This window comes from Kitasatospora sp. NPDC094019 (genome assembly GCF_044764505.1).
Lineage (GTDB): Bacteria > Actinomycetota > Actinomycetes > Streptomycetales > Streptomycetaceae > Kitasatospora.
Window position 1 is genome coordinate 55,625 of record NZ_JBIWIF010000012.1, and the last position, 97,725, is coordinate 153,349.

Annotated in this window: 73 protein-coding genes and 1 pseudogene (1 of these 74 running past the window's edge); 46 read left to right on the forward strand and 28 right to left on the reverse strand. The window is 73.8% G+C overall.

Annotated features, from left to right (window positions below):
• Positions 1–67, forward strand: partial view of a hypothetical protein gene (locus ACIQ9P_RS25665; RefSeq protein ID WP_402360516.1) — the final stretch only. 3,443 nt of this gene lie to the left of the window's left edge; the window shows 67 of its 3,510 coding nt (coding positions 3,444–3,510); the start codon falls outside the window, past its left edge; its stop codon occupies positions 65–67.
• Positions 68–244: 177 nt separating this feature from the next.
• On the opposite strand, the gene ACIQ9P_RS25670 is transcribed toward ACIQ9P_RS25665, so the two are convergent.
• The 3 genes from ACIQ9P_RS25670 to ACIQ9P_RS25680 form a co-directional block, all read right to left on the reverse strand.
• On the reverse strand, positions 245–787 hold the full coding sequence (locus ACIQ9P_RS25670) for a hypothetical protein (RefSeq protein WP_402360518.1): 543 nt from the start codon (positions 785–787) through the stop codon (positions 245–247).
• Positions 788–982: 195 nt separating this feature from the next.
• Positions 983–5,845 carry a GEVED domain-containing protein gene (locus ACIQ9P_RS25675; RefSeq protein ID WP_402360520.1) on the reverse strand — a complete coding sequence of 1,621 codons (4,863 nt, stop codon included), beginning with the start codon at positions 5,843–5,845 and terminating at the stop codon, positions 983–985.
• A gap of 361 nt (positions 5,846–6,206) precedes the next feature.
• Positions 6,207–6,779 (reverse strand): TetR/AcrR family transcriptional regulator, encoded by a 573-nt coding sequence (locus ACIQ9P_RS25680; RefSeq protein ID WP_402360523.1) that lies wholly within the window; start codon positions 6,777–6,779, stop codon positions 6,207–6,209.
• 146 nt (positions 6,780–6,925) lie between these two features.
• Here ACIQ9P_RS25680 and ACIQ9P_RS25685 point away from each other — a divergent pair, with 146 nt between their 5' ends.
• Positions 6,926–7,366 (forward strand): nuclear transport factor 2 family protein, encoded by a 441-nt coding sequence (locus ACIQ9P_RS25685; RefSeq protein WP_402360526.1) that lies wholly within the window; start codon positions 6,926–6,928, stop codon positions 7,364–7,366.
• A gap of 90 nt (positions 7,367–7,456) precedes the next feature.
• On the opposite strand, the gene ACIQ9P_RS25690 is transcribed toward ACIQ9P_RS25685, so the two are convergent.
• On the reverse strand, positions 7,457–8,449 hold the full coding sequence (locus ACIQ9P_RS25690; protein ID WP_402360529.1) for an alpha/beta hydrolase: 993 nt from the start codon (positions 8,447–8,449) through the stop codon (positions 7,457–7,459).
• A gap of 81 nt (positions 8,450–8,530) precedes the next feature.
• On the reverse strand, positions 8,531–9,733 hold the full coding sequence (locus tag ACIQ9P_RS25695) for a serine hydrolase domain-containing protein (RefSeq protein WP_402360532.1): 1,203 nt from the start codon (positions 9,731–9,733) through the stop codon (positions 8,531–8,533).
• A gap of 269 nt (positions 9,734–10,002) precedes the next feature.
• Between ACIQ9P_RS25695 and ACIQ9P_RS25700 the strand changes: the two genes are divergently transcribed.
• The 8 genes from ACIQ9P_RS25700 to ACIQ9P_RS25735 all read left to right on the forward strand — a co-directional run bounded on the left by ACIQ9P_RS25700 (position 10,003) and on the right by ACIQ9P_RS25735 (position 15,222).
• Complete coding sequence (locus tag ACIQ9P_RS25700) at positions 10,003–10,245, forward strand: hypothetical protein (RefSeq protein ID WP_402360535.1); 243 nt, start codon at positions 10,003–10,005, stop codon at positions 10,243–10,245.
• Positions 10,217–10,747, forward strand: a complete 531-nt coding sequence (locus ACIQ9P_RS25705; protein ID WP_402360537.1) for a DUF6879 family protein — start codon at positions 10,217–10,219, stop codon at positions 10,745–10,747. The genes ACIQ9P_RS25700 and ACIQ9P_RS25705 overlap by 29 nt, the downstream gene beginning before the upstream one ends.
• 20 nt (positions 10,748–10,767) lie before the next feature.
• Positions 10,768–11,616, forward strand: coding sequence for a helix-turn-helix domain-containing protein (locus tag ACIQ9P_RS25710; protein ID WP_402360540.1), 849 nt, complete (start codon positions 10,768–10,770; stop codon positions 11,614–11,616).
• A gap of 125 nt (positions 11,617–11,741) precedes the next feature.
• Positions 11,742–11,903, forward strand: a complete 162-nt coding sequence (locus ACIQ9P_RS25715; protein WP_402360543.1) for a hypothetical protein — start codon at positions 11,742–11,744, stop codon at positions 11,901–11,903.
• Positions 11,900–13,078: a methyltransferase domain-containing protein gene (locus tag ACIQ9P_RS25720; RefSeq protein WP_402360546.1), complete on the forward strand. Its 1,179-nt coding sequence runs from the start codon at positions 11,900–11,902 to the stop codon at positions 13,076–13,078. Before ACIQ9P_RS25715 ends, ACIQ9P_RS25720 begins: the two co-directional genes overlap by 4 nt.
• A gap of 128 nt (positions 13,079–13,206) precedes the next feature.
• Positions 13,207–13,749 (forward strand): tetratricopeptide repeat protein, encoded by a 543-nt coding sequence (locus ACIQ9P_RS25725; protein ID WP_402360932.1) that lies wholly within the window; start codon positions 13,207–13,209, stop codon positions 13,747–13,749.
• A 169-nt stretch (positions 13,750–13,918) separates the two neighbouring features.
• Positions 13,919–14,761, forward strand: a complete 843-nt coding sequence (locus ACIQ9P_RS25730; protein ID WP_402360549.1) for a hypothetical protein — start codon at positions 13,919–13,921, stop codon at positions 14,759–14,761.
• Positions 14,758–15,222: a GNAT family N-acetyltransferase gene (locus ACIQ9P_RS25735; protein WP_402360552.1), complete on the forward strand. Its 465-nt coding sequence runs from the start codon at positions 14,758–14,760 to the stop codon at positions 15,220–15,222. The genes ACIQ9P_RS25730 and ACIQ9P_RS25735 overlap by 4 nt, the downstream gene beginning before the upstream one ends.
• On the opposite strand, the gene ACIQ9P_RS25740 is transcribed toward ACIQ9P_RS25735, so the two are convergent.
• Positions 15,179–15,724 (reverse strand): hypothetical protein, encoded by a 546-nt coding sequence (locus tag ACIQ9P_RS25740; protein WP_402360935.1) that lies wholly within the window; start codon positions 15,722–15,724, stop codon positions 15,179–15,181. The genes ACIQ9P_RS25735 and ACIQ9P_RS25740 overlap by 44 nt on opposite strands.
• Positions 15,725–15,813: 89 nt before the next feature.
• On the opposite strand from ACIQ9P_RS25740, the gene ACIQ9P_RS25745 reads away from it, so the two are divergent.
• Positions 15,814–20,043 carry a CHAT domain-containing protein gene (locus ACIQ9P_RS25745; RefSeq protein WP_402360555.1) on the forward strand — a complete coding sequence of 1,410 codons (4,230 nt, stop codon included), beginning with the start codon at positions 15,814–15,816 and terminating at the stop codon, positions 20,041–20,043.
• Positions 20,044–20,076: 33 nt separating this feature from the next.
• Here ACIQ9P_RS25745 and ACIQ9P_RS25750 read toward each other — a convergent pair whose 3' ends face one another.
• Both ACIQ9P_RS25750 and ACIQ9P_RS25755 read right to left on the reverse strand, forming a co-directional pair.
• Positions 20,077–20,727, reverse strand: a complete 651-nt coding sequence (locus tag ACIQ9P_RS25750; protein ID WP_402360558.1) for a tetratricopeptide repeat protein — start codon at positions 20,725–20,727, stop codon at positions 20,077–20,079.
• Between the two features lie 294 nt (positions 20,728–21,021).
• Entirely contained in the window at positions 21,022–21,597 is a 576-nt protein-coding gene (locus ACIQ9P_RS25755; RefSeq protein ID WP_402360561.1) for a winged helix-turn-helix transcriptional regulator, read from the reverse strand.
• A 60-nt stretch (positions 21,598–21,657) separates the two neighbouring features.
• On the opposite strand from ACIQ9P_RS25755, the gene ACIQ9P_RS25760 reads away from it, so the two are divergent.
• Both ACIQ9P_RS25760 and ACIQ9P_RS25765 read left to right on the forward strand, forming a co-directional pair.
• Positions 21,658–23,085, forward strand: coding sequence for an MFS transporter (locus tag ACIQ9P_RS25760; RefSeq protein ID WP_402360564.1), 1,428 nt, complete (start codon positions 21,658–21,660; stop codon positions 23,083–23,085).
• A gap of 267 nt (positions 23,086–23,352) precedes the next feature.
• A complete protein-coding gene (locus ACIQ9P_RS25765; protein ID WP_402360567.1) occupies positions 23,353–23,736 on the forward strand; it encodes a hypothetical protein in 384 nt (127 codons plus the stop codon).
• A gap of 74 nt (positions 23,737–23,810) precedes the next feature.
• Here the strand turns inward: ACIQ9P_RS25765 and ACIQ9P_RS25770 are convergent, their stop codons facing one another.
• The gene (locus tag ACIQ9P_RS25770; protein ID WP_402360569.1) at positions 23,811–25,355 is read right to left on the reverse strand and encodes a TolB family protein; all 1,545 of its coding nucleotides are present in this window, start codon (positions 25,353–25,355) and stop codon (positions 23,811–23,813) included.
• A gap of 504 nt (positions 25,356–25,859) precedes the next feature.
• Positions 25,860–26,504 (reverse strand): GntR family transcriptional regulator, encoded by a 645-nt coding sequence (locus ACIQ9P_RS25775; protein WP_402360572.1) that lies wholly within the window; start codon positions 26,502–26,504, stop codon positions 25,860–25,862.
• Positions 26,505–26,623: 119 nt separating this feature from the next.
• On the opposite strand from ACIQ9P_RS25775, the gene ACIQ9P_RS25780 reads away from it, so the two are divergent.
• From ACIQ9P_RS25780 to ACIQ9P_RS25820, 9 genes are all read left to right on the forward strand, one after another.
• Positions 26,624–28,681 carry a beta-galactosidase gene (locus ACIQ9P_RS25780; RefSeq protein ID WP_402360575.1) on the forward strand — a complete coding sequence of 686 codons (2,058 nt, stop codon included), beginning with the start codon at positions 26,624–26,626 and terminating at the stop codon, positions 28,679–28,681.
• Positions 28,682–28,714: 33 nt separating this feature from the next.
• Positions 28,715–30,064 (forward strand): aminomethyl-transferring glycine dehydrogenase subunit GcvPA, encoded by a 1,350-nt coding sequence (gcvPA, locus tag ACIQ9P_RS25785; protein ID WP_402360578.1) that lies wholly within the window; start codon positions 28,715–28,717, stop codon positions 30,062–30,064.
• Positions 30,061–31,653: an aminomethyl-transferring glycine dehydrogenase subunit GcvPB gene (gene gcvPB, locus ACIQ9P_RS25790; RefSeq protein ID WP_402360581.1), complete on the forward strand. Its 1,593-nt coding sequence runs from the start codon at positions 30,061–30,063 to the stop codon at positions 31,651–31,653. Before gcvPA ends, gcvPB begins: the two co-directional genes overlap by 4 nt.
• A complete protein-coding gene (locus tag ACIQ9P_RS25795) occupies positions 31,650–32,759 on the forward strand; it encodes an ATP-NAD kinase family protein (RefSeq protein WP_402360584.1) in 1,110 nt (369 codons plus the stop codon). Before gcvPB ends, ACIQ9P_RS25795 begins: the two co-directional genes overlap by 4 nt.
• Positions 32,756–33,505 (forward strand): SDR family NAD(P)-dependent oxidoreductase, encoded by a 750-nt coding sequence (locus ACIQ9P_RS25800; protein ID WP_402360587.1) that lies wholly within the window; start codon positions 32,756–32,758, stop codon positions 33,503–33,505. Before ACIQ9P_RS25795 ends, ACIQ9P_RS25800 begins: the two co-directional genes overlap by 4 nt.
• A gap of 62 nt (positions 33,506–33,567) precedes the next feature.
• Positions 33,568–34,884, forward strand: a complete 1,317-nt coding sequence (locus tag ACIQ9P_RS25805; RefSeq protein ID WP_402360590.1) for an ABC transporter substrate-binding protein — start codon at positions 33,568–33,570, stop codon at positions 34,882–34,884.
• Complete coding sequence (locus ACIQ9P_RS25810) at positions 34,881–35,855, forward strand: carbohydrate ABC transporter permease (protein ID WP_400743484.1); 975 nt, start codon at positions 34,881–34,883, stop codon at positions 35,853–35,855. Before ACIQ9P_RS25805 ends, ACIQ9P_RS25810 begins: the two co-directional genes overlap by 4 nt.
• Before the next feature lie 9 nt (positions 35,856–35,864).
• Positions 35,865–36,704, forward strand: a complete 840-nt coding sequence (locus tag ACIQ9P_RS25815) for a carbohydrate ABC transporter permease (protein ID WP_402360593.1) — start codon at positions 35,865–35,867, stop codon at positions 36,702–36,704.
• Positions 36,704–38,296: an amylo-alpha-1,6-glucosidase gene (locus tag ACIQ9P_RS25820; RefSeq protein ID WP_402360596.1), complete on the forward strand. Its 1,593-nt coding sequence runs from the start codon at positions 36,704–36,706 to the stop codon at positions 38,294–38,296. The genes ACIQ9P_RS25815 and ACIQ9P_RS25820 overlap by 1 nt, the downstream gene beginning before the upstream one ends.
• Positions 38,297–38,348: 52 nt before the next feature.
• On the opposite strand, the gene ACIQ9P_RS25825 is transcribed toward ACIQ9P_RS25820, so the two are convergent.
• Both ACIQ9P_RS25825 and ACIQ9P_RS25830 read right to left on the reverse strand, forming a co-directional pair.
• Positions 38,349–39,233: a DUF3592 domain-containing protein gene (locus ACIQ9P_RS25825; protein ID WP_402360599.1), complete on the reverse strand. Its 885-nt coding sequence runs from the start codon at positions 39,231–39,233 to the stop codon at positions 38,349–38,351.
• A 62-nt stretch (positions 39,234–39,295) separates the two neighbouring features.
• Positions 39,296–40,027, reverse strand: a complete 732-nt coding sequence (locus ACIQ9P_RS25830) for a hypothetical protein (protein ID WP_402360601.1) — start codon at positions 40,025–40,027, stop codon at positions 39,296–39,298.
• 161 nt (positions 40,028–40,188) lie between these two features.
• Between ACIQ9P_RS25830 and ACIQ9P_RS25835 the strand changes: the two genes are divergently transcribed.
• From ACIQ9P_RS25835 to ACIQ9P_RS25855, 5 genes are all read left to right on the forward strand, one after another.
• On the forward strand, positions 40,189–41,502 hold the full coding sequence (locus tag ACIQ9P_RS25835; protein WP_402360604.1) for a diaminopimelate decarboxylase: 1,314 nt from the start codon (positions 40,189–40,191) through the stop codon (positions 41,500–41,502).
• A 146-nt stretch (positions 41,503–41,648) separates the two neighbouring features.
• A complete protein-coding gene (locus ACIQ9P_RS25840; protein WP_402360607.1) occupies positions 41,649–42,359 on the forward strand; it encodes a DUF998 domain-containing protein in 711 nt (236 codons plus the stop codon).
• A gap of 242 nt (positions 42,360–42,601) precedes the next feature.
• Entirely contained in the window at positions 42,602–43,561 is a 960-nt protein-coding gene (locus ACIQ9P_RS25845) for a GlxA family transcriptional regulator (protein WP_402360609.1), read from the forward strand.
• A 222-nt stretch (positions 43,562–43,783) separates the two neighbouring features.
• On the forward strand, positions 43,784–44,782 hold the full coding sequence (gene gap, locus ACIQ9P_RS25850) for a type I glyceraldehyde-3-phosphate dehydrogenase (protein WP_402360612.1): 999 nt from the start codon (positions 43,784–43,786) through the stop codon (positions 44,780–44,782).
• Positions 44,783–44,960: 178 nt separating this feature from the next.
• The gene (locus ACIQ9P_RS25855; protein ID WP_402360615.1) at positions 44,961–45,980 is read left to right on the forward strand and encodes an LLM class flavin-dependent oxidoreductase; all 1,020 of its coding nucleotides are present in this window, start codon (positions 44,961–44,963) and stop codon (positions 45,978–45,980) included.
• Between the two features lie 141 nt (positions 45,981–46,121).
• Here the strand turns inward: ACIQ9P_RS25855 and ACIQ9P_RS25860 are convergent, their stop codons facing one another.
• Positions 46,122–47,519, reverse strand: a complete 1,398-nt coding sequence (locus ACIQ9P_RS25860; protein WP_402360618.1) for an MFS transporter — start codon at positions 47,517–47,519, stop codon at positions 46,122–46,124.
• Entirely contained in the window at positions 47,516–48,322 is an 807-nt protein-coding gene (locus ACIQ9P_RS25865) for a glycerophosphodiester phosphodiesterase (protein ID WP_402360621.1), read from the reverse strand. Before ACIQ9P_RS25865 ends, ACIQ9P_RS25860 begins: the two co-directional genes overlap by 4 nt.
• A gap of 310 nt (positions 48,323–48,632) precedes the next feature.
• On the opposite strand from ACIQ9P_RS25865, the gene ACIQ9P_RS25870 reads away from it, so the two are divergent.
• On the forward strand, positions 48,633–49,433 hold the full coding sequence (locus ACIQ9P_RS25870) for a class I SAM-dependent methyltransferase (RefSeq protein WP_402360624.1): 801 nt from the start codon (positions 48,633–48,635) through the stop codon (positions 49,431–49,433).
• A 16-nt stretch (positions 49,434–49,449) separates the two neighbouring features.
• Here ACIQ9P_RS25870 and ACIQ9P_RS25875 read toward each other — a convergent pair whose 3' ends face one another.
• The 6 genes from ACIQ9P_RS25875 to ACIQ9P_RS25900 all read right to left on the reverse strand — a co-directional run bounded on the left by ACIQ9P_RS25875 (position 49,450) and on the right by ACIQ9P_RS25900 (position 58,498).
• Entirely contained in the window at positions 49,450–49,695 is a 246-nt protein-coding gene (locus ACIQ9P_RS25875; RefSeq protein WP_402360627.1) for a phosphopantetheine-binding protein, read from the reverse strand.
• A gap of 97 nt (positions 49,696–49,792) precedes the next feature.
• Positions 49,793–51,193 carry a peptide ligase PGM1-related protein gene (locus tag ACIQ9P_RS25880; protein WP_402360630.1) on the reverse strand — a complete coding sequence of 467 codons (1,401 nt, stop codon included), beginning with the start codon at positions 51,191–51,193 and terminating at the stop codon, positions 49,793–49,795.
• Positions 51,187–53,733: an amino acid adenylation domain-containing protein gene (locus tag ACIQ9P_RS25885; RefSeq protein ID WP_402360633.1), complete on the reverse strand. Its 2,547-nt coding sequence runs from the start codon at positions 53,731–53,733 to the stop codon at positions 51,187–51,189. Before ACIQ9P_RS25885 ends, ACIQ9P_RS25880 begins: the two co-directional genes overlap by 7 nt.
• Before the next feature lie 120 nt (positions 53,734–53,853).
• Positions 53,854–55,653 (reverse strand): ABC transporter ATP-binding protein, encoded by a 1,800-nt coding sequence (locus ACIQ9P_RS25890; protein WP_402360636.1) that lies wholly within the window; start codon positions 55,651–55,653, stop codon positions 53,854–53,856.
• Complete coding sequence (locus tag ACIQ9P_RS25895; RefSeq protein WP_402360639.1) at positions 55,650–57,446, reverse strand: ABC transporter ATP-binding protein; 1,797 nt, start codon at positions 57,444–57,446, stop codon at positions 55,650–55,652. The genes ACIQ9P_RS25890 and ACIQ9P_RS25895 overlap by 4 nt, the downstream gene beginning before the upstream one ends.
• 8 nt (positions 57,447–57,454) lie before the next feature.
• Complete coding sequence (locus ACIQ9P_RS25900; protein ID WP_402360642.1) at positions 57,455–58,498, reverse strand: methyltransferase; 1,044 nt, start codon at positions 58,496–58,498, stop codon at positions 57,455–57,457.
• A gap of 577 nt (positions 58,499–59,075) precedes the next feature.
• On the opposite strand from ACIQ9P_RS25900, the gene ACIQ9P_RS25905 reads away from it, so the two are divergent.
• Entirely contained in the window at positions 59,076–60,236 is a 1,161-nt protein-coding gene (locus tag ACIQ9P_RS25905) for a glycine amidinotransferase (RefSeq protein ID WP_402360645.1), read from the forward strand.
• 65 nt (positions 60,237–60,301) lie between these two features.
• Here ACIQ9P_RS25905 and dpgD read toward each other — a convergent pair whose 3' ends face one another.
• Positions 60,302–61,183 carry an enoyl-CoA-hydratase DpgD gene (gene dpgD, locus ACIQ9P_RS25910; protein ID WP_402360648.1) on the reverse strand — a complete coding sequence of 294 codons (882 nt, stop codon included), beginning with the start codon at positions 61,181–61,183 and terminating at the stop codon, positions 60,302–60,304.
• A gap of 63 nt (positions 61,184–61,246) precedes the next feature.
• Between dpgD and dpgA the strand changes: the two genes are divergently transcribed.
• The 9 genes from dpgA (at position 61,247) to ACIQ9P_RS25955 (ending at position 72,018) form a co-directional block, all read left to right on the forward strand.
• Positions 61,247–62,410: a 3,5-dihydroxyphenylacetyl-CoA synthase DpgA gene (gene dpgA / locus ACIQ9P_RS25915; protein ID WP_402360651.1), complete on the forward strand. Its 1,164-nt coding sequence runs from the start codon at positions 61,247–61,249 to the stop codon at positions 62,408–62,410.
• A 20-nt stretch (positions 62,411–62,430) separates the two neighbouring features.
• Positions 62,431–63,162 (forward strand): enoyl-CoA-hydratase DpgB, encoded by a 732-nt coding sequence (dpgB, locus tag ACIQ9P_RS25920; RefSeq protein WP_402360654.1) that lies wholly within the window; start codon positions 62,431–62,433, stop codon positions 63,160–63,162.
• Positions 63,159–64,526, forward strand: a complete 1,368-nt coding sequence (gene dpgC, locus ACIQ9P_RS25925; protein WP_402360657.1) for a (3,5-dihydroxyphenyl)acetyl-CoA 1,2-dioxygenase DpgC — start codon at positions 63,159–63,161, stop codon at positions 64,524–64,526. Before dpgB ends, dpgC begins: the two co-directional genes overlap by 4 nt.
• Positions 64,523–65,827, forward strand: coding sequence for a PLP-dependent aminotransferase family protein (locus ACIQ9P_RS25930; RefSeq protein WP_402360660.1), 1,305 nt, complete (start codon positions 64,523–64,525; stop codon positions 65,825–65,827). Before dpgC ends, ACIQ9P_RS25930 begins: the two co-directional genes overlap by 4 nt.
• The gene (locus tag ACIQ9P_RS25935) at positions 65,824–67,107 is read left to right on the forward strand and encodes a cytochrome P450 (RefSeq protein WP_402360663.1); all 1,284 of its coding nucleotides are present in this window, start codon (positions 65,824–65,826) and stop codon (positions 67,105–67,107) included. The genes ACIQ9P_RS25930 and ACIQ9P_RS25935 overlap by 4 nt, the downstream gene beginning before the upstream one ends.
• 96 nt (positions 67,108–67,203) lie before the next feature.
• Positions 67,204–68,118, forward strand: a complete 915-nt coding sequence (locus ACIQ9P_RS25940) for a 3-oxoacyl-[acyl-carrier-protein] synthase III C-terminal domain-containing protein (RefSeq protein WP_402360666.1) — start codon at positions 67,204–67,206, stop codon at positions 68,116–68,118.
• 82 nt (positions 68,119–68,200) lie between these two features.
• On the forward strand, positions 68,201–68,947 hold the full coding sequence (locus ACIQ9P_RS25945; protein ID WP_402360669.1) for a hypothetical protein: 747 nt from the start codon (positions 68,201–68,203) through the stop codon (positions 68,945–68,947).
• Positions 68,948–68,974: 27 nt separating this feature from the next.
• A complete protein-coding gene (locus tag ACIQ9P_RS25950) occupies positions 68,975–69,997 on the forward strand; it encodes an LLM class flavin-dependent oxidoreductase (RefSeq protein WP_402360672.1) in 1,023 nt (340 codons plus the stop codon).
• 125 nt (positions 69,998–70,122) lie between these two features.
• Positions 70,123–72,018, forward strand: coding sequence for a hypothetical protein (locus ACIQ9P_RS25955; protein WP_402360675.1), 1,896 nt, complete (start codon positions 70,123–70,125; stop codon positions 72,016–72,018).
• A gap of 76 nt (positions 72,019–72,094) precedes the next feature.
• On the opposite strand, the gene ACIQ9P_RS25960 is transcribed toward ACIQ9P_RS25955, so the two are convergent.
• The 5 genes from ACIQ9P_RS25960 to ACIQ9P_RS25980 form a co-directional block, all read right to left on the reverse strand.
• Entirely contained in the window at positions 72,095–72,814 is a 720-nt protein-coding gene (locus ACIQ9P_RS25960) for a formyltransferase family protein (protein WP_402360678.1), read from the reverse strand.
• Positions 72,815–72,834: 20 nt separating this feature from the next.
• Entirely contained in the window at positions 72,835–74,088 is a 1,254-nt protein-coding gene (locus ACIQ9P_RS25965) for a cytochrome P450 (protein ID WP_402360681.1), read from the reverse strand.
• A 2-nt stretch (positions 74,089–74,090) separates the two neighbouring features.
• Positions 74,091–75,872: a beta-ketoacyl synthase N-terminal-like domain-containing protein gene (locus tag ACIQ9P_RS25970; protein WP_402360684.1), complete on the reverse strand. Its 1,782-nt coding sequence runs from the start codon at positions 75,870–75,872 to the stop codon at positions 74,091–74,093.
• Between the two features lie 124 nt (positions 75,873–75,996).
• Positions 75,997–77,877 (reverse strand): amino acid adenylation domain-containing protein, encoded by a 1,881-nt coding sequence (locus ACIQ9P_RS25975; RefSeq protein WP_402360687.1) that lies wholly within the window; start codon positions 77,875–77,877, stop codon positions 75,997–75,999.
• A complete protein-coding gene (locus ACIQ9P_RS25980) occupies positions 77,874–83,990 on the reverse strand; it encodes an acyltransferase domain-containing protein (RefSeq protein WP_402360690.1) in 6,117 nt (2,038 codons plus the stop codon). Before ACIQ9P_RS25980 ends, ACIQ9P_RS25975 begins: the two co-directional genes overlap by 4 nt.
• A 615-nt stretch (positions 83,991–84,605) precedes the next feature.
• Here ACIQ9P_RS25980 and ACIQ9P_RS25985 point away from each other — a divergent pair.
• Positions 84,606–85,952, forward strand: a complete 1,347-nt coding sequence (locus tag ACIQ9P_RS25985; protein WP_402360693.1) for an MFS transporter — start codon at positions 84,606–84,608, stop codon at positions 85,950–85,952.
• A 62-nt stretch (positions 85,953–86,014) separates the two neighbouring features.
• Here ACIQ9P_RS25985 and ACIQ9P_RS25990 read toward each other — a convergent pair whose 3' ends face one another.
• On the reverse strand, positions 86,015–89,722 hold the full coding sequence (locus tag ACIQ9P_RS25990) for a hypothetical protein (RefSeq protein WP_402360696.1): 3,708 nt from the start codon (positions 89,720–89,722) through the stop codon (positions 86,015–86,017).
• Positions 89,723–90,039: 317 nt separating this feature from the next.
• Here ACIQ9P_RS25990 and ACIQ9P_RS25995 point away from each other — a divergent pair, with 317 nt between their 5' ends.
• The 6 genes from ACIQ9P_RS25995 to ACIQ9P_RS26020 all read left to right on the forward strand — a co-directional run bounded on the left by ACIQ9P_RS25995 (position 90,040) and on the right by ACIQ9P_RS26020 (position 96,326).
• The gene (locus ACIQ9P_RS25995; RefSeq protein ID WP_402360699.1) at positions 90,040–90,228 is read left to right on the forward strand and encodes a hypothetical protein; all 189 of its coding nucleotides are present in this window, start codon (positions 90,040–90,042) and stop codon (positions 90,226–90,228) included.
• Positions 90,229–91,036: 808 nt separating this feature from the next.
• Complete coding sequence (locus ACIQ9P_RS26000; RefSeq protein WP_402360702.1) at positions 91,037–92,671, forward strand: type I-E CRISPR-associated protein Cse1/CasA; 1,635 nt, start codon at positions 91,037–91,039, stop codon at positions 92,669–92,671.
• Complete coding sequence (gene casB, locus ACIQ9P_RS26005) at positions 92,664–93,227, forward strand: type I-E CRISPR-associated protein Cse2/CasB (protein WP_402360705.1); 564 nt, start codon at positions 92,664–92,666, stop codon at positions 93,225–93,227. The genes ACIQ9P_RS26000 and casB overlap by 8 nt, the downstream gene beginning before the upstream one ends.
• Positions 93,228–93,352: 125 nt before the next feature.
• The gene (locus ACIQ9P_RS26010) at positions 93,353–94,702 is read left to right on the forward strand and encodes a type I-E CRISPR-associated protein Cas7/Cse4/CasC (RefSeq protein ID WP_402360708.1); all 1,350 of its coding nucleotides are present in this window, start codon (positions 93,353–93,355) and stop codon (positions 94,700–94,702) included.
• Positions 94,699–95,577 carry a type I-E CRISPR-associated protein Cas5/CasD gene (gene cas5e, locus ACIQ9P_RS26015; protein ID WP_402360711.1) on the forward strand — a complete coding sequence of 293 codons (879 nt, stop codon included), beginning with the start codon at positions 94,699–94,701 and terminating at the stop codon, positions 95,575–95,577. The genes ACIQ9P_RS26010 and cas5e overlap by 4 nt, the downstream gene beginning before the upstream one ends.
• Positions 95,574–96,326, forward strand: coding sequence for a type I-E CRISPR-associated protein Cas6/Cse3/CasE (locus tag ACIQ9P_RS26020; protein WP_402360714.1), 753 nt, complete (start codon positions 95,574–95,576; stop codon positions 96,324–96,326). Before cas5e ends, ACIQ9P_RS26020 begins: the two co-directional genes overlap by 4 nt.
• A gap of 92 nt (positions 96,327–96,418) precedes the next feature.
• On the opposite strand, the pseudogene ACIQ9P_RS26025 reads toward ACIQ9P_RS26020, so the two are convergent.
• Positions 96,419–96,938: pseudogene (locus tag ACIQ9P_RS26025) on the reverse strand (hypothetical protein).
• A gap of 265 nt (positions 96,939–97,203) precedes the next feature.
• Between ACIQ9P_RS26025 and ACIQ9P_RS26030 the strand changes: the two are divergent.
• Positions 97,204–97,587, forward strand: a complete 384-nt coding sequence (locus tag ACIQ9P_RS26030; RefSeq protein WP_402360716.1) for a hypothetical protein — start codon at positions 97,204–97,206, stop codon at positions 97,585–97,587.
• Positions 97,588–97,725 lie beyond the last annotated feature (138 nt).

The window sequence follows — 97,725 nt, forward strand, 5'->3', positions numbered from 1 at the left end:
CCTGCTGGTGATGCTCCCGCTCGCCTGCTACCTGGCGGTCTGGACGTCCCGCCGGATCGGGGAGTAGGAAGTCGGCCGGTCCGATCTCCCGTGCCGACGCGCACGCCCCGCCCGGACCTGCGGGGGTCCCGGCGGGGCGTGCGCGCGAGCGGTGAACGGCCACCCGGTCACCCGGGCCCGAGTGCCACCGGGTAACCCGGGCCACCCGGGCTACCCGGTCACCCGGGTCACCCCGGCCACCGGCCTACGGGCAGAGGCGCCCCGGGCGGCACTCGGGCTCGGGGTTGAGGGGCGGGTAGTTGGACCACCACAGGGGCCTGCTGCCCGAATAGACGACCAGGTTGCCGCCGTTCTGGATGGCGAGGTAGGCGCCGGGGTGGTTGGCCGTGCGGCTTTCCCACAGCGGGCGCCAGGCGGCGTCGTAGGCGGTGAGGTTGCCGTCGGCCTGGACGTAGAAGTAGGAGCCGAGGCCGTAGGTGCCGACGGCCGTCCAGATGGCTACGCCGTCCTTGTACAGCACCACATGGCCGTCGTACTGCTGGTACAGGACGGTGCTGCCGTCCGGTGAGGACCAGCTCTGGCCTCGGCTCAGACCGGCGGTGGCGAGGATGACGGTCTGGTCGGCGCTCGACGCGGCGGCTGCGGAGACGGGTGCGGAGACGGCGGCGCCGCTCGCTGCCGGGGCGCCGCCGGCGGCCTGGGCGGTTCCGCCCAGCAGGCCGGCCGCCATCAGCACGGCGCCGGCCGCGACACCGGCGCGGGGGACGAGGGATTTCGCGATTCTCATGACGGACACACTCCCGAAGTCGTATCTGCCTGGGTGCGGCCAGTCTCACGGCGCCCGCCCCGCCCGGGCAAAGCCCTTCGACGTCCCTCGAATCCGGGCGCACGGCGGCGGGGCACCCGCTCGTCGAGTGAGTGCCCCGCCGTTACTGCCGTTACAGCCGATACTGCCGTACTGCCGCCGCCTGTCGGCCGCGGTCTACTGCCGCTCTCCCCTCCTCCGTCGCCGGGCGACGAGCAGGCTCAGCCCGCCGCCGGCCACGAGGACCGCGGCACCGGCGGCCGCCGTGCCGACCGCGCCCGCTCCGGTGTGGGGGAGGGTGCCGGGGTGCCAGGGGGCGGCGGGGCGGGGAGTGGGTGCGGCGGCGGGGTGGGTGGTGACGGTGGCCCGGCCGGGAGTCGAGGTGATCGGTCGGTCACTGCCGGGCGGGGTGCCGGTCGCGCTCGCCGTGTTGGTGAGGGTGCCGCGGGCGGCGTCCTCGGCGGTGACCCGGTAGTCGGCGGTGCAGGTGAGGTGCTGTCCGGGGGCGAGGACCGTCTCCGGACAGGTGATGGCGGACATCCTGCTGGTTCCGCTGAACTCGCCCTCGACCACCGTGATATGACGGAGAGTCACATTTCCGGTGTTGGTGATCGTGAAGGTGTAGGTGACGGTCCGGCCGGTGGTGGCATCGGTGCGGTCCGCGGCCTTGGTGAGGCTCAGGCCGGGAGCCGGCGGACTGGTGACCACGGCGGTGTCGGGAGGACTGCTGACGGGGGTGCCGCCGCCGGGCGGGGTGCCGGTCGCGGTCGCGGTGTTGGCGATCGTGCCCGCGTCGATGTCGGCCTGGGTGACGGTGTAGGAGGTGGTGCACACCAGCTGCTGGCCGGGCCGGAGTTCACCGGAGCCGGGCGGGCAGGCGAACGGCGGGCGCTTGCCGGTCCCGGTGAAGGAGGACTCGACCGGGCGGACCCCGGTGAGGGTGATGTTGCCGGTGTTGGTGATCGTGAAGGTGTAGGTGACCTGCTCACCGGCCTTCGCGACGGCGGCGGGCTCGGCTTTCTTGTCCAGCACCAGCGCCGGGCGGGACTCGTGCGGCACGGTCACGCCGGACGGCGGCGAGGTGACGGGCGGGTTGCCGCCGGGCGGGTTGCCGGTCGCGGTGGCGGTGTTGCGGATGGTGCCGCGGTCGGCGTCGTCCTGGGTGACGGTGTGGGTCGCGGTGCACAGCACCTGCGCGCCGGGGGCCAGGGACTTCGCCGCGTCGGGGCAGGTGACCTGCGGGGCGGGGCCGGAACCGGTCCACTCGCCCTCGCCCACGCTCACGCCGGTCAGGGTGACGTTGCCGGTGTTGGTGACGGTGAAGGTGTAGGTGACGCTTCCGCCGACGGTCAGCTTCTGCGTGTCGGAGGACTTGACGAGGGTGAGGGCGGGGCGGGGGTCGGTGGGGACGGTGGTGGTGCCGGGGGGCGAGGTGACGGGGGGCTGCCCGCCGGGCGGGGTGCCGGTGGCGGTGGCGGCGTTGTCGATCTTCCCGGCGTCGACGTCGGCCTGGGTGACGGTGTAGGTGGCGGTGCAGGTGAGGGTGCGGCCGGGGTCGAGGGAGCGGGCGTCGTCGGGGCAGCTGATCGCCGACAGGGTTCCGCTGCCGCTGAACGCGCCCTCGTCCACCCGGACATCGGTGAGGGTGACGTTGCCGGTGTTGGTGACGAGGTAGGTGTAGGTGAGGGTCTCACCGGCGACGAGGTGCTGCCGGTCCGCGCTCTTCTCCACCGCCAGCGACGGGCGCGGCGTGAACGGCACGTCGGTGCTGGACGGGGGCGAGGTGATGGGCGGGTTGCCGCCGGGCGGGGTGCCGGTCGCGGTCGCGGTGTTCTCGATCGTGCCCGCGTCCACGTCGGCCTGGGTGACGGTGTACTCGGCGGTGCAGGTGACGACCGCGCCGGGGGCGAGGGACTTCGCCGCGTCGGGGCAGGTCGCCTGCGGCGGGGTGCCGCGGCCGGTGAACGTCGTCTCACCGACACCGACGTCCGTCATCGTCACATTGCCGGTGTTGGTGATCTCGAACGAGTAGTGGAGTACCTCGCCGACCTGGAGGGCGCCGGTCTCGGCGGCGCTCTTGCGCAGGGTCAGGTGGGGGTGCGGGGGCGCGGTGACGGTGGTGCCGGCCTCGGGGGAGACGGGCGGGGTGAGTCCTGCGGGCGGAGTGCCGGTCGCCGTCGCGGTGTTGTCGATCCTCCCGGCGTCGAGGTCGGCCTGGGTGGTGGTGTAGCGGGCGGTGCAGGACAGGACGGCGCCGGGAGTCAGCGGGCCGCCGGGGCAGTCCACCTCCGGCTTCCCGCCACTGCCGGTGAACGAGGTCTCGCCGACCTTCAGGTCGGTGAGGGTGACGTTGCCGGTGTTGGTGATCGTGAAGGTGTAGACGACCTGCTCGCCGGCCTTGCTCACCGTCGCGGGCTCGGCCTTCTTCTCCAGCGTCAGCGCGGGGCGCGAGTCGTGCGGCACGAGCACCGAGTCCGGCGGGCTGGTGACGGGCGGCAGGCCGCCGGGCGGTGTGCCGGTCGCGGTGGCGGAGTTGCGCAGGGTGCCGCGGTCGGCGTCCTGCTGGGTGATGGTGTAGGTCGCGGTGCAGGTGGTCGCCGCACCGGGGGCCAGGGGACCGGCCGGGCAGGTGGCCTTCGGCGCGGGGCCGGAGCCGGTCCACTCCGTCTCCGTGACGCCGACGTCGGTGAGGGTGGTGTTGCCGGTGTTGGTGACGGTGAAGGTGTAGGTGATGTCCTCGCCCGCGACGAGCTGCTGCTTGTCGGAGGACTTGGCGATCGTGAGCGCCGGAGTGCGCTCGGAGGGCACGGTGGTGCCCGCGGGCGGTGACGTGACGGGGGTGCCCCCGCCGGGCGGGGTGCCGGTCGCGGTGGCCGTGTTGTCGACCTTTCCGGCGTCCACGTCCGCCTGGGTGACGGTGTACGCCGCGGTGCAGGTCCGGGAGGCCCCGGGGGCCAGCTCGCCGGCGGGGCAGGTGACCTTCGGCGTTCCCCCGCTGCCGGTGAACGAGGTCTCCGTGACGGTGAGGTCGGTGAGGGTGACGTTGCCGGTGTTGGTGACCGTGTAGGTGTAGGTGACGGTCTCACCGGCGACGAGGCGCTGCTTGTCCGCGACCTTGTCGATGTCCAGGGACGGGCGGGGGGTGAACGGCACGACCGTGGTGGACGGGTCGGAGGGGACGGGGGGCTGTCCGCCGGGTGGGGTGCCGGTGGCGGTGGCGGTGTTCTCCACGCTGCCCGCGTCGACGTCCGCCTGCACGACCGTGTACTCGGCGGTGCAGGTGACGACCGCGCCGGGGGCGAGGGAGTCCGCCGCGGCGGGGCAGGTGATCTGCGGGGCGGTGCCCCGGCCGGTGAACGCCGTCTCCGCGACCGTGACCGGGGCGAGGGTGACGTTGCCGGTGTTGGTGACCTCGAACGAGTAGTGCAGCACCTCGCCGACCTGGAGCGCTCCGGTCTCGGCCGCGCTCTTGCGCAGCGTCAGAGCCGGCGCGGGGCGCGCGGTGACGGTGGCGGTCGACTCGTTGGACACCGGCGGGTTCATCCCCGCGGGCGGGGTGCCGGTCGCGGTCGCCGCGTTCTCGATCCGCCCCGTGTCCACGTCGGCCTGGGTGACGGTGTAACCGCCGGTGCAGGTGACGGACGCGCCGGGCTCGACGGTGCCGGGCGGGCAGGTGACCTGCGGCCGGGTGCCGGTGCCGGAGAAGGAGGTCTCGGTGACCACCGGGTCGGTGATCGGGAAGGTGCCGCTGTTGGTGACGGTGAAGCTGTAGCGCACCTGGTCACCCGCCTTGCCGACGGTGGCCGGGTCGGCCTTCTTCTCCAGCGTCAGCGCGGGTGCCGCGGCGATCGTCAGCGGCCAGTCCTCGACCTCGCCGGAGTCCGCCATCCCCGTCGGCGCCTCCACCTGCGCCTGGTCGTAGCCGAGGCGGAAGCGGCTCCACGTCGCCCCGGGAACCACGCCCGCGGGCACCGTCCAGGTGAACGTGACCGAGGTCTGCCCGGGCGCCACCGTCGCGGTCGCCCGCTCGGCCGTCCCGAAACCCCCGTTCCCGTCGAAGTCGATCCACGCCGCCGCGTACGCCGGGGTGCCCGAACCGGCCGCCGGACCGGTCACCGGCACCGTCAGCGAGTACGTGCGCCCCGCCATCCCCGCCGTCAGCGTCCCGAAGTCCGGGTTCAGGTCCCGGTCGTCGTCCTCCTGCCGGCACGCCTGCGTGATCATCGAGGTCTGGACGTTCTCCGAGACCTCCTGTCCCAGCGTCAGATCACCGATCACGTGCGAGGCGTTCCCGTACGACACCGGCGCGTTGGAGCAGTCGTCACGCACCAGTGCCGACAGCGCCCAGTCGTCCTGACCGTCGCTCGCGGACGGTTCCATCGAGGTCCGCTGGGAGACGAAGTCGACCGAGAACGTCAGGGACGACACCGTGCCCTGGATCTGGACGCTGCCGCAGCCCGCCCGCAGGGTGCTGTCGGCGTCCTGGCAGTTGGCCCGCGCGGTGCCGCTGCGGGGCCGGATCGTGCGGCCGGCCACGAACAGGGTGGCGCCGTTGTTGGCCTGGCTCAGCTCGGCCGGCTGGTCGGAACTGGTGAGTGTCAGCTGGGAGTAGGTGCCCGTGACGAAACCCGGGCCGTTGGCGCCGGCCCCGAGGCCGGCCATGTTGAGGATCGGATTGCGCACCGGGTGCTTGAAGGTGACGGTCAGGGAGCCCGCAGGGCAGGTGGAGTTTGCGGGGCAGCTCTGCAGCGGTCGGGTGCGGACGCGGATCGCGTACGCCTGGGCCGGGTCGACCTGCGGCTGGTAGTGCGAGGCGGCCGGGCTGCCGATCGAGCTCAGCGTCAGACCCTCCTGGACCTCGATGTTGCCGCTGACGCTCGCCCGCATCGACATCCCCGACGGGAAGGGGATGTCCCGGTAGCCGTTGAAGCCTGTGACACCGGTGCCCGCGCTGCTCGGAGCCTCGTAGGCGAGGGCCGGCGCGGCGCCGAGCACGACCGCCAGTGCCGCCAGCACGGCGACCAGACCTCGCCCCGACAACCGGGCAGGAAGGGCGGGAAGGAAGCGGGAACGGGATCGGGTCGGGGGAACCGGGTGTGGAGGGGGCCAGCCGGGCCGGAACATGGAGATCAACCACCTGTCGGACGGACGCGCCATGAGGGGATGGTGACGGCCGCCGTCAGAACACGGCAGACGGGAAGCCCCGGTCCGGTCACCAGCAGTGACATTGGCATTGCGCTTATCCGACAGGTCGTAGCAACACCGGAGAAATCCCCTGAACGGACGCAGGCGCCGGTCGTCCGGCTCCGTGTCCGTTCGCGCGGTCCCCGTCCCCCTCCTCGCCCTCTCTCCCTCTCCCCCTCCCTCCCGTTCGGGTGGTCGGTGCGGGTTCGGTGGGGGTTCAGTGCGGACGCAGCCCCGTGAACACCACGTCGAAGACCCGCGCGTGGGCGGCCGGGTCGGGACCGAGCTGTTCCAGGCCGGCCCCGGTGCCGATGACCAGGGCGACCAGCTCGGGCAGGGTCAGGTCCGCGCGGACGGCCCCGGCCCGTTGGGCGCGTTCCAGCAGCTCCGCCAGCTGGGTGCGGATGCCGGCGGAGGACGCGCGCAGCGATGAGTGCACGTCGATGCCGGCCGCGGCGAGGGCCCGGGTGAACTCGTTCTTGCCCGCGGACTGTTCGACGATCAGCCGGAAGCAGCCGAAGAAGGCTTCGGCGGGCCCGGCTCCGGCGGCCAGTTCGGCAGTCCCGGTGGCGATCGTCTCCAGGCGGCGCACCATCACCGCCTCCAGCAGGGCTTCCTTGGTCGGGAAGTGCCGGAACAGCGTGCCGACGCCGACCCCGGCGGCCCGGGCGATCTCCTCCGTCGGCACGCCGACGCCGCGGGTGGTGAACACCTCGGTGGCGGCCTCCAGCAACTTGGCCCGGTTGCGGGCCGCGTCCGCCCGGAGCGGGCGCTCCTGTGTGCCGCTCATCGTCTCAACTCCCTTTTGTCGGAAGGCGGAAACGCCGGCCGGGCAACCCTGGACAACCGGACTGTGCAGTCCGTATCGTCTCTAACGGAGTCGCTGGTCCGGTTCCGGCGGCCACATCCTCGTCCTTGTCGCCCTGGGGGTTGATCATGTCCGAAACGCGGTCACCGCGCGAGACCTTCCACGCACTGCTCGACGGCATCACGGCCGGACGCTTCGCCGAACTCGCCGTGCTCTACGCCGAGGACGCCGTGGTGGAGACGGTCTTCGAGCCCGGCGGGCCGGGCCGGTACGAGGGGCGGAAGGTGCTCGCCGAGCGGTTCGCCCAGCTCGGCGAGGCCCTCCCGCTGGAGCTGAGCCCCCGGAACGTACTCGTCCGCGGGACGGACGACCCCGAGGTGATCGTCGCGGAGTGGGACTACCAGGTGCGCCACCGCGCCACCGGGCGGACCCGCAGCGCCGCGAACATCATGGTCCTGCGGGTGCGGGACGGGCTGGTCGTGCACAGCCGGGACTTCCACGACCATCTGGGACTCGCCGTGCTCACGGGCGGCCTGCCGGAGCTGGTCGCCGCACTGGAGGCGAAGTAGCCGCCGACCGGGCTCGACGCCCTCCTGATCCTCCTGGCCCTCCTGGTCCTTCTCGTCCTTCGGCTCCTTCTGGTCCTCTCCTTCTGGTTCTCAGGACCGGAGCAGGCGGCGCAGCCAGCGCAGACGGGCCTCCCGGGCGTCGACGCTGACGGCGGCGCCCGGGGCGTAGGTGTCGAAACCGTGGCACGCGCCCGGCCAGACATGCAGTTCGGCGTCGCCGCCCGCGCGCCAGATCGCGTCCGCGTACGCCACCGTCTCGTCCCGGAAGGTCTCGGCCGAGCCGACCTCCAGATAGGCCGGCGGCAGCCCCGTCAGGTCCGTGGCCCGGGCGGGCGCCGCGTAGGGCGGCAGGTCGGCGGCGCCGTACCGCTCACCCAGCACGGCCCGCCAGGCGGTCGCGTTCGAGGTCCGGTCCCAGGTGTCGTGACCGGCCAGCTGACGGGTGGAGAAGGTCCGGTCCCGGTCGTCCAGCATCGGGCTCAGCAGCAGCTGGCCGACCGGGACCGGACCGCCCCGGTCCCGGGCCAGCAGTGCGAGCGCCGCCGCCAGGCCGCCGCCCGCGCTCTTGCCGCCGACGACGATCCGCCCGGCGTCCGCGCCCAGCTCCGCCGCGCGCCCGGCCACCGCGAGCAGCCCGGCGTAGCAGTCCTCCAGCGCCGCCGGGTACGGCGCCGCCGGAGCCAGTCGGTACTCCGCCGAGACGACGGCCAGCCCCAGCGGCTCGGCCAGTTCGCGCAGCAGGCGCGGCAGCACCGACCACGCGTTCCCCATCACCATGCCGCCGCCGTGCAGGTAGTAGAGGAGCGGCAGCGGCCCGCCCGCCCCGGCGGGCCGCGCGCTCACCAGCCGCACCTCCGGTCCGCCGTCGAGCCCCGGCACCGTCAGCCCGGCCACCTCGAACCGGCCGCCGTCCCGCAGCTCCGCCACCCCGGGCCTCGGCCGCGCCTCGGCGTCCCGCGCCTGCCGGGCGGCGAGGTTCTCCGGCGTCAGCGGCTCCCCCGCCCGCACCCCCGCCGCGCGCAGCTCCGCGTCCACCGCCGGCGGGACCGCCCGCCCGCCGTCGCCCTCGCCGTCACCGCGCACGCCCCACCCCTCCGCCCCGCCCCTCCGCCCGGTCGGGGTGGGGGACCGGTCGGCCACCCACCCCTCGTCACCTTCCCGAGGCTACTTGCCGGGCGGGATGTCGTAGACATGATCGGGCGTCACGATGGAGGTGATCGCCTTGCCGACCAGCGTGCTGGGCTCCGAATTCTGGGCGATGATGTCGGAGTTGAGCATCAGCACCAGGGTCGCGCACTCCTCCGGGAGGTAGATGGTCAGGCTCTCGTAGCCGGGCAGTGAGCCGTTGTGGCCGATCCAGCCGCCGATGTCGAAGATCCCGAGCCCGTAGTTCGCGCCGGGGATCCCGGTCGGCAGCATCTTCAGCCGCTGCGCCTGGGTGGCGGGGGACAGCAGGGTGCCGGTGGCGACGTCCTTGGCCCAGTGCTTCAGATCGCGCAGGTCGGACACCATCGCGCCCGCCGACCAGGCCCAGGACGGGTCCCAGTGGGTCGAGTCGGCGGTCTGCCCGGACAGCGTCTGGTCGGTGTAGCCGTGCGCGTACGGCGAGGGCAGCGCGGTGCCCTCCGGGTACAGGGTGTGCCCCAGGCCGCTCGGCCCGGTGATCCGGTCGTGGACGAAACTCTCGATGCTCTGCCCGCTCAGCTTCTCGACCAGCAGGCCGAGCAGCACGTAGTTGCTGTTCGAGTACTGGTACTCGGTGCCCGGCGGGAACACGTTGTCGTGCTTGTACCCGTACGCGAGCAACTCCTGCGGGGTGAAGACGCGCTGCGGGTCGCCCAGGAAGTCGTTCGCGAAGTCCTGGTCCGCGCTGTACGGGAACAGTCCGCTGCGCATCTCCAGCAGCTCGCGGACGGTGATGATCTCCCCGCACGGTACGCCGTCCAGGTAGGCGGCGATCGGCTCGTCCAGGCCGACCAAGCCCTGGTCCACCAACTGCAGCACGGCGGTGGCGGTGAAGGTCTTGGTCTCGCTGCCGATCCGCTGGTTCAGCCGGTCCGTCATCGGCTCGCCGGTCTCCTTGTCGGCCACGCCGAACGCGCGCACGTAGTGCCCCCGCCCCGGCAACCACAGCCCGACCTGCACCCCGGGGATGCCCGCCTCCCGCATCACCCGCTGCACGGCCTCGTCCAGCCTGGCCCGCAGCTCCGGACTCAGCTCCCGCGCCTCGTCGTCCTCCGCGGCGCTGTACACGGTGGGCACGGCGGCGGCCGCGAGCGTCGGCGCCCCGGCCGCCGTCAACGGCAGCAGTCCGGCGACGGCGAGCGCCGCCGCGGCGAGCGTACGGACCGGCGAACGTCTTCTCATGATCCAGGGCCTCTCTTCGAACGGGGACTCCGCCGCCGACCACGGCGACGAACCCCCGCGAACTACCCCGTTCACCTGTGCGAGCAATCGAAAATTCTGCCGATCCACTCGATCGGCAGACAGTGGCGCCCTGGAAGGTCCACCGGTCAAGGTGTCTGATGGTTCGTCAATCGCGGAAAGCTCTGACAAGGAGGGCCCGAAGGGCGGAATACTGGGCGTCAGATCGTCTGAAGCCGAACGTAACTGGGTGGTTGGCGCAGGAGGTTCAGATGGCACTACGGTTCGTTGCGAAGGACGAGAAGTCGGGGGATCATGGCTCTCCCACTGTGTGGGTCGACCCGGAGACCAGGGACCTCGTCATCCAGGGCTGGAAGATCGACGAGGCAACGACGGCGGATTGCTTGGCCGACGGCCCGATCCCGGACCATGAGAGCGTGGTCCGCCTCCCCGCCCGCATGGCAATGGCACTCAGGGAGGCGTTGGATGTCGCAGAGCATGAACAGCTTCGCTGACCTGTTGCGGTCGGCGCGGAAGTCGGCAGTCCACCTCGAACTGCGCGATGTCTACGCGATCGACAACGAGGAGGAAGGGTTCCGGGCATGGAGGTCCGGTCTCCGACTCGACCCGGCTGACCGCGTGTCGTGGTGGCGGCCGTGGCTCGACCTTGTCCAGGAGGTGACTGCCAGTGGTGTCCGTGTGAAGAGAGCCAGGATCGTCTCGGAGCCGGTCAGCGAGTACATCCGTTACGAGCACTCGTTCACGTTCACCAACGTGGCCGGCGGCGAAGAGGTGAGGTGGCTTCCCCGTCGCGCGGCCTCCGATCTTCTGCTGCCCGTCAATGACTTCTGGCTGTTCGACAGCAGCGTCGTCCAGTTCAACATCTTCGACGGTGACGGCCGATGGGTGCACACGGATCAGAGCGACGATCCCGCGCTGGCCCGGAGCTGTGCCGCGGCTTTCGACACCGTGTGGGAGCGTGCTGTCCCTCACGGGGCTTTCAGTGTCGCCGAGTAGTTGCGGCAGCCGACCGGTTCATGTCCTTCTCTCCTCTCTCCAGTGCCCAGGCAGCACGGAAGGTGCTCGCCGATCAGCTCGACCGGATCCGGCGGGACGCCGGGCTCTCCGGGCTTCAACTGGCCGTGCGGTGTGGCTGGCACAAGTCCAAGTCGTCCCGCATCGCCCGCGGTCTGACAGCCCCGTCCGACAGTGACATCCGTGCCTGGTGCACGGCCTGCGGTGCTCCGGAGAAGGCAGCGGACCTGATCGCGGCATCCCGCACCGCCGAGTCGATGTACACGCAGTGGCGGGACATCCACCGTGACGGCATGAGGCGGGTGCATCAGAAGACGCTTCCGCTCTATCGGCGGACACGAAAGTTCAAGGTGTACGCCTCCAACGTCATGCCGGGGATGACGCAGACCGCCCCCTACGCCTCTGGGCTTCTCCGCTCGATCACGACCTTCCAGGGGACTCCGGACGACGTGGAGGACGCTGTCAGTGCCCGGCTGGAGCGATCCCGTGTACTGCACGACGCCGGTCGTCAGTTCGCCCTGCTGCTGGAGGAGGCCGTCCTCTACTACGGCGTCTGCGGCGACGAAGCACTCGCTGGTCAACTTGACCATTTGCTCGGGATCTCCTCCCTGCCGAACGTCTCCGTCGGGGTCATTCCGTGCCGGGCTCGCCGGACCGTCTGGCCGCTCGAAGCGTTCTACGCATTCGACGAGAGCCTGGTGGCGGTCGAGACGCTGACGGCGGAGATCAACATCACGGCTCCCGGCGAGATCCGTACCTACCTCCGAGCCTTCGCCGAACTGGCCAGGACCGCCGTTCACGGGGCCGAGGCCCGGAGTCGAATCGCCAAGGCCCGAAGCACTCTCGGGTGAACCCGTGCAACCGAGTGCAACTCACTGGCACCATCTGTAGCCGTGTCCCTATGGTCTGTCACGAACCCCCCGGTGCTACGGCGAAGGAGTGGAGACCGATGGCGGGACAATATGACGGAGGAACAGTGGACAGGGCGACGTTCGGCGGCAAGCACGGCGGCGGCACCGGTCCCGGTGACGGTGGCAAGCAGCAGGACGACAGCAACAAGGGCTCCGGCCACGGCGGTGGCGGCTCGGACGAGGGCGGCAACACCTCCGACGGCTCGGGCCCGGCGGGCGGCAAGTGACCGGCGGGACGCACCAGGAGGCGGGCCCTCAGGGGCTCGCCTCCGCGCTGGTGGCCGCTGGCGCGCTCACCCCGGACTGGCTGCCCTCCTTCACGGCGGTGCCCCGCGAGTTGTTCGTCCCGGACCGCATCTGGCCCGGCATCGCGGACGGCACCCGGCAGAGCCCCGTCGTGGACCGGTCGCAGGACCCCAGGGCATGGCGCGCGGCGGTCTACTCGGACATCCCGCTGACGACCCAGTGGGACGACGGAGAGCACGAGGGCGACGGTCTCGGCACCACTCCCAGTTCGTCGAACTCGCTGCCCACCATGGTGTTCTCGATGCTCCAGGACCTGGAGGTCCGTTCCGGGGACAGGGCGCTCGAAATCGGCTCCGGGACCGGGTGGAACGCGGGCCTGCTGGCCCACCGGCTCGGCGGCGCCAACGTGGTGAGCGTCGAGTACGACCCGGAGGTGGCGCGCGGTGCGCGGGACAACCTGGGCCGGGCCGGGCTGGAACCGATCACGGTCGAGGGGGACGGTCGGAACGGTTTCGGGCCGGGCGCTCCGTACGACCGGATCATTGCCACCTGCTCCGTGCTGGAGATCCCTCCGGCCTGGCTGGAGCAGACGGCCCCGGGCGGGCTGATCGTCGCCCCGTTCGGCACCGAGTACGGCGGCGAGCACATCGTCCGCCTGACCGTCGACGGCGACGGCACCAGTGCGACCGGGAGGTTCACCCGAAGCTCGGCGTTCATGAGGCTGCGGCAGCAGCGCACCGACCGCCCCTTGGTCGAGGCATACCTCCACGGGAAGCCCTGGCCGGCCGAGGGTGGGAGGAGCGTCACGACGCTGTCGCCCAGGGACACGGGTGGATGGCTCGGCCAGTTCGTCATCGGGCTGGGCGTGTCCGGCACGTTCTGGCGGGTCGAACGCTACGACGACGGCTCGTACACCCTGTGGCTGTACAGCAGGGACACCCTGTCCTGGGCCACCGCGGACTACGAGCCCGACCGCAGCGAGTACGAGGTGGTCCAGTCCGGCCCCCGCAACCTCTGGGACGAGGTGACAACCGCGTACCGGTGGTGGTCCTCGCAGGGTCACCCGGGCCACGAGCGGTTCGGCCTCACCGTCACCCCGGAAGGCCACACCGCCTGGCTGGACTCCCCGGACAACCCGGTGCCCCTCCAGCCCTGATATGCCCGACCGGCGAGCACACCGAATTGCGTGACCGGACCGACGAGTTGTAGCAGCACGCCGAGCAGAACCGGACGACGGAGAGTCACATGCTCGGGCACCTCATCACACACGACGACGACCTGAGAATGGTTCCCACCGATCATCCGGAGTTGACCGCTGCGGTCGGTCGACTCCACAAGGAACTTCGGACCCTGCCCGACGGGGCGGACCCCGGCCACAGGCGTCTCCTGACCAGATGGATCGGCATCGGTCGGATGTGCCTGGGCCATCACGACGAGGCCCGCACTCTCCTCCAGCAGTCGCTGGACCTGGCGGTAACCCTCGGCAACACACAGGCCGTCGTCGCCACCGGGCTCAACCTGGCGGACGCACACCGCTACGCCGGTGACCTCCAGAGTGCGGACACCCTCTACCGCAGCGCCCTGGGCACCGCGCGGAGCCAGTGTCCGGCACTCGTCGACTTCGCCCTCCAGCACACCGGCAAGCACCTCATGGAGCGCGGCGACCTCGCCGCAGCCCGGACCCATCTTCAGGAGGCCCTGCGGCTGCGGATCGCCAAGGGGGACAGCGAACTGGTCAAGTCCACGCAGGAGGCACTCGACCGGGTCGAGCTGCTGGCCCACAGGACCGCCGCATCCCCGCTCCCTGATCCGGCACCGGGTCGGTGAAGCAGCTTGCGCGCGACCGGACCGCGCACACGGTCACCGGCCTTCCGCCGGTCCCTCTTGAGCCGGGGGCGCCCGGCTGAGCCGAGGGCCCCGTGTCAACCCTCGGTCCACGCAAGCGTCCCGGCCACGGGTGGTGAAGCATCCCTTGCGAATGGAAGGCAGTACGAGAATGGGCGAGCTCCCTTGTGCAGCCGCAGCGGCGCTGACGGCTGCGGAGGACATCTGTGGACCGGTCGAGCTGGAGGAGATCAGCGACCGCCGGGGGTCGGCGGTGTGGAAGGCCAGTGGCCCGCGCGGGGTGGTGAGTATCAAGCTCGGTACCGGCGAGGCCGCCGAGGTCACCGCCCGCGAAGCCTCCGTGCTGGAGCGACTCCCCGGCTACGCCGTGACGGTCGGCCGCTTCGACGGCGGGGTCTGGTTCGTCACCCCTTGGCTGGCCGGGTCGTCCACGTGGGACGTCTTCCGGCCGGTACGGAAGGGGGAGGGCCGGAGGGACGAGGCCCTCGCCGCCGCGGTCGCCCTGTGCCGCGCGGTGGCCGAGCTGCACGCCGACGGGTGGGTGCACGGGGACCTCCAGCCCCAGCACGGCATCCACACCGACGACGGCGTCCGGCTCCTGGACTTCGCCTGGTCCCGGCAGCTCGGCAGCACCCCCTGGTCGGCGTTCGCCGGCACGATGATCCACCTCACCGCACCCGAGCTGGCCGCCCGGATCATCAACGGTCCCCAGCCCGTCGGGACCACGCAGCCCGCCGACGTCCACGCCCTCGCCGGAACCCTGTGGACCTGCGTCACCGGCCGCTGGCCGCTGGACTACGAGGCCGCCGGGCTCGTCGGCGACGCCCCGGTGGAGGAGAAGCGCAAGGCCATCGCCCACCGCGCCGTCCCGCTGACGACCGCGCTGCCCTGGCCCTCCCTCCAGGCCCGCCTGCGGTACGTCCTGCTGGCCGCCCCCGACGACCGGTCGACCGCCGCCGAGCTGACGGAACTCGTGCGGGCGGCGGACGCGTGATCGAGCTGCGGGAGCTGGTCCCCGGTGACGCCGACGCGCTGCTGCGCATCTACACCGTGGAGGCGACGAAGTACTTGGGCAGGGCCCCGATGGACGCCGCCGAAGCCCGCTTCTGCGCCCGTACCTCCGCGGTGGCCGCCCCGCGCACGCTGTACACCTTCGGGCTGGTCGCGGCCGACGACCTCCTCGGGGTCGTCAAGCTCGACCTCGACCGGCCGGTCGCCGCCGTCAGCTACGTCCTGCGGCCGGACGCCTGGGGGCGTGGGTACGCAACGGAGGGGGTCAGGCGGCTGCTGGCGCTCGCCTTCGGCCACCTCGGGCTGCCGGAGGTCGGGGCCAGGCACCACCCGGACAATCCCGCCTCCGGCCGCGTGCTCGTCAAGGCCGGATTCACGCCGACCGGCGAGCACGCCGGGTTCAGGAGCTATGCGATGCGGCCGCCCAGTCCGCGAGGGCGGTGAAGTCGTCGGCCGCCAGGCCCACCTTGGGGTCGATGCGGAGCAGCAGGGCCGGGCCCGGGTGGTGGGCGGCGACCCAGGTGCGGTCGGCGTCCGTGATCTCGTCGTCCACCCAGGCGAACGGGCGGCCGTCGGCCCAGGACACGACGGCGGGGGTCTTCCAGAACACCCCGCCGTCCGGCTGCGGCCGGGGGTCGGGCCAGGTGATGACGGGGAGTTCGGGCAGGCCGAGCAGCGGGGCGACGAACTCGTTGGCCTCCGATTCCCACGTCGTCGCCCAGGCGAGATCGAAGGGCAGGGCGGCGAGGGCCGGGCCGTGGTTCGGGTCGAGCCAGACGCGGAGGGGCTTGACCGGTTTGTTGGGCAGGCCGTACGCGCGCAGGCGGGCCCGTTCGGCGGCCTCCCAGCGAGGGGTGAGGAGGCGGTGGGTCCGGTAGCCCTCGGGGCGCCGGTACGGCTTGGCCGCGTACGGGTTGAGCGGGCCGTCGACGTCGAGCAGGAGCAGGGGTCGCACCGGTTCACCTCCGGGGAACGGTCCCCGCACCGTAGCGTGTGGGCTGCGTGCGGGGCATCTGGATTCGTGGGGAGGACCGGGTGGTGGGTGACGAGGCCGAGGGACTGGTCGCACGGGGGCGGCGGTTGCTGGACGAGCACGACGCGGCGGCGGATCCGCGCCGGGCCGCGATGGCGCTGTCCGGTGCGCTGACGGCGTTCACGGCGGCGCGCACGCAGCTGGAGGACGTGGGGCCGACCGCGCCGGGCGGGGCGCTCGCGGAGGTGCGGTGCCTGCTCGGGCTGACGCTCGCCGTCCGGTACTGGCAGGCCGTCGAGCGGCCGGAGTTCGCCGAGGACGCGGACATCCGGGCCGGGGTGTGGGCCGAACGGGACGACGCCGTGGGGCTGTTGACGCTCGCGGTGGCGGTGCTCGACCCGGCCGAGCCGGATCGGGCGACCGCCGCGGGCAAGCTCGGGCTGCTGCTGTACGCGAGGTCCGGCGACGAGGAGGACGGACGGGCCCGCCCGGAGGACCTCGACCGGGCGGTGGAGACGCTGCGGCTGGCCTGTCCCCTGCCGGTGCCGCTCGGCCCCTGGCACCTCCTCGGCCCCGGCGGGCCGGAGCGCCCGCGGCATGCGCCGGACGCGTACGACGCGCCGGACGCGCACGAGGTGCGGGACGCGTACGACGAGCAGGACCCCGGCCTCCTGCTGGTGCTCGGCTGCGCGCTCGCCGACCGTCACGACCGCGACGGCGCCCCCACCGACCGCGCGGCCGCCGACGCCGTCCTGACCGGCCTGCTGGAGCGGCTGCGCCCGCAGCCGTGGCACGAACCGGGCGCGGCCCCGCCGCGCCCCGACCCGGAGGCCGAGCCGGGGCCGGCCGAGCTCGCCGAGCCGGTCGAACTGCTCGCCCGCGAACGCCTCGTCCGGCTGCTGCTCGGCCCGGAGGAGGACGGCGGCGGGGACCCCGGGGCGGTCGACCGGGCCCTCGCCCAGTTGGAGACGATCGCGGCCACCACCGAGCCCGACGCGCCCGCCCGGCTGTGGGCCGGTCTGGTCCTGGTGGACCAGTACGTGGCCCGCGGCGGCGGTACCGCCCGCCCCGAGGACGCCGCCCACCGCCTCGCCCGGCTGCGGGACCTGCGCCGGCTGCTCCCGCCGGGGCACCCGGACGGCGGCACCGTGCGCTGGGTGCTCGGCAGCACGCTCGGCGGACTCGCCCGGCTCGACCGCTACCTCCTGACCGCCGAGGCCCGGGAGGCGGTCGAGGTGCTGCGCGAGGGCCTCGCCGGGATGGCCGGGGACGACCCGGTGCGGCCGGCCTCGCACGCGGTGCTCGGCACGATGGTCAACGCGCTGTGCGAGCAGGAACCGGAGTCCTACCACCTGGAGGAGGCGCTGCACCACCTCGACCGGGCCGTCGACACCATGGCGGAGGAGGACCACGGCGTCCGCCGCGGCGACATCCTCCAGCAACTCGCCCACGCCTCCATCGCCCGGGACGAGTTCTCCACCGACCGGGCCGCGCTGGACCGGGTGATCGGCCTGCTGGACGACGCCCGGGCCCGCCCCTCGGGAACCCTGTGGTCGGAGGAGCACCTGGACGGCTCGCTGGCGGCGGTGATGAGCAAGCGGTTCGCGTTCACCAACGCCGCCGCCGATCTGGACGCGGCGATCCGGCACGAACGGGCCGCGTTCCGCCGGGCCGCGCCGGACGACGTCAATCGCGTCGTCCACCTGGAGAACCTCTCCGTCAGCCTCTACCGGCGCTACCTCCTCGGCGGCGACCACCAGGACCTGGCGGCGTCCCGCCGCTACACCGACGAGGTGGTGGCCTTCCTCGCCGGAACCGACCACCCGGGCGTCGGCCGGCTGCTCGGCGGGCAGCGGCCGATGCTCGAACGGACCCGGCTGATGCTGGAGTTCCAGGCCGCGCTGCCGGTCCAGGACATCCCGGCGATGGGGCGGGTGCTGGCCGCGCTGGAACCGCTGGTCGCCGCGGTGCCCGAGGACGACCCGCTCCGGCTGATGGCCCGCGGCGACCTCGGCGCGGTGATGTTCATGCACGCGCTGCACACGGGATCGGACCGGCTGACGGAAGCGGTCGGTCTGATGCGGGAGGCGGCGGACGGGACCCCGCCCGGGCACCTGTACCGGGCGGTGCTGACGATGCGGGCCGCCGGTGCGCTCGTCATGCTCGTGGCGGGGCAACAACGGTTCAACGAGAACAACGCGGCGGGTGCGCTGCACTACCTCGACGCCTTCCTCGCGGAGACCGATCCGACCGGGCTGGAGGGCTCCCGGGGCCTCCTGATGCGGGCCGCGCTGCTGCTGCGGCGCTACCACCACGCGCGCCGGCCCGCCGACGCGGCCGAGGCGCTGGCCGCCGCCGGGGCCGTGCGCGAGCGGATGCGGCAGGGGACGCCCACCCTGTTGCTGGCCAGGGTGAGCGGGATCGTCGCGGCGGTGCACCGGGCCCGACTCGGGCCGGAGGACCGTCGGCTCGGCCGCGAGTTCGGGCTGGCCGGGCTGCGGGAGCTCGCCGCCGCGACCCTGATCCAGGCCACGGCCGAACCGGCCCTGGTACTGGCCCGGGACGCCGCGTCGCAGGCGCTGGCGATCGCCGGGTGGTTCATCGAGGACCGGGAGCACGAGGACCGGGAGCACGAGGAGCGTGAGCGGCGGCAGCGGAAGGACGGGCAGGAGCAGCGGGAGGCGGACCCCGGCGGCGAGCCCTACCTGCGGGCCGCCGTCGAGGCGCTGGAACTGGGCCGCGGTCTGGTACTGCAAGCCTCGACCGCCACCACCGACGTCCCCGACCTGCTCCGGCTCGCCGGGCACGAGGACCTCGCCGACGCCTGGCTCCGCTCCGGCACGGGGGAGGACACGGCGGACGTCACGACGGGCGGTACGGCGCCCGGCACGGCGGACCCGCTCGACTTCGACGGGCTGCTCGACCTGCCCGGCACCCTGCTCGCGAACCTCCCCGGCGGTGCCGACATCCCCATGCCGGACGACCTGCGCCGCCGCGCCCTCACGGCCCTCGCCGCCGCCCCGGCCGGGACGGCACTGGTGTCCGTGCCCCCGGTGGAGGAGATCGCCCGGAGCCTGCGCGCGGCCGGCGCGGACGCACTGGTCTACCTGCTGCCGCCCGCCGACGGGCGCAGCGGCACGGCCCTGCTGATCACCGCCGGCGAGGACGGCGGCGCCGTCCAGCTGATGCCGCTCACCCTGGTCAGCACCGCCGCCCTCGACCTGCTGCACGCCTACCGCCGGGCGCACCGCGACCGCCAGGCCACCCTGGACCACCTGCCGCCCCGTCACCCGGAGCGGATCGCCGCCCGCCGCCGCTGGCAGGGCACCCTCGGCGAACTCTGCGACTGGGCCGGTACCGCCGTGATGCGCCCGCTGCTGCGCCACCCGGCCCTGCGGTCGGCCGCCGCCCGGCGCGCGCCCGGTGCGCCGCCCCGGCTGGTGCTGGTGCCGTACGGCGCCCTGGGTGGTGTGCCCTGGCACGCGGGGCTGCTGAGCAGCGGGCTGCGCGACGGCGGACGGCCGGTCCGGGCCGTGGAGCGGGCGGTGCTCTCCTACGCCGCCTCGGCGCGGCAGTTCTGCGAGGTGGTCCGGCGGCCCCGGCTGCCGCTCGCCGAGCGGCCGGTGATCGTCGGGGACCCCACCAGGGAGCTGATGTTCGCCGAGGCCGAGGCCGAGTACCTGCACGCCGACCACTACCCGCACGGCACCCTGCTCGGTTACGTCGAGGACGCCGAGGGGGCGGGCACCCCGGGCGAGGTGCTGGCCGCGCTGCCGGCGCCCGGACGGGCCGGGGCCTCCGTGCTCCACCTGGCCTGCCACGCGCTGCCGTCCGGGCGCTCACCGCTCGACGCCTACCTCGCCCTGGCCCCCGAGCCGGCCACCGGGGAGGGCCGCCTCCCCGTCGGCGACATCCTCCGCCAGGCCCAGGGCCGCCCGCCGGGCTCCCCGGGCGGGCTGGTCGTGCTCGACGCCTGCGTCAGCGACCACACCGGCGAGGACCTCGACGAGGCGCTCACCCTCTCCACCGCCTTCCTCGCCGCCGGGGCGACGGGCGCGATCGGTTCGCGCTGGGAGGTGTCCGACGAGATGGTCTGCGTGCTGATGTACGTCCTGCACGGGCGCCTCGCCGCCGGGGACCCGCCCGCCGAGGCGCTGCGCCGCGCCCAGCTGTGGGCCCTCGACCCCGACCGCCGGCTGCCGCCGGACGCTCCGCCCGAACTCGTCTCGATGGCCCGCCGGGCCCCGGACGCGCTGGAGGTGTGGGCGGCCTTCTGCTACCAGGGCCACTGACCGGAGCGTGGCGCCGCCGGTCCCGAACTCGCCTCAAGGGAGCGCGAGTTCCTTGCGGGCGTCGATGATCTGGTTCAGTACGCCATGCGCCTCGGACGCCTCCGCCAGTCCGGTCGCCTCGGCGAGCAGGGCGGCGGCGTCCTCCCGCCGGTCCTGTTGGGCGGCGAGGTGGGCGAGGCCGACCAGGTTGGCCGCCACGCCCGGCAGGAAGCCGAGTTCCCACCGCAGCCGGGTGGACTCCTCCAGCCGCTCGCGGGCCGCGGCCAGGTCCCCGGCGATGTGGGCGGCGATGCCGAGGTGCCGCAGCGCGTAACTCGTGGTGAGGAGGTCCCCGGTGCGGGTGGCGAGGGCGAGCGCGCGCTCCAGGGCGGGGAGGGCGGCGGCCGCGTCGCCCCGGACGACCTGGTGGAACGTCCCGGTCCAGAACAGCGCTTCGCCTTCGCCCCGCGCGTCACCGAGATCCCGGTAGAACGCGGCGGCCCGCTCGAACAGCTCCAGTTCGCGCGGGTCCTCGACCCGGTCCGCCAGGAACCGGGCGTGCAGCACCCGTCCACGGGCCAGCGCGAGGTCCGCCTCGACCCCGTCCAACCCCCGCTCCGCGGCGGTCAGTCCACTGCCGTCGCCGCCGAACACGGCTGTCTCGTAGTGGAGTCCGGCCTGCTCGATCCGTATGTCCCTGGTCATGCGCCGATCCTAGGACCTCGCTCGCGCCGCCGCCCGTGGCGGGTTCCGCCGCACCCGCAGCCGCACCCGCACCCGCAGCCGACCCTGTCGCGACCGGCGACCCGGCCGCCGTCCGCGTCGAACTCCCGCGCCCGACCGGGCCGTGAGCGGTCGGGCGGGAGGTCCTGCACCTGGTGGACCAGGGCCGCTGATCGACCGTGACCGGATCGGCATCGCCGGCCACTCCGCCGGTGAGCGCGGGGCCACCGGGCAACTCGCGGTCCCGGCACCGGAACGGACCGGAAACCGGGCCGTCTACCGTCCGGTTCGTGGCGGAGTCCCCGCGTCGCCGCCCGGGGCGGTGGGGCCTTGGCGGTCCCAGCCGGGGGAGCGGATCTCCAGGCCGACGTCCGGGCTGCTCACCTCCACGCCGCAGGTGCGGCAGGTCCAGGCCGCGTCCAACGGGTGGCCGGGGTCGTCGGGGCAGTCCGGGTGCTCCGGGTGGCCCGGGTGGTGGCGCAGCACCACCGGCGGCTCGGGCGACAGCCAGCGGTCGCCCCAGGCGAGCAGGGCCTGGGTGAGCGGGGCGAGGTCCCGGCCGGCCTCGGTGAGGTGGTACTCGTAGCGCGGCGGGCGCTCGCTGTAGGCGCGGCGTTCGACCACCCCGGCCTCCTCCAGGGCGCGCAGCCGGGCGGTGAGCCGGTCGCGCGGGGCGCCGGTGTTGCGGGCGATCCGGTCGAACCGGTGGTTGCCGTAGAAGAGCTCGCGCACGGCGAGCAGCGCCCACTTCTCGCCGAGGACGTGCAGCGCGGCCGCGATGGAGCAGGGCCGGCCCGGCAGCGCGGTGGCGGGCCGGGCGGCTGTGGGCTGGGCATCGGTGTGCGGGGTCACTCCACCAGCCTGCCACAGAGGGTTGCGTATTCAAACTCACTGCCGTTAGCGTTCCCGGCCATGGAGCTAGTTGGATTTTCAAACCCAGTGGCCGGGCCCGCCGACCGGGACCGACCCCACCGCCGCGCCGCGTTCCTGGTGGTCGCCGCCGCGGTGTTCGTCTCGAATCTCGACCTGTTCATCGTCAACGTCGCCCTCCCGGCGATGCAGCAGCACTTCCGCGGCAGCAGCCTGGCCACCCTGTCCTGGGTGCTGAACGGCTACGCCGTCGTCTTCGCCGCGCTGCTGGTCCCCGCCGGACGGCTGGCGGACCGCATCGGCCACCGGAGGGTGTTCCTCGCCGGGTTGGCCGTCTTCACCGCCGCCTCCGCGCTCTGCGCACTCGCCCCGGCCGTCGGCTGGCTCGACGCCGGCCGGGTGGTCCAGGCGGCGGGCGCGGCCGCGCTGATGCCGACCTCGCTGGCGCTGCTGCTGGACGCCACGCCCGCGGCCGAGCGCCCCGGTGCCATCCGGGCCTGGGCCTCGATCGGCGGGATCGCCGCCGGGCTCGGACCGGTCCTCGGCGGACTGCTCGTCGAGGCCGACTGGCGCTGGGTGTTCATCGCCAACGTCCCGGTCGGCCTCGCCGCCCTCGCCGTCGGGGGCCGCGTACTGCCCAGGCTGCGCGGCAAGGAGAGCGGACCACTGCCCGACCTGTTCGGTGCCGTCCTGCTCACCGCCGCCATCGCCGCCCTCGCCGTGTCCCTGGTCAAGGGCGACACCTGGGGCTGGGCCTCGCCCCAGGTCCTGGCCGGCCTCCTGTCGAGCGCCCTGCTGACCGGCTGGTTCCTGCGCCGCTCGGCGCGCCACCGCGCCCCCATCGTCGAACTGCCGCTGCTGCGCGTGCCGGTCTTCGCCGCCGCCAACACCGCGGCCCTGCTGTTCACCCTCGCCTTCGCCGGCATGCTGCTGACCTCGGTCCTGTGGTGCCAGCAGGCATGGGGGTACTCGGCACTGCGCACCGGACTCGCCATCGCCCCCGGACCGCTGCTGGTGCCGCCGGTCGCGCTCGGCAGCGCCGCACTGGTGCGTGGGCTCGGCCCCGGACGGGTGGCCGCGCTCGGCACCCTGCTGTTCGCCGCGGGCATCGGCTGGTGGACCGCCGCCGTCGGAGTCCGGCCCGGCTACGCCGCCGAACTCCTGCCCGGGCTGCTGCTCACCGGCCTTGGCGTGGGGTTGGCGCTGCCCACCCTCATCGGGTCCGCCGCGGCGGCGCTGCCGCCGACGCGCTTCGCCACCGGCTCGGCGATCACCACGATGGCCCGGCAGATCGGCGCGGTGGTGGGCGTGGCGTTGACGGTCGGTCTGATCGGCACCCCGCACGGGCCGCAGGCCGCACTCGACGGCTTCCGGCGCGGCTGGACGCTGGTGATCGCGACGGCGCTGCTGGCCTGCGCGGCCGCCCTGGTGCTCGCCGCCGCCCAGCGCCGTACAGCCGAATCGCGGTAGCCGGCGCTCGACGGGCGCCGGCCCTGCCGGTGCTCGTCCGGGTACTTGGCCGGGTGCTTGGCCCGGATGGCAACTGTGCGCTGTGCAACCGCTGTTCGGCCTGCGGGCCCTGGTCGGCCGACGCCGGACCGGCCCCGATCCGCCCGCCACGGCACCCCGTCGCCACGGTGGCGGGAAGCCGCACTCCCGGTGCGGAACCGCGGGGCGCGGTCCGCGCGTGATCGGGGGTGTCCCGGTACTTCCCGCTCCGCACACGCCTGGAGTCCCATGACCGACTACCGGACCGTCGGCCTCGTCCACCTGTTCATCACCGCCGTATCGGTTCTGACCCCGTTGGTCGGCGCCGTGGTGGCGGGAACGCTGCTTCGGAGCCGGGGGCGCAACGCGCGCCTGGCGATGATCGGTTGTCTGGTGATGCTCCCGGGGCCGCTCGTCCTGATGGTGGGGACGGGGCTGGGCCTCGACACCGTCCTCCCGGACCTGGAGCCGCTCATGGCGATAAGCGTCCTCTCGGGGATTGCTACCCTGTTCCACCTGGCCGGGTTCGTCCTGATCCTGACCGGGGCGCTCTCCGAGCCCGCCCGGCCCGCGCCCCATCCCTACGCGGCTCCGTTCCACGTCCACCCCACCGACGCGCCTCCGGGGCGCTGACGAGGGGGAGGAGTGCCGGTGCCCGCCCCGCGCACATGGCGGGGCGGGCACCGGGCGGTCCGTCGGACGAGCGGTCAGAACAGCGGCAGACGGCGGGTGAAGACGTCGGCGGTGGTGTTGGTGTCGCCGGGGACGAGGGTGCCGTCCTCGGAGGTGAAGAGGACCGTGGTGCCGAGGGCGTCGACCAGGGGGTTGGAGGAGTAACCGGTGTTCTGGGCGCCGTCGGTGGAGACGCTGAGGCGCTCGGTGCGGCCGGTCCACAGGTCGTGCCGGAAGATGTCGTCGACCAGGTTGGTGTCGCCGGGGACGAGGTTCTCGGCCTCGGAGACGAAGTAGACCCAGCGGTTCCCGGCGGGCATGACGGCACTGTAGGAGGAACCGGTGGTCACGGTGCCGGGCAGGGCGGGCGGGAGGCGGCGGATCGTGCCCTGTCGCAGGTCGCGGACGACGATCTCCAAGTGGTCCGGCCCGCCGGAGCCGTCGGGCGTGTTGGGCACGCGGACCGCGAACAGCGCGTAGCGCCCGTCGGGGCTGAGGGCGCCGACGGAGGAGCCGAGCAACTGGCCGGTCTCGTCGACGCTGCCGCCCTGGAGCTGTCCGTCGGCGACGTCGTACACGTAGAACGGGTAGTAGTGGGGCCTGGTGATCTCCGCGCGGGTGCCGGCGGTACCGGTGGCACCGAGGGCGGGGGAGGACGTGGTGCGGGCGGGACGGCCGGCCACGTGCTCGTCGGTGGAGGCCGGCGCGTCGGAGGCGTCGGCCGTGCGGGCGGCCTCGCCGCCGCCCTCGCCGGGCGGGAGCAGGTTGTCGGCCCGGGAGGTGAAACCGACCTTGCTGCCGTCGCCGCTGATCACCGGCGCGGTGGACGCGCGGTTCGCGGGCGTGCCGTCGGGGGCCCGGCTGATCAGCCGGGTGGTGCCGCTCCACCGGTCGAGGAGGTAGATGTTGGCGCGCGGGTCGACCGCTCCCGGCACCAGGTCGGTCCGGCTGGAGGCGAAGGCGACGTAGCGGCCGTCCCAACTGATCGATGCGAGGAACGAGTCGAGGCCGGGAACCTCGCGCTTCGGGTCCCCGGTGGTCAGCCGCTCGGTGCGGCCGGTCCAGCGGTCGCGGAGGTAGATGTCCTCGGCGCCGTTGGTGTCGCCGGGGACGAGCGCGGCGGTGGAGGTGAAGGCGACGTAGCGGCCGTTGCCGCTGATCACGCCGTCGTAGGAGCGGCCGTCGCCCTGGGTGCCGGAGGAGGTGAGGCTGACCCGCTCGGTCCGGCGGGTCAGGAGGTCGCGGACGAACACGTCCGTCGCGCCGTTGGTGTCGCCGGGCACCAGATTGGTGGCGTCGGCGCCGAGAACGGCGTACCGGCCGTCGGCGCTCAGGCTCTCGGCCCAGGCCGAGTCGTCGGGCTGGGCGCCGCCGAGGCCGACGGAGGCCCGGGCCGTGCCGAGGGCCCATGCCGGTGCGGCGGTAGCGGCGGTAGCGGCGGTGGCGGTGCCGGCGAGGAGGCCGGCCGCCAGCAGGGCGGCGGTGGCGGCGAGCCGACGACGGCCGGTCCGGCCAACGGCGGCTCGTGGCACGGTGGTTGGGGAAGAGACGGTTCGGGCTGCTGCGGTGGTTCTGCTCATCGGGACTCTCCCTGGATCGAGCCCTCGCCCGCGTGCGCGGCGCTCCGCCGTCGGCGCGCGGTCCGCCCCCCGGCGGTCGGCTCGGGGTCGAGCCAACCGGTTCGGGCGGGACGCCGTCAATGGCTCGGGCGGACCTGCGGCGACATCCCGCCATGGTCCCGCTTCGGTCGTAACTATGCTCAATCACAAGGGAGTTGACGAGAAACAGCGGCGGTCTCCAGCCAAGCCGTGGGGGCAGGGGGCAGGGGGGCTGAGGCGGCAGTGGCCGGTCGGGGCGTGGGCGGGGAAGGTCACCGCCGTCCCGGGTCCGACGGGGGAGGCGGACCCGGGACGAGCTGAAGTCGCGCCGCTGACCGGCGCGTTCGCCGGACCGTCGAGGGGTCGGGGTCCGGCTCTTCGTCTACGGTGGCCCAGGTCGGACGGGGTGTCAACGCGGACCGCCCGCCCGGCCCCCCTCCGGCTGCCGACGGACCGTCGGGTACTGCCCCAAGGGGCAGCCGTGTCTCACTCCGCCGGGATGTGCGCGAGCATCCGCTCCATCCCGCCGATCCAGTTGGCCCGCAGGGCGGTGATGGCGCCGGGCAGGTCGTCCTCCAGCAGGCGGCGGGCGATCTCGCAGTGCTCCTCCGACTCGCGCGCCACCGGCTCGTCCTCCGCGACCACGAGGTTCTCGTAGCGCCGCATCCCGGCCTTGACCCGGGTGAGGAGGTCGAGCAGACGCTCGTTCGAGCAGCCGCTGAGCAGCAGGCCGTGCCATTCGTCGTCGCGCCGGTCGACGGTCGAGTGCGTGGCGACCTGGTCGGGGAAGCCCTGGGCGAGGTCGAGCAGACGCGGGGCGATGGTCCGCAGATGGGCCGGGTCGGAGGACTCCAGCGCCAGCGACTCCAGGGCGGCGACGATCGCGACCAGTTCGCGGAACTCGGTGCGGCTGACCGGCGCGAAACGGAAGCCCCGGCCCTGGCTGCTCTCCAGCACGCCCTCGCCGGCGAGGGCGATCAGGGCCTCCCGCAACGGGGTTCGGCTGACCCCGAGTTCGGCGGCCAGGACGGCCTCGTTCACGTCGGTGCCGGCCGCGAACTCGCCGCGGGTGAGGCGGTCCATCAGCTCGTCGCGGATCTGTTCGCGCAGTGGGCGGCGCTCGATCGCCATCGGGGTCCCCCTTTTTTCGGATTCGCAGCATAGCTCTTGACCGCATTCAGTGTACTGCACTATGTATTTTGAATACAAAATTCTGAACGGGGTCCGCGACCCCCTTGAGGAGGCGGAGCATGGGCCTGACCCGGGTACCGGGGCTGCTGTTCGGGGGCGACTACAACCCCGAACAGTGGCCCGAGGAGGTCTGGCAGGAGGATGTCCGGCTGATGGCCGAGGCGGGCGTCAACCTCGTCACCGTCGGCGTCTTCTCCTGGTCCCGGCTCGAACCCGCCCCCGGCGTCCACGAGTTCGGCTGGCTGGACCGGGTCCTCGACCTGCTCCACGCGCACGGCATCGCCGTCGACCTCGCCACCGCGACCGCGACCCCGCCGCCCTGGCTGGTCCGCGACCACCCGGAGGTGATGCCCGTCGACGCGGCCGGGACCAGGCTGGAGTTCGGCTCCCGGCAGGGCTACTGCCCCTCCTCGCCGGTGTTCCGCGCCGCCACCGTCCGGCTCGCCCGGACCGTGGCCGAGCGCTACCGCGACCACCCCGCGCTCGCCATGTGGCACGTGAGCAACGAGTACGCCGACCACACCGCCGAGTGCTTCTGCCCGGAGTCCGCCCGCGACTTCCGCCGCTGGCTCAAGGAGCGCCACCGCTCCCTCGACGGCCTCAACGCGGCCTGGGGAACGTCCTGCTGGGGCCAGCACTACACGGACTGGACGCAGATCGAGCCGCCCCGCAAGGCGCCGGGCCCGGTCAACCCGGCCCAACTGCTGGACTGGCGACGGTTCTCCAGCGACGCACTGCTCGCCTGCTTCGAGGCCGAGCGGGCGGTGCTCAAGGAGGTCACCCCGGACGTGCCGGTGACCACCAACTTCATGAGCGTGCTGCGAGACCTCGACTACTGGAAGTGGGCCGCCGCCGAGGACGTCGTCACCGACGACGCCTACCCGGACCCGGCCGACCCCCGGGCGGCGGTGAAGGCCGCGCTCAGCTACGACCTGATGCGCTCGCTGAAGCGGCAGCCCTGGCTGCTGCTGGAGTCGGCGCCGAGCGCGGTCAGCTGGCGGGCGGTCAACGTCCCCAAGGATCCCGGGGTGATGCGGCTGCACAGCCTCCAGGCGCTCGCCCACGGCTCGGACGGCGTGATGTTCTTCCAGTGGCGGCAGGCCCGGTACGGCCCGGAGAAGTTCCACTCGGCGCTGCTGCCGCACGGCGGCACCGCGACCCGGCAGTGGCGCGAGACGCTCGCCCTCGGCGCGGACGTCCGCCGGCTCGCCGAGGTCGCGGGCAGCACCACCCGGGCCGAGGTCGCGCTGCTGCTGGACTGGGACAGCTGGTGGGGGCTGGAGGCGCCCGAGTCGATGCCCTCCGACCGGCTCCGGCTGCACGAACTGCTGCTCTCCTGGTACGCGCCGCTGCACGCCCGGGGCGTCGCCGTCGACCTGGCCCCGCCCGGGCGCGACCTCTCCGGCTACCGGCTGGTCGTCGCCCCCAATCTCTACCTGTGCACGGCCGGGCAGGCCGCCGCGCTGTCCGCCTTCCCCGGCCACCTGGTGGTCGGGCCGTTCAGCGGGGTGGTCGACACCGCCGACCAGGTCCACGACGGCGGGGCGCCCGGACCGCTGCGCGAACTGCTCGGGGTCCGCGTCGAGGAGTGGCGGCCGCTGCCCGACGGCGCCACCCAGGAGCTGGAGACGGCGGACGGCACCCGGCTGCTCGCCCGCACCTGGACCGAGTGGCTGGAGGCCGACGGGACCGAGGTACTGGCGCGCTATCGCGGCGGCCCGCTGGACGGCCGCCCGGCCGTCACCCGGCGCGGCGGCGAGGCCGGGAACGGGCCCGCCAGCGCCACCTATCTGAGCTGCCTGCCCGAGGACCCGGCCCCGCTGCTGGACGAGCTGCTGGCCGCCGCCGGCGTCACCGGCGTCGCCGGGCCCGACCTCCCCGAGGGCGTCGAAGCCTGCCGCCGCGGCCCCTACCTCTTCCTGCTCAACCACGGCAGCCGGACGGCCACCGTCCCGCTGCCGACCCCGACCCCGACCCCGATCCCGACCAACACCAACACCACCACCACCGACGCCGACACCGACGCCGTGTTCACCGACCTGCTGACCGGCCGCCCGCTGCCGAGCGGCGCCGTGTCGCTCGCGCCCGGCGACGCCGTCGTCCTGAGGCAGTCCTGAAGCAGTCCTGAAGCCCTGACCCGAGGAGTGCCAGTGGCCCACCCCTACATCCCCAACGCGGGGCCCGAGACCAGGGCGGCGATGCTCGCCGAGATCGGCGCCCCCGACGTCGCGGAGTTCTACCGCGACATCCCCGCCGACCTGCGGCTCGACCGCCCGCTCGACCTGCCCGCGCCGTACTCCGACGAGCCCGGCCTGGTCCGGCACATGCGCGGCCTGCTGGCCCGCAACACCGACCCGGCCGAGCTGCTGAGCTTCCTCGGCCACGGCTGCTACCACCACCACGTCCCGGCGGTGTGCGACGAGGTGAACGGCCGGGGCGAGTTCCTCACCGCCTACGCCGGCGAGCCCTATGAGGACCACGGCCGCTTCCAGGCCCTCTTCGAGTACGTCTCGATGATGGCCGAACTGCTGGAGATGGACGTCGTCAACGTCCCCGTGTACGACGGCTACCAGGCGACCGGCACCGCCCTGCGGATGGCCGCGCGCCGCACCGGCCGGGCCAAGGTCCTGCTGAGCGGGGCGATCGCGGCCGACAAGCTGGCCAAGATCCGCGACTACCTCACCCCGGACGTCGAGGTCGTGCTCGCCCCGGTCGCCGACTCCGGCGAGATGGGCGAGGTCCGGCTCGACGACACCTTCGCCGCCCTCTACCTGGAGACGCCCACCGTGCACGGCGTGGTCGAGACCCGGGGCCGGGAGCTGGCCGAACTGGCGCACGGTGTCGGAGCGCTGCTGGTCGTCGGCACCGACCCGATCTCGCTCGGCGTGCTCGCACCGCCCGCCTCCTACGGCGCCGACCTGGTCTGCGGGGACATCCAGTCGCTCGGCATGCACCCCCAGTACGGCGGCGGCCAGGCCGGGTTCATCGCGAGCCACGACGACGAGCGGCTGGTCGCCGAGTTCCCGTCCCGGCTGTTCGGCATCGCTCCGACCGCCGTGCCCGGCGAGTACGGCTTCGGCGACGTCTTCTACGACCGGACCTCGTTCGCGCTGCGCGAGGAGGGCAAGGAGTGGGTCGGCACCGCGGCCGCCCTGTGGGGCATCACCGCCGGCGTCTACCTCGCCCTGATGGGGCCGCAGGGGATGCGGGAGATCGGTGAGACCGTCCTCGCCCGGACCCGTTACGCGATGCGCGCGCTGGCCGCGGCCGGCGCCGTCGTCCGCCACCAGGAGGCGGTGCACTTCCGGGAGTTCGCGCTGGAGGTGCCGGACGCCGACGCGCTGCTCGCCGAACTGCACGGCCGGGGCATCCTCGGCGGGGTGCGGCTCGGGGACCGCGAGGTCCTGGTCTGCGTCACCGAGCGGCACTCGACCGCCGACATCGACACCCTCGCGGCGGCCGTCAAGGACGCCCTCTCCGCGCTGGGAGGCGCCGAATGAGCTCGCACACCGAACCCTTCGCCAGCCTGCCGGTCACCCCCAAGCCGGGACTGCGGCGCTTCCACCAGGCCCGCTGGGACGAGGAGATCGTCTTCGAGCTGTCCCGGCCCGGCCGCCGCGGCGTCGGCGTCCCCGCGCCCGGCGCGCCCCTGGTCGAGCTGCCGGAGTCGGTCGCCCGCCGCACCCCGCCCGCGCTGCCCGAGCTCTCCCAGAACCAGGTGGTCCGGCACTACCTGCGGCTGTCCCAGGAGACCCTCGGCGCGGACTTCAACATCGACGTCGGCCAGGGCACCTGCACCATGAAGTACAGCCCCAAGGTCAACGACTCCTTCGTCCGTGACCCGAGGGTCGCCGCACTGCACCCGCTGCAGCCCGAGTCGACCGTGCAGGGCGTGCTGGAGATCTACTGGCGGCTGGAGCAGATCCTCAAGGAGATCTCCGGCATGGCCCGGGTGTCGCTGCAGCCGGGGGCGGGCTCCGCCGCGATCTACGCCAACATCGCGATGATCCGCGCCTACCACGCCTCCCGGGGCGAGGGCGGGCAGCGGGACCAGGTGATCACCACGATGTTCTCGCACCCCTCGAACGCGGCCTGCGCCAAGGTCGCCGGGTACGAGGTGATCACCCTCATGCCGGACGCCGACGGCAACCCGGACATCGAGTCGCTGCGGGCGGCGGTCGGTCCGCGCACCGCCGCCCTGATGATCACCAACCCGGAGGACACCGGGATCTTCAACCCGCGGATCAAGGAGTTCGTCGACCTGGTCCACGAGGCGGGGGGCCTGGCCTGCTACGACCAGGCCAACGCCAACGGCATCCTCGGCATCACCCGGGCCCGGGACGCGGGCTTCGACCTGTGCCACTTCAACCTCCACAAGACCTTCTCCACCCCGCACGCCTGCGGCGGCCCGGCGGCCGGCGCCTGCGGTGTCTCGGACGCGCTGGTGCCGTTCCTGCCCGGGCCGGTCGTCGACCGGGTCGAGCACGGAGGGGAGAACGGAGAAGACGGGGATGTCTTCACCCTGACCGCCCCCGAGCGCTCGGTCGGCAAGATCCGCCCCTTCCTCGGCGTCACCCCCAACGTGGTGCGTGCCTACGCCTGGGTGATGGCCCTCGGCGCCGAGGGCCTGCGCGAGGTCGCCGAGACGGCCGTCCTCAACAACAACTACCTGCTGGCGAAGGTCGCCCGGATCCCCGGCGCCTCCGTGCCGTGGGCCGACCGCCGCCGGGTCGAGCAGGTCCGCTACTCCTGGCAGGAGCTGACCGAGGAGACCGGCGTCCACTCCGAGGAGATCGGCATCCGCGCGGCGGACTTCGGCGTGCACTACTGGACCAGCCACCACCCCTACGTGGTGCCCGAGCCGTTCACCCTGGAGCCCACCGAGTCCTACTCCAGGGAGGACCTCGACGAGTATGCGGCGATCCTCGCCCATGTCGCCGACGAGGCCCGCAAGGACCCGGAGTTCGTCCGCAACGCGCCCTACCGTCAGACGGTGCACCGGATCGACCCGTCCTCGCTGGACGACCCGGCGCAGTGGTCGCCCAGCTGGCGCGCCTACCGCCGCAAGCACGGACAGTCCCGGGCATGATCGTCGGACTGATCGTGAACCCCGTCGCCGGCCTCGGCGGCGCCGTCGCCCTCAAGGGCAGCGACGGGCCGGACATCCAGGCCAGGGCGCTCGCGCTGGGGGCCGTCCCCCGGGCGGCCGAGCGCGCCGCCGCCGCGCTGCGCGCCCTGCGGGCCCGGCGGCCGGACGTCCTGGTGCGCACCGTGGCCGGCCCGATGGGCGAGGACAGTGCCCGGGCGGCCGGCGTCCCGTACCGACTGGAGCACCGGCCGGGGGCGACGCCGGCGTCCACCGGAGCGGCCGACACCCGGGCGGCGGTCGCGGCACTCGGCGAGGTGGACCTGCTGCTGTTCGCGGGCGGCGACGGGACGGCGCGCGACGTCCTGGACGCGGGGCCGCGCCCGCCGGTGCTCGGTGTCCCGGCCGGGGTGAAGGTCTACTCCGGCTGCTTCGCCGTCAGCCCGGCCGCGGCGGGCGCGACCGCCGCCGGGTTCGACGGCCGGACCGTCGACGCGGAGGTGGTCGACCTGGACGAGGAGGGCCACCGCGCGGGCCTGGTCGGCGCCCGGCTCTACGGCACGCTGCGGGTGCCGGCGGCCCGGGAGCGGCTGAGCGGGCGCAAGACCGGTTCCTCGGCGGCGCCGCCCGGCTCGGCCGACTCCATCGCCCGCGCGGTGGTGGCGGGCATGCGCCCCGGCACCGCCTACGCGCTCGGCCCCGGCGCGACCACGCTCGCCGTGGGGCGGGCGCTCGGGCTGGCGCTGACACCGCTCGGCGTGGACGTGGTGCGGGACGGCGCCCTGCTCGCCCCGGACGTGACCGAGCAGCGGCTGCATGCCATTGCCATGTCACAGGTCACGCATGGTGTGCTATCGGTGATCGGTGGGCAGGGTTTCGTGATCGGGCGCGGGAACCAGCAGTTCAGTCCCCGGGTCCTGGCCTCGCTCGCCGGGGTCGTCGTACTCGCCACCCAGCAGAAGCTCGCCGCGCTCGGCGGGCGGCCGCTGCTGGTCGACAGCGGCGACCCCCGGGCCGACGCCGCGTTCGACGGCCACGTCCGGGTGGTCACCGGACACCGTGAATCAGTGCTGTACCGCATCAGTTCGGCAAGTGAGGAGCTCTCATGAACACCCTGCGCAACAAGGTCGCCATCGTCACCGGCGGCGCCTCCGGCATCGGCCGGGCCACCGCCGAGCTGTTCGCGGCCGAGGGCGCGGCCGTGGTCGTCGCCGACCTCGCGGACGCGGGCGAGGTCGTCCGCGGGATCGAGGCGGCCGGCGGCCGGGCGGTCGCGGTGCGCGCCGACGTCTCCTCCGAGACCGACTGCGAGCGGATCGTCACCATCGCCGTGCAGACCTTCGGCGGGCTGCACGTGCTGTTCAACAACGCCGGCATCATCCGGCGCCAGACCGCGCTGGAGATCTCCGCCGACGACTGGGACCGGGTGATGGCCGTCAACGTGCGCTCCGTCTACCTGATGTGCCGCTTCGCCGTGCCGGCCATGACCGAGGGCGGGTCGATCGTCAACACCGGTTCCGGATGGGGGTTGAAGGGCGGCGGCAACGCGCTGTCCTACTGCGCCTCCAAGGCGGCGGTCGTCAACATGACCCGGGCGCTGGCGATCGACCACGCGGCCGCCGGCATCCGGGTCAACTCCGTCAACCCGGGCGACACCATGACGCCGATGCTCCGCGACGAGGCGCGCCAGCTGGACGAGGAATGGGCGGTGTTCGAGAAGGACGCCGCCGACCGGCCGATGGGCCGGGCCGGCACACCGCAGGAGATCGCCGCCGCGGTGCTCTTCCTGGCGGGCGACGCCAGCAGCTACATGACCGGCTCCGCCCTCGTCGTCGACGGCGGCGGGCTCGCCTGACACCCCCGCACCACCCCCTCCCGCGACAACCCCCACCCTCACGAAAGCCCAGGAGGCATCCGATGTCCGCTTTCACGAGAAGAACAGCCCTGGTCGCCGCCGCCACGGCACTGGCCGCCACCGTCACCGCGTGCAGCGGCACCAACGGCACGGGCGGCTCCGGCGACACCAAGGCCGACGGCGGCAAGGTCACGCTCCGCTGGTCGACCTGGGGCTCGGCCGAGGACATGGCGGTCTTCAAGACCTTCACCGACGAGTTCGCCAAGAAGCACCCGAACATCACCCTCAAGCTGGAGCAGGTCGCCTCCTACGAGGACTACCACCCCAAGCTGCTCACCCAGCTCACCTCGAAGACGGCGCCGGACGTCTTCTACGTCGGTGACGACTACATCGGCAAGCTGGTCGCCGACGGCGTGCTCTCCCCGCTCGACCAGCAGCTCGCCGGCCCGGACAGCCACAGCAAGCCGGCCGACTTCTTCGAGGGCATCTACGGCGGCGCCAAGAAGGACGGCGTCACCTACGGCGTCCCCAACGACACCAACCCCGAGGTGCTCTGGTTCGACAAGAAGGCCCTCGCCGCCGCCGGCATCACCGAGGACCCGGCCGCGCTGAACGAGGCCGGTCAGTGGACCACCGCGAAGTACCTGGAGATGAACGCCAAGCTCAAGGCGGCGGACCGGACCGGCACCATCTTCTGGAACTGGTACGGCGCCAACTACAGCGTCGTCAACGGCTTCGGCGGCAAGGTCTGGGACGGCGGCAAGTTCGTCGCCACCACCGACCCGAAGACCCGCCAGGCGCTGAAGACCCTCGCCGACGGCTACAAGGACAAGACCTTCGCCTCCGCCGACCTGCTGCCCGAGGGCAACGGCGCGGCCACCCAGTTCATCAAGCACAAGGCCGGCTTCTACGCCGGCGGCCGCTGGGTCATCGAGGGCATCGACAAGGGCGGCGACCGCGCGAGCTACGACATCGTGCCGTTCCCGTCCGAGAACGGGCAGCCGATACCCGGCGCCGTCGCCGCCTCCTACCTGACCGTCAACAAGGACAGCAAGCACCCGAAGGAGGCATTCACCTTCCTCACCGAGTTCGTCAGCAAGGAGGGCCAGCAGCTGCGGCTCAAGGGCGGCAGCGCCGTCCCCTCCGTCCGGGGCGCCGAGAGCCTCGTCACCGAGGGCAACTACCCCCCGCACGCCAAGACCTTCCTGGACGTCCGCGACCGGGGCTTCGCCAACTACCCCGACGAGGTGGCCGTCCCCGGCCTGACCAAGGCGATCAACGACCAGCTGATGAAGATCTGGGAGGGCAAGACCGGCTTCGACGAGGGCATGACCCAGCTCCAGACCCTGGTGGACGGCATGAAGGGCAAGCAGGGATGAGTGCCCTCACCCAGGCCGCGGCCCGGCGGCGGGAGCGTCCCGCCGCCGGCCCGGCGGGCGGCGCCCCCACCGCGCGCGGCGGCCGCGAGCCGCTCTGGCGCCGCCGCGACCGGCGGTGGGCCCTGGTCTTCCTCGGACCCCAACTGCTGGGCCTGCTGGTCTTCCTGGTCGGCCCGCTCGGCTTCGCCGTGGTCCTCTCCTTCATGCGCTGGGACGGTCTCGGTGACGCCACCTGGGTCGGCCTGGACAACTTCCGCACCCAGCTGACCGACCCGGAGTTCGGCCGGGCGGTGTGGAACACCGTCAAGATCGGGCTGATCACCGTTCCCGGCGGTCTCGCCCTGGCGCTGCTGATCGCCCTCGCCCTGCACGGGGTGCGCGGTCGGACGGCCTACCGGGTGGTCTACTTCCTGCCGGTGGTGACCAGTTCGGTCGCGGTGTCGGTGATCTGGCAGATGATCCTCGGCGGCGGTGCCGACGGCATCCTCAACGGGACCGTGCACGACATCCTCGGGATCACCCTGCCCGACTGGCTGGCCGATCCCGACTGGGTGGTGGTCGCGGTCTCGGTGGTGACCGTCTGGTCCTCGCTCGGCCTCAATGTGGTGATCTTCCTGGCCGGCCTCGCCACCGTCCCGACCAATCTGCTGGAGGCGGCCCGGATCGACGGCGCCGGCCCCTGGCAGACCCTGCGCTCGGTCACCCTGCCGCTGCTGTCGCCGACCGTGTTCTTCACCGTGGTGGTGTCGGTGATCAGCTCGTTCCAGGCGTTCGACCTCGTCTACGTCCTGGTCAACCCGGACCACAACGAGGGCGCCCAGACCATCGTCTACAAGGTCTACCAACAGGGCTTCCGGGAGTTCCACTTCGGACTGTCGAGCGCCGCCGCCCTGCTCCTGCTGCTGCTGACCCTGATCGTCACGGCGATCCAGTTCCAGGCGCAGAAGCGCTTCGTCCACTACGAGTCCTGAGGCGCCGCCATGACCGTCCGCCACTCCACCGCCCCCCGGCAGCTCCTCCTGCACACCGGGCTCGTCCTCGGCGGCCTGCTGATGCTGTTCCCCTTCGTCTGGATGGTCCTGACCTCCTTCAAGGGCGTCAGTCAGATGATCAACGAGCCGCTGTCCTGGCTGCCCACGCCCTGGCGCGCCCAGAACTACCCCGACGTGCTGAACGAGGTGCCGATCGGGCGCGCGTACTGGAACAGCATGTACATCGCGGCGATCACCGTCGCCGCCACCCTGTTCACCGGCGCGATGGCCGCCTACGCCTTCGCCCGGATCCCGTTCCGCGGCTCCGGACCGCTGTTCGGCCTGTTCCTGGCCACCCAGATGGTGCCCGCCCAGGTGACGATCGTGCCGCTGTACATCATGCTGGCCAAGCTCCAACTGATCGACTCCCACCTGGCGTTGATCCTGCCGGCGATCGCCAACCCGTTCGCGGTGTTCCTGCTGCGGCAGTTCATCCGGGCCGTGCCGGTCGAACTGGAGGAGGCGGCCCGGATCGACGGCGCCGGCCGCTGGACCATCTTCTGGCGGATCGTGCTGCCCAACATCCGGCCCGGCCTGTGGACGCTCGGGATCATCGTCTTCCTGGCCAGCTGGAACAGCTACTTCTTCCCGCTGGTCTTCCTCAACACCTCGGAGCTGTTCACCGTCCCGCTGCTGCTCGACTCCTTCAACTCCCAGCGCGGCGGCATCGACTACGGGCTCACCGCGGCGCTCTCCGCGATGACCGTGGTGCCGATGCTGATCGCCTTCCTGATCGGGCAGCGCAAGATCCTCAACAGCATGGCTTCCTCGGGCCTGGGAGGCCGCTGATGTCCCCCGATCCCAACCGCGCCGTCGAACTCGACCTCGACGAGCGGCCGTTCACCGAACGCGGCTCCCGGCTGCTGGTCACCGCCGGACCGGACGGGCTGCGGGTGGCCCGGGCCGAGTACGAGACCCGGCTCGCCGACACCGTCGAACTCACCGGGCTGGTGCTGCGCGACGCGGCCGGACACCCGCTGCCGGTCCGCTCGGCGACCCCCGCGGCCGTCGAATTCGTCGGTGGGGCAACGCTGTTGTTCGCCGACCCCGCCACCCTGGTGCTGACCGGGCACGGCGGCCACGCCTCCTGGCGGCTGCCCGACGGCACCGGGCGGGCACTCGCGCTCGACGGCTGCCACGTCCTGCACGGCCCGCCGGGGGAGTGGTCCGCCGCCGCCGTGCGCGCCGCCGCCGAGGCCCGCTGGGCGGCCTGGTTCGCCCGGATGCCGGCCGTCCGCCCCGACCTCGCCCCGGCCGCCGCGACGGCCTGGTGGACGCTGGCCGTCAACCTGCTGCCGGTCGCCGGCCGAGAGGGCCTCGTCCCGTCCAAGTACGGCTACGTGGGGGTGTGGAACTGGGACGCGCTCTTCCACGCCGTCGCCCTGCGGCACGCCGATCCGGCGCTCGCCCGGGACCAGATCCTGCTCTTCCTCAACCACCAACTGCCCGACGGCCGGCTCCCGGACGTGGTGCACGAGCACGGCGTGCTCGCCGACACCACCGACCTGCCCCGCGCCGACCACGCCCGGCTCGCCGAGCACGTCGGCAGCGCCAACGGCGCCCGGCCCGCCGCCGGACCGGTCCCGGTCACCAAGCCGCCGCTCGCCGCCTGGGCGGTCTGGAAGGTCCATCTGACCGACCCCGACCTGCCGTTCCTCGCCGCCGCCTACCCCCGGCTGGTCCGCGCCCACCGGTGGTGGTTCGCCGCCTCCGACCCGGACGGGGACGGCCTGCCCGAGTACCTGCACCCCTACTCCTCAGGGCTGGACGACAGCCCGGTCTGGGACTACGGCCCCCGTGCCGAACCGCCCGACCTCAACTCCTACCTGGTCCTGGAGGCCGACCGGCTGGCCGACATCGCCGACGCCCTCGGCCGTCCGGAGGAGGCCGCCGACTGGCGCACCCGGGCCGCCGCGCACGCCGAGCTCCTGGTCGCCCGGCGCTGGGACGGCACCCGCTTCACCACTCTGGCGGCCGGCGCCCCCGTACCCGTCCGCACCGCGCTCGACCTGATGCCGCTGTTCACCGGCCGGCTGCCCGCCGGCATCGCCGCCGCCCTGGAGAACACCCTCCGTTCGCCCGCGTACTGGGGCGAACGGCCCGTCCCCACCGTGGCCTTCGACGACCCGGCCTTCGACCCGGAGGCGATGTGGCGCGGACCGGTCTGGCTCAACGTCAACTACCTGCTGATCGAGGGCCTGCGCCGCTCGGGCTTCGCCGACACCGCCGAGGACCTGCGGGAACGGACCCTCGCCATGGTCCGCGACGGCGGGGGGCTCTACGAGTACTGGAACCCCCTCACCGGCACCCGGGCGCGGAGGGCGACCTCCGGTTTCGGCTGGTCGGCGGCGCTCTTCGTCGACCTGGCGGCGGAGGGGTAGGCGGGCCGGGGGCGGGGGAGGGGCGCCCCCGGGGCCCGGGGTTCCGGGCGCGCTACTCCGGCCCGCCCAGATACGGCCAGGCGAGGATGTAGCCGGCCAGGCCGACGAACAGCACGGCGGCGGCCACCGTCAGGGGCAGGCCGAGGAAGGTGCCCCAGACGAGGCCCCGGCCGAGGCCCGCCCGGCGGCGGACCAGGCCGGGGTTGCCGGGGTCGTAGCAGATGTCCACGGTGTCGGTGCGGACGACGCCCGGCTGGTCCTTGGCGGTGTGCTCCCGGTCGGCGCCCTCGGCGTCGGTGAAGGCGTACCGGGCGAAGTGGCTGGGGTTCTCCGTGTCGCCGTCGTCGTCGTGGCCGGTGACCCGGGCGGTCACCGTGACGCCGCGGCGGTAGAGCAGCCAGTCGGTCCGGAGCGAGGAGACGACGGCGTAGAGGCCGAGCACCGCGAGGACGGTGAACGGCAGGGTGAGCAGCCACGCCAGCGCGGGCTTGGACGCGATCCGGGGGTTCGCCGCCAGCGCCCGGGCGAGGAACGGCGCGACCAGCCCCGCCAGGTAGAACCAGACCAGCAGCTTCCGCCACGAGTCGAACGGCTTGACCAGCGGACTGCGTCCACGAGGGTCGACGGTGGTCGTGACCAGCGCGGCGCCGTCCACGGACCGGTCCGCCGCCGCCCGCTCGGGCAGTGCGGCGGAGGCCGTCCGGGCGAAAGCCTTCGCGGCCGCGCCGTTGTGGTGCGCGATCGGATACACCTGGGCCGGTCCTCCCACCGCGAGCAGCACCACGTCCACCCGGCCCGGTCGGGCGTCGATCCGGTCGATCGCCGTGACGGGTATCCGGTGGGTGGCACGGCGCCGCGTCAGGACGAGCGCGTCCCCGTCCAGCCGGGCGGTGTACCGGGTCCCGTGCAGCACCACGGCCGGCCGAAGATCATTCATGGCGTGCAGCGTAGTGGATCGCCATCGGGCGGACCGGGCCCCGGCCGACGCCGGTGGTCCCGTCACATGTGGGCGCTGATCCGCCCGCCGGCGGTGAGCACGATGTACACGCCGTTGGCGACGGCGCCGATGTCGTGCTGGTCGGCGTCCAGGGTGTCCATCACGGCGTTGTCGAGGCCGAGGATCTGGGCCCGGTAGTGGAGTTCGCCGACCTTGGTGAGCTTGGCCGTCCAGCCGCCCGCGAGCTTGAAGGTGCCCGGACCCTGGTGGGCGCCGCCCATCCAGGAGTGGACCGTGCCGTCGACGGAGAGCACCACGAACATGTCGTTGGCGTCGAGACCGGCGTCGGCGTCCTTGGTCTCCAGGGTGGCCAGGACGGAGCCGCGGGCGACGATCCTGGCGGTGTAGTTCTGGTTCCCGGTGGGCTGGACCTCCGCCGTGCTGATGCCGTCGACCAGGGGGAAGCTCTTGCCCGGGGACTTCGGCTTGGCGGTGGCGGCCGGTGTGGTGGCCGGAGCGGTGACGGGCGCGGTCGTCCGCGGCGCCGTGGGCGTCGCCGTCGCCGACGCGGCGGGAGCGGTCGTGGGCGCGGTGGAGACCGGCGGCGCGGTGACGGGCGGAGTGGCGACGGGCGCGGTGGTGACGGCCGGCGCGGTCGTGGTGGCGGCGGCGCCGGCGGCCGTGTCGGACTCGGGGCCGCAGGCCGTCGCCACGGGCACGATCAGGGCGACCGTCAGGATCGCTCCCGCCAGCGTGCGGACGGTGGTCGGGCGGTGGGTGGCCTTGCGGGACATGGGGGATCTCCTGAGCGGTGTGCTGGGTGGCCGTGCGGCGCCGTGCACGATCGAACGTAGTGCGAACAATCGACGGAATCGGGCCTTCCGTGTCACCGGACTGCAACGCCTGCGGCAGACTGGACGCCCGACCACCCGACGAGCCGGGGGAGTACCGGGTCATGACGTTTCCTCATCCTGTCGCCGACCGGTTCGCCGCCCGTCGTGAACGTGTGCTGCGGGAGGCCGTGCGGCACCGGCTGCTCGACCCCGAGGACGCGCTGCTCGCCGCCTTCGTCGACCTCGACGGCGTGGCCGCGAGCGTCGCCGCGCTCCGCGCCGCCTTCCCGACCCCGCCCGACGTCCTGCACACCTTCGCCGCCAAGGCGAACTGCCTGGTCCCGCTGCTGGCCCGGCTGCGGGAACTGGGCCTCGGCTGCGAGGTGGCCAGCCCCGGCGAGTTCGCCCAGGCGCTGGCCGCGGGCTTCGAACCGGAGCGGATCGTCCTCGACTCGCCCGCGAAGACCCGCCGGGAACTGGCCGCCGCGCTGGAACTCGGCGTCGCCGTCAACATCGACAACTGGCAGGAACTGGAACGCGTGGACGCCCTGGTGGCGGCCGGGACGCCCCGCTCCCGGATCGGGGTCCGGGTCAATCCGCAGATCGGCGGCGGCGCGATCGGCGCCATGAGCACCGCCACCGCGACCTCCAAGTTCGGGATCGGCCTGGCCGACGAGGGGAACGCGAAGCGGCTGGTGGAGGCGTTCCGGGAGCGGCCCTGGCTGACCTGGGTCCATGTGCACGTCGGCTCCCAGGGCTGCCCGCTCGACCTCATGGCCGAGGGTGTCGCCCGGGCGGTGGCGTTCGCCGGGCGGGTGAACGAGGAGCTCGGGCAGCGCCGGGTGGTCGGCGTCGACCTCGGCGGCGGGCTGCCCGTCAACTTCGCCGACGACACCACCGCGCCCACCTTCGCCGGGTACGCCGAACTGCTACGGGCCCGGGTGCCGGAACTGTTCGACGGCGGCTACCGGCTGGCGACGGAGTTCGGCCGCTCGCTGCTGGCGAAGAACGGGTTCACCGCCGCGTACGTCGAGTACACCAAGACCGCCGGCGGCCGCCGGATCGCGCTCACCCACGCCGGGGCGCAGGTCGCGACCCGCACCGTCCTCATGCCGGACGCCTGGCCGCTGCGGATCACCGCGCACCACCCCTCCGGCGCCGGGAAGGACGGCGTGCCGGTGCCGCAGGACGTCGCCGGGCCGTGCTGCTTCGCCGGGGACCTGGTCGCGACGGGCCGTCCGCTGCCGCTGCTGGAACCCGGCGACCTGGTCGCGCTGCTCGACACCGGCGCCTACTACGCGACCACCCACTTCCAGTACAACAGCCTGCCCGAACCGGCCGTGCACGGCTTCACGGTGGACGCGGCGGGCGCGGTGCGGTTCGTGCCGCTGCGCCGGGCGCAGCGCGTCGAGGAACTGCTCCGGCCGGTCGACTGACACCTTCGCCCGACCGGTCGTGACGGAGCGTCAGAACAGCAGGCCGGGCGGGGGTTCCCGGACGGTCGCGGGCGGGTATCACCCTGCCGCGGCCGCCGTCCCGGCCGCGGTGCAGACAGCCTCAGCATGTCGAAGGAGGCCGCGTCATGTCCGCCCACCCCCCTGCCGAAGCCCGGACCCCCGTGGATCCCGATCCCCGGGCCCAGGACGTCCGGACCGTGCGGCGCCTGCGCCTCGGCGTCGGTGTCCTCGGGTTCCTGCTGCCGATCGCCCTGCCGCTCGGCAATAGCCTCACCTCCGCCCGGGTCGCGCTGCTCAGTTCGATGAGCGCGTCCTACTACACCCATATGCGCAACGTCTTCGTCGGCGGTCTGTGCGCCGTCGGCGTCTTCCTGATCTGCTACCGCCACGACCGCCGGGAGGACCGGCTGAGCTCGGTGGCCGGGGTGCTGGCGATCGGGGTGGCCCTGTTCCCGACCGAGCCGCCGTCCGATCTGGTGCCGCATCCCAGCGGTGCCCAGACAACGGTGGGAATGCTCCATCTGGCCCTCGCCGCCGGCCTGTTCGGGGTGCTCGGGTACTTCTGCCTGCGGCTGTTCGCGGACTCCCCGGCGGCCGGCCGTCGCCGCCCGGCGCGTGACTGGGTGTACCTGGTCTGCGGCTGGGTGATCGTGGCCGGTGTGCTGACGGTCGCCGTGGCCGGGGTGCTGCACCTGGCCCGGGACTGGCCGCTGACCCTGCCCTACCTCGGCGAGGCGGTGTCGGTGTTCGCCTTCGGCGTGGCCTGGCTGGTGAAGAGCGAGGCCCTCCCGGCCCCGTTGCCCCGCGTCGTCCGCCCGGCGGCCGCAGCTCCCTGACCGGGCGTCGGGGTCCGGCCTCGGCGTCAGGGTTCGGGGTCCGGCCTCGGCGTCCGGCCCAGGGGGCAGGCGACCCGGTTCTCCTGCCCCCGCGGTGGCGCGGGACCTCTCCGACGTGCGAACACGCCCCGGTCCGGTGCGCCGGCCCGGGGCGTCCGGTGGCAGGATGCTTGCGGTCGGCACCGTGCCGGCCGGGGCGCGCCGCGGCGCCCGGGTCGGCCGCGGGGAGTGGAGGCGGCCCGATGAGCCGCGGCAAGCACCGGGTGGCCGTACTCGTCCTGGAGGGTGCGAAACCGCTGGACGTGGGCATTCCCGCGCAGGTGTTCTCCAGCCGGCCGAGCATGCCCTACACGGTCCGGGTCTGCGGCCCGGCGCCGGGCCTGGTGACCGGCGGCGACGGTCTGTCCTACCACGTGGCCGAGGGGCTGGAGGCGGTGGAGCACGCCGACACCGTGTTCGTCCCCGGCTACCGCGATCCGGCGACGACCGCGCCCCCGGCCGCCGTCGTCGAGGCACTGGTGGCCGCCCACGCCCGGGGCGCCCGGCTGGCGGCCATCTCGACCGGGGCCTTCGCCCTGGCCGCCACCGGACTGCTGGACGGCAGGCGGGCCACCACCCACTGGCACTACGCCAGGGCGCTGGCGGAGCGCCATCCGCGGGTCCGGGTCGACGAGAACGTGTTGTTCGTGGACGAGGGCGCGGTGCTCACCTCGGCCGGCGCGGCCTCCGGCATCGACCTGTGCCTGCACCTGGTGCGGCGCGACCACGGGGTGGGCCTGTCGAACCATGTCGCGCGGCGGCTGGTGGCGGCGCCGTACCGCAGCGGCGGTCAGGCCCAGTACGTGCCGCGCAGCGTGCCGGAGCCGCTGGGCGACCTCTTCGCGGGCACCCGGGAGTGGGCGCTGGCGCACCTGGCCGAGCCGCTCACGCTGGAGGGCCTGGCCCGGCACGCCCGGGTGTCGGCGCGGACCTTCTCCCGGCGGTTCGTCGAGGACACCGGTTACACGCCCATGCAGTGGGTGCTGCGGGCGCGGGTGGACCTCGCGCGGGAGCTGCTGGAGCGCACCGATCTGGGGGTGGAGCAGATCGCCGACCGGGTCGGGCTCGGCACCGGGGCGAATCTGCGGCTGCACTTCCACCGCGTCCTCGGCACCTCGCCCACCGAGTACCGGCACACCTTCGCGGCCCGCGCCGAGGGTTGAGCCGGGGGCCCGCGACGGGATCCCGGGCGTGATCGCGGGCCGGTGGCGGGATCCTTGCGACCGTTGGCGAGGAGTGTGGCGAGATCCTTGCGGACCATGTCGATCCAGCCCCTGTCCGGCCTGCGGCGAAGCCCGGACCATGGAGGTGTCAGCACACGACGGAACGCCCCGGGGCCACCCGGAGCACCCCGGGAACGCCCGGTACCGCAGAGGGAGCCCTCCATGACCCGCATCGCCATCAACGGGTTCGGCCGCATCGGCCGCAACAGCCTGCGCGCCCTGGTGGAGCGCGGCAGCGAGCTGGAGGTGGTCGCGGTCAACGACCTCGCCCCCATCGACTCGCTCGCCCACCTGCTCCGTTTCGACAGCGCGCTCGGCCGCTTCCGCCAGTCGGTCGCGGTGGAGGGGGACGAGCTGGTCGTGGCCGGCCGCCGGATAAAGGTGCTCGCCGAGCGCGACCCCGCCGCCCTGCCGTGGGCCGAGCTCGGCGTCGACCTCGTCCTGGAGGCGACCGGCCGCTTCACCTCGGCGGACGCCGCCCGCGCCCACCTGAAGGCCGGCGCCGCCCGGGTCCTGGTGAGCGCGCCGTCCGACGGCGCCGACGTCACCCTCGCCTACGGCGTGAACACCGGTGACTACGACCCGGCCGCGCACGTGATCGTCTCCAACGCCTCCTGCACCACCAACGCGCTGGCCCCGCTGGCCGCCGTGCTGGACGAGCTGGCCGGTATCGAGCACGGCTTCATGACCACGGTGCACGCCTACACCCAGGAGCAGAACCTCCAGGACGGCCCGCACCGCGACCTGCGCCGGGCCCGCGCCGCCGGCGTCAACATCGTGCCGACCACCACCGGCGCCGCCAAGGCGATCGGCCTGGTCCTGCCGCAGCTCGACGGCAAGCTGTCCGGCGACTCGATCCGGGTGCCGGTCCCGGTCGGTTCGATCGTCGAGCTGAACACCACGGTCGGACGCGAGGTCACCCTCGACGAGGTGCTCGCCGCCTACCGCGCCGCCGCCGACGGCCCGCTCAAGGGCATCCTCGACTACGCGGACGAGCCGCTGGTCTCCGGCGACATCACCGGCGAGGCCGCGTCCTCGATCTTCGACGCCGCGCTCACCCGGGTCGACGGCAAGCACGTCAAGGTCGTGGCCTGGTACGACAACGAGTGGGGCTTCTCCAACCGGGTGATCGACACCCTGGAGCTGCTCGCCCGCGGCTGACGGCAGGCCGGCCGAGGGGCCGTCCCGGGTTCGAATTCGGCGGCGTGACAGCGATGTTGCGCCCGATGACGAATCCGGGGCGGCCCTTGAGCGTCCCCGACCGCTGTGTGACGGTGGACGGCACGCCGCCCGGCCGGTCACCGTCCGCGCCCGGGGACGCCGAGGAAAGAGGACACCGGTGCCGTCGCACGCGAGGCCCCTGCGCAGGCTGGGATTCCTGACCATCGGACTGTTCGACCCCGCCGACCCGGCCCAGGGGCACGAGCAGACCCTGCGGCTGATCGAACTCGGCGAGCGGTTGGGCTTCGACAGCGCCTGGGTGCGCCACCGCCACCTCCAGTACGGCATCTCCTCACCGGTCGCGGTGCTCGCGGCCGCCACCCAGCGCACCCGCCGGATCGAGCTCGGCACGGCGGTCGTCCCGGTCGGCTGGGAGAACCCGCTGCGCCTGGCCGAGGACCTCGCCACCACCGACCTGCTGTCCGGCGGCCGGCTCAACCCCGGCGTCAGCGTCGGCCGCCCCGGCCACTGGGACCGGGTCTCCGGCGCGCTGTACCCGGACACCGCCGAGGCCGAGGACTTCGGCTACGAGCGGGTCCGCCGGCTGCTCGGCTTCCTGCGCGGCGAGCCGGCCACCGACTTCAGCGGCGTGGAGGGCATCGAGGTGTACTCGGACCGGGTCCAGCCGGTCTCGCCCGGCCTGGCCGACCGCCTCTGGTACGGCGGGGGCAGCCTGCGCTCCGCCCGCTGGGCCGGGGAGCAGGGGCTCTCGCTGCTCACCAGCAACGTGGTGCGGGCCGAGGAGGCGGAGGACTTCGCCGAGATCCAGCGCTCGCAGATCGCCGCCTTCCGCGCGCACCACCCGCTGGGCGCCGGGGCCCGGGTCTCCCAGGGACTGGTGGTGATCCCCACCGACAGCGCCACCCCGGAGCAGCGGGCGCGCTACGAGGACTACGTCCGGGCCCGGACGCCCCGGACCGCCACCCCGCAGGGGCCGGCGCGCACGATGTTCGCCCGGGACCTGGTGGGCCCGTCCGACGCGATCGCCGAGCAACTGTCCGCCCACGCCGGCTTCCGCGAGGTGGACGAGGTGGTCTTCGCGTTGCCGTTCACCTTCGGCCACGAGGACTACGTCCAGATCCTCACCGACATCGCCGCGCACCTGGGTCCGGCCCTGGGCTGGAAGCCGTCGGTCTGAGGCGCTCGTCGCTCGTCGCCCGTCGCCCGGCACCGGCACCGGCACCGGCACCGGCACACAACGGAACGGGGCGGGGGCTCTCGCAGCCCCCGCCCCGTTCCGGGCGGTTCCGTTCCGTTCCCGGGCCCGGGAACGGAACGGTCAGAGACGCTCGGGCACCGGGTTGCCGACTGCCTCGATCGCACGGCGGACGGGGACCCGCAGCAGCACGGCGAAGCCGATCACGAAGAACACCAGCAGCGAGATGATCGCCGAGCGGTAGCTGCCGGTGATCTGGTAGGCCAGGCCGAAGACCAGCGGGCCCATCCAACTGGTGCCGCGGTCGCTGACCTTGTAGACGCTGAAGTACTCGGCCTCCCGGCCGGCCGGGATCATGTGCGAGAACAGTGAGCGGGACAGCGCCTGGCTGCCGCCGAGCACCAGGCCGATCATGCAGGCCAGGGCGTAGAACCAGGCGGGCTGGTGGGCCGGCATGAAGTAGCCGAGGGCGAGGGTCACCACCCAGCCGACCAGCGAGCCGAGGATGGTGCTCTTGGCACCGAAGCGGTGCGCGATCCGGCCGAGCAGCAGCGCGCCGCCGATCGCCACGATCTGCACCAGCAGCACGGCGACGACCAGCGAGGTCTGGTCCATGCCCAGTTCCTCGCTGCCGTACAGCGAAGCCTGCGAGACGACGGTCTGGATGCCGTCGTTGTAGCAGAGGAAGGCGCCCAGGTAGAGCAGGGTCAGCGGGTAGCGGCGCATGCCCTTGAGGGTGCGGCCGAGTTCGCGCAGGCTCCCGGCGGCCGGTTCGGCGCCCTCGGCGTCCCTCGCGGTGCTGGTCGGCTGCCCCGGGAGCACACCGGCCCGCGAGGGCAGCCGGAGCAGCGGCACGACGGTGAAGATCGCCCACCACAGCCCGGCCGAGGCCAGGCAGATCCGCACGGCGGTGCCGGAGGACAGCCCGAACGCGTCGTGGCCCTGGAACAGCGCCAGGTTCGCGATCAGCAGCAGCCCGCCGCCCGCGTAGCCGTAGGCCCAGCCCTTGGAGGACACCGCGTCCCGCTCGTCGGGCGAGGCCAGGCCGGGCAGGTAGGCGTAGGAGAGCGCGACCGACACCGCGTACGCGATGTTCGCGACCACCAGCAGGCCGCCGCCGAGCAGGTAGCGGTCGCCGCCGAGGAAGAACATGCCCATCGTCGCGGCCGAGCCGACGTAGGCGGCGCCGCACATCAGCTCCTTGTGCCGTCCGGTGCGGTCGGCGACCGTCCCCAGCAGCAGCATCGCGCCGACCGACAGCAGTACCGAGAACGACACCGTGTACGGGAAGAACGAGCCCGCCCGGATCGACAGCCCGAGCGGGTGCACATTGCCCTGGGCGTCGGCCGCCTCCTTGGCGACGGAGGTCAGGTACGGGCCGAGGAACACCGTGAGGACGGTGGCGGAGAAGGCCGCGTTGGCCCAGTCGTTGATGTACCAGCCGAACTGCATGCGGCGCAGCGCGCGGCCGTCGTCGGTGGCGGTCGCCGGATGCTCCGGCAGGTCGGTCGCGGTGCTCATGGGGTGGTTCCTATCACCGTGCTGGAGCCGTTGCCGCCGTGGGGCCAGCATCCGCGCTCGCGGAGGACATCGCGCAGGACGTCGATGCGATCGGCCATGATGCCATCCACACCCAGGTCGAGGAGAGCCCGGATCCGTGTGGCGTCGTCCACAGTCCAGACGTGAACCTGCAGGCCCAGGCGGTGCGCGGCCCGGACGAAGGCCCGGTCGACCACCCGGACGCCCTTGTGCCGCTCGGGTACCTGGGCACAGGTCCCGGCCCACGGCGCCCCGCCGCCGCGGACGAGCGGCCCGGCCAGCGAGCGCAGCCGCAGCCGCGCGACCTCGCGCGGGCCGAGCGAGGTCGCCAGCCGGGGCCCGGCGGCGGCGCGGACGGCGGCGAGCCGGGCGTCGGAGAAGCCACCGACGCAGACCCGGTCCCAGGCGCCGGTCCGGCGCACCGCCTCGACCAGCGGGCCGACGGCGGGCGCGGCCTTGACGTCGATGTTGAATCGGGCCTCGGGGAACGCGTCGAGCAGTTCCTCCAGCAGCGGCACCGGCTCGGTGCCGCCGATCCTGGCCTCGCGCACGGTGCGCCAGGGAAGTTCGGCCAGCACGCCGGTGCGGTCGGTGACCCGGTCCAGCCGGCTGTCGTGGAAGGCGACCAGGACACCGTCCGCGGTGGTGTGGACGTCGGTCTCCAGATAGCTGTACCCGAGGGCGACGGCGGCCTCGAACGCGGCCAGCGAGTTCTCCGGCCGCCCGAGGTCACCACCCCGGTGCGCGAAGGCGAGCGGCCCCGGATGGTCGAGGAAGGGGTGCATGACGTGCTCCGAGCTGCTGGAATCGGTCGCCGCCGGACCTGCCGGCCCCGCGCGCGTTACATTGTGACACTCATTGTCAAGATGTAACGGGGCGGGTGGCGCGGGATCGGCGGTGCGGCGCGCGGCGGGCGCGGGGGAGGGGGACGATCGAAGAGCGGCGGCCGCGCGTGCGCCGCGCCCCCGACCCCGCGTCCGTGAGAGGCCCGGCCATGGAACTCCTCGACGACCCGCCGCCGTGTCGCCCGGGCGGTCCCGCCGCCACCGGAGTCCCCGCCGGGCCCGCCGCCCCCGGAGCACGGAGGGCCGCCCGGTGACCGGCGGCCGCTACGGCGAGGCGGTGTTCCGGCCGGAGCAGGAGGGGGAGGGCGAGCGGATCGACTTCGGCGCCCTCGCCTACGACGGGGTCACCATGGCCCGGCTGCACGCGCTCGGGGTCGGACCGGGATGGCGCTGCCTCGACCTCGGGGCCGGCACCGGTACGGTCTCCCGCAGGCTGCTGGACGAGGCCGGGGTGGCGGAAGTGCTGGCCGTGGACCGCGATGTGCGCTTCCTCGCCGCGCGGGCCGTGCCCGGACTGGAGGTGCGGGAGGCCGACCTCACCGCCCCGGACTTCGCCCCCGGCCGGTTCCGGCTGGTCCACGCCCGCTTCGTGCTGATGCACCTGCCCGAGCGCGAGCGGCTGGTCCGGGCGCTGGCCGAACTCGTCGAGCCGGGCGGGGTGCTGGTGCTGGGCGACGCGGTCGACCTGACCGGCGACCGGGTGCCCGGCACCCCGTACAGCAGGGCGATGCGGGCGATGTGGCAGGGGCTGCGCGCCACCATCGGCACCGACGTCTCCTGGGTGCCCTCGTACCCGCAACTGCTGCGCGGGGCGGGGCTGGTACGGGTCGGCGCGGAGATCCACGTACCGCCGCTGCTGCCGGGCAGCCCGATCAGCCGGTTCTGGGCGGACACCTGGGAGCGGAGCCGGGCCGCGATGCTCGCCACCGGCCTGGTCGACGACGCGGCGGTGGACGAGGCGATCCGCTACCTGGACTCCGAGGACTGCGCCGCCCTGGCGGCCGGCCTGCTCACCGCCTGGGGGCACAGACCCGCGGCCCGCCCGGAGTGACCGGGCGGGGACGTCCCTACTCCCGGGCCACGTCCGCCGGGATCCGCCCGCCGAGGAGTGCGGCGAGTTCGCCGAACGTCCGGTGGGTGACGATCTCGATCGCGTCGACCTCGATCAGCAACCGGTCCTGGATCTCGGCCGCGAGGTGGACCGCCACCACCGAGGTGCCGCCGGACTCGAAGAAGTCCGTCTCCTCGGTGACCTCCTCGCACCCGAGAAGCTCGGTCCACAGTGCCGCCAGGCGGCTGTTCACATCTGCCACGTCACACGTCTCCTGACTACCGGTGGGCATGGTGGGGAGGAGTCCCGCCGAACTCGCGGGACGTTCCCCGGGGAACACCAGGTGGGACCGACGCGTCCTAGGCGCGCGCGGAGCCCTGAGCGGGGGAATCGTCCGGCCCGGGAACCGCGAACACCGGCTTCAGCGCCCGGTCGCGGGCCCAGGCGGAGGCCAGGTCCTCGGCCACGACGCAGTACATGACCCCGCGGTCGCCGTCGAAGGCGTTGGTCAGCACGACACCGGTGCGGGTGGCCGGGTCGTAGCGGAGGCCGGCGCCCTCGATCGCGGCGAGCGCGGCCGCGAACGACGTGGTCGCCCAGCCCTCCGGCCACACCCGTTCGAGGATGATCCGGTCCTTGCCGAAACCCCCGCCCACCACGGCCGCGCCGATCCGGCCGTAGATGTGGGTGGAGCCGGTGACCCGGCCGTTGTACTCGGTGAAGAGCACCTCGCGGTCCGGGGTCACGATCGCGTCCGGGCCCAGCACGCCCCGGTAACCGATCGCGTGCAGCGCCTCGGCCAGCCGGCGGCCGCCGGCGAGGATCCGGTCGAGCACCTCCGGCTCCAGGCCCTGGGACGGCATGATCTGCCCGACCGCGTAGGGGGCGGAGAGCAGTTCGCCGTCACCGGTCAGCTCCACGCCCTCGTCGGTGAGGAGGAACTCCGAGAAGAACGCGGAGCTGTCGCGGACGTAGCGCTCCGCGACCGGCCGCCCCCGGCCGCCGGCGGTCAGCCACTCCCACCGCTCCCGCAGGTAGGACCGCACGTCCTGGTGGCCGGTGACGGTGACCACCCGGCGGGCGCCGATCGGGCGGAAGCCCTCACCGGTCGTCAGGACCTCGTTGCCGCGCCCGCCGGAGAGGAAGTCGTGCTTGACCATCACCGGGCCGCCGCCGAGCAGGTCGAGGATCGCCTCCTCGGCGACCTGTGGGCTGACGCAGACGGCGCCCTCCGGTACCGGCACTCCCACGCCGCCCGCGATGGTCCGGAACGCCGATTTGCTGTTGACCATCACGCCGCCCGCCTGGTCCACGAAGCCGTGGCCCGGCATCGCGTCCCGCACACCGAGGGCGGCGGCGAGCCGGGCCACCGCCGCGTCCGGCCACAGGGCGGACAGATGGGTCACCTCCCGTTCCCCGACGGCGCGTTCGAGCGCCTCGACGAACTCCGGGTCGGCCAGCCGGGCCGGGGAGAGGGTGCCCTCGCTGCCGGCGTGCGCGGGCGGGACGACGACCGTCAGGGTCTCCCGCCGCACGCCGGTCGAGGAGGTCACGTAGGCGAGGAAGTCATCGTCGGGCCGCACCGGCAGGACGAGGACGTCGCCGTCCTCGGCGAACCAGGCGATCCGCTGCACCCACCAGCCGGTCCAGCCCCGGTCGGTGCGCACGTCCTCGCTGAAGTCGTTGCCGATGAGGACGCGGGTGGCGGGCCCGTTCCGGGGGTCCCTCCGCGCGGGCCGCGCGCCGGGCAGGATCAGCATCGGTTCTCCCGTTCGATCAGGTGCGCCATGGTGGCGACGGTGGGGGCGGCCAGGATCTCCAGGAGGTCGAGTTCGACCCCGAGTTCGGCGCGGATTTCGGTGAGCAGGGTCAGCAGCTGGATCGAGTCCCCGCCGCTGGCGACGAAGTTGCTGTGCAGACGCGCCGACGGGACGCCGAGGACCCGGCACCACACGCCGGCCACCGCCCGCTCGGTCGGGGTGCTCGGGGCGTCGCCGGTGTCGGCCGGGGCCTCCTCCGGCGCGGGCAGCGCGGAACGGTCGAGCTTGCCGGTCGGGCCGAGCGGCAGCCGCTCCAGGGCGACCACCCGCCAGGGCACGGCGTGTTCGGGCAGGGTGCGGGCCAGGTAGCGGCCCAACTCCTCGGCGTCCGGGGGGAAGGCCGTGGCCGGGGTGACGTGGGCGACCAGCCGGGCCGTCGGCCGCCGGGTGTCGACGGTCAGTACGGCCTCCGCGACCGTGGGGTGGCCCCGGAGCACCGCCTCGATCTCCCCGGGCTCGATCCGGTGGCCGCGGATCTTGATCTGCCGGTCCCGGCGCCCCAGGAAGACCAGTGCCCCGTCGGCGCGGCGCCGCACCAGATCGCCGGTGCGGTAGTACCGGGTGCCGTCCGGGGCGGTACCGAACGCCCCGGCGGTGACCTCTGGTCGGCCCCAGTAGCCGGAGGCCACCCGCTCGCCGCGGACCTCCAGTTCGCCGCGCAGCTCGGTGGGGTGCCCGTCCGCGTCGACCAGGCGGATCCGCACCCCCTCGACCGGACCGCCCACCGGGAGCGCGCCGCCGCCGAGGTCGGCCCGGACGGCGAGGTGCTGGGCGATCAGGGTGCACTCGGTCGGGCCGAGGCCGTTGACCAGGGCGCTGCCCTCGGGGAAGGCCCGGAGGAAGCGGCGCAGGTCGTGCGGGCCGGCCTCCTCGCCGCCGAGCACCACGGCCCGGACGGTCCCGAGCGTGGCCTCGTGCCGCGCCGCGTCCTCGGCGAGGTCGCCGGTCAGGTGGCGGAAGACGGTCGGGGTGCAGTGCAGCACGGTGGCCCCGGCGGCGGCGAGCCGCTCGCGCAGCCGGGGGGCCGGGAGCAGCGGGTCCAGCACGTGGAGGGTGGCCCCGGTCAGCAGCGCGCCGTAGAGGTCCATCACGGCGGCGTCGAAGGTGTGCCGGGCCAGCAGTGGCACCTGGTCGCCCGGGCCGAGGCGGATCCGGTCCGCGTAGGTGAGCGCGTGCGCGAGGACGTTGCCGGAGGTCTGCATCACCGCCTTCGGCGTTCCGGTGGAGCCCGAGGTGTGCAGGAGGTAGGCGAGCGCGTCGGGCCCGCCGTTCGGCGGCCCACCGGTGCCCGGCCGTGCCCCGCCGTCCGGCAGCGTCGCACTGTCCGTTCGTGCCCCGCCGTCCGGCCGTACCTCGGTGGCGGGGCCCGGGTCGGCCGGGTCCAGGGGGAGGACCCGCCGCCCCCGGGCCAGCGCCGAGGCGCGCGCGGTGAGTCCGGGGTCGCAGAGGATCGCGTCGGCGTCGGCGTCGAGCAGCAGCCTGGTCAGCCGGCCGTCCGGTTGCCGGGGGTCCAGCGGGACGTAGGCCGCGCCCGTCCTGAGGACCGACCAGGCGCCGACCACGGCGCCGAGGTCGTGCTCGCAGAGCACCGCGACCCGCTTGCCGGGGCCGCCGGAGCGCCGCAGCCGGCGCGCGGTCGCGGCGGTGACGCGCTCCAGCCCGGCGTAGTCGAGCGTGCCCGAGGGCCCGGTCACGGCGGTGCGGCCGGCGTGCGCGGCCGCCGTCCGCAGGAACCGGTCGACCAGGGTTTCGCCCGGCGCGGCCGGCGCCGGGGCGGTGAAGCCCGCCGGGACCGGCAGCGACCAGACGCCGACGGGCGGCTCGTCCTGCACCCGCAGCTCCCGGACCGGCCGCCCGGGATCGGCCAGGGCCTCCCCGAGCAGGGTCAGGCAGTGGCCGAGCATCCAGACGGCGGTCGAGCGGGACAGCAGACCGGTGTTGTAGCGCAGGCACAGGGCGGCGGCCCCGCCCTCGCGCTCCAGCGACAGGGCGACGTCCGGCGCCGAGGCGCGCAGCTCGCGCTCACCGGGGTGGCCGGAGACGGCGCGCGGCTCCGGCGGCGCGGTGTCCGGGGCGGCGGTGTTCGCGGCGGCGGGGAGGGCGGCGGCGAGGGCGGCGGAGTGGATCCGGGGGAGTTCCTCGGCGAACGCCGCCGCGGGCCGGAGCCGCAGCAGCAGCGGGAGCACCGCGGGGCCGTCCGGCGGGTCGGCGGCCAGGCCGATCGGGAGTTCGGTCCGACCGGTGTGGCGGTGCAGCACGGCGGCCCAGACGGTGAGCACCGTCGTCGACGGGGGCACTCCCGCCGCGTCGCTCACCTCGTCCAGGCGGGCCGTCGTGGCGGCGGGAAGCGGCAGGCGCTCGGTCCCGGGGCGGTACGGTCCGGCGGTGAGCCGGGGCCGGTCGGTGGGCAGGTCGATCGCCGGCGCTCCGTCGAGGTGCCCGTGCCGGGCCCCGGACCGGATCGACGCGGTGTCCGTCATGTGGTCCCCCTTCGTGCTTCGGTGTCCGGTTCGGTGCGACGGCCCGCGGGCGCGCGCCGGAGCGCCGGTCCGACGGCCCGGGCCGTCGTCCTGTCGTTCCCGCTGCTCCTGCCGCTCCTGTTACGCCGGGTCGGCCGGGTCGGACCGGCCGCCGTGCCAGGACCGCCACAGCCGGGCGTACGGCCCGCCCTGCCGCACCAGTTGCTCGTGGCTCCCGGCCTCGGTGATCCGGCCGTCCTCCATCACCACGACGCGGTCGGCGTCGTGGGCCGTGTGCAGCCGGTGCGCGACGGCGACGACCGTGCGCCCCTCCAGCACGGCGGCCAGGGCCCGTTCCAGCTGCCGCGCGGCGCGCGGGTCGAGCAGTGAGGTGGCCTCGTCCAGGACGACGGCGATCGGATCGCTCAGCACCAGCCGGGCGAGGGCCAGTTGCTGGGCCTGGATCGGGGAGAGCGGCGCGGCGCCCGAGCCGACCTCGGTGTCCGGGCCCAGTTCGCGGGCCCACTCCCAGGCGTCGACCGCCTTGAGGGCGTGTTCGAGCTCGTGGTGCCCGGCGTCCGGCCGGGCGATCAGCAGATTGTCCCGCAGGGTGCCGCGGAAGACGTGGTGCTCCTGGGTCACCAGGGCGATCCGGCGGCGGAGTTCGGCCACCGGGACGGACCCCATCTCCGTGCCCCCGATGGTGATCGAGCCGGCGGTGGGGGCGTGGAGTCCGGCCAGCAACCCGGCGAGGGTGCTCTTCCCGGCGCCGGAGGGACCGACGACCGCGATCCGTTCCCCGGCCCGGATCGTCAGATCGACCGAGTGCAGAACGTCCTGACCCTCCCGGTAGGCGTGCGACACGCCCTTCAGGACGATGTCCTTCCCGGCGCCCGCGCCAGCGGTCTCCGAGGTGGTCCCGCTCCCGGTCCCGGTCGCGACCGTGCTCGTGCCGCCGGAGTCGGTCGCGGGCCCGTGCACGCCGAGGATCCGGGCCAGCGAGGCCCCGCCGACCTGCAACTCGTCCATCCAGAACAGCAGCCGGTCCACCGGTCCGATGATCTGCTGCACGTACAGGGTGGCCGCCGTGACGGCCGCCAGGGAGACCCGGCCGTCGAGGTACAGCAGCCCGCCGATCAGCAGGGTGGCGACCACCGGCAGCACATAGCCGGTGTCGGCGATCGGCAGGTAGACGCTGCGCAGGTACAGGGTGCGGCGCTCGGCCGCGTAGGACTCGGCGATGTCCTCGTTGACCCGGGCGAACCGGTGGTCCGCCAGCCGCAGCGCGTCCACGGTGCGCGCCCCGTCGACGGTCTCGCCGAGGCCGCCGGTGAGCCGGGCGTACGAGGCGTTCGCCCGCAGGTAGCCGGCCCGGGCCCGGCGCAGGTACCAGGTGGTCGACAGCCAGAGGACGGGTACGGCCACCAGGCACGGCAGGACCAGCACCGGCGCGGTGAGGGCCACCGCGCCCAGCGTCAGCGCGACCGTGGCGAGTGCCACCAACGTGTCGGGGACGGCGAGTTGCACGGTGCCGGCCAGCACGTCGATGTCCCGGGTGGTTCTGGTGATCAGCTCACCGGGGCCGGCCCGCTCCACCGTGGCCAGGGGCAGCGCGAGCACCCGGTCGACGAACTCCTCGCGCAGCCGGGCGAGGACCTTCTCGCTGAGCCGCAGCGAGGCGAGCAGCGCGAAGCGGGTCAGCACGGCCTGGGCCACCACGGCGGCGCCGATGGTCAGCGCGGTGCCGGTGGCGCCGTCGACGCCGGTGCCCCGGCCCGCGTCCTCGACCAGCCCGCCCAGCAGTTTCGGCGCGACCAGCCCGGCCGCGGTGGCGAGGGCGTGCAGCAGCAGGGAGAACGAGAGCTGTCCGGGGTACCGGAGGGCGAGGCGCCTGGCGTAGGCCCGCACCTCGCGGGGCGTCGCGACGGGAAGGGTGCTCATGCGACCGTCACCTCCCTGGTGACGACGGCCCGGTAGCGGGGGTCGGCGAGCAGCTCGCCGTGCCGGCCCTCGGCCACGACCGTTCCCTCCTCGACGAGGACCACGTGGTCGGCGCGGTCCAGCAGGATCGGGCTGGTGGTGAGGACCACGGTCGACCGGCCGCGCCGGTGGGCGCCGAGCCGTTCGGCGACCCGGGCCTCGGTGTGGGCGTCGAGCGCGCTGGTCGGCTCGACCAGGACCAGCGTGTCCGGGTCCGTGAGCAGCGCCCGGACCAGGTTCAGCCGTTGCCGCTGGCCGCCGGAGAACTCCCGGCCGCCGGTGATCTCCTGGCCGAGGCCCGCGGGCAGCGCCTCGACGACGTCGTGGGCGGAGGCGGTGTCGAGCGCCCTCCGCAGCCGGTCCGCGCTGTCACCCGCGCTGTCACCCGTGCCTTCGGCCGGACGGCCGTCGGCGCCTTCGCCCGTACCTCCGCCCGTATCCCCGCCCGTGCCGCCGGCCGCCGCCGGGCCGTGCGGATCGAGCTGGCTGCCCAGCCCGCCCGAGAACAGCCGGGCGTCGTGGTCCACGACCAGGATCCGGCGGCGCACCTCCGCGAGCGGGAACGCGGCCAGCGGTGTGCCGTCGAGGGTGACCGGGGAGTCCACGTACCGGCCGAGCCGGTCGGCGAGCAGCAGCATGTCGTCCGGGCGGGCGCAGGCGACGCCGACGAACCGGTCCGGCGGGATCTCCAGGCCCGACTCCGGATCCCGCAGAGCTCCCCGCGCACCGCGCGGGTCCGGCTCCAGGTCGCCCGAGCCGAGCCCGGGTTCCATCGCCAGCAGGTCGGTCACCATCCGGGCCGCGACGAACGCCCTGGTCAGCTGGTCGACCATGGAGGTCGCGCGGCGCAACTGGTCGGCGAGGAAGACGGCGTACCCGTAGAAGGCGACCAGCGCCCCCGGGCTCATCCGGCCGGTGCCGACGAAGTGGGCTCCGAGCCAGACGATCACCGTGACCAGGAGTCCGGGCAGCAGCAGCCGTCCGGCGGCCACCCCCGATTCCACGCCCGCGACCCGGACGCCCTCCTGGCGGACCCGCTGCGAGCGCTCGCGGTACCGGTCGGCGAAGACCCGCTCGCCGCCGATGCCGCGCAGTACCCGGAGGCCGTCGACGATGTCCACGGCGAGGTCCGCCAGCGCGCCCTGTTCCTTCCGCAGGTCGTGCTGCCTGGCGTGCAGCAGCCGCATCAGCGCGGCGATCGCCGCCGCCGACAGCGGTACGCCGACCAGGGCGACCAGGCCGAGTTGCCAGGAGACGGTGAGCATGACTCCGGCGACCACCGCGATGGACACCACGGCCCCGCCGCCGCGCGCGGTGCTCTCCAGGGCGGCGCCGATCCGGGTGATGTCGGTGGCGCCGACGCTCACCACGGTGCCGGCGGACACCCGGAGCGGCAGCTCGGCGCCCAGCCGCGCCGCCTTGCGGGTGACGAGCTGCATGGTGCGGTAGCTCGCCCCGAACCGGTTGGTCACCGAGCAGCGGTCGCGCAGGGTGCCGGTGACGGCCTGGGTGACGCCGAGGCCGAGGACGACGGCGCACCAGGCCACCAGCGCGCCCCGGTCCCCGGCGATCAGCCCCCGGTCGACCCCGCGGCCGATCGCGGCGGGCACGAACGCCTGGGCCAGGGTGCAGAGCACGCCGTAACCCACGGCGAGGACGGCGGAGGCGCGGTGGGCGGCCGCCAGCCACAGCAGGTAGCGGCCGGGGGAGCCGAGCGCGGGCTCGCCGGGGTCGGGTTCGGGGAAGGGGCGCATGGGAGAATCTAAGCCTTTGTGCCGAGGGTGAGGCCGTGCTCGTAGGGGAGTCCGCCGACGGTCCGCACCTCGGCGAAGCCCACCCGGCGCAGCCACTCCTCGTAGTCCTTGGCCGGGTAGGCCATGCCCCGGCCGCTGGCGAGCACGTTGAAGTAGAGGCCCAGCCGGGCCGAGAAGATGCCCTCGGTCTCGTCGTCGGAGACGTTGAAGCCGTAGACGAAGACCCTGCCGCCGACGGGCAGGGCGTCGTACGCCTTGGTCAGCAGGGCGAGGATCTGCTCCTCGGCGAAGATCTCCAGGACGTGGCTGAAGAGCACGGCGTCGGCGCCGGGCGGGAACGTGTCGTCGAAGATGTCGCCGGGGTGCAGCCGCACCCGGTCGCTGAGCTCCGCGGCCGCTCCGTCGCCGGCGAGCCGCGACACGCTGGGCATGTCGAGGACGGTGGCCCTGAGTCCGGGGTGGCGGCGGGCGAGTTCGGCCGAGGTGGTGCCGTCGCCGCCGCCGATGTCGAGCAGGTGCCGGACGGAGGAGAACTCGTCCCGTTCGACCAGGGCGTCGAGGCTCCGCAGGGTGAAGGCGCTCATCGCCCGGTGGAACACCGTCTCCAGTCCGGGGTTGCGGGACAGCCGCTGGTAGAGCGTGGGTTCGTCGCCGGGATGGTCGGCGAGGGCGGTGTTGGTGCCGGTGCGCATCGCCCGGGTGAGGTGCGAGAAGGCCGGGTAGTAGACCTCCTTCCAGCCCACGAGGATGTGGGACCAGCTGTCCGGCGCGTCCGTCGCCAACAGGTCCGCGGCCACCGCGGAGTTGGCGTACCGGCCGTCGGTCCTGGTCAGGAGGCCGGTCGAGCAGACGCCCTGAAGGAGGACCCGGAGCTGGTGGGCGGGGATGCCGGTGACGGTGTGGAGCTGCTCGAACGGGGCCGGGCCCTGTTCCCGGAGGAAGCGGAAGACACCGAGTTCGACGGCCGTCGTCACCGCGTTGAACAACGCCGGGGCGTTGACCAGGAACCGGAAGCGCTCGTAGACCGGATCACCTTCGTGCGCGTTGCTCATGGGGGCGGGCATTCCCTTCTGGACCGTCGGCGGAGGACCTGCCGGAACGCGAGAACTCGGAACGCGAGAACGTGGAAAGCGAAGCTCGGAACGCGAAACGCGGAGAACCCGGGAACGCCCGAGGAATGCGGGCGGCCCGAGCGGAACGATCGTCCCCGGGCCGTCGGTCCGGGGATCCACGGCCCGGACCGGCCCGGTGGACACCCCGGCGCCCAGCAGATGGTACGTCACATTGCACCCGTAGGCGACCCCCCGGGGCCAGGAGGATCCGCGCGGGCGACTGTGTGGGCTTATGGGTGAATCATCCCGTGGATCTCGAAGTCCCGTTCGGTGCCAGGGTCTTGACGCGCAGTCGGCCGGGATGAAGTGATGGTGTGCGGACGCCGCTTCTCCCGGGGTGCGTGTGACGGACCGTCATCGCCCCGGGTGGCCGGACCGGGAGGGCCGGACGTCCCGGTCCCGCGCGATTCCGCCCCCCCGGACCACGAGCGACGAACGGCCGAACCGCAACCGGCGATCATCCCGATTCCCGGACCATTCACCGTGCCCGAAGGAACCACCGCAGGAGGAGTCCGCGATGCAGCTGAACAGCTTCGACGAATGGTCGCCGCTCAAGGAGGTGATCGTCGGTTCGGCGGAGAACTACACCTCGCACGAGCGCGAGCTCTCCTTCGACCTGTTCTTCCACGACAACATCGCCAAGGACAACTCCTCGCGCTCGGAGTGGTACTACCCCCGGCTGACGGCCGCCGCCGACGGCGGGCCGGGCGCCGGCTCCGGCCGGAAGTCGATCAAGCAGCGCTATGTGGACGAGCTGAACGAGGACCTGGACGGCATCGTCAAGGCGCTCGAATCGCTGTCAGTGACGGTCCACCGGCCGATGAGCGTCGACGCCGCGACGGCCAGGGTCGAGACACCGGCCTGGGCGGCCTCGGTGGTGCCGCCCCTCAACGTCCGCGACAACACCCTGATCCTGGGTGACGAGATCATCGAGACACCGCCGATGATCCGGTCCCGCTACTTCGAGACCCAGTTCCTCACCGGGATCTTCAACCACTACTTCCAGCAGGGCGCCCGCTGGACCGTCATGCCCCGGCCACTGATGACGGACGCGTCCTTCGATCTCGACTACGCGCGCACCAGCACGGTCGGCGGGCCCACCGAGCCGATCGCGGACCCGAAGCCGTCCCCGTACGACGTCGGTTTCGAGATGATGTTCGACGGCGCCCAGTGCCTCCGGCTCGGACGCGACCTCGTCGTCAACATCTCCACCGCCAACCACGCGATGGCCTGCGACTGGCTGGAGCGCCACCTCGAAGGCCGGTTCCGGATCCACCGGGTGCACCGGCTGAGTGACAGCCACATCGACAGCATGGTGCTCGCGCTGCGCCCCGGCACCCTGCTGGTCCGGTCCGAGCGGGTGGTCGAGAAGCTGCCCGAGGCACTTCGGAAGTGGGACCTGATCGTCCCGCCGCCGGCCGAGGGCGACAACTTCCCGCGGTACGACGACGACGACCTGATTCTCACCAGCCCGTTCATCGACCTGAACGTGCTCTCGGTGTCCCCGGACACCGTGCTGGTCAACGAAGCCTGCCCGGAGCTGGCGCGCACCCTCGAACGGCACGGATTCACCGTCGTACCGGTCCGCCACCGTCACCGGCGGCTCTTCGGCGGCGGGTTCCACTGCTTCACCCTGGACACGGTCCGCGAGGGCGGGCCGGAGGACTACCTCGACTGACGTGGGCGGGGGAGGGGGCGGTGGGCGCCGGCCGGCGCCCACCGGGGGCGGTCACCGGCCGGGTCTCACCGGCCCTCCCAGACGGGGACGCGCTTCTCGGCGAAGGCGAGCGGCCCCTCCATCGCGTCCCGCCCGGCCATGCGCCGCTCCTCCCAGGGGTAGCGCATCGCGAAGGCTTCTTCCAGCGGCACGGTGGCGGAGCGGGTCGCCGCCTCCTTGATCGCCCGGACCGAGAGGGGAGCACAGCGCAGGATGTCCGAGACCCACCGGTCGGTGCAGGCGTCGAGCTCGGCGGCCGGCACCACCTCGTTCACCAGGCCGAGTTCGAAGGCGCGCCGCGCGTCCATCGGACGCCCGGTCAGCAGATGCCCCATCGCGGTCCTCCACGGCAGCTGCCGGGTCAGCCGGAACACGCCGCCGGCGCCCGCCATGAGGCCGAGCCTGGCCTCCGGCAGCGCGAACGTCGCGTCCTCGGCGGCGACGACGAGGTCGCAGGCCAGGGCGAGTTCGAACCCGCCGCCCAGCGCGTACCCCCGGACCGAGGCCACCACCGGCTTGGCCAGCTCGAACCGCTCGGTCAGCCTCGGCCAGCCGGGCCGGCCCCGGCTGCCGAAGGTGGCCGTGCCCGCCGTCCCGTCCCGGACCCGCCCGGCCAGCTCCTTGAGGTCCTGGCCGACGGAGAAGGCGCGGTCGCCCGCGCCGGAGAGGACGGCGACCCACAGGTCGTCGTCGGCCTCGAAGGCGTCCCAGGCCCGTGCCAGTTCCTCGTGCGTCCGCAGGTCCATGGCGTTGAGCACGGCGGGCCGGTTCAGCGTCACCCGGGCCACCCGGCCGTCCTTCTCGAACCGGACCCTCGGCTCGTCACCGTCGGCCGCGGCGGTCCCGCGGCCGTTCCCGTCGCCGGTCCCGCTGTCGTTCCCGAATTTCCCTGACGATTCTTCCGACATGGCGGAATCGTAGCCCGGGCGACGCCGAACAAACCACCGAGGAAACGTCCGGAGGAGACGACGATGAAAGTGGCCGACCGGAGTGTCCGGAACCGCCCGAAATCCCTGTCCGCGGAATCCAGAACGACCTCCCCCGCGATCCTGGGGGTCGGCACCTCGGTGCCCGGAACCTCCTATGCGCAGCGCGAGCTGCTGGACATGTTCGGCATCACCGACCCGCGAATCCGCTCGATATTCCTGAACAGCGCCATCGAGCGCCGCGCGCTCACGCTCCCGCCGCCGCTGCCGGACGGCTCGATGCCCGTCGAGACCCAGGGCGAGCTGCTGGCGAAGCACGGCACCAGCGGCGTCGCCCTCGGCCGGCAGGCGGTCGAACGCTGCCTCGCGGCGGCGGGCGCCACCCTCGCCGACGTCCGGTACCTGTGCTGCGTCACCTCGACCGGGCTGCTCACCCCCGGCTTCTCCGCGCTGCTGATCAAGGACCTGGGCATCGACCGGCACTGCGCCCGGCTGGACGTGGTGGGCATGGGCTGCAACGCGGGCCTCAACGGCCTGACCTCGGTGGCCTCCTGGGCCGGCGCCCACCCCGGCGAGCTGGCCCTGATGGTCTGCGTCGAGACCTGCTCGGCGGCGTACGTGATGGACGGCACCATGCGCTCGGCCGTGGTCAACAGCCTCTTCGGCGACGGCGCGGCCGCCGTCGCCGTGGCGGCCCCGCCCGCCGTCCGCCCCGCCGCCGACCCCACCGTCGGTCCCGGGCGTCCGGCGCCGGTCGCGGCGCCCGCCGGCCCGGCGCTGCTGCGCTTCTCCAGCTGCATCGTCCCCGAGGCCGCCGCGGCGATGCGGTACGACTGGGACGACGTGCGGGGGAAATTCAGCTTCTACCTGGACCCGGACATCCCCTATGTCGTGGGGGCGCACGCGGAACTCTCGCTGGACCGCCTGCTCGACGGAACGGGACTGCGTCGCTCCGACATCTCGCACTGGGTCGTCCATTCCGGTGGGAAGAAAGTCGTGGATTCGGTACGGGTGAATCTCGGTCTCACCCGCGAGGACGTCCGGCACACCACCGGGGTCCTGCGCGACCACGGAAACCTTTCCAGTGGATCCTTTCTGTTCTCGTACGAACGTCTTGTCGCCGAAGGCCGCGCCGAACCCGGTGAATTCGGCGTCCTCATGACCATGGGTCCCGGATCAACGATCGAACTGGCCCTGGTGGGCTGGTGACGGAAGGAATGGCGGTCACGATGCACGCGAACCTCGACCCGACCCCGCTGCCCGACGGACTCGGCCTCGAAGTGCGGATCGACGGGACCCGGCCGCTGGCCGAGCTGACGGCGGCGGTGAACGCCGTCTGCGACGAGGTGGAGAACCGGACCGAGCGGTCCGTCGTGGTGCTCCGCCTCGACGTCACCCCGGCCGATTCCCGGTCGTGGCCCGGCACCGTCGACGTCCGGCAGGTCAACCGCTGGGAGCGGGCCGTACGCCGGTTCGAACGCCTGGCCGCGATGACCATCGCCGCCGCCCGGGGCGCCTGCGGAGGCCCGGCCCTGGACCTCCTGCTGGCCGCGGACTTCCGCATCGGCGCCCCCGACCTGCTGCTGATGCTGCCCGTCAACGACGGCCACTTCTGGCCCGGCATGGCGCTCTACCGGCTGGTCCAGCACCTCGGGGTGGCCAGGGCCCGCCAGATCGTCATGTGGGGCAACGACATCTCGGTCGACCGGGCGCTGGAGCTCGGCCTGATCGACCAGCTCAGCGAGGAGGTCGCGGAGGCCGTGCACACCGCCACCGTGCTGATGGGACGGATCTCGGACCGGGAGCTGGCGGTGCGCCGCCAGCTCCTGCTGGAGGCCGGATCGGCCGACTACGACGACGCCCTGGGTGCCCACCTGGCCGCCTGCGACCGGGAGTTGCGCAGGCTGGCCGCCGCCGCTGCCCCCCTGATCACGCCGGGGACGCCGGGGAGCGCGCGGTGACGGCTCCGGCCCGGCCGCCCGGCCCGTCCCCGGCGCCGCCCCTCCCGACGCCCGCCCCCGCCTTCGCGGGCCACCGCGAGGAGGACACGGCCGCCCTGCGGCGGTACACCGACGCGGCCGAGCGGGCACTCGCCGCACTCCCGCCCGGCCCCGGCCGGACCGCCGCCCAGCAGCGGTCCGCCCGGAGCCTCCACAGCGCGGCCAGGGCGGCCCGCCGGGCCTTCCTCGCCCACCACGTCGACGCGGTGTACGGCGAACTCACCGAGGGCCTGACCCGGCGGCTCCGGCTGCCCGAACTCCTCGCCGCGGCGGCCGACCGCGTCCCGGGCCTGGTCCCGACCCGGGCCCAGCTGGACGCCGAACAGCGCCGCGTCCAGGCCGACAAGGAAGGACGGGAGATCGACCAGGGTCTGTTCTGCGGCGCCGTGCTGCGTTCGCCCACCGCCGGCACCCACCTGATCGAGACCATGCTGACGCCCACCCGGGCGGCCCTGGAACTCGTCGGGGAGTTCCGGCGCTCCGCTCGCGTCCGCCTCGGCACCGTCCTGGTCGAGCGCCGCGGCCACGCCGCCCACGTGACGTTCCACAACACCCACTGCCTCAACGCCGAGGACAACCGGCTGAACGCCGACCTCGAAACCGCCGTCGACCTCGCCCTGCTGGACGACCGGGTCCGCGTCGGCGTGCTCCGCGGCGGTGTGATGGAGCACCCCCGCCACCGGGGCCGGCGGGTCTTCAGCGCGGGCATCAACCTCAAGGACCTCGGGGACGGCGCCATCTCCTTCGTCGACTTCCTGCTCGGCCGGGAACTCGGCACCCTGCACAAGATCGCCCGCGGCCTGCTCACCGACCCCGCCCCCGGCGCCTGGACCGACCGCACCGTCACCAAGCCGTGGGTCGGCGCCGTCGACTCGTTCGCGATCGGCGGCGGCATGCAACTGCTGCTGGTCCTGGACCGGGTGGTCGCCGAGACCGGCGCCTACGCCTCCCTCCCCGCCGCCGAGGAGGGGATCGTGCCGGGACTGGGCAACCTCCGCCTCACCCGGCTGACCGGAAGCCGGCTCGCCCGGCAGGTGCTCCTCGGCGGCCGCCGGATCTCCACCGCCGACCCCGAGGCACGGCTGCTGTTCGACGAGGTCGTCCCCCCGGAGGCCATGGACGAGGCCGTCGAACGCGCCGTGCGCGAGCTGGGCGCCCCCGCCGTGGCCGCCAACCGGCGGATGCTGAACCTCGCCGAGGAGCCGCTCGACCTCTACCGCGCGTACCTGGCCGAGTTCGCGGTGGCCCAGGCGGCCCGGGCCTACAGCCAGGACGTCCTGGCCAAGGTCGGGGCCCGCCGGCGGCGCTCGCCGGAGCACCCGTGAACCGCCGCCCGGCGCGCCTGGACGCCACCTCGCTGCACGCCTCGCTGGCGGAGCCCGTGCTCGGCTCGATCGGCTTCCTCAACGAGGTCATGGCCCGCTACCCGGACGCCGTCTCCTTCGCCCCGGGCGCCCCCCACCCGGACCTGCTGCCCGACCCCGCCCCCGAGCGGTACCTCGACCGCTTCCTCGACCACCTCGTCCGCGACCGGGGCCACACCCCGGACCGGGCGCGCCGGCTGCTGCTGGAGTACGGGCCGAGCCGCGGGCTGATCGGGGACCTCGTCGCCGCGGCGCTGCGCCGCGACCACGCCGTCGACGTGCCGGAGGCGGCGGTGGTCGTGACCGTCGGCGCCCAGGAGGCCATGTTCCTGACGCTCCGCACCCTGTTCGGCTCCCGGGGGGACGTGCTCGCCGTCGCCGAGCCCTGCTTCGTCGGCATCCGGGGGGCCGCCCGGCTGCTCGACATCGACCTGGTCGGGGTCGAGGAGACTCCGCTCGGCCTCGACCTCGACGCCCTGGAGGCGCGCTGCCGGGCCGCCCGGGGCACCGGCCGGCGGATCCGCGCGTGCTACGTCGCGCCCGACTTCGCCAACCCGGGCGGTGGCCGGATGCCGCTCGACGTCCGCCACCGGCTGCTGGAACTCGCCGACCGCGAGGACTTCCTGGTGCTGGAGGACAACGCCTACGGCTTCACCGCCGCGCCCGGGACGGAGCTGCCGCTGCTCAAGGCCCTGGACCGGAACCGGCGCGTGGTGCACCTCGGGACCTTCGCCAAGGTCTGCTTCCCCGGCGCCCGGGTCGGCTACGTGGTCGCGGACCAGCCGGTCGTCCGCGCGGGCGGCCCCGGGTCGCTGCTGGCCGACGAACTCGCGGCCGCCAAGAGCATGGTGACCGTCAACACCTCCCCGATCTGCCAGGCCGTCATCGGCGGCATGCTGCTGGAGCACGGCGGCTCCCTGATGGCGCTCGGCCGGCGCAAGTCGGAGCTGTACCGGCGCAACCTCGGACACCTCGTCGAGGCGCTGGACCGCCACCTGGCCGACGGACTGCCCGCCGGCGTCGGCTGGAACCGGCCCGAGGGCGGCTTCTTCGTCCGGATGACCCTGCCGGTGCCCGCCGACACCGCCCTGCTGGAGCGGTCGGCGGCGGAGTACGGCGTGCTGTGGACGCCGATGGCGCCGTTCCACCTCGGCTCCGGCGGTGACCACCGGCTGCGGCTGTCCTGCAGCTACCTCGACCCCGGGGAGATCGAGACCGGGGTCGGGCGGCTCGCCGAGTTCCTCCGGAAGGAGATCCGATGACGCCCGCCGGGCAGCCGTCCTCGCCGACGTCCGCGCAGCCGTCCCCGCCGCCGTGCCCGCGGTCCGTCCCGCAGCCGTCCCCGCCGCCCGCCGGGCAGCCGTCCCCGCTGCCCACGGTCCGGCCCAACCCCTTCGACCCGCCGGCCGAACTCGCCGACTACCGCGACCGGGAGCCGATCCGCCCGCTGGCCTACCCCGACGGCCACACCGGGTGGCTGGTGACCGGCCACGCGCTGGCCCGGAGCGTGCTGGCCGACCCGCGGTTCAGCGCCGGCTCCGAGCTCAAACGGGCACCGGTGGCCCGGCCCGGAGCCGAGCCCTTCTTCGGCGCCCCCGCGCTGCCAGGCTGGATGGTCGACCTCGATCCCCCCGCCCACACCCGGGTCCGCCGGCCCCTCGCGGGCACGTTCACCGCGCACCGGATGAAGGCGCTGCGGCCGCGGATCGAGCAGCTCGTCGACGAACGCCTCACCGCGATGGCCGGATCGCGGCCACCGGCCGACCTGGTCGAGCTGTTCGCGCTGCCGGTGACCTCGCTGGCGATCTGCGAACTCCTCGGCGTGCCCTACGGGGAGCGGGCCGAGTTCCAGCGCGACAGCGCCCTGCTGTTCAGCCTGGACGCCTCCGCCGACGAGGCCGCCCGGGCGATGGACCGGTTGGACGGCTTCCTGCGGGAGCTCACCCGGAGCAGGCGGACCGGGCCGGGCGACGACGTGCTGAGCATGCTCGTCGAGGACGGCACCCTGAGCACCGAGGAGATCGCCGGCGCCGGTGTCCTGCTGCTCACCGCCGGGCACGAGACGACCGCGAGCTCGCTCGCGCTCGGGACCTTCGCGCTGCTGTCGCACCCCGACCAGCTGGCCGCGCTGAAGCGGGACCCGGGGCTGGCCGACAACGCGGTGGAGGAACTGCTGCGCTATCTGACGATCTTCCACTTCGGGGTCCCGCGCACCCCGCTGGAGGACGTCGAGATCGGGGGCCGGCTGCTCCGGGCGGGGGAGTCGGTGACGGTCTCGCTGTCGGCGGCGAACCGGGACCCCGGGCAGTTCGCCGATCCCGACCGGCTGGACCTCTCCCGGCGGACCGCGGGCCATCTGGCCTTCGGCCACGGGATCCACCAGTGCCTGGGCCGGAACCTGGCGCGGATCGAGATGCGGGTCGCGTTCCCCGCGCTCTTCCGGCGCTTCCCCGAGCTGGCGCTGGCGGTGCCGCCGGAGGAGGTCCCGCTCGCCACCGACATGGGCTTCTACGGGGTGCACCGGCTGCCGGTCACCTGGTGAGCCCCGCCCAGCCTGCCCCGGCCCGGGGCCCGGCCCGGCCCCGGCCCCGGCCCGACCCCGATCCCGTCCCTGGCCCACGAGGAGTGAGAGGGAACCATGCACGGCACCACCATCTCGGCCATCGGATACGAGTGCGGCGACGCCCGCCCGGTGTCCGACCTCGCCGGGACCACGACCGCCGACATCTCCCCGCTGGTCACCGACATCGTCCGGTTCCGGGAGAGCCCCCGCGAGATCTGGGACCTGGCGGCCGCGGCCGCCGAGCGGACGCTCGCCACCGCCGCCCGGCCCGACCTCGTCGTCTACGTCAGCGAGAACGACCCGGACACCACCGGCTCGCTGGCCCGGATCCTGGACCGGCTCGGCCTCACCGACGTCGACCACCTGGCCCTGGCCGGGCAGGACTGCGGCAACCTCGTCCCCGCCGTCCGGGTGGCCTCCGACGCCCTGGTCTCCGGCCGCTGCGAGCGGGTCCTGCTCCTGCTCGCCGACCGGGCCGAGGGCCGGGACCGGATCATGGCGAGCGGCCTGTCGGTGTTCAGCGACGGCGCGGCCGCCTGCGTCCTGTCCACCGGACCGGAGCCGGCCGGCCCCCGGCTCCGGGTGGAGGCCGCCGACAGCCGCACGGCGGTACGGCTCGCCGACAGCGGCCCCGCCGAGCAGGGGCTGCTCTCGACGGTCCGGCTCGCCTCCGGGACCGTCACCGCCCTGCTCGACACCCTCGGCCGGACCCGCGCCGACTTCCGGTACGTGATCCTGCCCAACTACCGCCCGGCCGCCCAGAAGTTCCTGCACGCGGCGATGCGGATGCCCCCCGGCACGCTCCTGCTCGGACCCGTCACCGAACTCGGGCACTGCTTCTCGGCGGACCTCCTGATCACCCTGCACCGGCTGGCCGCCGAGGGCGCGCTCGACCCCGGGGACCGCCTCCTGCTCGCGGCCGGCGGGCCGCACTCCTGGTCGGCGCTGGCGGTCGAGTACACCCACGACGGCCCGGCCGCGCCCCGATGACCCGGGACCGGCCGGACCCGCCCATGTCCGAAGGCCCATCCACCACGTGCCCCGCCCCGGGGCCGCACCCGGCAGGTGTCTCATGATCGATGACGCGTTCGTCGCGACGGTGAAGTCGCTGGAGGTCCCCGAGATGGGGACCGACTCCACCGCCCCGCTGCTGTACTGGCTCATCCGCACGCTGCGGCCGCAGCGCGTCCTGGAGGTCGGCATGGGGTACACCACGCCCTACCTGGCCCGGGCGCTCAAGGACAACAAGGAGGCGTACGAGGCCGAACGGGCCCTGCTCGACACCCCCGGGTCCGGTGAGAAGCAGCCGCTCGCCCACGCCCCCTACTACGACGAGCCCTACGAGCCGAGGCTCATCTGCATCGACCGGATGACGGACCCCTCCTCCTCCGCCCCCAGGGCCCTCGACGTCCTCGGCCGACTGGAGCTCACCGGCGTCTGTCAGGTCATCGAGGGCGACCTGAGGGGCTCGGCCGACCAGGTCGGGGACGCCTTCGGACTGATCGACTTCGCCTGGATCGACACCTGGGACACCCTCGCCTTCGTCCGCGAGTACTGGGAGCTGATCAACCCGGCCGGCGGCATGTTCGCCGCGCACTACCTGATGACGTACCCGCAGGGCCGGGCGGTGCTGCGCTACCTCGAATCCCTCCGGGGCCGGGACGGCGGCCGCCTCGAAATCACCAACCTCCGCGAGCCGCACCGCTTCGGCCAGAACAGCACCACGCTGATCCGCCGGATCCGCGACTACGTGGACCCGGAGGACCTGCGCCCGCAGGGGAACAGCAACGACCCGACCGGCGTACTCGCCATCGACTGACGGAGGAACACCGTGCACATCCATTCCGTGACTCCGGAATCGGCCAGTCGGCAACGTGAGTTCGAGCAGGACTACCTGACCCGGCTGCGGGCGGCCGGAGTGGCCTGCGAGCGCGCCGGATGGTCGGGCATCCTCGTCCCGCACAACCTCCACGAGGTCGACCCCTGGCTGATCGCCGGCCAGCTCGGCGCCGCCACCGAGGCCCTGGTCCCGCTCGTCGCCGTCCAGCCCTCCTCGCTGCCGCCCCACACCGCCGCCGCGATGGCCGCGGCCTACGCGACGCTGTACGGGCGCCCGCTGCACTTCAACCTGGTGGCCGGCGCCCGGGACGACGAGCTGCGCCGCACCGGCGACCGGCTCGACCACGACGAGCGGTACGAGCGGATGCGCGAGTACGGGCTGGTCCTGCGTGCGCTGCTGCGCGGCGAGGAGGTCGACACCGAGGGCCGCTTCTACTCCTACCGCCGGTTCCGGCTGGAGCCGCGGCCCGAGGTCCTGTCCCGGTGCAAGCTGTTCGTCGCCGGCTCCTCACCGGCCAGCATCGCCGTGGCCAGGGACGTCGCGGACGTGGTGGTCACCCACCCGGCCCGCTTCCCGGAGTGGGAGGAGACCTTCCTGAAGCCGCTGCTGGCCGGCGGCTACACGGGCGAGCTCGGGATCCGGATCGGCATCGTCGCCGCCCAGGCCCGGGAGGACGCCTGGGCGACGGCCGGGGAGCGGTTCCCCGAGACCTGGCAGGGCCGGCAGGAGACGCTGCTCAAGACCGTCTCCCAGAACTCCTGGTCGCGGCGACTGGCCGTCGACGCCGTGGCCGAGGCCGCCGGGGGGAAGGAGCCGGACGAGGAGCCGGACGTGTACTGGCTGGGCGCCTTCCGCAGCGGCCACGCCAGCGCGCCGTTCCTGGTCGGCAGTCACGAGGACGTCGGCGCCCGGCTCGCCGAGTACCTGCGCGCCGGGGTCGGACACGTCCTGCTCAACGGCAGCTACGAGGACGACCACGCGGACATCAACCGGGCCCTGCTCGCCGCCCGGCGGTCGGCCGGGATCTGAGGCGGTCCCGTCGGCCGGGGCCTGCGGCGGTTCCGTCGGCCCGTGCGGCTCCGGCGCCGGGCCGGCTCCCGGGGCGGGCCCGACCGGGCCGCGTCCCACTGTCGATCCACGGAGGGGTGGAGGAAATGAGTCCTGTCGCGCGGAGCGGTCCGCTCACCGAACAGCAGGAACGCTGGTGGCTGCGGCTCTACTGGCGGGAGAAGGGGGACATCGACAACGCCTGGTCGAAGCAGTGGGACCTCCCGGCGGGCATCTCCGTCGCGACGGCCACGGCGGCGCTGACGACCCTGGTGGAGCGGCACGAGGTGCTCCGGACGGCGTTCGGGCTCGGACCGGACAACCTGCCGTTCCAACTGGTCTTCGAGGCCGGGGGATTCCGGCTGCCGCTGAGCGTCGCCGAGCTGGACACCCTGGCCGAGTACGGCGAGGTGGGCGGGATCCACCCGCTCGTCGGCGGCTCGATGTACACCCGGCCGCCGTGGTCGGTGCGGCTGTTCGTCGAGGACGACGAAGTCCGGGTGCTCGGCCTCGTGTTCGAGCACATCGTCCTCGACGGCTCCGGGGTGCGGAACCTCCGGGAACAGTTCCTGGCGCTCTGCGCGGGCACCGCCGAGAACCTGCGGATCACCCACCCGCTCGACCGGGCGGCCAAGGAGCGCCGGATCCCCCGGACCCCGGAGAGCCGGGCGCGGTACAGCCCGGACCCCAGGGCGACGGCCCCCCGGCTGCTGGTACCGGCCACCGTGAAGGAGGAGATCCCGGAGCCGCGGTTCCTGATGACCTCGGTGCGCTACGAGGGACTCCTGCCCGTCATGGACCGGATCTGCCGGGACCGCGGCGTCTCCCGGGCCATGGTCCTGATGCACGCCGTCGGCTGGCTGATCTCCCGCTACTCGGACATCCCCCGGATCTTGGTCGTCAACGCGATCGGCCTCCGGCTCCCCAGTGACGACAGCGTCGACCTCGTCGCCAAGGCGCTGGAGATCATGGTGGACCTCGACGAGGGCCGGACCCTGGCGGAGTCCCTGACCGCGGTCTCCGCCGGGTGCCTGCGCGCCTACACCGAGGAACTGCGGCTCGGTATCCGGGACCACGACACCCGGCTGCGGCTGGAGAAGGAACGCGGCATCGGATCCGTCCGGGGCCTGTACTTCAACTACCAGGGGCCCTCGGAGCCGGACACCCCGCGGTCGGACCGGACCCCCGACCCGGCGGTCGAGGTAACCCGCGGCGACGAATGGCGCTCCGGCGAGGAACCCTGGAGCTACGCCACCTGGATCTACGTCGACGACAGCACGGTGGCCGTCGACTTCGACGTCGACGTGGTGATGCTCCCGGCCGACGTCGTCCACCGGATGGCCGACCTGCTGCCGGAGTTCGTCCGACTGGTCGCCGAACAGCCGGACACCACCCTCGCCGCCGCCCGCGCCCTGCTCCCGCCGGACTACGCGCGGACGACCGAGGCCCGGTTGGTGCGGGGGAGCTGGGTCCACCTCGACACCGTCGCCGAGGTGGTCGCCGGCTGCCCCGGGGTGCTCGCGGCCGAGGTGTCCGAGGAGGACGACACGATCGTGGCGCGGGTGTCGCTCGACGGCCCGGCCTGCCTGTTCGACGTGCACGAGTTCGTGCTCTCCCGGCTCCACCTGGAGGGAGACCTGATCGCGCCCCACCGCTACCGCCTCGCCGAGGGCTCCGCGAGCCGCGCCACCGGCCCCGGCCTCCCCGACCTGGCGCCCGGCGCCGACTGGCGGCCCGCCGACGGCACCCCGGTACTCGGCCCGACCACCGAACCCGAACGCGAACTGGCCGCCGCCCTGCGGGAGACCCACGACCTCGCGTCGGTCAACCTGGCCCACACCTACGCGGAGGCCGGCGGCCGCGCCGTCCTCGCCCCCGCCCTGGTCGAGACCCTGCGCCGACGGGGCCTCGAAGGTCTGCGGCTCGCGCACTTCGCCACCGCGCACACCCTGCGGGCGGTGGCCCGGGACCTGATCCGCGGGACACCCGGCCACGCGCCCTGACCCCGGCCGGGCCACGCCGGCCGACGCGCCCCGGTGGCCCGGCGCACCAGGTGCGCCGGGCCACCGGGCGGGTGCCTCAGCGGTCGTGCAGCGCCCACCGGCCGCTCTCGACCCGGACCGTGTCCGTGCCCGGCAGGGCGATCAGCTCGGGCTTGAACAGCGGCGGCGCGTCCATCGCCGGCTCCCAGGTCGCCAGCCGCTCGTCCTGGGGGACCTCGATCCGCCGGTTCGCGGCCAGGTCGGCGACCACCTTCAGCAGCAGCCGCACCCCGAGCGGCGCCAGATGGTCCCGCCACAGGGTCTGCGGGGTCGAGCCCGGCGGCACCAGCAGGTGTTCCTGGGCGGCGAGCGGCCCGCCGTCCGTGCGCTCGGTGAGGTGGTAGACGCTGCCTCCGGTCACCTTGTCGCCGTCCCGGACCGTCCACCGGATCGCGTCCCGGCCCCGGTGCAGCGGCAGCAGGCTCGGGTGGTAGCCGATGGTCGCGACCGCGGCCCGGGCCCGGGTCCGCCGGCCGAGGAAGGCGTGCGAGTGCGCGGCGAGGATGATGTCCACCCCGTCCGGGACGTGCATCGCCCGCAGTTCCGCCGAGTCCGTCCACGGGACGTCCCGGTGGTACGCCCAGGAGCGCAGCCGGTCCCAGGACATCGCGTCGCTCTCGTCGGACTTCCCCCTGCGGAGCCGGGGGGCGGCCGCGCCGACGATCTTGTGTCCCTCGTCCCTCAGGGCCTCCGCGACCTGGACCGCGAACGCCCCCTGTCCTGACATGTAGATGTTCATCCGCACTCCTGCGCTCACTGGTCGGAGGGTGGCCGGCGTCAGGCGTCGGCGGCCTTCAGTCCGGAGGGGTCGGGGGTGAAGCGCACCGGCATCGTGGAGAACCCGGTCAGGAAGTTCGACCGGATCCGCAGCGCCTCCTCGGTCTGCTCGAAGCCGGTGCTGAAGTCCCGCAGGGCGTTGAGCAGTTCGGCGATCTCCACCTTGGCCAGGTACGAGCCGACACAGAAGTGCGGACCGTAGCCGAAGGCCATGTGCTTGTTGGGCGCGCGGCCGAGGTCGAACACCCCGGGCCGGTCGAAGACCCGCTCGTCCCGGTTCCCGGACGCGTGCCACAGGGTGACGATCTCGCCCGGCCGCAGCCGGACGCCGTGCAGTTCGGTCTCCCGCTCGACGCTGCGCCCGAAGTGCATGGTGGGCGAGGCCCAGCGCAGCACCTCGTCCACCGCCGTCCCGACGGCGACCTCGCCGTGCTTGAACCGCCGCCACTCGCCCGGCCGGGCCGCCAGGGTGTGGAGGCAGTCGATCATCGTCAGCCGACTGGTCTCGTCGCCCCCGATGATCAGGCTGTAGCAGTTGAGCACCACGTCCTCGTCGGACAGCGGGACGCCGTCGATCGAGCTCGCGAGCAGCATGCTGATCACGTCCTCGCCCGGCGACTCGCGGCGCTCCTCGACGACGTCCATGAAGTACATCAGGATCTCGTTGCGGGCCATCTCCGAGTCGACCGCGTCGACGTCCTCGTCCTCCGCGGAGAGTGCCGTCTTCGTCAGGCTCAGCAGGTAGTCCCGGTCCTCCTCGGGCACCCCGAGCAGGCTGGAGATGGTGGTCATCGGGATCCGGCTCGCGATCTCCTCGGCGAACTCGCAGCCGCCCGCCTCGACCGCCTCCCGGATCCACTGCCGGGTGTTGGCCCGGACGGTCAGGGCGACCTCGTCGAGCACCCGCGGCGACAGCACCCGTTGGAGGATCTTGCGCAGTTCGTGGTGCCGGTGGCCGTCGGTGACGGCCAGCATCCGGCCGGCCGCCGCGTCGCCGCCCTCCAGCAGCGTGACGAGCACATTGCCGCGCTCCGACGTGAAGTTCACGTTGTCGCGGTAGGTGGTGATGATGTCCTCGTGCCGGGACAGCACCCAGAACCCCCGCCGGCCGTCCACGGGCGGGTTCCAGTGCAGCGGCGCGGCGTCGCGCAACTGCCGCCAGTACCCGTCCAGGTCGGCGCGGCGGTCGGCGAAGGTGGCGGGGTCGCCGAGGTCCAGGGCGTCCACGGCCGGGACCGGTGCGGAGGCGCTCATGGTCACCAGTCCGTGCGCCAGAACCGGCGGTGCCGGAACGGGTAGGTGGGCAGCGGCACCCGGCGCCCGGACTCCTCCCGGTGCAGCGCGCCGAAGTCCACCTGCCGGCCGCCCACCCAGGCGGCGGCCAGCTCGGCCAGCGCCCGGGCGTCGTCGCCGGCCGGGACCAGTCCGTGGTCGGTCCGCCCGAACCCGTCCGGGTCGGCCGGCGCGGCGGTGGCCGTGGCGGTGGCGGCGGCCGGGGCGTCGCCGGAGAGCGCCGCGATCAGCTCCTCGCGGCTGCGCACCACCGCCGCCCAGCGGCGGGCCATCACCTTGCGGCCGAGGTTGAGGCTGAAGCAGACGTCGTCCAGCCGGAGTTCCGGGTCGGCCTCCAGCCGGGCCAGGAGCCGTGCGCGCTGCTGGGCCAGCGCCTCGTCGTCCAGGGCGGACAGGGTGGCGAGCCGGGGCCGGCCGGCCGGTTCGGGTGCGCGCCGGTCGGTCTCGGGCGCCTCCTCCAGCAGCAGGTGGGCGTTGTAGCCGCCGCCGCCGATCGAGGTGATCCCGGCCCGGCGGACGCCGGCCCCCGGGTCCCAGGCGGCGGTCTCCAGCTGCGGCACGAAGGGGGTACCGGGGAAGTCGAGGTCCGGGTTGACCTCGGTCAGGTTGATCGTGGCCGGGAGTGTCCGGTGGTACAGCGCCAGCGCGGCCTTCATCGCGCCGAACCCGCCCGACACCACGCCGCCGTGGCCCACGTTGCCCTTGACGCCGCCGATCGAGGTGGTCCCGGTCTGCTTGCCGAAGGCCATGCTCGCCGCGTGCACTTCGAGTTCGTCGGTCATCGGCAGGCCGAGGCCGTTGGCCTCGTACATCGACACCGTCCCCGGGTCGACGCCGCCGACCTGCATCGCGGCGGCGATGCAGGCGCTCAGCCGCTCGGGCTGGGCCAGGCCGTACGCCATCGCGCTGACCCCGTTGTTGTTGACCGCCGAGCCCTTGACCACCGCGTAGACGTGGTCCCGATCGGCGACGGCGCGGTCCAGCGGCTTCAGCAGCAGGGTGACGACGCCGCTGGACAGCGCGGTGCCGGTGCCGTTGGCGTCGAAGGGGCGGCAGTGGCCGTCCTTCGACAGGACCCGGTTCTCCTCCCACAGGTGGCCGCGCGGATGCGGCAGCCGGACCATCGAGCCGCCCGCGATCGCCATGTCCGTCTGGCCGAGCAGCAGCGACTGGCAGGCCAGGTGCACCGCGTAGTGGAAGCCGGCGCAGACGGCCGCGACCGTGACGGCCTCGCCGGTGAGTCCGAGGTAGTACAGCGCGTTGGAGGTCATGGTGTCCGGCGACCAGGCCAGGCTGGCCTCGATCGCCTCCGGGCCGACCGACACCCGGTCCGGCGGGGAGCTGTAGAGCGCGGCGGTCTGCGGGTTGTTGGCGCCGTACATGCCGATCTCGGCGGTGAGCCGGTCCGGGTCGTAGCCGCCGTCCTCCAGCGCCTCCCAGGCGCTCTCCAGGTAGAGCCGGTTCTCCGGGGTCATCGCGGCCGCCATCCGGTCGCTGATGCCGAACACCGACGGGTCGAACTGGTCGTAGCTGTCGAGCACACCGCAGGCCCGGACGTAGAACGGGCTGTGGATCAGGGTCTCGTCGACGTGGATGTCGTCCTTGGCCAGGAAGGAGACGGACTCCCGGCCGTGGACGAGGTTGTCCCAGAACTCCTCCTTGGTCCGGGCGCCGGGGGCCCGCAGGGACATGCCGATGATGGCCACGTCACCCGGGTCGTAGTCCTGCTCTGGGCTGTCGGTCATGGGGAACGCTCCTGCTTCGGTCGAAGGTGGTGACTCGGCGGCCGGTGCGGTGCGGTGCGGTGGCCGGGGCGGCGCGGGGCCGGGTACGGCCCGGCGTCCGGCGGGGGGCGTCGTCCGGCGGGGCTCAGCGGCCGGTGCCGCCCCGGCCGCGCAGGGCGGCCCGGCGGGCGTCGGCGCGCTGGCGGGCCGACTGGACCACCTCGGGGGTGGCGCCGCTGTCGTCGTCGAGCCAGCGGGCGAGGGAGGCGATGTCGCGGAAGCTGAACAGGTCGGGCACCCGGACGCGGCGGTCGAAGCGGCGGGTCATCAGCCGGGCCAGGCGGACCAGCAGCAGGGAGTCGCCGCCCAGGTCGTAGAAGGCGGCCTGGACGTCGATGCCCGCCGGGTCGAGGTCGAGCAGCTCGCCCCAGATCTCCGCCAGGGCGGTCTCGGTCGGCGTGCTCGGCGCCGTCCGGGTCCCGTCGGCGGCGGCGCCGGCCGGCGCCGGGGGCTCGGGGAGCGCGTCGCGGTCGAGCTTCCCGCCCGGACCCAGCGGCAGGGCGGGGAGGACCACCAGGGTCGCGGGCACCATGTAGTCGGGGAGTCCGGCGGCGAGGCGGGCGGTGACGGCGCTCTGGAGCGCGGCGTCCAGCCGGGGGCCGGCCGGGGTGGTGGCGGCGTCCGGCGCGGTGGCGTCCGGCGCGCTGGCGTCCGGTGCCGGAACGGTGCCCGTGGGCACGACGTAGCCGACGAGCCGGTTGCCCCGGACCACGACCGCGGCCTCCCGTACCTCGGGGCAGCCGGTCAGCCGGGCCTCGACCTCCTCCAGCTCGATCCGGTAGCCGCGCAGCTTGACCTGGTGGTCGGTGCGGCCGAGGAAGCGCAGCTCGCCGTCCGCGGTGAACCGCACCAGGTCCCCAGTGCGGTACATCCGCTCGCCGTCCAGGAACGGGTCCGGCAGGAAGCGCTCCGCCGTGGTGCGCGGCCGGTTGACGTACCCGTGCGCGAGGCCGACACCGCCGAGGAACAGCTCGCCGGGCTCCCCGTCCGGGACCCGCCGCAGCTCCTGGTCCAGCACGTACACCCGGGCCGTGGTCGTCGGCGGGCCGATGGTCGGCTCGTCCGTCCCCCCGTCGGGCACCGGCCCGAACGAGCAGAACACCGTCCCCTCGGTGGGGCCGTACGCGTTGAACACCCGCTCGGCGCCGGTCTCCCGGTACGCCCGGTCCACCAGCTTGCGGCGCAGCGCCTCGCCGCCGAACACGATGGAGCGCACGTTCGGCGGCAGCGCGCCCGCGTCGAGCAGCCCGTTCATGACCGACGGGACCATGTTCAGATGGGTGATCCGGTCGGCGTGGCGGCTCTCCGGCAGGTGCACGGCGCTCTCGACCAGGACGAGGGACCCGCCCCGGCAGAGCGCGTTGAAGATCTCCATCACCGACATGTCGAAGCAGACCGAGCTGGCCGCCGCGACACCGCTCAGGTCGCAGCCCTCCAGGACCCGGTCCATCTCGGCGAGCATCGCCACGCAGCCCGCGTGCCGGACGGCCACGCCCTTGGGAGTGCCGGTGGAGCCCGAGGTGTAGATGATGTACGCGGTGTCCTCGGGCACGACGGCCGAGGGCGCGTCACCGGGCTCGGTGGTGACGCTCTCCCCGAGCACGACCACGGTCGGTCCGGCCGGGCAGCCCGCCCGGGACGCCGGGGTGGTGAGCAGCAGCCGGGTGCCGCTGTCCCGGACCATGAACGCCAGCCGCTCGGCGGGGTAGTTCGGGTCCAGCGGCAGGTAGCAGGAGCCGGCCCGCAGGACGGCCAGGATCGCCACCAGCAGTTCGGGGGTGCGTTCGACGCAGATGCCGACCGGGACGCCCGGGCCGGCGCCGTCGGCCACCAGCCGTTCGGCCAACTCCTGCGAACGGCGGTTGAGTTCTCCGTAGGTCAGGACTCCGGCATCGGAGTAGACGGCGGTCGCGTCGGGGTTCTTGACCGCTTGCGCGACAAACTCGGAGTGCAGGGTTTCGGTCACCGGTCCGTCTCCTCCGGGAGGCCGCTCGGCGCGATGTCGCCGAGGGCCAGGTCGGGTCGATCGATCGAGTCGAAGAGCACAGTGCGGTACAGCGCGAGCAGGTCGGTCACGGTCCGCCTCTCCAGGTAGCTCGGTTTGAACTGGACGTGGCCGGCCACCTCGCCGTCGATGTCGGCCATCGAGATCTCCAGGTCGAACTTGGCGAGGTGCCTGCGCACCTGGAGCGGTTCGAGCGGGAGGGCGCCGTCCGGCGCGAGCGTGTCGCCGACGCCGTGGAAGAGCTTCACCGAGCGCGGGAACGCCTCCGAGGAGAGCCAGTTGACCACCACGTCGAACCACGGGGAGCGGCCCTCGGCGCGCGGCGGCTTGAGCTGGGCCGCCAGCAGGTCGAGCGGGTAGTTCATGTGCTCCAGCAGGCCGAGCGAGAACGCGTGGACCTCGCGCAGCAGGTCGCGGAAGCTTCGCCCGGCGGCGGGGTTCGCCCGGACCAGCACCGTGTTGAGGTAGTAGCCGACGGCGGACTCCCAGCCGGGCTCCGAGCGTTGGGCGATCGCGGTGGCCAGCACCGAGTCCTCCGTCCCGACCGCCCGGTTGAGCGTGGCGAAGAATCCGGCCAGCACGACCGTGCTCACCGAGACGCCCTCGCGCACCGCGAACTCCCGCAGCCGGCGGGTCTCTTCGGCGCTCCAGCGGAAGGCGAGGTCGCGGCCCTCGTAGGTGACGCCCGGCGGCCGTTCCCGGTCCGACAGGTCCACCCGGGCCGGCGGGTCGGCCAGCCTCGCCGACCACCAGTCGAGGGCCGCGTCCGCGGCCGGACCGGCCAGCCACTGCCGTTCCCAGGCCACGAACTCCGTGTACGGGGCGGCGGGTGCCCGTCCGGCCGGGTCGGCGCCCTGGTAGAACTCCTGGATCTCGCGGATCATGACATCGGCCGAGGCCGCGTCCGAGGCGATGTGGTGGACCAGTACCAGCAGGAAGTGGTCCGCCGGGCCGCGCCGCAGCAGGACGACCCGCACCAGCGGCCCGTGGTCCAGGTCCAGCGGCCGGTGCCCGTGCCGGGCCAGTTCCTCGCGGGCCTGCTCGTCGTCGAGGCCGGAGGTGTCCGCGACCACGAACTCGTACACCGGCTCGTCCAGGACGACCTGGTAGGGGCTGCCGCCCGCCTCGACGAAGAGGGTGCGCAGGGCGGGGTGGCGGTCCAGCACGGCCCGGACGGCGCGCTCCAGCGCCTCCTCGTCGACGGAGGTCCGGATCCGGGCGGTCACCATGAAGTTGTAGGGCACGGCGTCCGGCGCGACCATCTGCATGAACCACAGCGCGGCCTGGCCGTGCGAGGCCGGTGCGAGGGTGAGGCCGAGGCCGTCGGCGCGCAGTTGCTCCAGGGGCGGCGCGTCGGTGGCCTCCAGCAGGCCGCGGGCGTCGAGTTCCTCCACCAACTCCTCGGCGTCGAGGGTGGACAGGCCGTCGAGGAAGGACGGTTCGGGGGCCGGTGCGGGAGCGGGCGTGGGCGAAGGCGCGGGGACGGCGGCGGGTGCGAAGGCCGGTGCGAGGGCCGGTGCGGGTGCGCCGCCGACGAGGCCGGCGAAGTGGGCGACCACCTCGGCGATCGAGCGGCCGTCCAGGAACACCACCGGCGACACCCGGTGCCCGAACAGCGACTGCATCCGGTTGACCAGGCGGATCGCCAGCATCGAGTCCAGGCCGAAGTCGCGCAGCCCGGCGTCCGCGTCGAACCGGCTCACCGGCACCCCCAGCGCGTCGGCGAGTTCGGCCAGCACCACCTCGTCCACCGGCCGGGGCGCGGCCGTGACCTCCGGCGCGGGCGCGGGTGCTGCCACCGGGGCCGGGTACGCGGCGGCTTCCGTGCCCGCGGTGACGGCCGCGGGCCCGCCGACGCCCGGGATCGACGCGGGCGCCCGGTGGGTGTCGGTGTCGATCCAGTACCGGTCCTTCTGCCACTGGACCAGCGGCGTCTCCACCACCTCGACGTCGTCGGCGAAGAGCGCGTCGAAGGTCAGCGGGACGCCCCGGACGTGCAGCGAGGCGGCGGCGCCCAGCAGGCAGCGGACGTCGCTCTCCTCGCGCCGCAGGGAGTTGACGGCGTGCACCTGGACGCCCCGGGTCAGCGCGATCTCCTCGACCGCTCCGCGCAGCGTCTCGTGCGGGCCGATCTCGACGAAGGCGCCGATCCCCTGGTCGACCAGCGCGCCGATCGTCTCCGCGAACCGGACCTGGTTGCGCAGGTTGCGCACCCAGTAGTCGACGTCGGCGACCGGGTTCACCGCGCCCGCCACGGCCGTCGAGTGGAAGTCGATGCCGGGCTCCAGCGGGGTGATGCCGTCGATCCGCTCCCGCAGCGGTCGGACCAGCGGGTCCATGCCGGGGCTGTGCACCGGCCGCTCGACCCGGATCCGGCGCACCGGGACGCCGTCCCGCTTCAGGTCCGCCTCCAGCGCGTCCACGGCCTCGGGCGATCCCGAAACCGCCGCGCTGGTGGGGCTGTTGACCACCGCGACGGCCGCGTGCGCGGCGTACGGGGCGAGCCGGGGCAGCAGCTCCGCCTCCGGCAGGTCGACCGAGATCATGGCGCCCGCGGCGGCCTCGTGCTCCAGCAGGTGCGAGCGGGCGACCACCACCCGGGCGGCGTCCTCCAGCGACAGCGCGCCGGCGACGCAGGCGGCCGCGACCTCGCCCAGGCTGTGCCCGACCACGGCCGCCGGCCGGACGCCGAGCCCGATCCAGACCCGCGCCAGCGAGACCTGGAGGGCGAAGAGCACCGGCTGCTGGAGGTCCATCTCCTCGTACCTGGCCGACTCGGCCGGGGCGGCCAGCAGTTCGAGCACCGAGGTGCCGCCGGCCGCGCGCACCGCGTCGTCGCAGGCCCGCATCGAGTCGCGGAACCCGGCGTGGTGGCGCAGCAGTTCGCGGCCCATGCCGACCCACTGGGTGCCGCCGCCGGAGAACACCAGCGCCACCCGGCGATCGGCGCCGCCGGACACGGTGCCGGTGACGAGGTCGGGATGCGGCTGTCCGGCGGCGACCCGGGCGAGTCCGCCCAGGACGTCCTGGCGGGAGCGGGCGAGCAGCGCGATCCGGTGGTTGTGGTGACTGCGCCGGGCGGTGAGTGTGTAGGCGAGGTCGGAGACCCGCAGGGCGGTGTTCCGCTCGACGTGGCTGGAGAGTTCGCGGCAGGTGTCGGCGAGCGCGCCCGCCGTCCGGGCCGAGACGGTGACGAGGTGCGGCAGCTCGGCGGCCGTCCTCGTTGTTGCCGCTGTCGCCGCCGTTGCCGCCGTCGGCGCGGCTTCGCCCCGGCTCGGCGCGACGTGCCGCCCCCGGTCGCCGGCGAGGAACGGATGGGCCGCGACCGGCAGTCCGGCGGCGAACAGGGCGCCGAGCGAGCCGAGCAGGGTCGCGCCCTCGTCGGCCCCCCGGCGCATCGAGGGCAGCGTGGTCGCGGGCAGGATCTCCGACGCCGACTTGAGCAGCAGGGGGTGCGGCCCGAGCTCGACCACCGCGTCGACGCGGTGCTCGCGCAGCTTCAGCAGCGCGTCGACCACCCGGATCTCCTGGCGAAGGTTGGCCGCCCAGTAGTCCGGCCCGAGCTCCGCGCCGTCGACGTGTTCGCCGGTGACCGTCGAGATCATCGGGACCCGGGCGGTCCGGGGCCGGAGGCCGGCGAGTTCCGCCTTCAGCGGGGCGAGGACGTGGTCGACCAGCGGCGAGTGCGGCGCGTGGCCCATCCGCACCCGGTGGTTGGTGACGTCGGCCTCCGTCAGCCGCCCGACGAGCTCGTCGATCTCCTGCGGAGTGCCGGTCACCAGGGTGGAGTTCAGTCCGTTGAAGCCGGAGAGGGTGAGCCCGCCGGTCAGGTACGGCCGGACCTCGTCGGCGGGTGTCATCACCACGATGCCCTCGCCCCGGCCCACGGCCAACTGCTGGAGGAGGCGGCCGTGGTGGGCGGCGAGCAGGGAGGCGTCGTCGAAGTCGAGGGCGCCGGCGACGTAGGAGGCGGCGAACTCGCCGACGCTCTGGCCGAGGACGACGTCCGGTTCCACGCCCAGCGAGCGCCAGACCTCGGCCTGCGCCACCTGGAGCGAGAACAGCAGCGGCTGGAAGACGTCCATGTCGTCCAGTCGGCCGTCGGCGGCGAGCAGGTGCTCGACCGGGGAGAAGCCCAGCAGCTCCCGCAACCGCCGGTCGGACTTCATCATCGACCGGCGGAACACCGGGGAACCGGCGAGGAGTTGGCGGCCCATGCCGACCCACTGCGAGCCGTTGCCGGAGAACAGGAACGCCACTCGGGGCGGACGCTCGGCCCGCTCCCCGACCGGTTGGCCGGTGCTCAGCCCCGCGGCGGGCACGCCGCTCGCGAACGCGTCCAGCTGGGTGCGGAGTTCGGCCATGTCGCGGGCGGCCGCCGCGAGCCGGAACGGGCCGTCGCCCGCCGGGCGGCGACAGAGCTCGCGCAGGTCGGTCCCGTCCCGCAGCGCGCGGGCCCGCTCGGCCAGCGCCTCCGCGGAGTCGGCGGCCAGCAGGAGCAGGGACGCCTCGGGGCGAGGCAGTTCCTCGACCGCGACATGGCAGATCGCGCCGCCGAAGCCGAACGAGCTGACACCGCCCCGGCGGGCGTCGGAGCGCCGGGGCCACGGCGTCAACCGGTCCTGGACGGTGAGGTTGTACTCGTCGAACATGATCTGCGGGTTCGGCGCGCTGTAGTGCAGGCTCGGCGGCAGCACCCCGTTGCGCACCGACATCGCCAGCTTGACCAGGCCGACGATGCCGGCCGCCGCCTCCAGGTGCCCGACGTTGGACTTCACCGAGCCGAGCCGCAGCGGCTCCGCGCGGTCGGCGCCGCCGAGGACGGCGCCGATGGCGTTGGCCTCGATCGGGTCGCCGAGCGGCGTCGCCGAGCCGTGCGCCTCGATGTAGTCCACCAGTTGCGGGTCGATGCCGGCCCGCCGGTACGCGGTGCGGAGCATCTTCTCCTGCGCCTGCGGGTTGGGCGCGGTCATGCCGTTGCTCAGACCGTCGTTGTTGGAGGAACTGCCCTTGATCAGGCAGTACACCGGCAGGTCGCGCTCCAGCGCCACGCTCAGCGGGGCCAGCACCACGACCCCGGCGCCCTCGCCGCGGACGTAGCCGTTGGCGCGGGCGTCGAAGGACTTGCAGCGGCCGTCCGGGGCGAGCGCCCCCATCGCGTCCATGGCGGTGTAGTAGTCGGAGACGAAGCTCAGGTTCACGCCGCCGGCCAGCACCAGGTCGCTCTCGCCCAGTTGGATCGACTGGCACCCGACGTGCACCGAGACCAGCGAGCCGGCGCAGGCGGCGTCGATGGCCATGCTCGGGCCCTGGAGGCCGAGGACGTAGGAGACACGGTTGGCGATGATGCCGTCGTGCATGCCGGTCGCGGTGTGCGGGGTGATCTGGGCGTCGGGGCCCCGGTAGTGCGCCAGCGCCGCGTAGTCGCCCCAGCAGGAGGCCATGAACACGCCGGTGTCACTGCCGACCAGGCTGTTCGGCGCGATCCCCGCGTCCTCCAGGGCCTCCCAGCACAGCTCCAGGACGAGCCGCTGCTGCGGGTCCATCTGCACGGCCTCGCGGGGCGAGATGCCGAAGAACAGCGGGTCGAACTGGTCGATGCCGTCGATGAATCCGCCCCAGCGCACGCGGTCGTTCAGCAGCGCCCGGCGCGCTGCCGGTACCGGTCCGACGGCGTCGCCCCCCTCGACCAGCAGCTGCCAGAACCCGGCCGGGTCCGCGCCGCCGGGGAAGCGGCAGCCGATGCCCACGACGGCGACCGGCTCGTTCGGGGCGGTCCGCCGGCCGGGGCCGGGGCCGGTCGCGGGCTCGGCCGCCGCCGGGCCGTCGACCAGCGCACGGGCCAGTCCGTCGACGGTCGGGTGCTGCCACATCAGGGTGGCCGGGACGCGCCGGCCGAGGAATTCGGACAGCGCGGCCGCGAGGGCCACCGACTGCGCCGACTCCAGGCCGTACTGGTGCATCGGGGCCCGGCGGTCGACGGTGTGCGCGGGGACGTTCAGCAGCTCGGCGAACCGGGACAGCAGGAAATCGGTGACGCTGGCTAGGTCTCGCGCTGCGCGCTCTTGAGGCATGGCGACTCCCTCGGCAGGGCGGGGTGGCGGGGTGGGGGTGTGCGGCGTCCGGGGTGCGGCGTCCGGGTGTGCGGTCCGGGTGCGGAGTCAGCGAGGGCCGGGCGGGGGGCGGTCGGCCGGCCCCATGATCGACATGGGCATGACATGGGTCTTTCCGTGACCGGGCAACGCTGCTCCTCCCGTGGCAAGAAGAAAGGCTCGAAAGCGCCGGACCGCGTGGCTCGGCCGCGCGTTCCGGGCACGAAGGCGTTTCGAGGTTGCTCGATGGATCCGCACATCAGCGGCCTGCGACGGGCCGATCGTCCCCTTGTCAGCCCTGGGGCGCAAGGAGTGCACCGATGACAGGATTGCGTACAACGCGAGTCGGGCGTCGAGGTGGCTGGATTTGATCGACAAAGTGTCCGATTCGATCTCCTGGATTCGGACGTCACGCTCAGGTACCATCCGTGTACAAGTGGACTGGACAGTCGTCGAGTGGGCAATGCAAGCTGGCCCCATGGCAGTTGACGCGTTACAGGTACCGCCGGACCACACTCCGGGCGTTCCGGAGGGGCTGTTCCCGCAGCTCCGCCCCGCTCGGGCGGCCGCCCGCCACGACGACGCCGGGAGCCCCGCATGACCGACCTCGCCGTCAAATCGGCGGTCCGCCCCGGTCTCGCGCTCGGGGTACTGGCCGGCGCCCTCGCCCTGGACGTCAGCGGCCTCGGCGTGCTCAACGCCGCCCTCCCGGCGGTGGGGGAGCGGTTCGATCTGGCCGACACCACCCTCCAGTGGGTCATGACCGCCTACGCCGTCACCTTCGCCGGCTTCCTGCTCGTGGGTGGCCGACTGGCCGATGTACTTGGCCGGCGGCGGGTGTTCGAGGCCGGCGTCGCCCTGTTCACGGTGTCCGCGCTGGTCGGCGCGGCCGCGCCGAGCACCGGCGTCCTGCTGGGCGCGCGCGCCGCCCAGGGCATCGGCGCCGCCCTGTCGGGACCGGCCGCCCTGGCCCTGCTCACCGAGACCTTCCCGGCCGGTCCGGCGCGCAACCGGGCCTTCAGCGTGTACGCGGCCGTCGGCGCCGCGAGCTTCAGCGGCGGAGTGATGCTCGGCGGCATCCTCACCCAGTTCTGGGGCTGGCGCTCGGTGTTGTGGTTCTCCGTCCTCCTCGGCCTCGCCGTCCTCGCCGCGACCCGGGCCGGCCTGCCCGACAGCGCCGGCCACAGCGGCCGGCTGGACCTGCCCGGCGCGATCACCGGAACCGTCGGCCTCACCCTGCTGGTCGTCGGCGTCAGCAGCGACGGCGCCGCGGTCTGGGTCCTGCTCGCCGCCGCCGTGCTCGCCCTGGCCCTGTTCGTCGTGCGCGAGAGCCGCACCGCCGACCCGGCCCTCCCGCTCGGCCTCTTCCGGCTGGCCCCGGTCCGGGCCGCGAGCCTCGCGGCGTTCCTCCAGTACATGGGCTCGGTCGGGATGCTGTTCTTCGCGCCCCTCTACCTCCAGGGGATGCTGGACTACTCGCCGTTCGAGTCCGGGCTCGCCCTGGTGCCCATGTCGGCGGCCGTCTTCCTCACCGCCAACTTCGCCACCGGCCGCCTCCTCGCCCGCTGGACCCCGCACACCCTGATGGCGGTCGGCCTGGTCCTGATCGGTGTCGGCACCGGCCTCTGGATGACCACCCCGCTCGACGGCGGCTACGTCCAGTACGTCCTGCCGGGCCTGGTGCTCAGCGGCATCGGCCAGGGCCTCAACTTCCCCTCGATGACCTCCGCCGCCCTCTCCGGCGTCCCCGCCGAACAGCACGCCGTCGCCGGCGCGGTCAACGTCGTCACCCAGCAGATCGGCGCCAGCGCCGGCGTGGCCGTCCTGGTCCTGGTCGCCGGCACCCGCGACGACCACCTCGCCGGCTACCACCTCGCCTACCTCACCGCCGCCCTCGCCTGCCTCGCGGGCGCCGCCCTCATCGCCCTCCGCCGCCGGGCCTGACGCCCCGGGCCGGTGGTCGGCGGGTGTTCGGCCGGCCGCGCGGTCCGTCCGGCGGCCGGGGCTCAGCCCGACGGGCGGGGGCGCGCCGGGCGAGCGGGCGACCGGTGCTTGCCGAGGTGCGCGGAGACCAGGTCGCCCAGCGGTTCGAGCGCCTCGGGAGCCAGCAGGGGCAGCAGCGGAAGCGCGCGGGCCCAGCTCCCGCCGGCGAGCAGGTCCCGCAGGAGGCCGAGGGCGGCTTCCCGGTCCGTACCGGCCGGCTCCGGGCGGTCGGCCCGGTCCCGGGTGCGGACGGCGTGGACGAGCGCGAGGCAGGTCCGCACGGTACTCTCCTGGGCCTCCTGGGCCTCCTGGGCCTCCTGGGCGTCCTGGGCCTCCATGGCCTCCTCGGCCGGTAGTACCGTCGCCGCACCCGCCAGGACGGTGGCGGCGGTGGCCAGCGCCTCGGACCGCGCCGCCGGCGCCAGGGCTGTCGCCGCGATCCGCCCGGCCGCGGCGGAATCGCCGCCCAGCGCGCTGAGCAGGGCGAGTCCGGTGTGCGGGATCCGTTCGGGGCGCAGCGAACGCAACCAGCCGTCCGGCTCGGCGGCCGTCCGGACCGGTGCGCAGTCGAGCCGCCGCAGCACGGCCAGGACGACAGCGGCCTCCCGGTTCCAGGTCTGCCGGGGTGTGCGGGTGAACTCCGAGGCGAGCCGGAGCGCCTCGTCGAGCTCCGGTCCCGGCCGCCTCGGATCGGGGACGGTGAGCAGCAGTTCGGCCAGGGCCGGAAGGGCGCTGCCGGGCCGGCCGGCGTCCATACGGCGTCGTACGAGTCGGAGCGCGGGGCCGGCCAGTCCGGCGGCCTGGTCGGGAGCGTGCCGGGCGAGTCCGGCGGCGACCACGATCAGCCCGCGCCGGGTCCGTCGGGCCCGGACCGAGGCGGGAACTCCGTTGCCGGGCGGCTCCTCCAGCCGGGCCACCGCGACCGCCCGCTCCGCGTCCCCGGCATGGGCCAGGGCCTGCGCGACGGCCGCGCGGACGGCGAAGTGCGGCGCCGACGGGACGAGTCGGGCCGCCTCACGGGCGTAGGCGAGGGCCTCGGCCTCCCGGCCGCCGCCGGAGCATCCCAGTGACAGGGCGGCGAAGTGCCGGGCGCGGTCGGCCGGTTCGGCTATCGCGGTCGGTCGGGCAGCGAGGTCGATCAGCCGTTCGGCCGGCCCGAACACCCCGGCCGTCCCCAGCGCCCGGAGCAGATCCTCGGCCCAACGGCCGCGCAGGGCGAGCGGGGAGCCGGGGAGCGAGGCGCGGAGGACCGCCTCCAATTGCTCGCGCCCGAGTTCGGTGTTGCCGTCGCGAAGCAGACGTTCGGCGTGGTCGAGGCGGGTGACCGGGCCGGCCGGGGGCGCTTCGCCTGTGGGCGCCGGGTTTCGGGGAGGGGCGGTGTCGGACGCGCCGCGGGTCGCGGCCGAGGCCGACCGGTCGGACTTCTTGTACCCGAGCCGGTCCCTCGTCAGCTTGGCGGCGGCCGCGTCGGTGGCTCTCCGGTCGGCTCGTCGCTGGTCCTCCTTCGCCGCGCGGTGGGCGGCGTTCTCGGTCGCGACCAGTTCGTCGACGGCCGCGAGGTACGCCTCGGCCCGGGAGAGGAGGTCGTCATCGAGGACTCCCGTGCGGACTCCCCGCGCGAGCGCCGTCACCAGCATCCGGGCGTCGAGATGGGGCCGCAGGCCGGTTCCGGTGGCGGTCTCGGCGCGGACCAGGCGCTCCATCGTGCCGGAGAACTCCCGTCCCAGGTGCGCCCGGTCGGCAGGCGACTGCGGTCCGGTCAGGGATGTGAACAGTCGGTCGCGGGCGGTCTTGAGCACCGCCCAGGCTTTCTCCCGGCGGCCGGCATCGGCCAGCGCCCGGGCCGCGAGCGCCAGCACGTCCACGATGGCGAGCCCGGCGGACAGGTCGACGTCCTGGCAGAAGGCGTCGATGCGTTGGAGGTTCACGGTGCTTTCGGAGCTGTCGGCGCGGGCGACGGTCGCCCAGATGTCCACGGCCACCGCCTGGGCGCGCGGACCGGCCGTGCTCAGGTCCTCGGCGTGTGCCGCCAGGCCCTCCATGAAGTGCTCGCGTTCACTCCCGGCGAGGAGGACCGCGCCGTCGGCCAGGGTGTCCAGGTCGGCGCCGCCGCTCAGCACCACCGCCCGGAACAGCGCCCTGGCCTCCTCCTTCAGGTCGAGGGAGGCCAAGCGCCGGGCCGCGTCGGCCAGTTCCACGCAGGCGTCGGCGAAGACGCCCCCGGCCCACGGGTCGAACCGGCCCGCACGAACCGTGCAGTCGGTCGCCTCCCGCGCGATCCCGAGGGCGTCCGGGTGCCGGGCCTGGGCCGCCGTGACCGCGACCTGGGCCAACCGGGTGGCCCGCAGGATGGGTTGGGGCTCCGAACGGGCCACTGTCCGGGCGCGGGGTAGGTCCCCCAGTCGGGCGAGCAGGACGGGTACCCGGGGTGGCACCGGTCCCACCCGGCGTTGCATGAAGTCCTGGGAAGCTGCCAGCCGGACGGCGGTGACGTTGTCGTCCGCTTCGACCCCCGCATTACCCGTCGCCCTGAACTCCGCCTCCAGGTCGAAAAGTTGCTCCAGGGCGCGCTGGGGGCCCATCGTGTCCGCGACCCGGAGCTGTCGCTTCGGGTCGAGCAGGAGCGGTCCGCGATCGACGACACCGTCCAGCAGCTGTGGGTACCCCGTGAGCAGGTACGGCGGCGTGCCCTCGGGCCATCCGGCCTCGCGCGGGCCCGCCGCCCAGGCGTGCAGTCGGCGGGTGTACTCCGCGACTTCGGCTCGACTCAGCTCCCGTCGGATCCTGTCCGGCAGGTCGGAGTGGCTCAGCAGGTGAGTTCCGGTCGCGGCGTCGGCAAGGACGATGCAGCGCTGGTCCCCGCCGCGGAGGAGACGGGCCACGTCCTCGGCGCGGGCGCCGGTGAGTTCCGCCAGGTCGGCCGGGCGCAGGCCGCCGCCCTGGTCGGTGAGGGCGAGGAAGTCGGTGACGGCCCGGCCGGGTTCGGACGCGCGCAACCGTTTCAGGCTCTCGACGGCCGCCTGTTCGACCTCCCGCCCCCAGTCGCCGGCGCCGAGCGGCCGAAGGCACTCGCGCAGGCGCAGGGGATGCCAGTGCGGGACATCGGCGGGAAGGGGCCCGGTCCGGCGGCCGGCCACGATGATGCGGACGTTCGCCGCGGGCGCGGCCGGGAGCAGCGCGGCGACACTACCGGCGCCGGGCGCTCGCGACTCCGGGGTGGGCCAGGCCGGATCCTCGTCCAGGCCGTCCACCAGGAGGACGAGTTGGTGCCCCTGCTCCCTGCTTCGCCCGGCGGCCTTGGCCAGCATCCGGGCGACCTCGGCCTCGGCGGACAAGCTCCGTCGGGGTGCGGGCACCCGGATCCGCCCGCGCAGTGCCGCGACGAACCCGGCGCGGGTGTCGGTGCCGTCCTTCTCCGACAGGGCGAGGAGCAGCACCTCCGTGTGCTCCGGCGGCCGCTTGGCGAAGTCCGTGAGCAGCGCGGTCTTTCCGACCGGCAACTCGGCGTGCCACCACAGGTACGAGGGCGCCTGCGGACCCCGGTCGTCGACGAAGGCCCGCATCACGGAGTGCTCGTCCAACCGGCCGCGCCGTCTCCGGGTGTCTCGCGACGCGCGCCGATCCGCGTCCGCCTCTCGTCGCGCGTCCTGGAGCGCGGCCTCCCACTCCTCGCGTCGGTAGAGCACCGGGGTGCCGAGATCCTCCAACTGCTCGATCAGACGCCGGAACACGTCTTCCGCCTGCGGGGCGGCGATGCCTTGGCACCAGTTCCGGAGCGTCGACGGCGACAACGTGCCGCCAGGGGCGAGCCGTGCGGCTTCCCGTTGGCCGACGCCGCGTGCGCGGAGCAGCTCCGACAGCATGGCGCCGAGGCGCCTGCGTGCCGCTCCGGGGGCCGTCGTCCTGACCATTTCCACTCCCGCGCCGGTGAATAAAGGGCCTCTGACCTTGGCAAACCCCAGCCGTAGCTGGAGGTGCGGCACCACTCCGCCGGAAGCTCGGCCCATCGACCGAGGGCCACCAAGGGCCTCCGACGGAAGGAACTCCGATGACCGAGCTTGCCATGCTGGCCCAGCACACCACCGCAGCCGCCGAACTCGCCGCCGGAGCCGGCCTGCTCTACGGCGTCGTCCTCGCGATCGTCGCCCTCACCTCGGTCCTGGCCCGCACCCCGGCCCGCCGCCGCGACGCCCGCTCGACCCTGACCATCCTCACCAGGCGCCGCCCGCCCCGGTAGGGCGCTGCGCTGCGCTGCGCCGCCGAGTCTGTACAGGCATTCAGCTGCTGTCGAGTTTGAGGTCAACTCGACAGCAGTAGATGTCTAAGTACGATGTGACACGCCCGAAGGTTCGGTTGCGACCTGAGTCGGATGGGCTCTGCGACCATGGCATGCGTGCGAAGTCATGGCACCGCAGTCTCGGCTGTGTCTGTCTCGGGCATCGGGGCCGACAGAGCCGAGATGAAAGGACTATGAAATGTCTGCGGGACCATTGAACTGGTGGAAGCAGTACGGCGGTGAGTTCGTGCTGATCTGGTTTGCATCGGTTTCATCCGCACTGACAGTCCGTCTGTTGGACTTCCTCATCCGGGAGGTGGCCGCTCTCGGGGTTCAGTAGTCCCCGAGAACGGCTCTTCCAGTCGGCCTGTCGGGTTCCGCCCCGTTGGAGCGGGGCGGAACCCGTAATGAAGCGATGTGTCCATCGACTTCGTCGGCACGGCTGGATCGCCGACCGAATCGGCAGTTCCGCATTCTACGGCGCGTCTGTTGTGGCATCGCGGATGCCTGGCGCCAGGATGGCACCTTGTCGGTGTGACGACAGTAGGGGTTCCCGCGCTGAGCGGGGATGGCCCGTCGACGGCAGTGGGTGCATGCGCCGTCTTGCCTTCCCCGCGTGTGCGGGGCTGACCGGTTCCCCCGCCGGCCCGATCTGGGCCGGCGGGGGAATCCGGTGGATCGGGCTGCACGGCTCGGAGTCGGGTGCTAGCGTCGGACTCCCCGGAGGAGCTCCAACTCCGGTGTCGGACAGCTGAGATCATATGAATTGATGGGCGGGGACTTGCCGCGAACGCACCACCCGGTTCCGGTCGAGCAGCGGCTCGGCTGGGATCCCCGGCGGGAGCCGTGCATCCCCGCCGTGACGTCGAAGGGCGACGTCATCCTGCTCTCGCTCCATGAACTTCTCCACCGTTCCGACGATTTGGTGGGCATCGACTGCCGGACGGCCGGCGAGACCGTCGCCGTCATCGAGTTCCTGATGGCGATCTGCTTCGCCTCCCGCAACTGTCCTGCCACCTCCGAGGAGTGGGCGGACTGGATCCGGGACGAGCGCAGCCTCCAGCCCGCCGCCGGATGGCTGATGGGGGAGCCGGACGAGCACTGGGACCTTTTCCATCCGGACACACCCCTCGGTCAGAACTCGCTGCTGGCCGTCTCGTTCGAGGAGAGCGGCACGGGAACGGCGCAGTTGGTGATCGAACGGGCGGGCGACTACAACCAGCTCTTCGATCACCACCACCTCGAGGACGGCGAGCCGCTGCTCGCGGCCGACGCGTTCCGGGCGATGCTCACCCAGCACGTGTACGGGCCGTACGGCAGGGCGCGGATCAGTGGCGACAAGCTGGGTTCCGCGATCACCCACATGGCCACCAGCCGGCTGCTGGGGCGGATCCGGGTGGTGCCCCTCGGGCGTACGCTCGGCGAGACCCTGCGGCTCAACCTCTACCCGCCGCCCGGGGGAGACCCGGGTCGGGTGAACACCTCCTGGACCAGCGGCACTGTGGTCCGTCGGACGTTCGAGAAGCGGCCGGACCCTCGGGTGCCGGAGGGCCCCGCGGACCTGCACAGCGCGCTCGGCCGCTCCGTCCTGCTGCATCCGGCGCGTGCCGCGGGCGGCGCGATCGTGGTCGACCGCGTGCTGATCGGATCGGGCGAGACCCTGGACCTTGACCCGGAACTGCACCTCCAGGACGCGGTCTTCAGCCGGACCGTCGGCGGCGAGCTCAAGCCCCTGTGGCCGTCACCCACGCGCGCCCTCTGGCAGGAGGCGCACGCGCTCTACAGCGCGGTGAAGGACGCGCAGCCCGGTCTCTACGCACGGCTGCGCTCGCTGGGGACGCGGGGGGTGCGGCGCCGGGGCGAGCCCTTTCAGCTATGGGCTGTTGGTCTCGTGGCCAACAAATCGCTGCCGGTCTCCTGGACGGACGGCCACTTCCCCTACGCCCCGGCCATGGAGGCGTCGCTCTACCGCGCGTCCCGGCGCGGCTCCCGGATCGCCGAGTACCTGGCGTGGAGCCTCAAACGGGCGGCGATCCGCGCCTCGGAGACGGTCCACTCGGCCGCCCGGGCCGACGAGGCACGGCAGGTGGCCCGGTTCGACGCGCGGGAGAAGTTCTGGCCCGGGGCCGCCAAGCCCTTCGAGCACCTGCTGGACGCGGTGATCGACGCGGGGTACGACGACCCGGACACCTCGGATCCGGAGGGACTGGTCGAGGAACCCCTCCGGGACTACACGCGGACCCTCACCGACCTCGCCCGCACCCACCTCGTCCACCGCCTCGACACCCTTCCGCCCAACCAGCGGGGCTTCCTGGCCAGGGCCGAGGCACTGAAACGCTTCGACGACGACATCAGCCACCCCAAGGCCCCGGCCGAACTCCGGGGGGAGACCGCCCTTGACTGAGGACACCCCTGCCGACAGCGTCACCGTCGACGCGTTCCCGCACGACAGCGCCGCCCTCGTCGCCTGGCTCACCACCCTGGTGCGCAACCGCGAGTACGGCACGCTGGCCAATCTGCGCCGGGCCGGGGGCCGGACGAACGCGCACATCCGGGCCGGCTGGTACGGCGGCGACGCCCACCGCGACCTGTTCGAGCGGATGGCCTTCCTGTTCGCGCTCTACCACCAGGGCCGGTCGAAGGCCGCCTACGGCTACGGCAGCCTCGGCGCCGCGGCGGCCCGGATCGGTGACGGGGCGGGCCGGGGGCCTGACAACCCGGGCGCGCAGCGGCTGGTGGACCGCGTGGTGGTCAGCCGACGCGTGCCGTGGCGGCATCTGCAGCACACCGTCGTCCGGCTCCGGTCCTGTGAGGAACTCCCGCCGTCCTGGACCCGGTTGACCGAGGACCTGATCCTCTGGAACGACCGGAAGGCGCGCATCGCCTACCAGTGGTCGGTGGACTTCCACGCGCCGCTCCACCGGACCCGGCCGCCCGACGGCCCCCGGCAGGACGCGTAGGCCCGGCCGGCCCCTGTACGCCGAGTTCACCACGCCGGCCGCCGGGACCGACCCGGCCCGCTCCTGACCCCGATTCTGGCCCTGGCCCCTACCCCGCCCCGACCGACCCCGAAGGACGCGACCGCGTGACCGCATACGCCCGAAGCCCGTTCCTCTCGCTCCACCTCCTGGAGACGCTCGTGGCCGTGCTCCCGGTGAGGGACGAGAACGGTCAGCCCAAGTCCCTGGTGTACGGCGGTTTCGAACGTCATATGATCACCAGTCAGGCCAGGCGGCGCGCCGAACGCGTCTACGCCCGCAACCGCGCCAACGCCGGCATCGGAGCCCTCAAGGGCCGGAGCATGGGCACCCGGACCCGGGAGTGGGCGCTTCTCACGGCGGCCGAACTCTCCTCCGAGCACGGGTGGGAGAAGGACGAGGCGCTGGTGACGGCGCGGGCCGTGATCGAGGCGAGCGGTCTGAAGTTCGGTGACCCGGCCAAGCGGACGGTGGCCAACCTGACCAAGGTCCTGATCTTCGCGCCCGCCGACGCCGGGGCGCGGATCGCCCGGCACATCGCCGCCAACGCCGACGGTCTCCGGCTGTGGCGCGAGAGCTATCTGGCCGGCCAGCGGAAGGCGGAGAAGAAGCCGCGCCGCAGCGGGGCGAAGACCGCCGAGGAGCAGGAGGCCGCCGGCGAGGAGCAGGCGGCCGGGGCGTCCACCACCCCCGGACTCCCGCCGCTCCCCAAGGAGACGCGCGACGCCGTCCTGCTCGCCATCGCACCCCGCGACGCCGTGGACATCGCCCTCTACGGCAGGTTCCTCGCCGAGATCGCCGATTCGCCGAACGTCGACGGAGCGGTGCAGACCGGCCACGCCTTCACCGTGCACGCCGCCGAGCAGATCGAGGACTTCTACGCCGCGGCCGACGACGCGAAACTCGACCGGAAACGCAACGCCCTCAGCTTCCTCGACACGGCCGACGACGCCGGCGCGGGCATGACCGGGTACCAGTCGCTGATCTCCGGCACCTTCTACCGGCACGCCGTCCTCGACCGCCGCCAGCTGCGCGCCAACCTCCGGCTGGCCGGAATGGAGGCGGACGAGGCGGAGGAGGCCGCCACCGCCGCCGAGGCGGAGTTCGTCAACGCCTTCGTCGAGGCCGTCCCGGAGGCGAAGAAGAATTCCACCGCCTCCACCGGCTCGCTGCCGGCCCTGGTGCTCGCCTTCGAGGGCGAGCGCCCGTACAACTACGCGGCCGCGTTCCAGAGCCCGGTGGACGAGAACCCCGAGAGCGGTGGCGGCGAGGGACCGGCCGGGCAGGCGGCGGTCCGGCGGCTGATGCGGCACCACCTGTTCGTCGCCAGGCGCCGGGACGATCTGCGGTCGGGACGCGTCCTCACCTACGACCCGGAGATCGCAGACCTCCTGGAGACCCTCGACCTCGCCGGGTCGGTGGACGTGGTGGACGCCGTCGAGGACCTCACGCCGTGACCGGCGGTCCGCAGCACGTTCTGCTCCTCCGACTGGCCGGCCCGCTGCAGTCCTGGGGCGTCAAGGGCAGGTTCGCCCAGCGCGACACCCACACCCGGCCCACCAAGTCCGGGGTGATCGGCCTCTGCGCGGCGGCGCTCGGCCTCGACCGGTCGGATCCCCTCGACGAACTCCGCCCGCTGCTCTTCGGCGTCCGCGCCGACCGCCCCGGAACACCTGTGCGCGACTACCACACCGTCGGCGGCGGAAGGTATCCGATCCGCCCGCGTGACCTCGTGACCGACCACCGTCGGGCCGCGGCCGTGGAGAAGCTCGGCGAACAGGGCGAACAGGACTCGGCAGCGCCCGGATCCTTCGGCAGCCATGCGCTCGCCTCCTGGTACGGTGCGCCGAAGCGGATCGCGGCGGATCCCCGGTCGGGAGCGCTTGTCGCCGGAGAAGTGAGCCGCCACGCCATGATCACCGAGCGCTGGTACCTGGCCGATGCGGCCTTCCTGGTCGGCCTCCAGTATGCCGACCGCGCGTTGCTCGAACGGATCGCCCACGCCCTGGAACACCCGAGGCGCCTGCTCTGGCTGGGTCGCAAGTCGTGCCCGCCCTCGGGCGACGTCTTCGTCGGCATCGCTCCCGGCACCCTGCTGGAGGTCTTCGAGGCCCGGGCCCTGCTCCCGGCGGCCGACGACGGGGAGCGGCCGGCCCCCGAGGAGACCAGGTGGGCCTGGATCGAGAGCCCGCAGCCGCTGCCGGGCGTCGGACCGGTGCGCGACCAGCCCGAAGGGTTCCCTGCGGGCGGCCCCGTCCACCGGCAGCGCTGGGAGTCCCGGCACCGCGTCACCATCGCCCCGAACGCCACCGAATGGGACCTCATCCCGTGAACACCCCCCGCGCCACCGGGCCCGCCCCGTCCGGAAAGGCGGCCAGGTTCGTCACCACGCAGACGCTGATCACGCTGGACGCCAGGCACCCCTTCACCGCCAAGTCCCTGATCGACGCCCAGGACATGCACCGGACCGTCATGAGCGGCTTCCAGGGCTGGGTCGAGGACGGGACCCGCGACGCGCGCGCCCGGATGAAGGTGCTCTCCAGCTGGACCGTCGACCTGGGCAGCGCCCGGCTCTCCCTGGTCGTGCAGTCCGGCGTGTCCGGGGACTGGAGCGGGCTGCCCAGGGCGGCGCTGGTCGAGCCGCCGCACAGCCTGGTGGTGGACCGCACTTTCCGCGTCGGGGACCGGCTCGACTTCCGCACCGTCGTCAATCCGGTGAGCAGTCGCCCGCCCGCCGGTCCCGCCCCCGACGGCGGCGGCCGGGGGAGGGGCGTACGGGTCGCGCACAGCCGCCCGGAGCAGGTGAAGTCATGGTTCGCCCGCCGCCTCCAGCCGGCCGGCGAACCGGCCGTGGCCCCGGACGGCGTGGCCCGGCTCGGCGCGGACTCCGACCTCGAACGGCTGGGTCTGCGGATCCTGCCGAAGGTCTCCAGCCGGGGTCCCCACAAGGGCCTCCTCATCAACCGGGCCGAGATCCGCGGCACCCTGACCGTCACCGACCCGCAGGCGCTCACCTCCGCCCTCACCCACGGCGTCGGCCACGCCCGGGCCTACAGCTGCGGTCTGATCCTGGTCCGCTGACGCGTCGCTGTCGCCGTCGCCGGAGAGGCGGGAGGCAGGGCAGGGGCGGGGGCCGGGCCCTCGACGGCGGGGTGGCCCGGGGCGCGCCGTGGTCAGTGCCTCATGCCCTCCGCCCACGCCGCGAGTGCGGCGAGGTCGGCCGGGGTGAGGCCGAGGCACGGGTCGACGCGGTGGAGCAGGGCCGGTCCGTCGTGGTGGGCGGCGATCCACTCCCGGTCCGCCCGGGTGATCTCGTCGTCGACCCGGGCGAAGGCGCGACCGGCCGCCCGGGCGACGATCGGGCGGGTCTTCCAGTGCCGCCCGGCGCGGACGTCGCGTTCCTCCTGGGCCTCCTGGGCCTCCTCGGCCGCCGGGGGCGTCGGCCGGGGCAGCGCGGGCAGGGGCGGCGGCCCGAGCCGCGGCGCGAGCTGGGTGTTGGCGTCCTCCCGCGTCCAGGTCGTCGCCCGGATCAGCTCGTGGCCGAGGGCCGCCAGCGCGTGCCCCCACGTCCGGATCGAGCCGGCGGGTCAGCGGGTTCGCGGCGGCGTCCGCACCGCCATTCGCTCCGGCGCGGCCGCCGTCCGGCGGGGTCCCGAAAGGGATCAACGGGCTGTCGACGTCGAGGAGGAGCAGCGGGCGGACCGGCTCGTCTCCGGTGTCCGTACGGGGCGCTGTACGGGCCGCTCCGGTCGCGGTCGCGGGCGCGGTGCGGTCGGGGTCGGGGGCCGGGCGGGGCTGGTCCGGGCCCGCCGTCCGGGGTGTCCGAGCTCCTGTCCGGGGTCGTCCGGGACCGTCCGGGGTGGGGCGCGGCCGGTTGTCGGCCGCTCCGTCGGCTGGTGGGGTTCGGGGTGTTCCCGGAGCCAACGCCGGGGCGGAGTCGAGCACTTGGAGGAGCACGATGCGATTCACCAAGGCCAGCAAGCGCCTTGCCGCCGCCGTCGCCGCGACCGTGGCGGTGGGTGTGATGGGGATCGGGACGGCGTCGGCGACCCAGACCGCGGAGGGCCAGTTCGTCTTCGGCACCGGCGGCTGCGTGGCGGTCGAGGACGTCCAGCTCATGAACGACCACCACGACTGGATGCGGGTCATCCCGACCGCCAACCCCGGCCACTGCCTGTTCGGCGTCTTCGACAAGAACGCCTGGAAGTGGCTGGGCGCCGCGGGCGCGACGCCCAGCAGCAACCCGTCGCAGTACTACTACGACGGACCGGGCCAGGCCCTTGAGGCGTGTCTGATCGACACGGCCAACGGCAACACCTGGGCCTGCGGTCCGATCAACTGACCGAGGTCGGGGGCGGGGGGGGGGGGGGGGGGGGGGGGGGGGGGGGGGGGGCGCCCCCCCCCCCCGCCCCCGCCCCCCCGGGGCCGGCCCCCCCCCCCCCCCCCCCCCCCCCCCCCCCCCCCCCCCGCCCGGCCCGGC

Coding starts and splice junctions, on each gene's coding strand:
- ACIQ9P_RS25885 (WP_402360633.1), bottom strand. CDS start 53,733: ATGACGGACACCGCGTCGATCCGGTCCGGGGCCCGGCACGGGCACCTC.
- ACIQ9P_RS25795 (WP_402360584.1), top strand. CDS start 31,650: ATGATCGTCGGACTGATCGTGAACCCCGTCGCCGGCCTCGGCGGCGCC.
- ACIQ9P_RS25695 (WP_402360532.1), bottom strand. CDS start 9,733: ATGAGAAGACGTTCGCCGGTCCGTACGCTCGCCGCGGCGGCGCTCGCC.
- ACIQ9P_RS26030 (WP_402360716.1), top strand. CDS start 97,204: ATGCGATTCACCAAGGCCAGCAAGCGCCTTGCCGCCGCCGTCGCCGCG.
- ACIQ9P_RS25965 (WP_402360681.1), bottom strand. CDS start 74,088: ATGAGCGCCTCCGCACCGGTCCCGGCCGTGGACGCCCTGGACCTCGGC.
- ACIQ9P_RS25825 (WP_402360599.1), bottom strand. CDS start 39,233: ATGAATGATCTTCGGCCGGCCGTGGTGCTGCACGGGACCCGGTACACC.
- ACIQ9P_RS25770 (WP_402360569.1), bottom strand. CDS start 25,355: ATGAGCAGAACCACCGCAGCAGCCCGAACCGTCTCTTCCCCAACCACC.
- dpgA (WP_402360651.1), top strand. CDS start 61,247: ATGAAAGTGGCCGACCGGAGTGTCCGGAACCGCCCGAAATCCCTGTCC.
- ACIQ9P_RS25680 (WP_402360523.1), bottom strand. CDS start 6,779: ATGAGCGGCACACAGGAGCGCCCGCTCCGGGCGGACGCGGCCCGCAAC.
- ACIQ9P_RS25780 (WP_402360575.1), top strand. CDS start 26,624: ATGGGCCTGACCCGGGTACCGGGGCTGCTGTTCGGGGGCGACTACAAC.
- ACIQ9P_RS25830 (WP_402360601.1), bottom strand. CDS start 40,027: ATGTCCCGCAAGGCCACCCACCGCCCGACCACCGTCCGCACGCTGGCG.
- ACIQ9P_RS25800 (WP_402360587.1), top strand. CDS start 32,756: ATGAACACCCTGCGCAACAAGGTCGCCATCGTCACCGGCGGCGCCTCC.
- ACIQ9P_RS25705 (WP_402360537.1), top strand. CDS start 10,217: ATGTCGCAGAGCATGAACAGCTTCGCTGACCTGTTGCGGTCGGCGCGG.
- ACIQ9P_RS25995 (WP_402360699.1), top strand. CDS start 90,040: ATGACCGAGCTTGCCATGCTGGCCCAGCACACCACCGCAGCCGCCGAA.
- ACIQ9P_RS25985 (WP_402360693.1), top strand. CDS start 84,606: ATGACCGACCTCGCCGTCAAATCGGCGGTCCGCCCCGGTCTCGCGCTC.
- ACIQ9P_RS25810 (WP_400743484.1), top strand. CDS start 34,881: ATGAGTGCCCTCACCCAGGCCGCGGCCCGGCGGCGGGAGCGTCCCGCC.
- ACIQ9P_RS26000 (WP_402360702.1), top strand. CDS start 91,037: ATGGGCGGGGACTTGCCGCGAACGCACCACCCGGTTCCGGTCGAGCAG.
- ACIQ9P_RS25880 (WP_402360630.1), bottom strand. CDS start 51,193: ATGCTGATCCTGCCCGGCGCGCGGCCCGCGCGGAGGGACCCCCGGAAC.
- ACIQ9P_RS25955 (WP_402360675.1), top strand. CDS start 70,123: ATGAGTCCTGTCGCGCGGAGCGGTCCGCTCACCGAACAGCAGGAACGC.
- ACIQ9P_RS25895 (WP_402360639.1), bottom strand. CDS start 57,446: ATGCGCCCCTTCCCCGAACCCGACCCCGGCGAGCCCGCGCTCGGCTCC.
- ACIQ9P_RS25845 (WP_402360609.1), top strand. CDS start 42,602: ATGAGCCGCGGCAAGCACCGGGTGGCCGTACTCGTCCTGGAGGGTGCG.
- ACIQ9P_RS25865 (WP_402360621.1), bottom strand. CDS start 48,322: ATGCACCCCTTCCTCGACCATCCGGGGCCGCTCGCCTTCGCGCACCGG.
- ACIQ9P_RS25815 (WP_402360593.1), top strand. CDS start 35,865: ATGACCGTCCGCCACTCCACCGCCCCCCGGCAGCTCCTCCTGCACACC.
- ACIQ9P_RS25750 (WP_402360558.1), bottom strand. CDS start 20,727: ATGACCAGGGACATACGGATCGAGCAGGCCGGACTCCACTACGAGACA.
- dpgB (WP_402360654.1), top strand. CDS start 62,431: ATGCACGCGAACCTCGACCCGACCCCGCTGCCCGACGGACTCGGCCTC.
- ACIQ9P_RS25890 (WP_402360636.1), bottom strand. CDS start 55,653: ATGAGCACCCTTCCCGTCGCGACGCCCCGCGAGGTGCGGGCCTACGCC.
- ACIQ9P_RS25900 (WP_402360642.1), bottom strand. CDS start 58,498: ATGAGCAACGCGCACGAAGGTGATCCGGTCTACGAGCGCTTCCGGTTC.
- ACIQ9P_RS25710 (WP_402360540.1), top strand. CDS start 10,768: ATGTCCTTCTCTCCTCTCTCCAGTGCCCAGGCAGCACGGAAGGTGCTC.
- ACIQ9P_RS25820 (WP_402360596.1), top strand. CDS start 36,704: ATGTCCCCCGATCCCAACCGCGCCGTCGAACTCGACCTCGACGAGCGG.
- ACIQ9P_RS25970 (WP_402360684.1), bottom strand. CDS start 75,872: ATGACCGACAGCCCAGAGCAGGACTACGACCCGGGTGACGTGGCCATC.
- gap (WP_402360612.1), top strand. CDS start 43,784: ATGACCCGCATCGCCATCAACGGGTTCGGCCGCATCGGCCGCAACAGC.
- ACIQ9P_RS25945 (WP_402360669.1), top strand. CDS start 68,201: ATGATCGATGACGCGTTCGTCGCGACGGTGAAGTCGCTGGAGGTCCCC.
- ACIQ9P_RS25765 (WP_402360567.1), top strand. CDS start 23,353: ATGACCGACTACCGGACCGTCGGCCTCGTCCACCTGTTCATCACCGCC.
- ACIQ9P_RS25760 (WP_402360564.1), top strand. CDS start 21,658: ATGGAGCTAGTTGGATTTTCAAACCCAGTGGCCGGGCCCGCCGACCGG.
- ACIQ9P_RS25700 (WP_402360535.1), top strand. CDS start 10,003: ATGGCACTACGGTTCGTTGCGAAGGACGAGAAGTCGGGGGATCATGGC.
- ACIQ9P_RS25860 (WP_402360618.1), bottom strand. CDS start 47,519: ATGAGCACCGCGACCGACCTGCCGGAGCATCCGGCGACCGCCACCGAC.
- ACIQ9P_RS25670 (WP_402360518.1), bottom strand. CDS start 787: ATGAGAATCGCGAAATCCCTCGTCCCCCGCGCCGGTGTCGCGGCCGGC.
- ACIQ9P_RS25840 (WP_402360607.1), top strand. CDS start 41,649: ATGTCCGCCCACCCCCCTGCCGAAGCCCGGACCCCCGTGGATCCCGAT.
- ACIQ9P_RS25725 (WP_402360932.1), top strand. CDS start 13,207: ATGGTTCCCACCGATCATCCGGAGTTGACCGCTGCGGTCGGTCGACTC.
- ACIQ9P_RS25730 (WP_402360549.1), top strand. CDS start 13,919: ATGGGCGAGCTCCCTTGTGCAGCCGCAGCGGCGCTGACGGCTGCGGAG.
- ACIQ9P_RS25980 (WP_402360690.1), bottom strand. CDS start 83,990: ATGCCTCAAGAGCGCGCAGCGCGAGACCTAGCCAGCGTCACCGATTTC.
- gcvPB (WP_402360581.1), top strand. CDS start 30,061: ATGAGCTCGCACACCGAACCCTTCGCCAGCCTGCCGGTCACCCCCAAG.
- ACIQ9P_RS25805 (WP_402360590.1), top strand. CDS start 33,568: ATGTCCGCTTTCACGAGAAGAACAGCCCTGGTCGCCGCCGCCACGGCA.
- ACIQ9P_RS25905 (WP_402360645.1), top strand. CDS start 59,076: ATGCAGCTGAACAGCTTCGACGAATGGTCGCCGCTCAAGGAGGTGATC.
- ACIQ9P_RS25935 (WP_402360663.1), top strand. CDS start 65,824: ATGACGCCCGCCGGGCAGCCGTCCTCGCCGACGTCCGCGCAGCCGTCC.
- dpgD (WP_402360648.1), bottom strand. CDS start 61,183: ATGTCGGAAGAATCGTCAGGGAAATTCGGGAACGACAGCGGGACCGGC.
- ACIQ9P_RS25775 (WP_402360572.1), bottom strand. CDS start 26,504: ATGGCGATCGAGCGCCGCCCACTGCGCGAACAGATCCGCGACGAGCTG.
- ACIQ9P_RS25835 (WP_402360604.1), top strand. CDS start 40,189: ATGACGTTTCCTCATCCTGTCGCCGACCGGTTCGCCGCCCGTCGTGAA.
- ACIQ9P_RS25685 (WP_402360526.1), top strand. CDS start 6,926: ATGTCCGAAACGCGGTCACCGCGCGAGACCTTCCACGCACTGCTCGAC.
- ACIQ9P_RS25940 (WP_402360666.1), top strand. CDS start 67,204: ATGCACGGCACCACCATCTCGGCCATCGGATACGAGTGCGGCGACGCC.